Annotated in this window: 103 protein-coding genes (2 of these 103 running past the window's edge); 56 read left to right on the top strand and 47 right to left on the bottom strand. The window is 47.0% G+C overall.

Translation table 11 applies throughout. The features are described 5' to 3' along the window. Nucleotides 1–1,037 carry the 5' portion of a monovalent cation:proton antiporter family protein gene (locus tag LTAR_RS11110; protein ID WP_062422314.1) on the bottom strand. The gene continues 1,018 nt to the left of window position 1, outside the view, so the window shows 1,037 of its 2,055 coding nt (coding positions 1–1,037); its start codon is at nt 1,035–1,037; its stop codon lies beyond the left edge, outside the window. A gap of 127 nt (nt 1,038–1,164) precedes the next feature. After that, a complete protein-coding gene (locus LTAR_RS17040; RefSeq protein ID WP_139044520.1) occupies nt 1,165–3,303 on the bottom strand; it encodes a hypothetical protein in 2,139 nt (712 codons plus the stop codon). A 299-nt stretch (nt 3,304–3,602) separates the two neighbouring features. Here LTAR_RS17040 and LTAR_RS11100 point away from each other — a divergent pair, with 299 nt between their 5' ends. Beyond that, complete coding sequence (locus LTAR_RS11100; protein WP_158423435.1) at nt 3,603–4,175, top strand: RNA polymerase sigma factor; 573 nt, start codon at nt 3,603–3,605, stop codon at nt 4,173–4,175. Further along, the gene (locus LTAR_RS11095) at nt 4,165–5,718 is read left to right on the top strand and encodes an anti-sigma factor family protein (protein ID WP_062422312.1); all 1,554 of its coding nucleotides are present in this window, start codon (nt 4,165–4,167) and stop codon (nt 5,716–5,718) included. The genes LTAR_RS11100 and LTAR_RS11095 overlap by 11 nt, the downstream gene beginning before the upstream one ends. Nucleotides 5,719–5,813: 95 nt before the next feature. Here the strand turns inward: LTAR_RS11095 and LTAR_RS11090 are convergent, their stop codons facing one another. From LTAR_RS11090 to LTAR_RS11035, 13 genes are all read right to left on the bottom strand, one after another. After that, nucleotides 5,814–6,641: an HD-GYP domain-containing protein gene (locus tag LTAR_RS11090; RefSeq protein ID WP_062422311.1), complete on the bottom strand. Its 828-nt coding sequence runs from the start codon at nt 6,639–6,641 to the stop codon at nt 5,814–5,816. A gap of 23 nt (nt 6,642–6,664) precedes the next feature. Further along, on the bottom strand, nt 6,665–6,985 hold the full coding sequence (locus LTAR_RS11085) for a hypothetical protein (RefSeq protein ID WP_062422310.1): 321 nt from the start codon (nt 6,983–6,985) through the stop codon (nt 6,665–6,667). After that, entirely contained in the window at nt 6,982–7,563 is a 582-nt protein-coding gene (locus tag LTAR_RS11080; protein WP_139044518.1) for a DUF5317 domain-containing protein, read from the bottom strand. Before LTAR_RS11080 ends, LTAR_RS11085 begins: the two co-directional genes overlap by 4 nt. A 103-nt stretch (nt 7,564–7,666) precedes the next feature. After that, nucleotides 7,667–7,795 carry a hypothetical protein gene (locus LTAR_RS17550; RefSeq protein ID WP_269079268.1) on the bottom strand — a complete coding sequence of 43 codons (129 nt, stop codon included), beginning with the start codon at nt 7,793–7,795 and terminating at the stop codon, nt 7,667–7,669. A gap of 251 nt (nt 7,796–8,046) precedes the next feature. Continuing rightward, the gene (locus tag LTAR_RS11075; RefSeq protein WP_062422308.1) at nt 8,047–11,277 is read right to left on the bottom strand and encodes an AfsR/SARP family transcriptional regulator; all 3,231 of its coding nucleotides are present in this window, start codon (nt 11,275–11,277) and stop codon (nt 8,047–8,049) included. A gap of 129 nt (nt 11,278–11,406) precedes the next feature. Next, complete coding sequence (locus tag LTAR_RS11070) at nt 11,407–11,835, bottom strand: VOC family protein (RefSeq protein ID WP_062422307.1); 429 nt, start codon at nt 11,833–11,835, stop codon at nt 11,407–11,409. A gap of 116 nt (nt 11,836–11,951) precedes the next feature. Next, the gene (locus tag LTAR_RS11065; protein ID WP_062422306.1) at nt 11,952–12,536 is read right to left on the bottom strand and encodes a TVP38/TMEM64 family protein; all 585 of its coding nucleotides are present in this window, start codon (nt 12,534–12,536) and stop codon (nt 11,952–11,954) included. Further along, nucleotides 12,537–13,697, bottom strand: a complete 1,161-nt coding sequence (locus LTAR_RS11060; RefSeq protein ID WP_139044516.1) for an MGDG synthase family glycosyltransferase — start codon at nt 13,695–13,697, stop codon at nt 12,537–12,539. It lies immediately after the preceding gene. Next, nucleotides 13,660–14,214, bottom strand: coding sequence for a glycosyl-4,4'-diaponeurosporenoate acyltransferase CrtO family protein (locus tag LTAR_RS11055; RefSeq protein WP_062422304.1), 555 nt, complete (start codon nt 14,212–14,214; stop codon nt 13,660–13,662). The genes LTAR_RS11060 and LTAR_RS11055 overlap by 38 nt, the downstream gene beginning before the upstream one ends. A gap of 169 nt (nt 14,215–14,383) precedes the next feature. Continuing rightward, the gene (locus LTAR_RS11050; protein WP_062422303.1) at nt 14,384–17,179 is read right to left on the bottom strand and encodes a winged helix-turn-helix domain-containing protein; all 2,796 of its coding nucleotides are present in this window, start codon (nt 17,177–17,179) and stop codon (nt 14,384–14,386) included. Nucleotides 17,180–17,296: 117 nt separating this feature from the next. Further along, the gene (locus LTAR_RS11045; protein WP_062422302.1) at nt 17,297–18,541 is read right to left on the bottom strand and encodes an MFS transporter; all 1,245 of its coding nucleotides are present in this window, start codon (nt 18,539–18,541) and stop codon (nt 17,297–17,299) included. A gap of 10 nt (nt 18,542–18,551) precedes the next feature. Further along, entirely contained in the window at nt 18,552–19,157 is a 606-nt protein-coding gene (locus LTAR_RS11040) for a Chromate resistance protein ChrB (protein ID WP_139044514.1), read from the bottom strand. A 222-nt stretch (nt 19,158–19,379) separates the two neighbouring features. Further along, nucleotides 19,380–19,841 (bottom strand): GNAT family N-acetyltransferase, encoded by a 462-nt coding sequence (locus tag LTAR_RS11035; protein ID WP_081419971.1) that lies wholly within the window; start codon nt 19,839–19,841, stop codon nt 19,380–19,382. Nucleotides 19,842–19,975: 134 nt separating this feature from the next. Between LTAR_RS11035 and LTAR_RS11030 the strand changes: the two genes are divergently transcribed. From LTAR_RS11030 to LTAR_RS11010, 5 genes are all read left to right on the top strand, one after another. Beyond that, nucleotides 19,976–20,455: a MarR family winged helix-turn-helix transcriptional regulator gene (locus tag LTAR_RS11030; protein ID WP_158423434.1), complete on the top strand. Its 480-nt coding sequence runs from the start codon at nt 19,976–19,978 to the stop codon at nt 20,453–20,455. A gap of 89 nt (nt 20,456–20,544) precedes the next feature. Continuing rightward, nucleotides 20,545–22,317 (top strand): ABC transporter ATP-binding protein, encoded by a 1,773-nt coding sequence (locus LTAR_RS11025; protein ID WP_201775980.1) that lies wholly within the window; start codon nt 20,545–20,547, stop codon nt 22,315–22,317. Between the two features lie 61 nt (nt 22,318–22,378). Beyond that, a complete protein-coding gene (locus LTAR_RS17435) occupies nt 22,379–24,235 on the top strand; it encodes an ABC transporter ATP-binding protein (RefSeq protein WP_062422655.1) in 1,857 nt (618 codons plus the stop codon). 173 nt (nt 24,236–24,408) lie between these two features. Then, nucleotides 24,409–25,620 carry an aminotransferase class V-fold PLP-dependent enzyme gene (locus tag LTAR_RS11015; RefSeq protein ID WP_062422298.1) on the top strand — a complete coding sequence of 404 codons (1,212 nt, stop codon included), beginning with the start codon at nt 24,409–24,411 and terminating at the stop codon, nt 25,618–25,620. Between the two features lie 6 nt (nt 25,621–25,626). After that, nucleotides 25,627–26,568 carry a DsbA family protein gene (locus LTAR_RS11010; protein ID WP_062422297.1) on the top strand — a complete coding sequence of 314 codons (942 nt, stop codon included), beginning with the start codon at nt 25,627–25,629 and terminating at the stop codon, nt 26,566–26,568. A 146-nt stretch (nt 26,569–26,714) separates the two neighbouring features. On the opposite strand, the gene LTAR_RS11005 is transcribed toward LTAR_RS11010, so the two are convergent. From LTAR_RS11005 to LTAR_RS10965, 9 genes are all read right to left on the bottom strand, one after another. Then, on the bottom strand, nt 26,715–27,374 hold the full coding sequence (locus LTAR_RS11005) for a class I SAM-dependent methyltransferase (protein ID WP_062422296.1): 660 nt from the start codon (nt 27,372–27,374) through the stop codon (nt 26,715–26,717). Nucleotides 27,375–27,431: 57 nt separating this feature from the next. Next, the gene (locus tag LTAR_RS11000; RefSeq protein ID WP_062422295.1) at nt 27,432–27,959 is read right to left on the bottom strand and encodes a PadR family transcriptional regulator; all 528 of its coding nucleotides are present in this window, start codon (nt 27,957–27,959) and stop codon (nt 27,432–27,434) included. 211 nt (nt 27,960–28,170) lie between these two features. Then, a complete protein-coding gene (locus LTAR_RS10995) occupies nt 28,171–29,268 on the bottom strand; it encodes an ABC transporter substrate-binding protein (RefSeq protein WP_062422294.1) in 1,098 nt (365 codons plus the stop codon). 476 nt (nt 29,269–29,744) lie between these two features. Further along, complete coding sequence (locus LTAR_RS10990; protein ID WP_062422293.1) at nt 29,745–30,626, bottom strand: alpha/beta fold hydrolase; 882 nt, start codon at nt 30,624–30,626, stop codon at nt 29,745–29,747. A gap of 79 nt (nt 30,627–30,705) precedes the next feature. Beyond that, entirely contained in the window at nt 30,706–31,206 is a 501-nt protein-coding gene (locus tag LTAR_RS10985; RefSeq protein ID WP_062422292.1) for a hypothetical protein, read from the bottom strand. A 255-nt stretch (nt 31,207–31,461) separates the two neighbouring features. Next, entirely contained in the window at nt 31,462–32,409 is a 948-nt protein-coding gene (locus LTAR_RS10980) for a ketopantoate reductase family protein (RefSeq protein WP_062422291.1), read from the bottom strand. Nucleotides 32,410–32,415: 6 nt separating this feature from the next. Further along, nucleotides 32,416–33,366, bottom strand: a complete 951-nt coding sequence (locus LTAR_RS10975; RefSeq protein ID WP_062422290.1) for a ketopantoate reductase family protein — start codon at nt 33,364–33,366, stop codon at nt 32,416–32,418. Nucleotides 33,367–33,472: 106 nt separating this feature from the next. Beyond that, on the bottom strand, nt 33,473–36,067 hold the full coding sequence (locus LTAR_RS10970) for a LuxR C-terminal-related transcriptional regulator (RefSeq protein ID WP_062422289.1): 2,595 nt from the start codon (nt 36,065–36,067) through the stop codon (nt 33,473–33,475). Nucleotides 36,068–36,098: 31 nt separating this feature from the next. Next, entirely contained in the window at nt 36,099–37,073 is a 975-nt protein-coding gene (locus tag LTAR_RS10965) for a hypothetical protein (protein ID WP_062422288.1), read from the bottom strand. A gap of 182 nt (nt 37,074–37,255) precedes the next feature. Between LTAR_RS10965 and LTAR_RS10960 the strand changes: the two genes are divergently transcribed. Both LTAR_RS10960 and LTAR_RS10955 read left to right on the top strand, forming a co-directional pair. Beyond that, on the top strand, nt 37,256–38,323 hold the full coding sequence (locus LTAR_RS10960; RefSeq protein WP_062422287.1) for a LacI family DNA-binding transcriptional regulator: 1,068 nt from the start codon (nt 37,256–37,258) through the stop codon (nt 38,321–38,323). Nucleotides 38,324–38,357: 34 nt separating this feature from the next. Beyond that, nucleotides 38,358–39,530: an iron-containing alcohol dehydrogenase gene (locus LTAR_RS10955; protein ID WP_062422286.1), complete on the top strand. Its 1,173-nt coding sequence runs from the start codon at nt 38,358–38,360 to the stop codon at nt 39,528–39,530. 77 nt (nt 39,531–39,607) lie between these two features. Here the strand turns inward: LTAR_RS10955 and LTAR_RS10950 are convergent, their stop codons facing one another. The 3 genes from LTAR_RS10950 to LTAR_RS10940 all read right to left on the bottom strand — a co-directional run bounded on the left by LTAR_RS10950 (nt 39,608) and on the right by LTAR_RS10940 (nt 42,888). Then, a complete protein-coding gene (locus tag LTAR_RS10950) occupies nt 39,608–40,717 on the bottom strand; it encodes a carbohydrate kinase family protein (RefSeq protein ID WP_062422285.1) in 1,110 nt (369 codons plus the stop codon). Between the two features lie 84 nt (nt 40,718–40,801). Beyond that, entirely contained in the window at nt 40,802–42,172 is a 1,371-nt protein-coding gene (locus LTAR_RS10945; protein WP_062422284.1) for a sensor histidine kinase, read from the bottom strand. Further along, on the bottom strand, nt 42,169–42,888 hold the full coding sequence (locus tag LTAR_RS10940; protein ID WP_062422654.1) for a response regulator transcription factor: 720 nt from the start codon (nt 42,886–42,888) through the stop codon (nt 42,169–42,171). Before LTAR_RS10940 ends, LTAR_RS10945 begins: the two co-directional genes overlap by 4 nt. Nucleotides 42,889–43,028: 140 nt before the next feature. Between LTAR_RS10940 and LTAR_RS10935 the strand changes: the two genes are divergently transcribed. The 3 genes from LTAR_RS10935 to LTAR_RS10925 are packed head-to-tail and all read left to right on the top strand — an operon-like array spanning nt 43,029 to nt 45,429. Further along, a complete protein-coding gene (locus LTAR_RS10935) occupies nt 43,029–43,943 on the top strand; it encodes an ABC transporter ATP-binding protein (protein ID WP_062422283.1) in 915 nt (304 codons plus the stop codon). A gap of 14 nt (nt 43,944–43,957) precedes the next feature. Then, nucleotides 43,958–44,692: an ABC transporter permease gene (locus LTAR_RS10930; protein WP_201775979.1), complete on the top strand. Its 735-nt coding sequence runs from the start codon at nt 43,958–43,960 to the stop codon at nt 44,690–44,692. A gap of 2 nt (nt 44,693–44,694) precedes the next feature. Further along, nucleotides 44,695–45,429, top strand: coding sequence for an ABC transporter permease (locus LTAR_RS10925; RefSeq protein WP_062422281.1), 735 nt, complete (start codon nt 44,695–44,697; stop codon nt 45,427–45,429). A 94-nt stretch (nt 45,430–45,523) separates the two neighbouring features. Here the strand turns inward: LTAR_RS10925 and lplA are convergent, their stop codons facing one another. Beyond that, nucleotides 45,524–46,516 carry a lipoate--protein ligase gene (lplA, locus tag LTAR_RS10920; protein WP_062422280.1) on the bottom strand — a complete coding sequence of 331 codons (993 nt, stop codon included), beginning with the start codon at nt 46,514–46,516 and terminating at the stop codon, nt 45,524–45,526. A gap of 370 nt (nt 46,517–46,886) precedes the next feature. Beyond that, complete coding sequence (locus tag LTAR_RS10910; RefSeq protein ID WP_062422278.1) at nt 46,887–49,112, bottom strand: xanthine dehydrogenase family protein molybdopterin-binding subunit; 2,226 nt, start codon at nt 49,110–49,112, stop codon at nt 46,887–46,889. 195 nt (nt 49,113–49,307) lie between these two features. On the opposite strand from LTAR_RS10910, the gene LTAR_RS10905 reads away from it, so the two are divergent. Then, nucleotides 49,308–50,132, top strand: coding sequence for a hypothetical protein (locus tag LTAR_RS10905; protein WP_062422277.1), 825 nt, complete (start codon nt 49,308–49,310; stop codon nt 50,130–50,132). A gap of 55 nt (nt 50,133–50,187) precedes the next feature. Here LTAR_RS10905 and LTAR_RS10900 read toward each other — a convergent pair whose 3' ends face one another. The 8 genes from LTAR_RS10900 to LTAR_RS10865 form a co-directional block, all read right to left on the bottom strand. Next, a complete protein-coding gene (locus LTAR_RS10900; RefSeq protein ID WP_062422276.1) occupies nt 50,188–51,075 on the bottom strand; it encodes a DegV family protein in 888 nt (295 codons plus the stop codon). 582 nt (nt 51,076–51,657) lie between these two features. After that, on the bottom strand, nt 51,658–52,089 hold the full coding sequence (locus LTAR_RS10895; RefSeq protein ID WP_062422275.1) for an arsenate reductase ArsC: 432 nt from the start codon (nt 52,087–52,089) through the stop codon (nt 51,658–51,660). 133 nt (nt 52,090–52,222) lie between these two features. Next, nucleotides 52,223–52,831 (bottom strand): FmdE family protein, encoded by a 609-nt coding sequence (locus LTAR_RS10890; protein WP_062422274.1) that lies wholly within the window; start codon nt 52,829–52,831, stop codon nt 52,223–52,225. 12 nt (nt 52,832–52,843) lie between these two features. Beyond that, complete coding sequence (locus tag LTAR_RS10885; protein ID WP_062422273.1) at nt 52,844–53,599, bottom strand: sulfite exporter TauE/SafE family protein; 756 nt, start codon at nt 53,597–53,599, stop codon at nt 52,844–52,846. A gap of 11 nt (nt 53,600–53,610) precedes the next feature. Next, nucleotides 53,611–54,213 (bottom strand): FmdE family protein, encoded by a 603-nt coding sequence (locus tag LTAR_RS10880; RefSeq protein WP_062422272.1) that lies wholly within the window; start codon nt 54,211–54,213, stop codon nt 53,611–53,613. A 15-nt stretch (nt 54,214–54,228) separates the two neighbouring features. Beyond that, entirely contained in the window at nt 54,229–55,275 is a 1,047-nt protein-coding gene (locus LTAR_RS10875) for a permease (RefSeq protein WP_062422271.1), read from the bottom strand. An 84-nt stretch (nt 55,276–55,359) separates the two neighbouring features. Next, a complete protein-coding gene (locus tag LTAR_RS10870; protein WP_062422270.1) occupies nt 55,360–55,596 on the bottom strand; it encodes a thioredoxin family protein in 237 nt (78 codons plus the stop codon). Nucleotides 55,597–55,651: 55 nt separating this feature from the next. After that, nucleotides 55,652–56,032: an ArsR/SmtB family transcription factor gene (locus LTAR_RS10865; RefSeq protein WP_236686602.1), complete on the bottom strand. Its 381-nt coding sequence runs from the start codon at nt 56,030–56,032 to the stop codon at nt 55,652–55,654. A 914-nt stretch (nt 56,033–56,946) separates the two neighbouring features. On the opposite strand from LTAR_RS10865, the gene LTAR_RS16905 reads away from it, so the two are divergent. From LTAR_RS16905 to LTAR_RS10800, 10 genes are all read left to right on the top strand, one after another. Further along, nucleotides 56,947–57,636 carry a type I restriction enzyme endonuclease domain-containing protein gene (locus tag LTAR_RS16905; protein WP_158423433.1) on the top strand — a complete coding sequence of 230 codons (690 nt, stop codon included), beginning with the start codon at nt 56,947–56,949 and terminating at the stop codon, nt 57,634–57,636. A gap of 189 nt (nt 57,637–57,825) precedes the next feature. Continuing rightward, nucleotides 57,826–59,652, top strand: a complete 1,827-nt coding sequence (locus tag LTAR_RS10850) for an AAA family ATPase (RefSeq protein ID WP_062422267.1) — start codon at nt 57,826–57,828, stop codon at nt 59,650–59,652. A 10-nt stretch (nt 59,653–59,662) separates the two neighbouring features. Continuing rightward, the gene (locus tag LTAR_RS10845; RefSeq protein ID WP_062422266.1) at nt 59,663–59,875 is read left to right on the top strand and encodes a KTSC domain-containing protein; all 213 of its coding nucleotides are present in this window, start codon (nt 59,663–59,665) and stop codon (nt 59,873–59,875) included. Nucleotides 59,876–60,092: 217 nt separating this feature from the next. Further along, entirely contained in the window at nt 60,093–60,437 is a 345-nt protein-coding gene (locus LTAR_RS10840; RefSeq protein WP_062422265.1) for a helix-turn-helix domain-containing protein, read from the top strand. Then, nucleotides 60,427–61,191, top strand: a complete 765-nt coding sequence (locus LTAR_RS10835) for an ImmA/IrrE family metallo-endopeptidase (protein ID WP_062422264.1) — start codon at nt 60,427–60,429, stop codon at nt 61,189–61,191. Before LTAR_RS10840 ends, LTAR_RS10835 begins: the two co-directional genes overlap by 11 nt. Beyond that, a complete protein-coding gene (locus tag LTAR_RS10830; protein WP_062422263.1) occupies nt 61,184–61,711 on the top strand; it encodes a hypothetical protein in 528 nt (175 codons plus the stop codon). Before LTAR_RS10835 ends, LTAR_RS10830 begins: the two co-directional genes overlap by 8 nt. Before the next feature lie 236 nt (nt 61,712–61,947). Then, entirely contained in the window at nt 61,948–62,310 is a 363-nt protein-coding gene (locus LTAR_RS10825) for a metallophosphoesterase (RefSeq protein WP_062422262.1), read from the top strand. A gap of 1,352 nt (nt 62,311–63,662) precedes the next feature. Continuing rightward, complete coding sequence (locus tag LTAR_RS10810; protein WP_062422259.1) at nt 63,663–64,268, top strand: hypothetical protein; 606 nt, start codon at nt 63,663–63,665, stop codon at nt 64,266–64,268. Next, nucleotides 64,265–65,035, top strand: coding sequence for a ParA family protein (locus tag LTAR_RS10805; RefSeq protein WP_062422258.1), 771 nt, complete (start codon nt 64,265–64,267; stop codon nt 65,033–65,035). Before LTAR_RS10810 ends, LTAR_RS10805 begins: the two co-directional genes overlap by 4 nt. Nucleotides 65,036–65,043: 8 nt before the next feature. Then, on the top strand, nt 65,044–65,757 hold the full coding sequence (locus LTAR_RS10800) for a hypothetical protein (protein WP_062422257.1): 714 nt from the start codon (nt 65,044–65,046) through the stop codon (nt 65,755–65,757). 13 nt (nt 65,758–65,770) lie between these two features. Here the strand turns inward: LTAR_RS10800 and LTAR_RS17155 are convergent, their stop codons facing one another. Further along, complete coding sequence (locus tag LTAR_RS17155) at nt 65,771–65,932, bottom strand: hypothetical protein (RefSeq protein ID WP_158423432.1); 162 nt, start codon at nt 65,930–65,932, stop codon at nt 65,771–65,773. Between the two features lie 96 nt (nt 65,933–66,028). Between LTAR_RS17155 and LTAR_RS10795 the strand changes: the two genes are divergently transcribed. The 4 genes from LTAR_RS10795 to LTAR_RS10780 all read left to right on the top strand — a co-directional run bounded on the left by LTAR_RS10795 (nt 66,029) and on the right by LTAR_RS10780 (nt 70,525). Further along, nucleotides 66,029–68,170, top strand: a complete 2,142-nt coding sequence (locus LTAR_RS10795; protein WP_158423431.1) for a DnaA N-terminal domain-containing protein — start codon at nt 66,029–66,031, stop codon at nt 68,168–68,170. A gap of 84 nt (nt 68,171–68,254) precedes the next feature. Further along, on the top strand, nt 68,255–68,701 hold the full coding sequence (locus tag LTAR_RS10790) for a single-stranded DNA-binding protein (protein ID WP_062422255.1): 447 nt from the start codon (nt 68,255–68,257) through the stop codon (nt 68,699–68,701). Beyond that, nucleotides 68,688–69,230, top strand: coding sequence for a hypothetical protein (locus LTAR_RS10785; RefSeq protein ID WP_062422254.1), 543 nt, complete (start codon nt 68,688–68,690; stop codon nt 69,228–69,230). The genes LTAR_RS10790 and LTAR_RS10785 overlap by 14 nt, the downstream gene beginning before the upstream one ends. Next, nucleotides 69,212–70,525 carry a hypothetical protein gene (locus LTAR_RS10780; protein ID WP_062422253.1) on the top strand — a complete coding sequence of 438 codons (1,314 nt, stop codon included), beginning with the start codon at nt 69,212–69,214 and terminating at the stop codon, nt 70,523–70,525. Before LTAR_RS10785 ends, LTAR_RS10780 begins: the two co-directional genes overlap by 19 nt. 89 nt (nt 70,526–70,614) lie before the next feature. On the opposite strand, the gene LTAR_RS10775 is transcribed toward LTAR_RS10780, so the two are convergent. Genes LTAR_RS10775 through LTAR_RS10760 form a run of 4 tightly spaced genes read right to left on the bottom strand, consistent with a single transcriptional unit; the run spans nt 70,615 to nt 75,348 of the window. Beyond that, nucleotides 70,615–71,364 carry a TatD family hydrolase gene (locus LTAR_RS10775; RefSeq protein WP_062422252.1) on the bottom strand — a complete coding sequence of 250 codons (750 nt, stop codon included), beginning with the start codon at nt 71,362–71,364 and terminating at the stop codon, nt 70,615–70,617. Further along, complete coding sequence (gene qatC / locus LTAR_RS10770; RefSeq protein ID WP_062422251.1) at nt 71,365–72,687, bottom strand: Qat anti-phage system QueC-like protein QatC; 1,323 nt, start codon at nt 72,685–72,687, stop codon at nt 71,365–71,367. It lies immediately after the preceding gene. A 4-nt stretch (nt 72,688–72,691) separates the two neighbouring features. Beyond that, complete coding sequence (locus LTAR_RS10765; RefSeq protein WP_062422250.1) at nt 72,692–73,423, bottom strand: Qat anti-phage system associated protein QatB; 732 nt, start codon at nt 73,421–73,423, stop codon at nt 72,692–72,694. Nucleotides 73,424–73,431: 8 nt separating this feature from the next. Then, on the bottom strand, nt 73,432–75,348 hold the full coding sequence (locus tag LTAR_RS10760; RefSeq protein WP_062422249.1) for a KAP family P-loop NTPase fold protein: 1,917 nt from the start codon (nt 75,346–75,348) through the stop codon (nt 73,432–73,434). Nucleotides 75,349–75,555: 207 nt separating this feature from the next. On the opposite strand from LTAR_RS10760, the gene LTAR_RS10755 reads away from it, so the two are divergent. The 7 genes from LTAR_RS10755 to LTAR_RS10725 all read left to right on the top strand — a co-directional run bounded on the left by LTAR_RS10755 (nt 75,556) and on the right by LTAR_RS10725 (nt 90,603). Beyond that, nucleotides 75,556–75,807 (top strand): hypothetical protein, encoded by a 252-nt coding sequence (locus LTAR_RS10755; protein WP_062422248.1) that lies wholly within the window; start codon nt 75,556–75,558, stop codon nt 75,805–75,807. Between the two features lie 17 nt (nt 75,808–75,824). After that, a complete protein-coding gene (locus tag LTAR_RS10750; protein ID WP_062422247.1) occupies nt 75,825–78,863 on the top strand; it encodes a PD-(D/E)XK nuclease family protein in 3,039 nt (1,012 codons plus the stop codon). A 2-nt stretch (nt 78,864–78,865) separates the two neighbouring features. Then, nucleotides 78,866–82,165 (top strand): UvrD-helicase domain-containing protein, encoded by a 3,300-nt coding sequence (locus LTAR_RS10745; protein WP_062422246.1) that lies wholly within the window; start codon nt 78,866–78,868, stop codon nt 82,163–82,165. A gap of 152 nt (nt 82,166–82,317) precedes the next feature. Beyond that, nucleotides 82,318–83,259, top strand: a complete 942-nt coding sequence (locus LTAR_RS10740) for a helix-turn-helix transcriptional regulator (RefSeq protein ID WP_201775978.1) — start codon at nt 82,318–82,320, stop codon at nt 83,257–83,259. A 23-nt stretch (nt 83,260–83,282) separates the two neighbouring features. Beyond that, a complete protein-coding gene (locus LTAR_RS10735; protein ID WP_062422244.1) occupies nt 83,283–84,377 on the top strand; it encodes a restriction endonuclease-related protein in 1,095 nt (364 codons plus the stop codon). Between the two features lie 53 nt (nt 84,378–84,430). Then, complete coding sequence (locus tag LTAR_RS10730) at nt 84,431–87,895, top strand: pPIWI_RE_Z domain-containing protein (RefSeq protein WP_062422243.1); 3,465 nt, start codon at nt 84,431–84,433, stop codon at nt 87,893–87,895. Nucleotides 87,896–87,921: 26 nt separating this feature from the next. After that, nucleotides 87,922–90,603: an RNaseH domain-containing protein gene (locus LTAR_RS10725; protein WP_062422242.1), complete on the top strand. Its 2,682-nt coding sequence runs from the start codon at nt 87,922–87,924 to the stop codon at nt 90,601–90,603. A gap of 286 nt (nt 90,604–90,889) precedes the next feature. Here LTAR_RS10725 and LTAR_RS10720 read toward each other — a convergent pair whose 3' ends face one another. Further along, nucleotides 90,890–91,342 (bottom strand): hypothetical protein, encoded by a 453-nt coding sequence (locus LTAR_RS10720; protein WP_062531991.1) that lies wholly within the window; start codon nt 91,340–91,342, stop codon nt 90,890–90,892. After that, the gene (locus LTAR_RS10715) at nt 91,317–91,571 is read right to left on the bottom strand and encodes a ribbon-helix-helix domain-containing protein (RefSeq protein WP_062422240.1); all 255 of its coding nucleotides are present in this window, start codon (nt 91,569–91,571) and stop codon (nt 91,317–91,319) included. Before LTAR_RS10715 ends, LTAR_RS10720 begins: the two co-directional genes overlap by 26 nt. A gap of 320 nt (nt 91,572–91,891) precedes the next feature. Between LTAR_RS10715 and LTAR_RS10710 the strand changes: the two genes are divergently transcribed. From LTAR_RS10710 to LTAR_RS10640, 15 genes are all read left to right on the top strand, one after another. Continuing rightward, the gene (locus LTAR_RS10710) at nt 91,892–92,449 is read left to right on the top strand and encodes a hypothetical protein (protein WP_062422239.1); all 558 of its coding nucleotides are present in this window, start codon (nt 91,892–91,894) and stop codon (nt 92,447–92,449) included. A gap of 2 nt (nt 92,450–92,451) precedes the next feature. After that, the gene (locus LTAR_RS10705) at nt 92,452–93,711 is read left to right on the top strand and encodes a hypothetical protein (RefSeq protein ID WP_062422238.1); all 1,260 of its coding nucleotides are present in this window, start codon (nt 92,452–92,454) and stop codon (nt 93,709–93,711) included. A 147-nt stretch (nt 93,712–93,858) separates the two neighbouring features. Continuing rightward, nucleotides 93,859–94,542: a hypothetical protein gene (locus LTAR_RS10700; RefSeq protein WP_062422237.1), complete on the top strand. Its 684-nt coding sequence runs from the start codon at nt 93,859–93,861 to the stop codon at nt 94,540–94,542. Between the two features lie 132 nt (nt 94,543–94,674). Then, nucleotides 94,675–94,986 (top strand): hypothetical protein, encoded by a 312-nt coding sequence (locus LTAR_RS10695; protein ID WP_062422236.1) that lies wholly within the window; start codon nt 94,675–94,677, stop codon nt 94,984–94,986. Between the two features lie 106 nt (nt 94,987–95,092). Next, nucleotides 95,093–98,596, top strand: a complete 3,504-nt coding sequence (locus LTAR_RS10690) for a serine-rich protein (protein WP_062422235.1) — start codon at nt 95,093–95,095, stop codon at nt 98,594–98,596. Nucleotides 98,597–98,652: 56 nt separating this feature from the next. After that, nucleotides 98,653–99,564 carry a Flp pilus assembly protein CpaB gene (gene cpaB, locus LTAR_RS10685; RefSeq protein ID WP_062422234.1) on the top strand — a complete coding sequence of 304 codons (912 nt, stop codon included), beginning with the start codon at nt 98,653–98,655 and terminating at the stop codon, nt 99,562–99,564. A gap of 6 nt (nt 99,565–99,570) precedes the next feature. Further along, the gene (locus LTAR_RS10680; RefSeq protein ID WP_062422233.1) at nt 99,571–100,884 is read left to right on the top strand and encodes a CpaE/TadZ family protein; all 1,314 of its coding nucleotides are present in this window, start codon (nt 99,571–99,573) and stop codon (nt 100,882–100,884) included. 47 nt (nt 100,885–100,931) lie between these two features. Beyond that, entirely contained in the window at nt 100,932–102,215 is a 1,284-nt protein-coding gene (locus tag LTAR_RS10675) for a TadA family conjugal transfer-associated ATPase (RefSeq protein ID WP_062422232.1), read from the top strand. A 147-nt stretch (nt 102,216–102,362) separates the two neighbouring features. Beyond that, nucleotides 102,363–102,926 (top strand): metallophosphoesterase, encoded by a 564-nt coding sequence (locus LTAR_RS10670; protein WP_139044510.1) that lies wholly within the window; start codon nt 102,363–102,365, stop codon nt 102,924–102,926. 195 nt (nt 102,927–103,121) lie between these two features. Beyond that, a complete protein-coding gene (locus LTAR_RS10665) occupies nt 103,122–104,786 on the top strand; it encodes an ATP-binding protein (protein WP_062422230.1) in 1,665 nt (554 codons plus the stop codon). Nucleotides 104,787–105,005: 219 nt separating this feature from the next. Further along, nucleotides 105,006–105,887, top strand: coding sequence for a type II secretion system F family protein (locus tag LTAR_RS10660; protein ID WP_062422229.1), 882 nt, complete (start codon nt 105,006–105,008; stop codon nt 105,885–105,887). Continuing rightward, a complete protein-coding gene (locus LTAR_RS10655) occupies nt 105,888–106,748 on the top strand; it encodes a type II secretion system F family protein (protein WP_062422228.1) in 861 nt (286 codons plus the stop codon). It abuts the gene before it with no gap. After that, nucleotides 106,748–107,365, top strand: coding sequence for a methyltransferase family protein (locus LTAR_RS10650; RefSeq protein WP_062422227.1), 618 nt, complete (start codon nt 106,748–106,750; stop codon nt 107,363–107,365). The genes LTAR_RS10655 and LTAR_RS10650 overlap by 1 nt, the downstream gene beginning before the upstream one ends. Before the next feature lie 7 nt (nt 107,366–107,372). Beyond that, nucleotides 107,373–107,696, top strand: a complete 324-nt coding sequence (locus tag LTAR_RS10645; RefSeq protein ID WP_062422226.1) for a hypothetical protein — start codon at nt 107,373–107,375, stop codon at nt 107,694–107,696. Further along, a complete protein-coding gene (locus LTAR_RS10640) occupies nt 107,693–108,673 on the top strand; it encodes a CpaE/TadZ family protein (protein ID WP_062422225.1) in 981 nt (326 codons plus the stop codon). The genes LTAR_RS10645 and LTAR_RS10640 overlap by 4 nt, the downstream gene beginning before the upstream one ends. Before the next feature lie 278 nt (nt 108,674–108,951). Here LTAR_RS10640 and LTAR_RS10635 read toward each other — a convergent pair whose 3' ends face one another. The 3 genes from LTAR_RS10635 to LTAR_RS10625 form a co-directional block, all read right to left on the bottom strand. After that, nucleotides 108,952–109,323, bottom strand: coding sequence for a helix-turn-helix domain-containing protein (locus LTAR_RS10635; protein ID WP_062422224.1), 372 nt, complete (start codon nt 109,321–109,323; stop codon nt 108,952–108,954). A gap of 11 nt (nt 109,324–109,334) precedes the next feature. After that, a complete protein-coding gene (locus LTAR_RS10630; protein WP_062422223.1) occupies nt 109,335–109,628 on the bottom strand; it encodes a type II toxin-antitoxin system HigB family toxin in 294 nt (97 codons plus the stop codon). A gap of 132 nt (nt 109,629–109,760) precedes the next feature. Then, on the bottom strand, nt 109,761–110,048 hold the full coding sequence (locus tag LTAR_RS10625) for a helix-turn-helix domain-containing protein (RefSeq protein ID WP_062422222.1): 288 nt from the start codon (nt 110,046–110,048) through the stop codon (nt 109,761–109,763). A 256-nt stretch (nt 110,049–110,304) separates the two neighbouring features. Here LTAR_RS10625 and LTAR_RS10620 point away from each other — a divergent pair, with 256 nt between their 5' ends. From LTAR_RS10620 to LTAR_RS17150, 7 genes are all read left to right on the top strand, one after another. Beyond that, the gene (locus tag LTAR_RS10620) at nt 110,305–111,015 is read left to right on the top strand and encodes an RcpC/CpaB family pilus assembly protein (RefSeq protein ID WP_062422221.1); all 711 of its coding nucleotides are present in this window, start codon (nt 110,305–110,307) and stop codon (nt 111,013–111,015) included. Next, complete coding sequence (locus LTAR_RS10615; RefSeq protein ID WP_062422220.1) at nt 110,991–112,343, top strand: ATPase, T2SS/T4P/T4SS family; 1,353 nt, start codon at nt 110,991–110,993, stop codon at nt 112,341–112,343. Before LTAR_RS10620 ends, LTAR_RS10615 begins: the two co-directional genes overlap by 25 nt. Next, nucleotides 112,340–112,996, top strand: coding sequence for a hypothetical protein (locus tag LTAR_RS10610; protein ID WP_062422219.1), 657 nt, complete (start codon nt 112,340–112,342; stop codon nt 112,994–112,996). Before LTAR_RS10615 ends, LTAR_RS10610 begins: the two co-directional genes overlap by 4 nt. A 10-nt stretch (nt 112,997–113,006) precedes the next feature. Further along, on the top strand, nt 113,007–113,390 hold the full coding sequence (locus LTAR_RS10605; protein WP_062422218.1) for an RWP-RK domain-containing protein: 384 nt from the start codon (nt 113,007–113,009) through the stop codon (nt 113,388–113,390). Further along, complete coding sequence (locus LTAR_RS10600; RefSeq protein ID WP_062422217.1) at nt 113,387–114,274, top strand: hypothetical protein; 888 nt, start codon at nt 113,387–113,389, stop codon at nt 114,272–114,274. Before LTAR_RS10605 ends, LTAR_RS10600 begins: the two co-directional genes overlap by 4 nt. Beyond that, nucleotides 114,274–115,128 (top strand): hypothetical protein, encoded by an 855-nt coding sequence (locus LTAR_RS10595; protein ID WP_062422216.1) that lies wholly within the window; start codon nt 114,274–114,276, stop codon nt 115,126–115,128. Before LTAR_RS10600 ends, LTAR_RS10595 begins: the two co-directional genes overlap by 1 nt. Nucleotides 115,129–115,201: 73 nt before the next feature. Further along, nucleotides 115,202–115,343, top strand: the 5' portion of a protein-coding gene (locus tag LTAR_RS17150) for a hypothetical protein (RefSeq protein ID WP_158423430.1). 29 nt of this gene lie beyond the right edge of the window; the window shows 142 of its 171 coding nt (coding positions 1–142); it begins with the start codon at nt 115,202–115,204; its stop codon lies off the right edge, out of view.

The raw sequence follows: 115,343 nt of genomic DNA, 5'->3' as shown, positions 1-115,343 counted from the left end.
TCCTGCCCCAGAATGAAAGAAAACTCACCAATCTGGCTCAACCCAATGGCAATCACAATAAAGGTTTGTGCAGGGTGGGGAAACAGGGTGCCCAAAAATAATGTGATTATCAGCTTACCCAGGATGATTAAAAGTGAAAGCGCCACCACGAGACCCAAGTTTTGCCATAAGAAAACTGGATTGACCAACATACCGACCGATACAAAGAACAATACAGCAAAGGCATCTTTGAACGAATTGATATCAGCTCCCACCTGATGGCTGAGGTGCGATTGGCTGATAATTGCCCCGGCAACGAATGCACCCAGAGCCAGAGAAATACCAAAGAGCTTCGCGGATCCCAATGCGGTTCCCAGTGTAATCGCCAGAACAGCCAGCAAGAACAATTCGCGGGAACGTGTATGGGCGATTCTCTCCAACAGCCATGGGATGAACTTTTTCCCAAGAACAAACATAACGATGCCAAAGGCGGCGATTTTCAACAGGGTGGTGCCGATCACCGTCCAGTTAAATTCCCCGTGTCCAGAGAATACCGGCATAAACACCAGAATCATTACGGACAGGATATCTTCCATCACCAGCCATCCGACGGCAGCCTGGCCGTGGGGGGTATTCAGCAGGGAGTTGTCCATCAATCCACGCAGTAATACAACGGTGCTGGCCACGGAGACTGCCAATCCCAGAACGATTCCAGCTGGAACAGACCATCCCCAAAAACGACTGAGACCGAAACCGGCTAAAGTTGCCAGTATCATTTGCAACAAGGCGCCTGGTATGGCAATATCCCGGACTTTTAGCAAGTCGTCAAAAGAGAAATGCAGGCCCACTCCGAGCATCAAGAAGATGACCCCCAGTTCTGCCAACTCCTGAATGGTGGCGATATCTCCAATAAAACCTGGTGTGAATGGACCGATTACAATTCCGGCCAGAAGATACCCCACAATAGGCGGCAATCCAATTTTCCGGACAGCCAGTCCGCCGATAAAGGCGGCCACGAGGGCAATGGTTATATTAAGAAGAATGGGTAGTTCATGCATGGTCTTTTTTGTGAAGGCCCGTATGATGTTATTATTATCGTACCCGAAAAACGGAATAAACGGAATGGAAAATAAAAGGCCTGTGAAACTTGTGATTCACAGGCCTGGATTGTTCATGAAAAGGTAATTACAGAGCTGGGGTCAGAGTGCCACCCCCATCCAATGTATATGTCTTTCCACCAAGTTCAGGACTGGCAGAACTGTTGTAATACACCGTGAAACCGTTTCCTTTGATATTGACTATGGCATTGCCATTGATTCCATCCGGATCAGACAGGGTGGAAATGTATGAATTTGCCGTTACATTCCAGGTACTGGTGGCATCAAGCGTTAATTTAATATCTTTTGCCGAGTTGGTAGGATTAATGGCACTTTTCAGGGAAGAGCCATTTTTCAAAATAACCTCAACAGAACTGATACTGTCTGCGATAATACTGCCGTTCAAGTTCTGTTCATCTGCCGTAAGGATAACGGTTCCACCATTGCTTCCGTTATTTCCCCAGCGTCCGGCACTGGCATTGATTAATTCACCCGAATTGGTGGTTACGCTCACACCGGTCAGGTTAATTACACCGGTGGAATTGGTTACATAAAACAGCGGGCCTTTCCTGGCTGTAAGTGACAACTCACCACCGGTCATGGTAAATGTCCCTTTTGTCCCTTCCGCATCACCCGACATACTCTGATAGATCATCACCCCCCATTTTTCTTCAAGACTGGAAGTCAGGGTGGAGTTCTCCATCGTGATCGAGTTGCCTCCCTCGATTACGGCGGATTCAGCCCCGGTGGCAGAATAGACGCCGTTTGACACGCTGATATTTCCGGTGGAGTAGATTGCCGGAGAATCAACACCAGTGGTTGTAACGGTTCCGCCTTCTGCCGTGATGGTTCCGCCGCCGCGATCGGTAGCCAGTGCACCGGAGTTCTTCCCGGCAGTGGTAATGTCCACGTCTTTCAATGTAATGGATCCTCCCCTGGTTGCCATCACACCGTGACCGCCGCCGGCTGTGGCATCAATGACTACATTCGTCAGATTGACAGTAGACCCACTTCCAGTGGCAAAGGCGCCGTTGGCTCCTTCACCGGTAGTATTGATGGTGCTTTCAGAGATATTTATCACAGACCCGCTGGTTGCCAGTACGGCGGCATTCAAACCAAAAAAACTGCTGGAATCCTGTGAAGATGTGTTTCCAGATGTGGTGATTTTCGATTTGGATAAATTCAGTGTGCCTGAATCAGTGACCAGAACAGCGGACTGGTCTTTTTCGGCGGCATTTATTGTCTGGTCTGATTTTGCCGCTGTTCCACCCTTTTGCTGATAAACAGCCGCATACGTAACGGTGGAGCTGCTGTCATTGGCACCACCAGCCTGGTCAGGTCCGCCAGAAGAAGATCCGGCCGGGTTTACCCCGGCCGGAATGCTTGCTACAGATGATTTTGTACCGCTGACTTTTTCCAACAATGTGGTAAAGGCTTTCTGTAATCCGGGTTGGACCATTCCGAAACCTCTTGGGCCATTTCCTGACGGGGGTTGCCCTTGCTGGGGTTGGTTACCCTGTTGGTTCGGTTGGCCGCCTTGTTGACCTCCACCCGGTCCACCGGCAGGAGGCTGCTGTCCATCAGCCGGGGGTTGCTGGGGCTGACCAGATTGTGAAGAGCCATCTTTTGGTGCCGTTCCATTCTGTTGATCAGGACCGCCGTCTGTAATGTTCTTTTCTTTCATAATGGTCTGGGCGATATCTCGGGTGATCTTCATTTCTGCAATCGCGTTGACCTGTTTGTCTGTCAACACTGCGACCATTTTTGTCACAATGGCATCCAATTTAGCAGTGGCTTCTGTGTTTTCTACCGGAGCTGCCGGGGTGGCTTTCGGATCCATCGTGGGGCGGGCAGCAGGAGTGCTGTTACCGTTGGCTGGAGCACCCGGTTTTCCACCGTCAGGCATCATGGCTTGAAGTTGGGTGACATATTCATCCCACAAAGGAAGCATAGTGGTAGCCTGGTCTTTGGTGATGGCCAGGTCGGTGCCATCCAGCTTGATGATTCCCAGAACCAATTGAACAATAATCGGTTCAGCATTTTCAAAATCGGTGGTTAGGCCGCCAATGGTTGAAGCTGTAGAAGCGACCTCATGTTTATTTGTTAAGTAAGATACCAACTGATCTGCTGATGTTACCCTGGCGTTATGAGCAACGGGGGCCTGCCCTGCACAGGCCGTCAGAGTCAACATGATCAGGATCAACAGGGCAAAAATAGTTTTTTTCATCGTACCTCCTGGGATATTTCGTACATCGGTTTACATGCTATTCGATGGTTCGCATCATAATTTGTTCGAATTTAATTTTTCCGTAGATAATGAATCGTTTTTGTAAAAAGTCTCTAAATGTTTATCCTTCCTTGTTTAACGTGTGGATTTATTGATCTTGAGTCTATGATCTCAACCTGAGAAGACCCCAAGAAGAACCTGTGAATTTATTGAGAATTGCGTTGGTTCCACTGAACTTTTTTGCATAATTTCGCGTATAGTTCTCTTGAATGACAATGGAAACAACAATGGAGAATGATTTGTCTGCAAAGAATAATCAACGGCTTCAAAAAGATGACTTTGGTCAACTTTTTGAAGAACATAAAAACCTTGTCTATAAAACTGCTTACTTAATGTATGGAAATAAAGATGATGCCGATGAAGCCCTGCAGGAAGTGTTTCTCCTGGTTTTCCACTCACTGGGTATGTATGATCCAGCGAAAGGAGCCCTTACAACCTGGCTGCATCGCATCACAATCAACTACTGCCTTGGGCACAAGCGAAAGCAAAGACTACAGCTCGATTCTCTGGATGAGAACCAAAACCTTGCATCTGAAGAATCTGTAGAAAAGCGAATCCAATCCGTCGCAGCACGCCGTGAAATTCGGAAAGCGATTATGCAATTATCAGAAAAATTACGGGCCGTCATTGTTTTACGCTACTACTGGGAATTGCCCTATGCAGAAATTGCATCCATTCTCGATATACCTTTAGGGACGGTCAAATCGCGGCTGGATCTGGCATTACATACCCTTGAAAAAAACATTCGCATCTCAGAGAGCTCACTGATATTAAAAGATTGCCAGAATGGGAGTGTGTTTTATGACCTGTAAACAAATCAAATCAAAATTAACCCCATTTTTGGACCATGAATTATCCCCTGTAGACAACTTGCAGGTTGAACAACATCTATCCGGATGTAAAGACTGCCAGAAAGAACTGGCGGACCTCCGGAAAATCCGTCAACTTACCGGACTTGCTTTGCAGAGCATGTCTGAAGAAACCCACCCATCATCGCAGGTTTGGAACCGCCTGCAGGAAAAGTTGACGGAAGAAGCAAATCTATCTGGAAATCGGTTCTCAAAATGGTTTTCCCGCCTGGCGCCGGGAGGGAATAAAAACCACAAATTCACTTTACCTGGAGAATTCAAAATGCAACGTCGAAGTGCTGTATTAATATCTGGCGCTTTACTCTTGGGGATTTTGGGATTTTTCCTATCCACGAAAAATGTAACGTCTGTATCTGCCAAGCAAGTTCTGGAGAAAGCGTACGAAGTTAACAAATCAGACGTGTTGGAAAAAGGTATATCTCATATGGTCATTGAGATCTTCCATAACAACAAGATGGAAGAAGGAGAAAAAGCCGGAACCAGGATGCTGGTGGAGACTTTTAATAATTTTCAGACGGGAAATCAGCGTACTGTGCAGTATTCTCTACCTGAGAGGAAAATCATTGACGTCTTTGGATATGATGGCGAATTCACATATTCAGCAGACCATTCTGAGAAAAACAAAACGGCTGATGCCCTGACGGTATACCGCAGCCCTCAAAGCAGGGAAAAAGTGGTTGATCTGGATGCCGGTCAACATACGTTCGATGCTGAGGCGATGTTTAAACAATTCCGTTCAGCCCCTGATGTAACCCTTGAAACGCCGAAGGAGCTTGTGGATGGCAGAAAAACCTATGTTCTCCTCTCGAGTCAGTCGCTGAAGGTTTCAGAAAGCTCGGAAAGTCAGAAAAATAGTATTGCCTTTGACCGGATTTCAAGCAAAATGGTTTTTGATGCAGAAACATATAAATTGCTGGAGATCACCAACACAGCCAAAAAAGATGGCAAAGAGTTTACTATTGGTTCAACAAAATACATCACCAATGAAGTTTTACCGGTAGAGTCACCTGTAAAATGGGATTTTTCTGACCTTACAGGGATTAAACTAGTGGATGATTTGGATCGGTCAAAAGGCGATCTATTACCTGAGAAGATCACCCGGCAGGAACTTGCCAGTCACACAAAAGACGGGTACCTCTTGAAGGAAGTACCGGCTGGTTTCGAATTGACGCTTACTGCTCCACCGCGCCAGAATCAAGAAACGACCTATACCTATATCGCCAGCTATCGCAATTCAAGACAGGATTATCTGGTGATCCAATCAGGAGACATGCTTCCTGAAGAAATGGCCGACAATCTTGAAGAGACCTTCACAACCAAATCTGGCTTGACAATCAACCTTTTGAAACAGGAAGATGGTGCGGGTCGTGTTATATACATGACAGCTATTCTGAAAATATCTAATACCAACTGTGTTTTGATTAACAGCAACCTGCCGAAGGAAGAATTTAAGAAATACCTTGAAGGTCTTGAAAATGTGAAATAAACGGATCATTCCATAGATTAAACAGGAAAGGCTGCCTTTGGTATCTACAAACTGGATAGAAGGCAGCCTTTTTTTATTTCCTGTTTTTAAGAGAATCAAAATCTGCGTAATAACTGGATGATGATCTTTACAATTTCAGGATCAAATTGGGATCCACTGCATCGAACAAGTTCAGATTGTGCAGATTGTATGGAAATTGCTGGACGATAATTTCTTCCATTGATCATAGATGAAAATGAATCTGCCACGGCGAGGATGCGTCCTCCCAGAGGGATATCCTGCCCGGCCAACCTGTTCGGGTACCCGGTTCCATCAAAACGCTCATGATGGGCCAGCACCATGGGGATGATCGGGCTAAGGCTCAATGAAGGCTTCATCAACGTTGCACCCAATTCGGGATGACGCCGGATAATGGCCCATTCGTCTGTTGTAAGCGGTCCAGTTCGGGATAATACCTCACGGGAGATGACTGACTTGCCAATATCGTGCAGGCGTCCGGCCAGAGAAATATCCACGACTTCATCATCTGCCAGACGCATGGTCTCTGCAATGCGTTTGGCCCACAAGGCCGTGTTTTGACTGTGGGTAGTTTTATCACACTGGTCAATGGAATCGGCCAGTCTGAATAAGGCTTTACTGTAATTTTCTTGAAGAGTCTGAACGACAGGGCCGGCAATGACTGTCAGCCCTGCCAGTTCAGCTTTGAAAGGTGTGCCTGTGATCTCATTCAGGTTTTTTTGACTGCCTTCAGGTAGGTCTTCATTATCCAGGGCAAAAAAGCCGAACACACGGTTTTTTCGATCCAGTTCCATGGGAATCATGACCTGGATTGATTTGTATTGTTCCTCAACCCTCCCTGCATCCCCCGTATTATTGGGAACACCTTTGATGCCTGGATTGGATTTTGATACCTGATGGTTCATAATAAAACCTGAATTTGGAATGTTTAGCGGCTATGCAGCACAACCATCTCAGCATGGGATGGAGTTTCAACGATCTCCAGAACCTGGGATGCAAATTCTTCCAGGGTTCCGGCCTGAAGGCCCGCGAGTTGGCTCTTTATTTCCGGGGTGAAATGAAAACTTTCGCCCATATAACCGTTTTCGATGGCTTTTTCAGGATTAGTTAGCAAATGTTGCCTGAAGCGTGGACTGATGATGGCGGCATGCATCAGGCGGCCAAATTCCGCTTTGGTTGCTGCCAGTGGATCATTGGCGGGTGGAATTAAAGCCCGAGTGTTCAGAAGCATGGCTGTAACAGGTGTCATGTTTTCTCCTTTTCATCCTCTTTTCGGCTCAATGACCATAAGAGGAAAAAAGCACCAATTGAGATGAAAATATCGCCCAGACTGAAGGCGATATTCTGTGGAAGACCTGGCGGTAATGTGAATCGATCAGACAGCCAGACGAAATGTGTTTCAGCCGGAAGTAAAATTCGATCTTTGGTCAAACCAAGACGTTCACCAATTGTCCAATATTCTTCCGGATGGGCAGGCATCATGTGTTTTAGAGTCTCAACACTGATTGGCATCCATCCCCCGTTGGATAGTATGACCAGAAAATTGCATGCCAGGCCCAGACTCAGTGCCTTGAAACCTGGCGTAAGAAAATTGATGACGCCGAAAACAAGAAGGCCAAACATCGATAATATCTGCAAAACCGGCAGAATGGATTCTGGCAGGTATTTTCCGGTTGAGGGGACGTAGAAGGCCAATATTTGTGGAATAACGGAAAGAATAACAAGCCATTCCCATTTCAGGCTTGAAATTTTTAAGGTGCGATGAGTGAGCCTGGCACGCAATAAAGTTGCAGCCAGGCCCAGGATAACGGCAAATAATAAAATCATATGTAATAAATCTGAGCGATTAGATTCCATTCTGGTTGGTACATAAACTCATCCCTCCATGGACGAGCCAATACGCTTTGAAATTGCAGAGGAAAACTACTGATTATCCACCGGTAGCTGCAGGGGCGCCAGCACCAATCACAAACAGGGCGATGGAGATCAGGAAGAGGACGACGCGAACATCAACAGGGCGGACAGAAGTTTTTGCGGAATTGATCAGTTTGGATACCATGGCTAACTCCTTGGAAATAATCTATTTTTTAGTAGTATGCAATATTCGGGTCTCAAATCAGGCATTAAAACGGTCTCAAAATAATCAAAATCAGAGATTCTTTATTAATTCCGTATTTCCAATACCTATCGAAAACGTCAGATCAAATTGAGCCATGATGATGACAGGAATAATTTATTGGTAGTCTAAAAATTAAAAAACCGCCATGATTGCGGCGGTTTGATCTGATTAATACTTTTGAGAAATTGAACTCAGCGGAGAAGTGATTGATACAATGCCCTGGTTTGTTCTGATGGCGGGGCATTAATTTCACGTTCCAATGTATCAACACAGCGTTGATATTGTCTGATCAATCCCACTTGATTGCCCATGGCGGCAAAAGTCCGTAATGCCAGGCGGTAGGCATCTTCCAACAGGTTGTCTTCATCCAGAGCCCGCTGGCAATATTCGAGAGCCTGATCATATTTTTCAGCATTCAGGTAGATCTCAGCTGCACGCAGTAATATGTTCAAGTAATTCTGCCGCAGGTATTCCCGTGGGTTCAATACCCAGGTATCTTCAATCTCATTCAGATAATTTCCTTTGTAAAGTTTGACAGCTTCCCGGTAATGCGACAGCTTATCCCGGGCATCCTGTGCACGAGCAGCGGCGGCATTTGCCTTAAGAAACTGCTCTACATCATATTCATAATCAAGTCTGTTGTTGAACCGATAAATATCCTGTTCAAGTATGACAGCGTCCTTGCCCACGGCGCGCCGCAAGCGGTATACCGTATTTTTAAAACGGAATTTTGCTTCATCGGCTGAAGCATCTGGCCAGAAAATCAGACAGATCTCATCCTTGGTCATTCCTTCAGGATGCGCCAGAAGCAGGAAGAATAGATCTCGGGCAGCCTGTGTCTGCCAGTTTGAACTGGTTAACCAGTGGTTATCAACCCGAACCTGCATACGGCCAAGAGCCCTGATCACGATGGTGGGCGGCGCAAAAGGTATTACCTGTGAATTATCTCGCAGATAACGGCGCAATTCTGGAAGTTTTTCCAAAAAAGCGGTGATGTTTTGCATAAAGCTGGCACTATCAGACCGCAGATATTCAAATTTGACATTATTTAACAGATGGATAAACCGGGCAGCCAGGGCAATCAGAGATGCCGGTGGGTTTTCATCGGTCAAGCTGGCATGAATGTGTAAGATGTGTTCTATCTGTTTCTCAGGTTTTCCCAGCGATAGATAAGCCAGTAACAGGTAGAAGTGCGCTCGATCATATTGGATCTTGTGGCCTTCCTGTCCGAAATACGTGCAGGCAGTTTCCAACATTGAAACAGCTTCTGCACTTTTGCCATCCTGTAGTAAAAGACCGGCGTTTTCCAGTGCACAGAGCTGACGTTCCATTTCGGATCCTTCTGGTCCGATAAGGTTTTCTGTTTGCCGGATGATTTGATAACCGCGTGCAATATCTCCACGCAGACCTGAAAGGGCGGCAGACCGCACGCCGATATAAACCTGCAGGAAATGTTCTTGTATTTGTTCGGCAATATGACCGGCCAGTTCAAAAGCCTCGGCGGCCTGCTCATCGGCCTGCAGCTCAGTATACATATCGGCTATGCCGGTCAGAATATAAGCTTCGATACGGGTGTACCCGCTTAACCGGGAATACTCCAATGCCTGTTTAAAGGAATTGCCTGCTTCTTCATATTCGCCCATCATCTGCTGCAACACCCCCAGATTATTCAGCAGAATGGATTGGTTAATCTGATTTTCAGTTTTTTTCCAATACTGCAAGGCGGAAAGGTATGCTTCTCTGGCCAGCCGGTATTTGCCAACATTTTCATAAATGATCCCAATCTCCATCTGGATTTCGGCTTCATTCCTGGGCTCACCGAGTGATTTCATAACTTCATAGGATTTTTGCAGCCAGACAAGCCCTTGTTGTAATTTGCCTTTGTGGTAAATACACAGGCCGATACACCGGAGAGCATCTCCATAAATCTTCTTCAAATGGGGATTGTCTTGAGTAATCTCCAGGCATCGGTTGGCATCGCTCAAACCAGAATCTAGATCGCCCATTAACCGGTGAAGATTGGCCCGCCAGATGAATGCCTGTGCCAGTGAGGATATGTCACCCGGGAGCTTCATCTGGTCAATGGCCTGGTTATACAGGTTCATGGCAAGGCGGGTGTCACCACTGGAAAAAGCAATTCTTCCCTTGAGCGAAATAATGGTTGGATGAGTTGCCGAGACATCGTCGGGGATGACATCAATCCAGGCTGAGAGTGTTGAGATGCGGCCAGACGCCAAAATTTCAGGGCCCGCGATTTCAATCAGACGGATTAAATCAGATTGCAGGTTTAACTTTCGATAAATTGCAAAGGCACGGTCCCATTCACGGTCTTCCAGGTATACCTCGGCTAACCGTCGTTCGATGGCTTCTGCCGCCATAGAGGCTTCATGAAAAACCCTGTTTTGTAGAAATTCCAGGAACAGGGGGTGGTACCGAATCCATTCTCCATCTTCACCAACAGTCAGAGCAAAGAGGTTATTTTTCAGGATGGTTTCCATCCATTCCTGCCAGCGCCCTCCGGAGATGTTCAATGCCGGGCTTAATACCCGGTCACAATGGGCAGAATTGAATTCTTCCAAAAGAGAGGACCAGAGCAGAAACGATCGTAGATCTGCCGGCAGACCGTCTATTATCTGTAAAAAGTATTCTTCAATGCCAAATCCGGTGAGCCGTTTCAATCGGCTGCGGGCTTTGGCTTCATCCAGATTGACCTGACTGGTCAGGATTATGCCGGTGATCCAGCCTTCAGTCCGATTCAAAATATCTTCAGCTGTACTTTGACTGATCAATTGATGCTTGTTTTGTTCGTAAAGCTGTTGGATCTCATCTGTCTGGAAAGCCAGTTCTTCAAAACTGAAACCGCCGACATCTGATCGGGAGGCCAATCCCGGCAATACCGGCAGCGATAACAGGGTCCGAGAAGTCAGAATGAGATGACAATTCTCATCCATGTCTTGCAAGAATCGGCTGAGGAATCTCCGTACAGGCAGGCTCTCATTCACCAGGTGATAATCATCCAGAATAAAAACAAAATGTTCCGGGATGTTATCGTATATATCATTGATCAAAATATTTGCCAGATAATCTACATCAAGATTGCCCTTGTCTCCTTCCAAGACAGTGAGCGACCGGTTGCCAAATTCCGGAAATCGCTGTTGAATAGCAGAAATGAAGTAAGCAATAAAACGATGAGGATCAAAATCAAGGGGATCTACTGTATACCAGCAGACCGGCAAAGGGCACTTACTCGCGAAATCAACCATCAGCGAAGTTTTGCCATAACCGGCAGGAGCCGAGACTAGTACCAGCCGTTTTTCAAGCAGATCAATCAACAGGTCAATCAACCTTTGACGCGTGACCAGTTCTCCCCGACGCTGAGGAGGGGTGATCCTGGTGCGGATGATAGCGAAATCAGATGGCATGATTGATATTTTTCCGTCAATAATTATAACTAAATCATAGTCCCCTTAAAAATAGCCGGCATTTATTCTTCTGATAAAAAAAAGCTGCACCATACTGTGCAGCTTTTTCCCGGAGTATACACTGGCAATTTATTGCCAGAGTCTGAGGAGAATTCCGGCGGGAGATGTTATTTGAAACATCCGCCGGGAACCCACGGCGGATGGGGGCTTTTCTTGTGAATGACGTAATTCTGCAGTGTTTTTCCAAATGGATTGAATATCATTGACCAGGATGTCCAATTCCAATCCTGGCGTGGAATGGACGGGTGGATATTTCTGATCAAGCGTACTGGCAAGAAGATTTATGGTTATTCCTGAAGATATCGGCAGCAATACCTGCATTTCGTTTTCCACAAGAGGATCGATCTTCAGCAGACGGGTAAAAAAATTCTTTTCCTGTTCGAGATTATCCACAACCAACCGGATGGAAAGCAATTGCGATTGTGCTTGCTTAATTCCGCTGCCGGGAATCTTTTCCAGCAAAAGATGGTCAAAACGATAACCGAGCAATGTATGCATAAACCGGTCGGCCTTCTATAAAACCAGACTATAGGAAGGAAGCTTATCACCCGATTACAGGTTACGCGTCCTGCGAAAGTACCATTAAAGTGTTAATTACGTATCCTGTGATTCAACTAGAACAGGTTGATCAAACCATATCCCCCGTAGGCAACGATAGCCGCCCCCACCACATTCGAAACCATCGTCGTCCAGATATAGGTAAACAGCGGTATCTTGTAAACACCGCAAATAATGCTGATAAATTTGGGGCCGAATCCGGGAAGCATACGACCCAACAAAAGCAGGATAGGTGAATCTATCGGTAATTCGCCCAGGTGGAATGGTAATTTCTTTTTCCGTTTTTCAAAATCAGAAATATCTCCCAGACTTCCACCGATATAAAATTCCACCAGTGCCGCCAGTGTATTGCCTACAGTGGCGATTACCAGTGCATATATTGGCCCTTTGAGGGAGGAGATGAAAATAGTTAACGGTTCAGATGGAATCGGAGTTGCACCAAGGATGGCATATAGTGTAAGTGAGATGACGATGGTGAATTGCTCATATTTTTGGATGAAATTCTGGATGGCTGCAAAGGAATAATGTGAGGCTACAAATGACATCAATAGAATGATTGACAGAACAGCCAGGATTCGAAGAATCTTTTCTCGATTGGCTTTGCAGTATGACCAGAGATCAGAGAGGGTGAGAGTAGGCACTTACAATACAGGCTCAAGTACGGGTGTTTTTTGGAGTGATGCCTGCCACAATGTTTCGGCAATATCCAGAGCGGCATGGGGATGTCCAATCCTAACAGCATTAGACGACACTTGCCTTAACAGATTCCTGTCATCTGCCAACCAGGATTGAATGATTGGCAAAAATTGATCCTTACTATTAATACAGAATCCTGCCTGGTTATCAAGTACAAAACGTACATTACCATCTTCCTGTCCTGGAAGATGGTCAATCAGGATGATGGGCAATCCGGCTGCCAGCCCTTCCGATATAATCAAACCACCAGCTTTTGTTACCAGAACATCGGCGCAGGCCATCCACGTGGGCATATCCCTTACGAAGTCCCTGACGTGTATTGGGAAGTTCCATTTTCTGCCTGATACTTCATTGAACAGAGCCTCATTCCCCCCGGCGATAACCACAACCTGGAAGGGGAAGGATGCTTTCTCAAGTTCCTTCAAATACTCAGTGATCCCAAAAATACGTGGACTGCCGACAAACAAGAATGTTGGCAGGGTTGAATCCATTCCAAGTGCCTGTCGTTCTAGCTTCTGATTATGCCTGGCTGCATCGAAGGAAGGATCAACGGGAATGCCGGTGATTTTGATTTTCTCCGATGGAATACAGCAGGTTTCGCCTTTTGCCTTCACATCTTCTGAAGCTACAAAAAATCCATCCGGTTGACTATTGAACCATATCGAATGGACATCGCCCATATCGGTAACCACGGTGTAAAAAGGAATATCAGAATGACAGGCTCGGAGTACAGATCCCATCGGTGCGTTAAAAAGCAAATTTGTATTAAGAATCACGTCAGGCTTGATATCTGCAAAAATATGGGATAACCCACGATATAAAGCCAGAACCATTGTGCTTTCAACCATAGAGGCAGCCCACCGGGAGTCACTGATTTCATACGAAAACCGGTAAAAGTCCTGGTTTTTCGTCACATTTTTGTCATAATCTTTCTGCGTTTTCCGAAGAAATGCCGGTGATGGTTGATCAAACACCGGATTCACAATCGTACTATTGACTTCAAATGGATGCAGTTCTTCCATGGCATGAGCAATGGCATTAGCTGCACTGCGGTGTCCCAGACCGGTATCACTGGTAAGAATGAGCAAACGCTTCTTGTTTATCAAGTTTGATTACGGGCTCCATTCGTCGGTGTGATTTTTTCTCAATTTGTGCCAGCAGACGACGGACACGGGGGCGGTTATATCGCTGCATGATGATGGGTACCAGATTATTGGCAACAGCATACGCTACCATCCACCAGGCTACCTCGACGCTGTTCCAGAAGAAAAATAACAATCCGGGAAGCATCATCACCCAGTGACAGTATTCCGCCCGGCAGCTTTCTTTTAGCCAACGTTCCACATAATCAAAGTTGTATGACGGTAGATTCTTGATCTCAAAAGCGCCTGCATAAACTCTGGCTCCACTGGGGATTAATTTCTTCCAGGCTCTTACATGGAAGATCTTCTCGTAGATTTCTCCATCTTTTTCCCATGACTTGGTTTGATATTTGGATTCCTGTGGATCAAAGTTTGAAATTGGCAATCTTGAACACCAGTAACCGATCCCCAGATGGAAACAAACCCAGGCAAAAACATCCAGAATCGCTGTGCCAATATCTGATAGAAAAATGATTCTCATAGTATCACCACATCTTGTCCATACGAAAAATAATGACCAGGTTTATGCCACCTGATCATATTTCCGCATGTTGCGTTTTCTATGATCCAAGATTAACGAATTTTGATTGATCCGTCTTGAACCGGAAGTGTTAATTTAGTATTAATCCCCGTCTTTTTTTACCAGGAAGTTACTTGATCCAACCTTGTTTACGGGCAACGTTAATTGCCTGCGTTCTTGTGGTTACACCCAGTTTTAGGAACACGTTATTCAGGTGCCGTTTTACCGTATTTATGGAAAGATGAAGCTGCTGGGCAATCTGTCCATTCGTTTTCCCCCCGGCCACCAGATTCATTACTTCTTTTTCTCGGGAAGTGAGCATATCTGCGAGAAAAATAGTATCGTTTTTACTACTATCGTTTTCAAATGCATTATTCGTTGAAGTAGATTCATTTTCACGTCCGGTAAACCGGAATAACAAATCTGAAAGGAATGCCCGGCTCGGGATTCCATCTACCGGTTTGTTTAGTTTGATATACGCGAGAAAATGTGTTACCAGTCGTGACATGGGAATGCCTTCATCAAGGAATACCTGACGAATCTGTTCCGGCTCTGCCAGACGAAAGGCTGTTTCCAGCGCCTTCAGCATGTCAGGTACCCTGTCGAGCTCATGATAGGCCAGGGCAAGCAATACCAGACCTTCGATCTGGTATTCACACAGGTTGGCGTTTTCTATGGAAGGCAGCAGATTAATTATGATTTTTATGGATTGTTCAATTTGGCTGTGGTCATTCACCAATCGTCCATTCACAAGATACAGACGGGCCAACACCAGACAGGTGGGAATGGAAATGGCGATTGGCAATTTCTTGATCACATCTTGATATTCGTCACTGAGCAAGCCGCGTTTTTGAGCCCATACCAATGCCTGGTTAGTCTGTCCACGGAGAAGCCCCAGATTAGTCTCTGTGATATCAATGATCAGATCGTCCAACTGACCCTGTGTGGTATCAGCCAGGTTTCTTGCCAGGCTGATTTCATGGTGCGAGGCCTGGAAGTCACCTTCACAGTGATACAAACGGGCCAGACGAATATGGGTATCCAGATCATTCAGTGATGGCATCCAGTCGCGTGTCAGATCAGCCCCTTCAAGAAGGTACCGTTTTGCCTCTTTCAATTCATTCCGTACCAGATAAACTTCGCCCATCTCCTTGTACAGATATCCACGGATACCGGAAGATTGGCCGGGTGTTTCAGGAAGGCTCTTCAACGATTGGTTAAATAACACCAGCGCCTGTGATAATTTGCCTCTGTCAATATAAAGCTCCGCCAGATTGCTGCGTGCAATCAGCAGGGTCACCCAGTTGCCCATCCGCTGACTGTCCTCAATGGTCTCTTCGAAAAAGTGAACGGCTTTATCCAATTCTCCGTTTAATGCAAAGGTGAAACCGTTGTTCAAGAGGGCAAAGCAATGAGAAAAGCCGCTTTCTTCCGGGAGAAGCTGCATGGCTTTAGACGAAAATGCCAGCGCCTGATCGATATCTCCCCGCAGTGAATAGAGCATGGATTGCCCGGCATGCCATAATCCCCACAGGTCATTTTCAAATGGAAGAAGTACCGGGCTTATTTTTCCCGAGGAAAGTGCGATCCGTGATTTCTCAAGCCAGATGGCGCTGGATTCTAATTCAACCGACATCATCAAGCCGATGGAATAGATCAAACTGAGCAGGGGACTGGTGGAGATCAAATCTCCATCAATTTTCTTGATCCAGCCGAGAGTATCCAGGATGGTCTCACTACGAAAAGCATTTAATGAGTACTTTTCAAGAAGATTTACAAAACGGAATTTGTCGTTTGATTCGCCGACATAATACAATGCTTCTTGATATAGTCCATTTTGATCACACCATTCACTGGCTTTCAGGTAAAGATCGGGAACATCCGCCGGATATTTCTCATTCAAAAGACTTCGAAGCGCCTGAGAAAACAATGGGTGGAAGCGGAACCATAATTCGTGATTATCCAATGGTGTGAGAAAGAGGTTTGAATGGAAAAGTGAATGCAATATGGATTGACTGGTTTTACCGGGTTCATGCTGGTCCAAAATGTAGTCGCATAACGGTCCATATAGATTGTCAAGTATCGAAGTTTTTAATAGAAATTCCTGAATAGTGGGCGATTGATGATAGAAGACCTCATCAATCATATATTCCATGGTCAAATTCGGATTTCCAGAGAAGGCTTTACCGGGTATCCGCGGGGAATCTAACCCGGTATGTGTCAGGGCTTCCAATTGCAGACCGGTAATCCATCCCTCGGTTCGTTTATGCGCCTGCCCGATATCATCTGCAGACAGGTTCAATTGGACTGTTTTTTGAAAGAATTCCCCTGTTTCTGCCATGGAAAAACACAGGTCAGCCGCCCTGATTTCGAGAAGCCGGTTTCTGGCTCTCAGTCGGGCCAGTTGGAATGGCGGATCCGACCGTGTGATGATCACTAACCGGAAATGGTCTGGAAAATGGTCAAGTAAAAATTGAAATCCGTTGTGAATTTTCGGGTTTTCAATTACATGATAATCATCCAGAACGAGCGTAAATTCCGATTCGATCTGTGAGCAATTATTGATCAACGAGATCAAAAGGGAATAGAAATGATCTTCAGCCGAGCTTTCAAGGGCAAATTCACCCGGTCTGTCCTGGTCTGCAATTTTCAAGTCTTCTGCCAGAGAGACTAAATACCGGTTGAAAACCAGCAGGTCATTATCCTGGCTGTCAAGAGTGATCCAGGCGACAGGTTTTTTATTTTTTGCCCAATCTGCCACAAGTGTAGTTTTGCCATATCCGGGAGGAGCTGATATCAGCACGAATCCTTGATTGATCCCGGCTTCGATCCTGTCCATCAGGCTCTGACGGTGGACCATGCCCGGGCGGATGGCCGGGATCAATATTTTCGTACGAATGATGGGAAATCCCTGATTCTTTCCCAAGAGAAACTCCAACAGCAGTGTGTCAAATAAATCGGCGACAGTAATTGTAGCTTATATACTCCAGGGAAAGCCGGTTATTTCACAGCATCTACAGACCCATCTTTGTCTTATGCTGGCTTAAGATTGCATACCTGTTTTTGGCATCCAGATTACCATCAACAGAGCGGCTATAAGGGCGAGAGAGCCGCCAAAAAGGAATGGGGCCGATGGACCAAAGCCGCTCCAACTGCCGGATCCCTGCCAGAGGAGGCCGGCGATTAATGAAGAGGGGAAAGCCAGTAATCCAATAACGGCATTGTATGTGCCATAGGCAGTTCCACGCAGATCATCAGGAACCAGATCGGCTACCATGGCATTGGCAGTTCCATACGCCATACCGTAATATAAACCATATACCACATAAAGAACCCATACCTGCCAGGCTTGTTGAGCCAGAGCAAAGCCAAAATAAATGGCCGCATAAACCAGCCAGCCTCCCACAATCAACCGGCGGCGGCCTATCCGGTCAGAGAGGGAACCGGCTGGAGTGGAAACCAGTGTGTATACCAGATTGAACGTTACCAGCATCAGGAGGATCCCGATAACCGAAATACCCAGGTTCTGGGCGCGCAATACCAGAAAGGCATCAGAAGAATTTCCAAGTGTGAAGATGCTGACAATTACGAGGAAAATATTGAATGGTTTGCCCATGTTCTTCAAAGAGAATCTGGGTAGAGCCCGCTTTTTTTCAACAGCCACATCTTCTGCCCCAACAGCCAATGACAGCACGCCCAGAAAAGCGGGTGCCAGACTCAGCAGCACGATCGTCTGAAAGGTGGATTTGGAGAGATCCAGGTTATTGGCCTGAGCCAGCCAGACAATGACAGCGGCAATGATCAGGCCGACCATTGCTCCGGCTGTATCCATGGCACGATGAAAACCAAAGGCCAGTCCGCGGGTTTCTTTCGTAACTGAATCGGCTACCAGCGCATCACGCGGCGCCGTGCGGATACCTTTGCCAATTCGGTCAGCCCACCGGACACCGGCTATTAATTCCCAGCTGCTGGCAAAATAAAAGAACGGTTTGGTAACGGCCGAAAGTCCATATCCTGCCACAGCCAGCCATTTGCGTCCACCGAGCTTATCAGACAACCATCCGGAAAAAAGCTTGAGAACACTGGCTGTCGTCTCCGCGATGCCCTCGATCAGACCGATAATACTGGTCTGCACACCAAGGACATTAGCCAGAAACAATGGAATGATGTTGATGACCATCTCACTGGAGATATCCATAAAGAAACTGGTAAAGCCAACCGCCCATACATTGCGCGGCAATTGCCGGATGGATGGTCGGGATGTTGATTCGTGGACGGTTTCTGTCATAATAACCTCATTATTTCTTGATTGGATTTTCTGATGCCTGATCCGTCAGGCGGCCAGGATCAAAACGCATTTTATGGTTATGGTCTGGGTCTTCATGTGCTACGACTTCGTCTGAAAAATGCTGAAATGTTTCCCGGCATTTTTCCAACCACTCAGACGCTTCAGAAGCCTGGTCGCCATCGCTGAAATCACGATTCTGGACTTTCTTGAACCATGATTCCAGCTTGTTTAGATCGACTTCGTTTTCTTCAAATTCAGCAAAGCTGAAATTTTTACGGTTGATTTCTTTTTCAATTTCTGCCAGAAAATGGGCGCATTGTTCCTTGAATTCGGCATATTCTTCAGCACGATCCTGACGGAAGTGATCAATAATATCTGCCTCGGTTTCTGTATCGAAAGCATTGGCAAAAAAAGTGCGGCTGATTCCCCCCTGTGCGGCGACGTAATTTTTCATCTCTTCGATCAATGTCTGGGCTGATTCAGAATACGGCAGCAGCCACAATCCGTTATCCAGACCGGCAGCCCCGGCGGAACGCATGCGCCGCCACAACGTCACCCGCGGACTGGATGGCGTGGCAGGGAGCTGCGGGCAAAACAACAGCCATTTATGATCCATAACACCTCTGAAATATCCGGATTTTGGCATGTAACACTTGTTGCATTATAGTATTCTTTTTCTTGTTTTGCAATAAGTGTTACAGAATAGATTAAGGAGGGATACTTTTAATATTGCGTCTTTATATCTCCACAAGAAAAGTAGAGATAGGATAAAAGACGCCTCAACAATATGATAATTTTCCGGGGAGAGTGGGTTGGCGTACGGGCAGGTAACAGGTAATCAGAATGCAGGTTTTTGCATGATCACCGTGGGAAGTCCGGCTGGGTTGAGGCCGGCCGGCTCAAGGTCAACAAACCCGAATCGGGTGTAAAGCGCCCTGGCGGGTAAACCGGCAGGCACACTCTCGTCATAGGTTTGAACCCGAACCGGACGCCGGATATCTAATCTTTCGAGGGCTGCTTCCAAAAGAGCCTGACCTATGCCCCTGCCACGGGCGGATTGTTTTACCACCAGCCAGAGGATCTCATTTTGTTCAGGATCAATGATCACCCCGCCAAGAACATCAGAAGTTTTCTCTTCTTTGGCGGCAATGGCCCGTCCGTCTTGTATGGCTTCGAGCAATCCTTTTCGAAAATCAGGATCATCTGCCATTGGTCCAAATAGGGGTTCAGCTTCGCGGGCAAGAGCTAACCAGGAAGATATTTCGTTTATAGTGGAGTTTGTGAGGGAAATGGGATTCATGATAAGTACAAATTCTGTTTTTATATTTTTACTTGTGAAGTATTGACCGGTTATTTTCATTAGTATGTCATTTTACCTGTAAATTCTTTGTAATATATTTTACAGGTAAATAATTAACGGGTAAAATAATGCTCATGGAAAAAACGGAAGAGTTGGGAAAGATGTTGTTTCATATCGCCAGACTGCATGCCACACGGGCAGATCAATGTATGGATAAGATTGATTTGTTCCGAGGTCAAGGGATGCTCCTAAAATTCATTGACCGGCATGATGGGTTAACTCATTCCGAAATTGCTGCAAAATTGAATATATCCCCGGCTGCCGTAACCAAAGTAATCAAACGTCTGGAAGAGCAGAAATACCTGATGCGTAAAAAAGACCCTGTAGATGAACGGATTTCAAGGGTTTATATTCAGGAGGAAGGTAAAAAGGTAGCCGACGAAATTGGCAGAAATTTTGAACAACTCGGTCGGAGTACATTCCAGGGATTTACAGACGAGGAATTGGATCAATTACAAAGCTATTTCTTACGCATTCAGGCGAATTTGCAAAATAATTTCTCTGAACCGATCCTGGTGGAACGACGCCATCCGGGATTTCATAGAAACCTTTAATCAATTTCAGAATGTATTCGGCTTAAGATACAGATTATCCCGATTCTGATGATGCAATCGGGTTTGACTTGATGGAATTGGAGGAGTCATTGATCAAAAAGTTAGCGGCTTATATAGGCCAATATAAGAAATATGTTTTAGTCGTGCCATTTGTGGTGTTATTGGACGTACTTTGTGAATTAAGTATGCCATTACTCATGTCAAAGATCGTGGATATCGGAATTCCTGGAAAAGACATCCGGTATATATCCAACATCGGCTTGATCATGGTCGGGTTGGCATTGGTGGCCATTGCCGGTGGTATTGCCAATATGTGGTTTACATCCAGGGGAAGCATGGGTTTTGGTGCCAACCTGCGCGATGCCTTGTTTGAAAAGTTGCAAAGTTTTTCATTCAAAAACATTGATCAGTTTAGCACGGCATCGCTGGTAACCCGTTTGACAAATGATGTCAACAACCTGCAACAAACCTTCATGATGTCACTGCGAATCTTGATGCGTGCCCCCATGATGTTGATTGTGTCATTTATTCTGGCATACAGCATTAACTCTGAATTGTCCATCGTATTGGCGATAGCCATACCGGTGTTGATAGCTTTTGTAGCCATAATTATGCGTTTTGCCGTCGGACGTTTCGGGGTGATGCAAGAGAAAATTGATGCCATTAATCGGGTAATCCAGGAAAACCTAATTGGCATCCGGGTGGTCAAATCGTTTGTACGGTCTGATTTCGAAATTAAAAAATTTCAGAAAGCCAATGATGATTTCACCAACAGTGCCATTCGGGCTATCACCATTGCCATCCTGACCATGCCTGTCATGATGTTTGTGTTAAATGGGGCTACCCTGGCAGTAATCTGGCTGGGTGGCGGTATGGTCATGCAGGGGACTCTGGGTACCGGTCAGTTGATCAGTTTCACCAGCTATATCATGCAGATCATGATGAGCGTGATGATGATTTCCATGGTGATGATCATGGGCGCCCGGGCAGAAGCCAGTGCAAAACGCGTGATTGAAGTGCTTGATACTGAAGTGGACATTGCAGAAAAACCGCAGTTTCCCAACCTCTTGCCTGATAAACCATCTGTGGATTCTTCACCACGAATTACGGCTGGTAAAGTGGAATTCCGGGATGTTTCCTTTAAATATAATCTCAATGATACAGAAGGCGATATCCTTTGCCATATTGACTTTACCGCCAACCCGGGTGAGGTTGTGGGTATCGTGGGGAGTACAGGATCGGGCAAATCAACCCTCATCAGCCTGATTCCCCGGTTATATGATGTAACCGAAGGAAAAGTGCTGATAGATGGTGTGGATGTGAGAGATTACGAACTTGAATCACTTCGAGAAGGAATCGGAGTGGTGCTGCAGAAAAATATCCTCTTCTCAGGTTCAATTAAAGAAAATCTGTTGTGGGGGAATAAGAATGCCACCGATGCCGAAATTGAAGCAGCATGCAAAGATGCTCAGATTCACGATTTCATTGCATCGCTTCCCAAAGGGTATGATACTGAACTGGGACAGGGTGGAGTCAACGTATCGGGTGGACAAAAACAGCGTCTGTGTATCGCACGTGCCATGATTAAAAAGCCGAAGATACTGATTCTCGATGACAGCACCAGTGCTGTGGATTCAGCTAACGAGGCAAAAATTCGCGAAGCCTTTAATAAAAGTCTGGTTGACACAACAGTCTTTATCATTGCCCAGCGTATCAGTTCCGTTCGAAATGCAGACAAGATTATTGTGCTCGATGAAGGAAAAGTGGTTGGAATGGGCACGCACAAAGAATTATTACAGCAGAATGATATTTACCAGGAGATTCTTGCTTCCCAGCGGGAAGGAGTTATGTCAAATGCCTGAAGAAAAACAGGAAGTCTCACGTTCACAAAATATTGGACCGCGCGGACCCGGTGGCGGCCCTATGCGAGCCTTTGAAAAACCCAAGAATGCCGGAAAGACCATCCGCCGATTACTCGGGTATCTTCAGGACCGGATTCTCGCTCTTATTCTGGTTGTTGTACTGATGTTTATTGGTTCAGCGGGAATGCTGGCCGGCAGCTACTTTATCAAACCAATCATCAACGATTACATCCTGCCGGGCGATATGCCCGGACTGGTGCATGCGTTGATGGTGCTTGGCGGCATTTATCTGATTTCCATCGCGGCCATGTACTTCCAGAATCGCATCATGATGCAGATCGCCCAGCGGACTGTCAATACCTTACGGCGCGAATTATTCACTAAAATGCAGGGATTGCCGCTGCGGTATTTTGACACCAAATCTCACGGTGAATTGATGAGCCGCTTCACCAATGATATCGATAATATCCAGACCACACTGGAACAGAGCCTCATTCAACTGATCTCCAGCATGGTCGGGTTTATTGGTTCTGTGGTGATGATGATCATCCTCAGCCCGACATTGTTTTTGGTTACATTTGTGCTCATTGCGGTGATTGTCTACATAACCCAGAATCTGGCCAAACGAAGCAGTAAAAACTTTGCCGCCCAGCAAAAAAACCTGGGTTACCTGAATGGTTATATTGAAGAAATGGTGGATGGGCTCAAGGTGGTTAAAGTTTTTACCTATGAAAAAGAAGCCATTGCCGAATTCCGTAAGCGGAATGAAGAATATCGAAAAGCCGCCACAGATGCGAACTTTTACGCCGGTATCGTGATGCCGATTGTGGGCAATTTGAACAATATTGCCTATGCCGCAGTGGCTCTGTTTGGCGGCATACTGACTGTAATGGGCCGCTTTGATGTGGGGTCATTGGCTGCCTTCCTTCAGTACTCGCGGCAGGTGGGGATGCCCATTCAAATGATGACCAATCAGCTTAATACCATCCTATCCGGTCTGGCAGGTGCCGAGCGAGTATTTGACGTGATGGACCAGCAGCCTGAATTGGATGAGGGCAAGATTACCCTTGTGGGTATGGTCAAAAAGGAAGATGGAACACTGGTTCCTACCACCAATGGAGCACATCCTACTCATTGGAGTTGGAAAATGCCATCATCCAACGGGCACCCTGAGTATGTTGAATTGAAAGGGGATGTACGGTTCCATAACGTAGATTTCAGTTACGAGCCAGATAAACCCGTGCTGAAAGATATTTCATTATTTGCTAAACCCGGTCAAAAAATTGCTTTCGTTGGTTCAACCGGCGCAGGCAAGACCACCATAACCAACCTGGTCAACCGGTTTTATGATGTGGATGAAGGTCAGATCACCTATGACGGAATCGATGTCAAACAGATACGGAAAGATGATCTGCGTATCTCGCTGGGTATGGTGCTTCAAGACACCCATCTGTTTAGCGGAACTGTCATGGAGAATATTCGTTACGGCCGGTTGGATGCGACAGATGAAGAATGTATTCAGGCCGCGAAGTTGACCAGTGCACACTCGTTCATCAAGCACTTGCCGGAGGGTTACAATACATACCTCACCGGCGACGGCGCCAACCTTTCACAGGGGCAGCGTCAGCTCCTGGCAATTGCCAGGGCTGCTGTGGCAGATCCACCGGTGATGATTCTCGATGAAGCCACCAGTTCCATTGATACCCGTACAGAACGCCTGATTGAGAAGGGTATGGATGCTCTGATGAAAGATCGGACAGTATTTGTCATTGCCCACAGATTATCTACCGTGCGCAATTCCAATGCGATTATCGTTCTGGAAAATGGTGAAATTATTGAACGCGGCGATCATGACAGCCTGCTGGAAGAAAAAGGCCGGTATTACCAGCTCTATACCGGGCAATATCAACTGTCTTGATTTTGCCAAGGCGGGTTGCGTCTACTGGTGCAACCCGCCTTTATTTATGTCCCGGATATATGGCAACCGGTTGATCTTCTCAACCAGACCAAACTAAGAATTTTCTAAATTTCAACCGGCAGGGGGATGGGGATATAGTATCATAACGAAAATCCCAGAGGTAGATTACCTGTATGGATATAAATAAGATTCGTCTGGATTTTCCATTCTTTGCTCAAAACTCTACAAAAAAACCCCAGATCTATCTGGATACTGCCTGCCAGAGTCTTCGTCCGCAGGTGGTGTTGGATGCCATGAATCGTTATTATCAGCTCGAACCGGCTTGCGGTGGACGAAGTATGCATCATCTCTCTGCGGCCGTTTCGAAGCAGGTGGATGAAACCCGTATGGCGGCCGCCCGGTTTTTTCATGCCTCGCGAAAAGAAGAGATCATCTTTACGCGCAACACAACAGAAGGGATCAACATCGTGGCCAATTCGCTTGGACTGGCTGCCGGGGACACTGTGGTTATATCGGGCAAAGAGCACAACTCGAACCTGATTCCGTGGCAAATGTTGGTTAGACGTGCCGGAATCAACCTGAAAATCATCCCGCCGCTACCGGATGGAACCTTCAACATACAGGAATTTGAGCAATTTATCGCAAGCGGTGTCAAACTGGTCTCACTGGGTATGACGTCCAACCTGGACGGCGTGACCATCCCTGCGGCGGAAGTGGTCAAAGCAGCCCATCGTGCCGGAGCGCTTGTGTTGCTTGATGCCGCACAAGCTGCACCCCACCGGCCGATCGATGTCAGATCACTGGATGTGGATTTTCTGGCGCTTTCCGGACACAAGATGTTGGGGCCTTCCGGAACCGGTATTCTGTACGGCAAGTATGCGCTTTTGGAAAAACTGTCTCCATTTTTGGTTGGTGGTGATACTGTTGCCACATCAACCTATGATTCCTGTGAATTTTTACCTCCCCCTGAAAAATTTGAAGCCGGGTTACAGGACTATGCCGGAATCTACGGCCTGAAAGCAGCCTTTGAGTATATTCAGAAAGTGGGATTTGACTTTATTCAAAAGCAGGAGACCAGCCTGAATGAGTTCATCACCGGGGAGATATCTTCACTTCCCGGACTGACGATCCTTGGTCCGGCGGATCCAAAATTGCGTGGCGGAATTATCAATTTCACCATTGAAGGAATTGACTCACACCGCATTGCCCTGATGCTGGATCAGATGGCTGGTGTAATGGTGCGATCCGGCCAGCATTGTGTGCATTCATGGTTTAATGACCGGCAGATCAAAGGTTCGGTGAGGGCTTCGACCTATTTCTACAATACACTGGAAGAAGCTGCTGTGTTCGTCGAAAACCTGAAGAAAATTCGAAAGGTGCTTTAGACCTCTATGTTTTGCATCATTTCATTCATCGTTCTATCGATTCTGGGTATATTCAGTGCTTCCAACCGTGAACTGGCCCGAGAAGCACTCGATTGTGTATTGCGAAGAGTGACATTACGACCCTGTACCACTGGTTTCGATGAAAAGATGAAAGCCAGGATTCTGGGAGTTGTTATCACGCGTTCGGAAGGGGCAGCTCGCTTCCTGAATCGCAATTTTGAACGCCTGGCATGGCTTTTTTTTGGTTTATTGCTGGCCAGCGTCATTTTTGCTGTACGTGGATTGTTCCTGTTCTATACAACCGGCAGCTGTAACGGCGCTAACTCCACTGAATTCTGTGTCTTCGATCCCACCGGAGCGAATAACCAGGTGTCCACCACCAGTCAGGTGTGTACAATTCCTGTAACTCCTGCACAAATGACCCTTAACTTGAAGAAAATCGACCTGACCCAATTCCCCACATTAAACCCGGGATCAGGGGATAACCTCTTTATGATTGCCTGTTATCACTGCGAATTTTCTCGAAAAACCTATCCGATCATTCGCAGTCTGGTTGACCGGTTTCATATTGGATTGACCTTCATTCACTACCCCGTCAAGGAACCAACCGATTCATTCTCCAAACTCGCTTACTGTGTGAATCAGTTGCAGCCGGATAAATTCTGGTCATTTAATGACCTGATGTTTGAAGGGGACAAAGCCAATCTGGATGATCCCACCTATATTAATGGTCTTCTGGGAAAAGCCGGTGTGGATGCTAAAAAAGTCAATGCCTGTATCGCTGATCCGGCCACCGAAACGGCGGTTAAAAAACAGATGGAGCAGGTCGCCAGCACTGGTTTTACTGGAACACCAACGATTTTCTACAAAGACCAGGTGTTCGTAGGTCCCAAACCTTACCGGGTATATGCCATTGCTCTGCGTGGGTTCTTCTACTGGTTGAGATAAAATCTGCCTCCTTTTTCCTGATCACAAACCGGTGTTCGTAGAATGTTCCGGTAATTTTGACAAACCGCTTATTCCTGACTTGAATGTTACACAAACAGAATAACCTAAATTGTTGGGTGGGATCAGAAATGATCCCACCCTGTCATTCAGTTTTTGCTACCTGAAATGGTTACTGTAATTAGGTTACCTTTTATTTCTGCCTTGTGCATATTTGTACCCTTCACCATCTCCATCAATTCTCCGGGAGTGTAGGCTGCGTCAATGGATGTAAACATGTATCGTCGTATAGATTTTGGGTTAGTGCCTGCCCACAGCAGCCATCGCATATAAATCGGCATATCTCTTCGCAAATCTGAGATGAAGTATCGTCCGCCAGGCTTGATTACTCGCATTATCTCATTGAATGTACCCAATGGATCCGCCCATTCATGCAAGGATCCGTTGGTAAACACAGCATCAAACCATCCATCATGATAAGGCAACTGATTCCCTTTTCCGGTTTCGTATGATGTACGGTCACTCAACCCGTACTCGCGAGCGTTTTTTTGAGCCAGAACAGTCATATCCGGGCTGATATCCAAACCGGTTAACCATGAATTTTGTGTATTTTTTAACCATTCCAATCCAAGATAGCCAGGGCCATGACCGATTTCGAGAGCATGTCCGCTGGAAATGCCGCTGGCGATTAATGCTTTAGTTTGAATCTGCCCTTTATCACGCAGATTACGCTGCAACACATCATATGTGCTGACGTTTACCTCTCCCTGAATCCCGTGGTCTGTTTCGGGAATACGTACTTTTGTCATTTCTTTTTCTCCTTATACAATATAGAATATACAAGCTAGAATATAAAATAAAAAAAATTACTTCTGTAGACTTTGTAAAACATTTCGGGTCCATTCATATTCAGATTGAAGATGAAAGCGGGTGTGACTGAAAATAGCCCTGGCTTGAGGTGGAACTTGAGGGTTCGTCAGTTGCTCTTCTTCATGTCCAGTCAGATAATGAAGCGAGTGCTCCAATTTCTTTAATCTCTCCTGCAAATACCCCACCACTTCTTCCCGGCTTAGGCGGTCAAGAAAAAATAGACAGATATCAATCTCAAAATATTGCTGTTCGGTATTCTGCCAGCTTTCACGGAGCAGACGTAAAAATTCTGTGTTTCCGGTAGATGTGATCTGGTAAACACTGCGGGATGGCCGTCCTCCTGTTTGTTCTGTGGCTATTTTTTCGACGAATCCTTCTTCCGCCAGTTTATCGAGAGCAAAGTAGATCGAACCGAATGCAATAGATGTCCAATCACCCATATGCTCTTCAATAATTTGCTTTATTTCGTACCCATAGAGCGGGCGGTCATGAAGAAGTCCTAAAAGTACCAACCTGACTGACATTATAACCTCAATATTGAATATTCTAGCTTGTATAATTGATTTTGTCAATACAACTTTCACCTTATTCTTTCATGTAAAAAATTATTTCTTTCCTGTAGACAACCGTTTTGTATGTTGTTATCAGACCTGGTACTGGTTCTACTTGAAATTTCGAATCGGTATAAAAATGAGCCTGCCGGATCTTCCTGGCAGGCTCATTTTTAACTTCTATTTATTTCACATCACCCTTCAATGTGGGTTGGATATCCTTTGTGTAGGCGGCATCTTCCATACCATACAGTTCTTTGTAAAATTCTTTGGATTCCTTAATAATATCCAGGTCCTTGAACAGATCGGGGTGCAGTTTTGTGGCGGCCCATTCCAGACCGAGGATCCAGCGGGTATCCGGCTGATCCCAACTGTAGATGTCGGTGGCAAAACCATAGACTTTGTTATCTTTTACGGCTTTCAACCCCTGCCACTGTGTATCGGCCTTAAGTGTTTTTACAGCTTCATCTACAGGGGTGGCATATGCCACAACAAAAATTACGTCTGGATTCCAGGCAGCCACCTGTTCCAGGTTTACCTTTGTCCAGCCTTTAGATGGATTGGCATCTTTCCATACCGGTTGACCACCGGCTGTCTGTACGATGTAGGTCTGCATCCAGCCAAGCGGCGGCACATTAAAGGAAACAGCTCCGTCTTTCTCAGAATAATAGAGAAGCAGGGTCTTTGGTTTTTGATCATCCTTCAGGTTGGAGATAACCTTTGTAACGGATTCAACCTTACCGGTGTAATACGCCATGATTTTCTCTGCCCGATCCGGATTCTGGAAAATCTGCCCCAAAGTTTTCATGTCGCGGGCATATTGATCGGCGGTCTCGAAATCAAGATAGACGACAGGGATGTTTAACTGCTCAAGCGGGTCACCCAGTGTAGATTTATTACTGCTTTTAAGAATCACGCAATCTGGTTTGGTGGCAGCAATCTGTTCAGCTCCAGCATTGCTTTCAAGGGTAATCTTGTCCTTAAAGGTCGGGTCAATTAAGGGTATGAAATTGCCGCTTCCCTGGGCGGTGGAACCCAATGAAACGATATTTTTGCCGGCTTCGGGGAAGGTGTAGATCGCATCGGCAATCATGAAGAGCGCTTTACCGGCAAGAACAATCCGTTTAGGGGTTCCGGACAGGGTGACACTGCGGCCAAGCGCATCTGTAATAGTAATACCGGAATCATGTGTTACTGATGGCGCGATACTGGCAGATGGTAGAAATGCAGAATTAAAGATGAATAGAAATGTTAATACGAGAGAAACCAACATTGAACGCATCAGAATTTCTCCTTCCAGATAATTCGAGTTTAACTGATTATTACCGAACATAATCAAAATATGAATACTCAATCATTGAGTATTCATATTCTAGCATAAATAGTTGTTTTTTCTGCATAATTAATGGAAAAGATGAATGAATGGATATGGAACCTGTTCTATCCAATCCCCCTATATCATTTAATAGATTCCGGGCCTCCCGAAAGTACCGACATGATGTTGATGTGGAAGATGTTATTCGTTATAGATTTTTTATCCCAGTCAGGAATAACGGCTTAACCCGACCACATGCCAGACCCAATAGCTCAGGTTGCCATGCGCACACATTCCCAGGACCAGCTTGTTTTCTTGATTATCAGGACCAATCCATCGATTAAGATCGCCTCACCCTGATTAATTTTCTCAAACACGTATCATTACATACCCGGTAGGGCCTGATTGGTTAAAAATTCCAATGAAATTGGCTTTATGAGGTTTTATTTTATGAATTCTATCAGCATCTCATTGACCAGTTCCGGCCGTTCATAATGCGGCACATGGCCGGCATCTTCGATCACCCGCCAGTTTGCCTGTGGAAGCAATTTGTGCACTTCCTCGCCAATAGTCAAGGGAATGGTCTGGTCGAACCGACCCCATAACAGCAGGGTAGGAATATCAGCCTGCCCTAATTGCTCATAGACAGATCGACTGTTGAACAATATACGTGTGCGGAGAGTTGAAAGGATTGCCCGCCGAAAACCTTCAATCTGCATCTGCGGTAGATAATCTGATACATATTGTGGAAATCGTTCGGGATAAAGCAGATCGCCGGCCATGCCAGAAGGCAGGGTGCGATGACCGGATAAAGCCAGTATCAATTCACCCAGAATGGGGGTCAGTAACAGTGATTGCAGATAGACCGGCAGATTCATCATACCGGCCGGGTCGATCAGCGCCAGACGATCCACCAGGTCTGGGTGGCGGTTGGCAAAAATGCTGGCCACCAGCCCACCCATGGAAGACCCCACCAGATTGACCGGTGTTTCGATATGAAGCGCTTGCAGAAGGTCAACAATCTGCCGGTCAAACAGATCTGGTCCGTATACCACATCCGGCCGGTCAGACCAGCCTCGGCCAAAATGATCGAAGCGCAATGTTCGGAAACCGGCATCTGCCAGCGGTTGAAAGGTATGCTCCCACAGGTAATGAGGAACAGAAAAGCCGTTAATAAAAATTACCGGTTTCCCGTTAATGGGACCGGCTTGCTCATACCACGTGTACCCATCTGTAAGTTTTATAAAGCTGCCTGGAATGGAGGCTCTTTCGGAATCATCCAGTTGTATCGTCTCTCTATTGAAAGCAAACCGGCGTCTGGTCATGAAATTATGGCCTCAATGATTTGTTCTATGGATATTGTGTTCACGACATGCCCGATTCTACTCCAAAGCCAGGTTCAACTTAAAACAAATGAAAAAACAACGAATAGGAACTGGCAATGAGCATCATCAAACCAAAAATTACAACCAGAAAGATTACCTTTCGGTTTGAACCGGCTTTTCGAGTGGGCGGTTCAATAATGGCGGCTTTAAGATTATTCTTTTTCCCTTCCACCACTCGCAGGTAGACCTGCTCCATGGGAAAGATGTTCCCGGTAGGCGTATTGATCGAATATTGACGATACTCGCTGGCTGCTGGATTCTCCGTCCATATGCCATTATTCTCCCGCCGGATGGTTTCGCCCAGGTAGGCTCCCCACACCTGAATGGTTCGATCGGGTACTTTTCCGGCATATGCCGGCGAAGTGATCAGACTGTGGGCACGATCCAGCAGCCTGTTCAGATCTCTTAAAGATTGCCGGGAGAAGTCGAGGGTGATGCCATAGTCTTTACGGGCAATCTCTACCGCTCGTCTGGCAAGTTCCTGCGGTGACTGTCCATAAGGGGTAAATTTCTCATCCATGCGCGACCTCGTCAGAGGCTTATGGTTATTACGACTTTCATTTTAGCATTCAAGTATGTAAGAAAAAACCTTTATGATCTGGCCAGCTAACCAGCTTTGGTGATTGGTAATTTTTCGCTTTATTCCATCTGATTGTTGGATAGATTCATGTAATTTACAGGATCTTCTAATCGATTTTTCTTATGAATTTTGATTTTCTGAAAAAACAGCTGGATGATTGGAATAACTTTAAATCCTCCGACTGTTTGACTTATTTCAGATTTTTATTTTAGGATGGTCAACAAAAGGCTTGAAAGATTCATAGACGCGCATCGAAATATTTAATTGTCTGGCAGATTGAAGAAGATCATAATACATGATTTGTAATTCATCCACCGCAGAATGCCGTTCCATAATCTTGCGAGCAGGGGCATTGGTTTTCATCATCCACCAGACAGCGACGGCTCCAGGTATCGCTGCCATATAAAAGGATCGGGCATCTTCAAAAGAGTGCGTATCAACTCCCAGTGCTTCACAAACCCCCAACGCTTCACGTCCAGCGAGAATCCCTAATCGAAGGTTGGAAATGCTGTTTAATAATTCTTTTGCACCCCCGGCTTTAAATGCCGCACCGATAATTCCGCAATTGATGGCAAAATGTACCCATAGCCAGTGTTGGATGTTGGGCCGGCTGTCAACTTTTAATCCAGCTTGCGTAAACAATTGACTAATTCTTTCCAACCGTGGAGTTATCTGTCCATTCATTTCCCCAAGTCGGATTTCATCCAGCACGGCTGCATCTAACCGGCCGTCACAAAAACCACCGCCAGCAACGGGAAATCCCCACAGATATTGTGATCGAGGCAGATAAGCATCCACCTGTTCAAGACCTCCCCAGATCCCATTGAAGAACAGAATGTCTGTATCTCCGGCGTTTTCTTTCAAAAGAGGTAATACTGATTTGAGCTGATAGTGCCTCACGCTGACAATGATCAAGTCATAAGGTGCATTTTCATTGAATTCTTCCGTTACATTCAGGTGATAAACTACATCTTCATCTCGCGGATTTTTCTTACGTCCATCCAGTAACCTTATGGGTAGTCCATTGACAAAATTCTGTTTTTTACCAGAACGCACATAATGGGTTAAATCGTTTCCAGACTGGCTCAATAGATATCCGTAAATACTGCCAATCACACCTGCACCAACGATCAATATTTTCATTCTTCCTCAATTTTTCTTACACTCAACAAATTCACCCAGTTTTTTCAACGCAGGAGTATTTAGATTCATTTCCTTGGCAGTTTTCATCATTAATTGGTAATTCAACCGGGTCTCCTCCAGACTTCCGTCCGAAGCAGCATGGGCGGTATATCGTTGCATGCTCTTATTGGTTGTATACAACCAACGCATAGCAGCAATCACCAGCCAATCAGGCCATCCCATGAAGGAAATTTCAGGATAATCCTTCAAATTGGCACCTCGTTTCTCACACATGCTCAACAATTCACGGGTGGCTTCTATACAGGTACGCATCATGGGAGTATTTTTGAGAAATTTCAGCATTTCTTTTTGATAGGCAAATCCGGCAGCAAAAGCAGTGGCTGAGGCATTATGAACCCATAACCAGTGAAGCATTTCTGGCTGAATATCTGGTTTCATATCTGCTTTCTCAAATAGAGTTTTAATCTGATCCAACTTATTGAAATCTGTCCCCTCAACCTTACCCAGATGCACTTCGGCACCCAGGTTGGTCCAGTAAACACCATTACGAATGGTTCCACCCCCATCGGCATATCCCAGTATATAGCGATTCCTTGGAAGGTATTGGTCAATGAGCTCGGTGCCATTCCAATTTGATGTCATGGTGAAGAAGCAGGCATTACCTGAGACTGGAGCCAGCATAGAGAGAACGCTTTCCAGTTGACCTGCATTGACCGGAACAATGATCCAATCGAATCCATCTTCCGGTGTGATGTTATCTACACAACTCATTGTGTAATACGTTTGATTTTCTGACTTGTGTCCTTTTCGTTCGTCCAGAACATCCAATTTCACAGTCTGTTCAGGGACAGCCTGTGAACCGGGTCGCACCATGTGTGTGACTTCAACTCCAGCTTCTGTTAGCGCCCAGCCATATATTGTTCCAATAATTCCTTTGCCTACAATCAATATCTTCATTCCGTTCTCCATATGTTGTCATTTGATAGTTCAAATGGTACAGACAGATGGGATACGGCACATCACCCGGAAGGTGGTATATGCAGGGGTATTCTGAAGGAGTAAATTAGATCAGATTTAGTTTGCGCGCCTGGCGAACCGCCTGACGGCGGTCAGAAACACTAAGTTTTTGGAATATGTGTTTGACATGTACCTTAACGGTTTCATTGGAAAGAACAAGGGTGGAAGCTATTTCTCGATTCGTACAATTCTCTGCCATGAGTCTCAAAACATCCAACTCGCGTGATGTAAGGATCTCTACTGTATGAGAAAGAATCTTGTCACCAGGTGGTTTGAAAAGGTAACGAATTTCCCGTGGTGCTTTCGGTAATTGGGCTAATAAACCCATCAGGGGGCCACCGAAATCCAGAAATAGTCGGATGTATCGTTCCGATCCTACAATGGTGAGAGATTCCTCTAAAAAATGTTGGACAGCTCCGAGATCACCCTTCTTCCACTCTAATACAGCACGGGTCAGCAATATGGCGGCTGTCAGACGCAAATGCGAAGTTTTACGTCCAAATATTTCTAACACTTGAAGCTGGTGCTCGCAATCATCCAATGAACCAGTCTCAAGAAGATAACGGGCTCGAAGAAGGTATTCCATCTCACGTGCCGGATCATCCCAGGGAGAGGATGACAGGGAAGCCTTTTCCAGCCAATTGGCTACATCGGCCATTCGACCCATGCGAAGATAAATTTCTGCTCTCAGCATACTGAAAATTTGGTGGTATCCGATGTACTCTTGCGATTGTGTTCTTAAGCGGTAACGATTCGCCAGTTGAAGGGCTTCGCTGTATTTCTCTTGGGCCATCAATAAATACACTCGAATCATCTCACATGATATCTGGAAACCCGGTATACCCAATTGATCCAGTTTCATGGCACTGGAAGAAAGAAATTTTTCTGCCTCCTGAAGTTCGTTTGTTTCCCAGTAGAATCGTGTGAATAGCAGATCGACCAACCCGGTTAATGGGTCTGATTGTTTTTCTGGAGGGATGATTTCATCCAGTTTCTCCTCGCAAACTAACCTTGCTTCGCTTAATCGTACTTGTTCATTCAATTCCAACCCGAGGCTGACCAACGAGAAAATGGCTATTAATTTATTTCCAGTGTACAGGTTGGTTTCCACTGATTCGGTGAAAGCATGAATGGCACCATTGGAATCAGCCAGAGCTTGTTGCGCTGACCCCAATGAATGAAGGATTAATCCACGAAAGAATGATAGGTCTTGAGGTATTTGCTCTAGAGCCTTTTGAGCAAGTTTAAGCGCAAGAAGATTGTTTTCATGAAGCAATGCAAGCTGACATTGCAACCCGTACCAAAGACCGACATCAGGACTATCACCAACCGGTTCCGTTTGTTCCAGGACAGGGAACAATGCCATTGTTTCGGGGATTTTGCCTAGAATGAACCAAACCCATCCAAGTAACACCTGAAGACTAAAATTCTGGTTGCGGAATTCTTCTGGAATTGCCAGAAGCCAGGATTCTAACGTGTGGATTTCACCATTGCACAGCTTTTCCTTACTAATTTGTAGGATTAGATTAATACCTAATAACCAATCCTGTGCTTTCAGAGCATGTTGAATAGCTTTATCCAGATCGTGGGTTGCTGAATACCAATCCGCTGCTTTTTTGTGCAACATAATGGTAAGGTCTGCTGGCCGATTTCTGTTCACTGCCTCACGAAAAAAAGGATGAAATTGGTATTGGTCTCCTGATTGTTCCAAAAAAAGATTCGATTCCTGCATTTGCCGGATTATTTGTTGCACATTTTTCCTGCCGGTTAAGGCGGTTGCTGATTCGGAAGTAAACGAATCCAACACGGAAACCTCTTTGGCAAAATCTGTAAGCTCCCTGTCAAGAGGATGAAGAACTTCTTCCGTTAAAAAATCAATTGCCACTTCCTGGCTTTTATTTAATGAGTTGTGAAAATCAGGAGATTGTTGCAGGGCATGAATGAGTAACCGAATTCCGGCTGGCCATCCTTTGGAAACAGCCATGATTTGTGTAACAAGGTCATCTATATTTTCAGAAAAACATTGATCTTTAAGTAACTTGTAAACCTCATTTTCACTAAATGCGAGATCCCTGGTAGTGATTTCAAAAAGCTGATTTTTTGTTTTCAACCGGTTAAGGGAGAGCGCCGGGTTCTTTTGAGTAGAGATTACTAGATGAAACTGAGGTGGCGCATGTTGAATTAAATAATCAAGGCCGTTTAGAATGGCCGGATTTTCAATATGTTGAAAATTATCAAGAATTAATATCAGAGAATTGTAGTCTGTGGACAGTTGATTGAGAATGATATCCAATCCGCCGGTCAACGTTTCAATTCCCATTCCTGGAAGAATTAAAGTTAAATCAGGTTGTACCTCCGGAAAGATTTGTCCTATGGAAGCGATAAAGGCTTTCCAAAAACAAACGGGATCATTGTCTCTTTCATCCAATGATAGCCAGACACAATGTTCCCTGTTTTGGAAAAAGAATGTGGAAAGCAGGGTGGTTTTTCCATAACCTGTAGGTGCCGATACCAGAATTAATGGATAAAAAAACAAGGAAGAAATCGCATCAGAAAGCCGCGGCCGTTCTATCTCGTCTTTTTTTTTGAATGGAGGGCAAAGCTTCGATCGCAGAAGCACTATGGCATTGGTATTGTTCACAATAGAGAGATGTCCCCTTGGGAGAGTATCTTTACTGCACCCGGGCTCGAATCCAATCGACCATCTGCTGCTGGTCAATCCCGGCATATGGATCCTCGATGGGATTTCCATATTTGTCCACCCGGACCTGTTCGATCAATTGCCGGCCGATAAAATCTTGAGCGGCCACTACTTTGTGTTTTTTAAGGTCTACAACCGATAAACGGCAGGTCATCCGGTTTGTGTAGGCGATTTCACCCGAATACACGCCGATATCCGCCCCGAAGCAGTGCTGCTGGACAATTCCGGCCACCTCGTCTGGATTGGCCGCCCTGATTTCTTCTGGTATTTTGTAATTCAAGGCGGCTACCCGGCCGTAAACTTTGTCAATCACTAAAACCTTGCCAGCTATGGGAACATCTGTCAGATCTTCATTGTATTCGCCCATATATTCCGAAAAGAATTCCAGAAAGGGAGCTTCATAGGCTGTCCGCGCCTGAGCCTGTGCCGCGGCAGCCTTTTGTTGGTCCAGGTAATACCAGATACCACCCACAGCTGCGGTAATCAGGAGCACCCCGATGGCAATGAACACAAATATCAGCGGATTGAGTCCTTTTCGGGGTTTGACGTCTGGTTGAGGTAATTCATCGCGGTCTGGCATGGCAGGTTGAATGCCGGTGATCTTCTGGCGAACCTGTTCAAATGGATAAACAGTCACACCCTGGGTCAGCAAAAACATTCGCCGGTCTCCTGTCTGATTCCGGTCAATTTTCCAGACACCCCCTTTATTTCGCCGCATGGTTTCGCCCAAATAGGCGCCCCAAACCTGAACGGAACGTTCCAGCCCCTGATCTGAAACGTTTCCGGCCAGATAACTCTGATGGGCCATATCCAGGAGCCGTTCCAGTTTGGGCAGGCTTGTCATGGAAAAATCAAGAGCCAGCCCGAATTTCTCCCGGGCAAACTGTACTGCCTGTCGGGATAAATCTTCCAATGTTTGAATAAAAGTTGGTTCAGCTTCAGCCATACGGGTTCCCCACGGTTGACAGTCATTCGGATTCTATGTCGATTAAATTCTATCATCTGGCAGATGCAAGGAATGCACCATCTATCAGGTTTGAATTTTGAGGTGAAATTTCAGGATTGAAAAACATAAATTTCCTACTATAATATACGTAACCGGTTTACTAAACCGGTTACGTTGAAAATATGAAAATAACGATTGCAGATATTGCCAGAAAGGCCGGGGTTTCAAAGGCGACGGTTTCCCGTGTATTAAATAACCGCCCCGAAGGGGTGGGTCCTGAAACACGCCAGCGGATTCAGGATATTGTTCGTGAGACAGGATTCCAACCGAACAGCCTGGCGCGCTGCCTGGCCACTGGTAAATCAGCCTCAGTCGGTGTGATCATCCCGGATATCGTCAACCCGTACTATTCTCTGCTGGTTCGCGGTGCAGAAGATACATTGAAAAAAGCCGGGTACAGTTTGTTTTTGTGTAATTCTGACCATAACATTGTTAAAGAAAAAGAATATGTCACTGTGTTGATTGAGAAGGGCGTGGATGGAATCATCCTTGATTCCGCTGAATCAGATTGCGATTGTCAGCTTGAACTGTTGGACGATGAAAATATTCCTTATGTGCTGGTAGACAGAATCATTGAAGGACCTGCAAAATATCCTGGTGTGTATGTAGATAACCGGCAGGGTGGACGTCTGGCGGCGTCCTACTTATTATCAAAACCTGGAAGTTCGCTTCTTTTCATCAATGGACCGCTTGATTATTCGCAATCGAGAGACCGGCAGAATGGGGTGGAAGACATTGTCAGAGAAAATGGGCTGGCTGAAAGCTCGGTAAGAATTGTTTACGGCGACTTCTCCATCGAAAGCGGTTATCGTTTGACGAAAGACCTGCTATCCAATCATCATCCTGCCTCTTTCGGCAGTTTCCCTTTTACGGCCATATTTACAGCCAACGATTTAATGGCCGTGGGTGCGCTGCGGGCTCTAAAGAAAGCCGGAATTTCAGTACCTGAACAGGTGGAAATCATCGGATTTGATGATATTGAACTGGCAACGCTGGTTGATCCGCCGCTTTCGACGGTTTCACAACCGGCATTTGAGATGGGGGCGCGGAGTGCTGGAATGTTGTGTCAAATGATGGCTGGCAGGAGACCGCGAACAAAAACCATCACCCTTGAAACCAATTTGATTTTCAGGGGTACCACACGGTGCAAAGAATCAGGAAAAAATTGTTTTTCTGTGCCGGGGCATTAATCTTTCTTTTCAAGAAAAAGGAGAAGTGATTATTATGGAAAACTTCGTATTCCAAAATCCTACAAAAATCCTCTTTGGGCGGGGGATGGAAGACCATGTTGGGGAAGAAACAGCTTTTTACAGCAAAAAGGTGCTGTTGCATTACGGAGGTGGAAGTATAAAATCCTCCGGTCTGTACGACAGGGTGATGGCTTCCCTTAAGAAGGCCGGGGTGAGCTGGATTGAATTGGGGGGTGTCAAGCCTAATCCGCGGTTCAGCCTGGTTCAGGAAGGCATCAGGCTGGCCAAAGAAAATCAGCTCGGTTTGATCCTGGCTGTGGGCGGTGGAAGCGTGATTGATTCAGCCAAGGCCATCGCTATGGGTGCCGTCATTGATGGTAATGTATGGGATTTTTACATGGGAAAAGGTGCCCCCCAATCGGCTTTGCCTGTTGGTACCGTGCTGACCATTCCGGCAGCGGGGAGTGAATCCAGTACCGGAACGGTTATCACCAACGAAGAAGGCTGGTTGAAGCGTTCCGTCAATTCAGAATTGCTCTACCCACGGTTTTCCATTTTGAATCCCGAACTGGCGTTTTCTCTTCCAAAATTCCAGGTTGCCTGTGGTGTCACAGACATCATGGCGCATCTGATGGAACGGTACTTTACCAACGTGCCCCATGTTTCTTTTACCGATCGTCTGATTGAAGCAACGATGAAAACCCTGATCAACCAGGCGCCTTTGGTATTGGAAGATCCCAGGAACTACGATGCCTGGGCAGAAATCATGTGGGCGGGAACGATTGCCCATAATAACCTGTTGAATACTGGCCGAATCGGGGATTGGGCTTCGCATGATATTGAGCATGAAATCAGCGGTATCTATGATGTTGCCCACGGCGCCGGTCTGGCGGTAGTTTTCCCGGCGTGGATGAAATACGTGTGGCATCATGATGTCAACCGATTTGCCCAGTGGGCTGTTCGGGTTTGGAATGTAGATATGGATGTGTTCAACCCCGAAGCCGTTGCTCTGCAGGGAATTGCTCGTTTGGAAGCATTCTCCAAATCTATGGGACTGGGAACCCGCCTGGCTGACCTGGGAATCAAAGATGATCGGATTGATGAGATGGCGGATAAGTGCACCAATGGAAATACCCATACGGTAGGCAATTTTGTTCCGTTGGATCGAAATGCCATCCGTGAAATACTGCGTCTGGCAGAGAAGTAATTCTCTGTGTCCAATTGTGGAACGCCGGTGATTTCCCACCGGCGTTCCAATAATTATTAAATGAAGAGAATAGCTATTTACTGCTGTAAAGGCAGAAATTGATCTGGTTCAATCCTTCTATTCCAACCTGCGTTTATTCGTTCCAGTGTTTTATCCCAGGGGAGAATACCACTCAAGGCATCGGCGGCTTCAACGCAGCAGGCACCCACAGCCAGGGCAGTATTCAGGGCATCGACAGGAGTCAAGCCGCGCAGAAGACTGGCCAGGAATCCGGCAATGGTTACATCGCCCGAACCGGTTGTCCCCACCACTTCAACAGAATAACAAGGAAGCCAGGCTTCAAAATCAGCCCATTGATACAATTTATTGGGAGCGGCTTTCCCCATGCCATTGAGGGAAGATCGACTGCCGCAGTGAAGATACAGACCCCGGTTGCCCAATTTGATCATCACCATGCGGGCACCCATCGAAAGTAATTGACCGCTGATCTCTGCCAACTTCTCGCGGCTCAAGGGGATATCCATCTTCTTCCAGAGCATGAAGGCAATTTCATCAAAACTGGGGACAAAAACATCCACATAGGGGAGGACATTTTTCAAAATCGTCACCCAGTCAGCTTTTCCTGCGGGGGAATCGGGATCCGGGAAGGTCATATCAAGTGACGTGGTCAACCCGGCATCTTTTACTCGCCGGAAGAGGGATTGAAGCTGCCGGCCTTCGTCAGAGTACATCCGGGCCATTACCGGCGGGTAACCGAAATGAAATAACCGGGCATCCTTTACCAGATCCATGTTTACATCTTGATCGCTGAAATCATCATTAGCGCCCGGATTATGCAAAAACCGCCTGTCTGTTCCCGGTGGACTGATCACAATGGAATACGATGTACTGGATCCTGCTTTTACGAGCAGATCTTTCCCCAGGCCTTCTCCCTGAGCATTAACGCACTGGCGCAGTAGCATTCCCAGAGGGTCGTCACCCATCCCGGCGATCAGACGGGTATCAATACCCAACCGGTGGAGGGCAATGCCGGTATTGGCAACCGCCCCGCCGGTGGACAGACGGGCTGCCCCGCATTGAACCAATCGGCCGGGCAGGAAAGAGGCGTCAAATTGACCGGGTGTTAAGGATGAAAGATCGGGGATGATATCCAGACATAGATGACCGGCTACGACGGCTTCTATCATTGTGCTGCACCTTTGTGACAATAAGAATTATGAAATCAATATGGGTATAAGTATACTGAATAGTCTCCTGTAGTTATACGTGTATCACTCTGATTCTTGCTTCGGAAATTGCAAAATCGCCGAACATCCCTGATTCTGTTGAGATTTCAAGATGAAGGTCCCTCTGTGGGACTTCATAATTTGATGAACAATGGTCAACCCCAGACCTTTTTCTGGATAATAATCAACGTTTTCGGATTCTTCTGATACAGATAGTTGCTTGTCCTGGCATCCTTTACCATCATCCGTCACTATAATCGTGTACGATGACCTGTCAACATCCAATTGAATGTCAATAGAACATCCATCAGGATTGTGTTGGACACAATTATCCAACAGGTTCAAAACGGCGCGCTGTATCAGTGCTTCGTCACCGGAAATATTCTCAGTTTGTGCTTTTTCTGTGATATCCAATTGAATGGAGAAGATGGCTGGCAAACCGTTATTGAGTTTATCTGCCACAACCTGTCGAACTAATTCTGCTGGTTGCACTTTCGTCATCCGCAATGGCTGCATATCGTATTCAAGTTTTGATGCCAGGTTCAAATCATTGACCAGTTTTTTGATCTTTTCACTTTGTCGGCGGATGATACCAGCCTTGTTTTGGTTTTCTTCGGATAGAGATGTGTTTTCCTCCAACTGACTGGCATATCCCATCACCATACTTAACGGTGTGCGGATATCGTGAGAAATGCCTGAGATCCAATTTGTTCGGGCGGTGTCTCTTTTTTTCAGAGCTTCTTCCTGTTGGATCAGTTGTTTTGACGTTTGATTAAGTTTATCAGCCAGATCACCCAGAAGGCCGCCGGTCTTAAGGGAAAGAGGCTGTAATGTAGATAGCTTTTTTATCCCATCAAGCAATGGATTGATGGATTTAAACATGCGCCACCCTAAAACAAGAGCCAGAAATAAGGCAACAAAGGCATTAATGAGAAAAACCATTCCAATCCAGATGGGCATATAGCCCATCGTATCAACCGGCATTTCTATGGCATGTTTCCATGTGCTATTCGGCGGACGACCCACCACAAGAAGTCCATCTGGATGATCCCAGACGTACGTAGGGTAATTTCGGTAATACCATCGGGAAAAACTGGCAACTTCCTTAACCGTAAAGGATGATGGAAAATCCTGGGGAATATTTTTGCTCCAAATGACCTTTCCAGAATCATCCAAGAGCATCCCCCAGACATACATATCCTTAAAGGCTTTTTCTCCGTCTGAAGATATCTGGAAACCCTGGTTTGTTCGGATAATTGATTCGGAAATCTCGGCGAGGTTCAACCGCACAGGAGAATCATTTCTGGTTCTAACAAGCCAGAAAAAAACGAGCATAAAATTCACGATCACCAGAACCAGGGCTATCCCCGCTGCCGATGAAACGTAACGGGTGAAAATTTTCAATCCACTTTTCATATATCTTCACCAGAAACCAGCTTATATCCCAACCCCCTGATTGTTAATAAATATCTTGGCTGCGAAGGGTTAAATTCGATTTTTTCACGCAGCCGCCGAATATGGACCATTAATGTATTTTCATAACTGTACAGATTATCTCCCCAGGCAGCCCGGCAAAGGCTGTCTCCCGTAACGATCCGTCCGTGATTTTCATACAGCTTTTCCAGCAAAGCGAACTCTTTAGCTGTCAGGGTAGTTGAGTTGTCACCTCTGGTTACCGTTCCCTTGTTCAAATCGATCACCGTATCCCCAAGTTGAAATACCGGCTTGACCTCTTGCTTGGGTACAAAAGGAAAGTAGACCCGATTGAGAATAGTCTTTAGCCGCAACATTAACTCACGGGGAAGGAAGGGTTTTGTAATGTAATCATCGGCTCCCAGACCAAGCCCCAAAAGGCGGTCTTCATCTTCATCACGCGCCGAGAGGAATAAAACCGGTATGGGAGAAACCGACCTGAATTCACGAAATAATGAAAACCCGTCGCCATCCGGCAAGATAACGTCCAGGATGATGGCATCCGGATGTTCCTGGTTGAATACCTGTCTTGCTTGCTGGCAGGTGGCAGCGGAAAAAATCCTGAGGAAGCCATCTTTCTGAAGTATGTCTTTCAGCATTTTCCGTAATTCCGGTTCATCATCCACGATTAATAATCGGCTTTGATAAATATCTTCCATATCCAACTCCTGCACCATCATACATGAAATCGCTGCATTTTTCATTCAACATAAAAGAATTAAGGTAAATGTAAGATCAAATTCAGGTTATTGTTGGGGGCGATCACTATACTCCTGTATAAATTTCAAGGAGCGTGATTATGGATATGGTTATACAAACTACCGGCCTTTGCAAAAAATACAATGACATATTGCGGGTGAAAGACCTTGATCTGGCGGTTCCTGTCGGATCGGTTTACGGATTTCTTGGCCCAAATGGAGCCGGTAAAACGACCACAATAAAAATGCTTTTAGGCTTGGTAAAGCCAACGGCTGGAAGTATCCGTGTCTTTGGTTGTGAGGTAAACAGGCAAAACAGAATAGATATACTCAAAAATATTGGGGCTTTGGTTGAAGCCCCCAGTTATTACAGCCATTTAACGGGAGAAGAAAATCTACGAATTGTCCAAACCCTAAAAGAAGTACCCGAGAAAGAAATTGATCGGGTTCTTCATATTGTCCGATTAGAAAATCATCGGAAAAAGTTAGTGGGTCAATATTCGCTGGGTATGCGCCAGCGGCTCGGGCTGGCATTTGCATTACTGGGTAGTCCAAAGATGCTTATTCTGGATGAGCCAACCAACGGGCTTGATCCTGCTGGCATTCAAGAGATCCGCGATTTGATTCGGTCTTTACCAATCGAGTATGGGATGACTGTTCTTGTCTCAAGCCATCTATTGAGTGAAATTGACCAGATGTCAACCTTTGTAGGCATCATCAACAAAGGAGAATTGATTTTTCAGGAAAGCATGATGGCTTTGCATGAGAGGAGTCAGCAGAAAATTGCTTTACGGACGATTAACAATCGAAGTGTAGAAGCAATTCTCCAAGAAAAGGGGATTCGATACGAGGAATCGGACGGTTTTCTATTACTCCCGAAATTGGATGATGAAATGCTGGCTCATTTTGTTACGTTCTTAATATCCAGACAGGTTGGTCTTGTTCGTCTTGAAGAACGAAAAAAGAGTCTGGAAGACATTTTCCTTGAATTAACTGGAACGGCGGTGAGTTTATGATACGGGATCTATTTTTGGAACTTTTCAAGAATCGCCGTAAGTGGATCTGGCTTGTGGTAGGTGCCATGGTCGGGCTTCAGTTGATCTGGGGATTTTGGAACCTCTCCCGGATGGATGAGACGGATCTGGCACAGGGTTGGATGTATTGTCTTTATCAGAATCCCTTATTAAATTCGATCATTATGCCGGTATTAACTGCCGTGATAGCTTCAAGGCTTTGTGATATGGAACATAAAGGTCAAACGTTCCGACTTATCCGTACATTGCAACCTGCCGGAAAATTATTCGATATGAAATTCCTATCGAGTACTGTATATATCTTCTCGGCGATACTTTTACAGCTCATCGGAATTTTATTGTTAGGTTATATCGGCCGGTTTACTGACAGTTTTCCTGTTTCCCGGTTTCTCGATTATTTCCTTTCATGCACATTTGTGAGCCTTACTATTTTGTTGTTGCAGCAGGTTCTTTCATTGTTATGGTCAAATCAACTGGTGTCATTAACTGTTGGACTGCTAGGAAGTTTTGCAGGGTTGTTTTCACTTTTTCTGCCAAGGGAATTCCAGTATCTTCTCTTGTGGAGCTACTATGGTGTATTAATGCCGGTTGGAATGGATTGGGATAAGACGACCAACATGGCTACTTTGTACTGGCAGCCGGTAAATTGGTTTGGATACGGTTTGCTTATACTACTCTTTTTCATGATTTATTTTTTGGGCCGTTACCTGTTCATCAGGAAGGAAGTGTAGATATGTTCTATCGATTAATGAAGGTTGAACTTATAAAATTACATCGCAGCTCGATCTGGTTGGCATTCATCTTTATTCCAATTATTCCGGCGATAATGGGTACGTATAATTACATCCAGAATATTGAAATACTTCAGGATAAATGGTACAGCCTCTGGACACAGCATACACTTTTTACCTGTTATTTTTTCATGCCTGCGATCATCGGGATCTATTGTTCATACCTGATGCGTCTGGAGCATGCCAACCATAATTGGAATACAGTGATGACCTCGCCTGTTCCTGTTGGATTGATCTTCGTTTCCAAGTTACTCATTGTTACTATCATTCTGGTTCTGACACATGTCTGGATTGGTCTGTTGTTTATTGTCTCAGGTAGGCTGGCAGGGTTGACCGGACCGTTGCCCCTAAAACTGGTTGAATGGTTGGTATCTGGCCTGTTGGGAGGAATGGCGATTTGTGCTCTTCAACTTTTCCTTTCACTTATCATCCGAAGTTTTGCTGTTCCGGTGGCGGCAGCATTTGCCGGTGGAATAATCGGGCTGATGGCTTTTGCCCGGGGTCTTGGAGCCTGGTTGCCCTTTTCACTTTACAGCATTGGGATGCGTGCGAATAATCCTGATGGCGTATTAGCCTGCAATGCGGAACAATTGGTGATCAATAGTGTTCTTTATATTGCGGTTTTTTCGATCGCCGCTGTTCTCTGGATGAGAAATAGAGATGTCGTAACCGGATAATGAAGAGAGCAATTTTATCAATTGGATAAAAAGAGCAGTCCATCATCTTGTTGAATGGACTGCTCTCAATCTACCCTAGAAGAAATGATACTGATTATCGTTCAAACAGGCAGGAGATGAAATCCGCTTCAGTAATGCTGCCAATATAAAGCGGGAGGTCAAGTCTGCTGAGATTGGCCTGAATCGCAGCAGACTCATACCGGCAACCCACCAGTGCATTTTCCAGATCATCCAATTCCACCAATCCAAGAAAATCACCGCAAATTCGACAGGCGGTGATCAGGCCATTTTCAACATTGACATCGATTTCAAGGTTCCCACCGGGAAAACGTTTGCTGTTGCTGTATGTAAATGCCGGTGCTTTCCCAAAGTTCCATTCCCACGTCTGGTATTTTGTCTCCTGCAGCATCTTCGCTTTTTCAATCAGATGCTCGGGCGGATCCATACGGGTCAACGGACCTTCTTTTGAAAAGGCCAAGATCAAGGCCTGCCAGAAGGAAGCCATATCCGGGTATTTTTCGGGAGAAACATGTTCTTTGATATTTGTCACCCGGCTGCGGACGGAAGAAATCCCCTTTGATATGATTTTTGATGGATCAACATTGAGTACACTCTGCAGCACTTCAAGGTTGGCATCAAAGAGCAATGTACCGTGATGAAGAAGACGCCTGCAATGTATTCGCTGGGCGGTACCCGAAATTTTCTTTCCGTCCAGCGTAATATCATTTCTGCCCTGGGCAAGTGCAGGAATACCCATGAGGTTCAGTGCCTCCTCCATGGGTTTGGATAATGTGGTCAGATCTAATTTCTTTTGATAGTCAATCGGACGGATAAAGGAATAATTCAAATTGCCCAGGTCGTGATAAACGGTTCCGCCGCCGGTTGACCGCCGCACTACCTGCACATTCAATTCCCGGGCGGCTTTAAAGTTGATCTCTTTTTCGGCATTCTGGTACCGGCCAACTATGATGGCGTTTTTATTTTGCCAGAGCATCATAATATCTTCCGGCTGGTCCCATTCCTGGGCGGCTTCTTCCATCGCCAGGTTGTACGTGGGATCAAGAGAATTGGTCTCCAGATAAATCATTCGGTTCAATCCTTTCGTCCGGTTTGGTTCGATTTGGTATTTGAAGTATATCGAAAAAGCTGAGGTGAGTGGATGGTTTGTCCAAGCCTCCAAATTTCTCTGATATATAAATGAAATAACCCAGAATCACGACACTGGTTCTCACCAGAGGTAGCCCGGTTTACCCTCCAGTGAAGTGTCAATATCACAGTATGCCAAACTGATACCCTGGTATGTTTGGACCGGATAGTCGGTTTTGTTTATGTACCTTGCGAAAATAAGGAGAAATTTTATGGTGCCTGGATTGGCTTGCGAAACAGTTTCATCGCAAGAACCATGATCCACACCATATAGGCATGGATATTAATTCTTTCCCATTGGATGTATCAGGTTATTTCTTTGGCAGCTTGTTAATACCGATCAGGATCTCTTCAGGAATCAACGGGAAATGGTCAAACCAGATACCGGTGGCATCATGGACGGCGGCTGAAACGGCGGGAGCCAGGCACATGTTCATAACCTCACCGAGCCCGCGTGCTCCCCAGGGTCCGCGTGGATCAGGGATTTCCAAAACTTTGATATTCATGACATCCGGGATATCCAGCACTGTTGGTACCAGGTAGGTTGACAGGTTTCGAGTGAGCACCTGTCCATCCTTTTCCACAAAGTTTTCCATCACGGCATACCCGACAGACTGCACCAATCCGCCTTCAATTTGCCCGGTCACCTGCTGGGGATTAATAGCTTTGCCCACATCGATGGCGCAATGGATTTTTTCAATTTTCACCTGGCCGGTTTCCATATCCACCAGAACTTCCACTGCCTGAGCTGTGTACCCGTATGACACATTCGGGTCGCATTGTCCGGTTTCAGGATCTGGTGCTGTCGTCTGATGCGGCCAATAGGTATGCTCCAGGTGCACAGGGCGCTCTTCATGTGCCCATAGTTCAAGAGCTTTTTCTGCACCTTCTTTAATGGCATTGCCGATAAAGAAGGTCATGCGTGAAGCTGATACCGAACCAGAGTCTTTCACGCGGGCTGTATCTGTGGAAACCAGTTCGATCTTTTCCATGGGTATGCCCAACGCATCGGCGGCCATCTGGGTGATCACCGTATGTGCTCCCATGCCCACTTCACTGGCACCGTGATGAATGACAGCCTTCTCGATTTCCGTCTGGCCGTACAGGTCTATGCCAATGGTGCAATTCTCTGGATACCCGTATGAAAAACCGACATTTTTATGAGCACAGGCCAATCCCACGCCGCGGCGGAGATTCGTGTTGACTGGATTGACTTTGTTCCCGGTGCGGTCATTTGTCCACCCGATGGAAGATGTTTGCCATCCGGCTTCGCGTGCGCAGGCTTCAGTCACCTCGCGGATGGTCACACCGGGAGGATAGGGGGCTCCAATAGTTTGCAGAGAACCTTCTTTTGCCAGATTCCGCATACGCAATTCCACCGGATCCATATTCAAAGCAGCGGCCAGTTTATTCACCATCTGTTCAGCGCAGTAGACAGCCTGTGGACCGCCAAAGCCGCGGAAGGCACCCCGTGGGACTGTGTTTGTGTAAATATCATACGCATCCACCTTCACATTGGGGATTTCATATGGTCCAAGGGAATTGATCACTGCATTACTGGCTACAATGCTGGTGGTGAATTTATAGGCGCCGCCGTCGGCCAGCATTTTGACCTCGGCGGCAACAATCTTCCCGTCTTTTGTGGCACCCCATCGGGTGAAGAATCGGAAAGGATGACGTTTGCAATGCCCGATGATCGATTCTTCGCGGTTCCAGACAACTTTGACCGGCCGGGGGTTCCCCATTTTATGAAGTTTTAGGGCGGCCAGGGCCACAATGATCTGCACAGAAATATCTTCACGGCCGCCGAAGGCACCGCCGGTCATCGGATAGATCACCCGAACCTGATCTTCTGCCAGGTCAAGCGCGTGGGCTATCTGTTTGCGATCTTTTACACCCCATTGGCCGGTGGTCACCACCGCCAGACGCCCTTCTTCATCCATGTACGACAAACCGCTTTCGGTCTGTAAAAAGGCATGTTCCTGTGCAGGGGTATTCAACACCGACTCGACGATCACATCTGCCTGGCGAAAACCTTCTTCGATATCGCCATTGTAGAGTTTGTGATGGCTGAAAACATTGCTGTCCAGGTCAGGATGGATGCGGGGGGCATCCGGTTTCATGGCCTCTTCCACATCACAGACAACCGGAAGGTCTTCATAGTCCACCTCGATCAGATGGCAGGCTTCAGCAGCAATTTCTTCTGTTTCTGCCACCACGGCAGCCACCCGGTCACCAATAAAACGGACTCGATCAGCGTACAGTTTACTGCTGGGTCCGCATAGCACCGGCTGATCATAGGTGTAGTAACCGAACTCATTATTGGGAACATCCACCGAAGTAAGAACTGTGATGACACCAGATAACGCCTCTGCCTTTGAAGTATCCACACGCCTGACAATGGCATGTGGACGGTGGGCCATGAGCATTTTTAAATATGTCTGTCCGGGCATCACCATGTCAGAGGCAAAAACGGCTTCACCTTTAACCTTTGCTATTGCATCCACCCGGGGAACTGATTGACCAATATAGTTCATGTTGTTTTCATCCGATCATCTGGTAATGGGTTGATTTGTTGTGACGATAAGGGAGTGGAACTACATCTGAAATGGGCCTGCATGATAATTATATTATCTCTAAATTTTTTCTCCCATTGAATGGATAGAGTTAACCTTTTCAGTCGAAAAAATTCCGGAGATTTGAGCAGTTTTCAGGTATGCTAGAATGAATCTATGCAGACTGATCTGCGGCATATCATTTTTCTGCTTCTTTCTTTGATTTTTTGTGCCTGCATGGCAGGCCAGAATAATGCCGGTAACAGCGATACTCCGCCGCCGGCAGCTTCATTAACTGTGGCGATCATTCCCCCGAAAATGACTTCGACTGCGGTAATGCCAATAACAGCCGGGCCAACAGAAACGGTCACGTCGACACATACGACAACACCCCTTCCCACAGAAACCAGTACCATCACACCCGAACCAACATATACGATCTTGCGCGGGATTGTCAACCAGGAGCATGTAAATTGTTATTACGGGCCATCAAAAGCGTATCTGTATAAATACGGTCTGTTAAAAGGAAACCGATTGGATATCATCGGATATTTACCAGATACCGGGTATATCGAAGTTCAGGCCATTGGCGGAAATAACCCGTGCTGGATGAACCTTGAATTTATGGATGTACAGGGAGAAATCCAGACTGTTAAACCGATTGATCCATTAGATATCAAATTACCCTGGTCGCCGTACTACAGTGCATTGACATTTGCCCGGGCAGAACGGAACGGTAATACGGTCACCGTTTCCTGGTCACCGCTAAAATTGAAGGCGGGGGACAGCTCGGAGCAGGAAGCCTATCTGCTGGAAACCTGGGTTTGCCGGGCGGGCAGATTGACTTTTGTTCCGGTGGGGGCGTATCAGAACACAGTCAAAGTAGAGGATGAACCCGGATGCAAAGAGCCATCGTGGGCAAGGTTATACGGGGTCGAAAAACACGGATACACCCGGTATCTGAAATTCGATTGGCCGCAGGCATCTGATCTGGCGGATTGATAGTAGAAATCCGGGAGAAGAAACCTTCCCAGATGTCAATCGAAAAAGAGACAGATTAATTTACCCGTTCATCTCCGAAAAAGAACAGTGCGACGGTGCCCGGACCGGTATGCGCGCCAATGACGGTGCCGACACTATTAATCATCACTTTTCCGTTCAGATGCGGAAATCTCGCTTCAACCAGGTCGGCCACCATGCGGGCATCTTCAAAGCAGGCAGAATTGGAAATAAAACACTTGCCGGAATAATCCAATCCATTCTGGGCATGTTCTTCCATTTTCTGAACAATCTCTTGAATAACGCGTTTCTTCCCCCTGATCTTCTCACGAGGAATCAATCTTCCGAGATTATCCATATTCATCAATGGGCATATGTTCAACAAACCGCCCACGATGGCCGAGGTGGCTGAAATCCTGCCTCCGCGTTTATAGTGGGTCAGATCGGTTGAGAAAAACCAGTGGTGTATTCTTAATTTGTTTTCTTCCACCCAATTGTATACATCTTCAAGTGAAGAGCCGGTTTCCTGCCTGTCTTTTGCACTGTCAACCAGAAGGCCGTAACCAGAGGAAGCTCCCAGTGAATCAATAATTTTGATGTTTCTATTGGGGTATTTCTGTTGGAGTTGTTTGCTGGCGAGAACAGCTGAATTGAAAGAACCGGACAGCCCGGAGGAAAGTGAAATATGCAGGATATCCTTTTCCTGTTTTAGGAAGGGTTCAAAAAAATCGATAAATTGATTGACATTTACCTGTGAAGTGGTTGGCAAAGCACCTGCGGCAATTTCTGCATAAAACGTATCGAATGGAATGGTTTGTCCCAGGTCATCGGGGTATTCTTTACCATTCATTGTGAAATGGAAACACACGTAAGGAATATGTCTCTTGTTCATGTATTCCAGGGGCAAATCTGCTGTAGAGCAACAGGTAATAACGTAATCAGACATAGTTATAACTCCAGAAAGGTGGGGTGATTCCCACCTTTAATTATTAGGAGGAAATCACCTTATTTAATCATAGAAGATTGAGAATACCGGTCATTCACCTTCACATACGAAGGTAGTATATTCATATATGAGAATGCGTGACACCTACCATAGTCATAATTATGGTCATATTTTTCCATAAACTGAAATATGCCGCCAGTTGTTCTCAATACGAAATACTGTGGATTGTACCTTTCGGCATTTCCATTAGTAGCCGGGAGAAGATACGCCTGCTCTGACAGCCCGTCCAGGGAACCACTAACCTTCGGGTTATGAGAGATTTTCCTGGTTTCGGAGCGTTTTTCCCTCAGGCGCCGCATTTTAGCCTGGCCTGAGGATCTTTAGTTATGAGTTATTCGTCACGTGATAGTGATTTTTATCGCGACCCGGACGACGATGGTTGTGAAATAGTGAACGACCGTCTAAGTATCACGATCATAATATCCAATTGTTTGTTCGCGGTTTGTAAAGGTAACACAAAAAATACTCTACCACAAAAGGTCATTCGTTCAAAAAGTTGATTATTTATTAATATGGTTTAGTTTACTTATGATCACTTTCTTTCAACAATACTTCCAGCCTGATCAACATATCGTCACGAATCGTACGAAATACTCCCAGAATCTCATCTTCTGTACCCTGTGCCTTTGCTGGGTCAGGAAACCCCACATGCTTACGTTTTCCTTTTCCCAGCCAGACCGGACAGTTTTCAGCAGCATCATCGCAAACGGTGACAACCAGGTCAAAATCTATCCCTCGAAATTGATCGATGGACTTGGATGTTCCTTTATGTTCAATCCCAATCTCTTGTAATGCTTTAATGGCATAAGGGTGGACATACCCCGCTGGCTTTGTTCCAGCGCTGACAGCGTCCCACTGATCGCCATACCGGGCATTGACAATCGCCTCAGCCATTTGAGATCGACAGGAATTGCCCATACACAAGAATAGGATTTTCCTTTTTGGGTTAATCATCTTTTGTCCTTGATAATGCTATAAATTATACCCAAATATGAGTATTTGACAAAATTGAATCAAATTATTGAAACATTTTTGTTTATTGAAGAGCTCTTTGATTAACTTTATCTCAAAGAGCTCTTCATCTCTGTTAAGCTGATTTCTCCGCGCAGGGAATGCAGACGGTTTTTCCATTTTTAATTCGAGCGTATCGTTCCACCATCACCTCGCCGCATTCCTCGCAAATGTGCGTGTTGAAATCGTGTGGGCGTCCCGGGGTAAGTTTAATTTCCTGAATTGGATCAATTTTGAAGAGGTTCTCATCTGATTCTGCCAGGATAAAATCAACAGCGGGGTTAATCAATTCTGCAGCAATCTTTGATGCGGGAACGCCTTTCTTGCGGAATTGGATGAATTCAGATTCCTGATTGCGTTTGATGACCTCGTTGCGGGTGGCCACCCGCACACTGCGACCGGATTTATTATCAATCAGAGTCAGCACAAATTTGCCATACCCCAACTTGCGAATATTGCCCTTGCCAAAGGTGCATCCGGTGGCCATCATCACACCATCAGCATAACAGGTGGCGCAGTGATCGCTGTCGATCTCCACAAGGGCAGTAAGCTGTCCATCCGTGGCTCGTTCTACGCCTAACGCTTTGAGAGCGGCTACGCCAGCCCGCAAACCCATCGGCATAGCCGGGCATTTGTGACCATGCAACAATAAACCAGCTTTATACAACTCATCATTTTGATTCATCTTCTTTTCTCTTTATTTAACTAAATCAAAGATCATTTTGGCAGCAATAACGAACAACAACACACCGATGATCTTCTTTAACTGATTGTTGGAAATCTTGGTCTTCATTAATTGCGATCCAACAATGGATCCACCTGCGGCCATTACCGCCATGATAATAAGAAAGATCGGATCCAGGTTCCCCATGCTCGCATGACCCAGAAACCCGGAAAGCGATGAGAATACCACCACCAAGGCAGTGGTACCTGCGGCTACCTTGGCATCCAGACCCAGCCAATTTAGAACAGGCAAAATGAAGTTGCCTCCACCGACGCCCAACAATCCCCCCAGGAAACCAGCAACGCTGCCTACCCCTGCACCGGCTGCCACTTCAACCGAACGTCCAAGTGCCTGGTTGCGTTTTTTCGCTTTATAGAAGAGCATCATGAAACCAGCGAAAACCAGGAACGCAGCAAACAGGCCTAACAGCACTATTTTGTTGACCTGGGCAGTTAATCGAGCGCCAAACGGTGAAAGAATTACTGCTGTTACCAATACGGGTAACCCTACCCGCCAGTTAATCAGCTTTCCCCGCCAGTAGTTGATGGTGGCAAAAAGCATACTGACCACGTTCAATAGTAAAGCGGTTGGCGTGGCTTCTGCCAAGGGAATACCCAGGTAATAGAACAGCGGAACAAACAGGAAAGCAGCTCCAAGACCAGCCATGGCTAGCAAACCAGAAAAGACAAACACCAGAACTGCGCTGATCAGATAGATTTCAATCGCCATACCAACACCGTTTACCGGTCATAACCAGAGCAGGGGATGCAGACGTGTTGGGTTCCATCCACACGCAGATAGGCCAGGGCAGTCAATTCACCGCAGCGATCGCAGGGTTTAAAGCCCATCACTTCCGGGATCCATTTGCCCGGGTATTCAAATACCTCACCGATTTTGAGCACTTCTTCTTTCGGGGCATTCCAGACCAATTCCACCAGCTCCATTTGATCTTCCAGAGGGATTTCATCGGGTGAAATACCGGCAGCGCGCTGCTGCATGAACTTGGATGCCGCAATTTGCTTCTGCAATGTGCTGGTGAAAACCACCCGCACAGCCCGATTGGTGTCTTTCTCAATCAGGGTGAAGCCAAGTTTACCCAGGGGATTCTTGCGGATATTGCCTTTGCCAAAGGTGCAGCCGGTGGCGTATTGCACACCATCGCCAAAGCACATGCCGCCGTGTTCTTCGCCAATTTCAACGATGCCATATAGCTGCGTGCCACCAGAGCGCTTGATACCCAGCTTTTCGAGGGCAGCCAATCCCACGCGAACGCCCGCCACGCTTGCCCAACAGCGGTGACCATGAAACTCAAGGGCTTTTTCCAGGATTTCTTTGTCGTCCATCGTTTCCTCTTTTCTCTATAAAACCAGATTGAATAGATACCCGGTGATTATGATCGCCAATGCCACTGTTCCGATAAAAACAGTAATGAGCTGGGGTTTCAAAACGCGGCGCAGGATGATGGTTTCTGGAAGGCTAAGCCCAACCACAGACATCATGAAGGCCAATACGGTACCCAGGGATGCTCCTTTTTCCATCAAAGCGCTGACGATTGGAATGACTCCAGCCGCGTTGGAATAGAGCGGCACACCTAAAAGTACAGCCGCTGGGACAGACCACCAGGCTTGCTTACCCATAATCCCCACTAAAGCAGTTTCGGGGACATAACCATGAATTCCGGCTCCGACGGCAATACCTGCGATCACATATAGCCATACTTTCCCGACGATTTCTTTGACCGATTCCCACGCCCTTTCAATTCGATTTGTCCAGGCAAGTTTTTCTTCTTGAAGTCCACCTGTTGATTGCATTTGCCAGACAAAATCTTCGACATAGCGTTCTAACTTTAATCGACCGATGAGCACCCCGGCAATGATAGCAATGATCAGACCTGAAAGGATATAAAGTCCCGCTACTTTCCATCCAAATAAACCAAAAAGCATGACAATTGCCACTTCGTTGATTGTAGGCGCGGCGATCAGGAAGGAAAATGTGACTCCTAATGGAATCCCGCTTTCGACGAACCCAATGAACAGTGGAACTGCTGAACAGGAACAAAAGGGAGTGACAATCCCAAGAAGCGAAGCCAGAACATTCCCAATGCCCTGGCGCTTACCACCCAGCAACGCACGAGTTCGTTCTGGACTGAAAAATGTGCGTAGAATAGAAATCAAAAAGATCATCCCGGATAACAATAAGAGGATCTTGGGAACATCGTATAAGAAAAATGCGATAGCATCTCCCAGATGCGAGCCTTTAGTCAGGTGCAGTGCGCTGTAAGAAATCCAATCCGCCAACGGCTGAATCAGGTTATAAGCAGCAAACCAGGCTGCGGTGATTAATGCCAGCAGGGCAATAATGCGTAGTTGATTCTGTTTGGCTGGGTGTGTAAGTGAATTATCCATATCACATTCCTATCATATTCAAATGCTTGAATAATATTCAGGCAAAATTATAGGCGGAGCCAGTTGGTTTTCCGCCTGAATAAATTATTCCTTGAGCCAGGTTTCGATTTGTTCTTCAGTCGGAATGCGGCCTGCAGAGACCAGTTTTTCATTAATAACCAATCCAGGAGTAGAGAGAATTGGATATTTCATAATCTCAGCATAATCGGTCACTTTTTCAAATTCCGCTTCTATTCCCAGATCACCAACCACCTTGCGCGCCATTGCTTCCAGGCGCTTGCAATTGGCACAGCCCGAACCAAGAATTTTGATATTTTTCATAGGTACTCCTTCATATTCAAAAGTCTGTATATAATCGTTCAAAAAAAAGAGCAGCTTATCCGCTGCTTTGTTTTGCCATGCAATGCGGGCAATTACAACTCGCCACAGGATTCGAAGGACCAACGGCCTGGCCTGTCAATTTCTGAACCGCGTCCAGCACGGTGTAGATATCCGGGTTGACCACGCGATAGAATATGTTCCAGCCATCACGACGGTCTTGAATCAGACCGGCTTCGCGCAATACCGCAAGTTGTTGAGATATGTACGACTGGCGAAGGCCCAAATAGGCTTCCATGTGGCAGACACAATGCTCGCCATCTCTGAGGATATTGAGAATCGCAATCCTTGCCGGGTGGGTAAGAATTTTGAATACCTGTGTTTGCGCATCCAGAGGATCAATATTAATTTTTTGCTCTTCAATCATATTCAAATCCATGAATATGATTATATCCCCATACACTTTTTTGTCAACAGTTAGTCGGAAAGAATTGATTTGATTAAGGAATTAGCTTATATATAAATCGAAACGACAATTTCTTGTCGTCTTGATTACGGAAGCTGGGAGTGGACCTAGTTCCCTATATAGGGTTTGTGCCATTTGAACACTAAAAATCACCTGGCAAGGTGTTTTTTTTGTGGCGGGGAGCAGATGCGCCTGCCCTGACGGCCCGTTCGGGGAACCACGGGTTATGAGAGATTTTCCTGGTTTCGTAGCGTTTTTCACTCAAGCGCCGCATTTTAGCCTGGCTGAGGATCTTTGGTTATGAGTTATTCGTCACGTAATAGTGACTTTTATTGCGACCCGGAGGAAGAAGGTTGTGTTTTGGTGAATGAACGTCCTCTTTTGTAGAATTTTTGTGAGATGGAAAAAGTCTTTGAGATTCAAGGCCGTTTGATTCTGTCAAAGCCTGGGGGTGATGATGGGGCAAGCAGGTGCTATATGTATTGGGAAATAAATATTATAAAGAATCTGTCGCCATTAATTTATTATGATGTGCTATAACAAATAAGGAAATCATGATTATCATAATCTGGATTTCTTTGCAATTGCAGCATCTGCGAAATTGGAGGCCTACTTGTCCGAACTGGGTTTTGAGCTGAGTGATTTGATTGAGGCCGAGGGGTTTGACAAACTGGAATTGATCCAAAAGGGAGTAGAGGCTGTCTGTCTGAACGACGAAACGCGGGCGCGTTTTTTGCGCATCTGTTCATGAAGTTCTGGAACTCTCTCAAACCCTGCTCAGCGAAAATCGCCTGTACTGGCCGGTCTACAAACAGCAGCAGGATGCCCTGGAAGCATTATTTGAACAAGTCGAGGATCACCGCCAACCGGAAGACATTTCGGACATTTTGAACGATGCGTACAAAGTGATTGGACAATCGGTTGGCGTTTACTCCACCGGGCAGCCTGGAGGCGATTCTGGCAAGTTGTTTGACATCAGCCAGATTGATATCCAAAAGCTGCGCCAGGAATTCGAGCACTCCCCGCGCCAAAACCTGGCGGTTCAAACCCTCAAAGTGCGAGTGGAGAAGTGTTTGGAAATTATGCTGCGCCGTAACCCACGCCGGGTGGATTTCTCAGAACGCTTTCAAAAGATTGTCGATGAATACAACCAGGAAACCGACCGTGCGACCATCGAAAAGACGTTTGAGGCACTGTTGAATCTGGTCGAAGCGTTATCTGACGAAGAACAACGCTCTGTTCGGGAAGGATTAGATGAAGAAAGCCTGGCCATCTTTGACCTGTTATGTGAAAAGAAAAACGAACTCAATCCCCGAACCCGAAATCGCGTTAAGAAAATTGCTCAAGAGCTGATTGAGAAAATCAAGGCGGAAATTGGCAAGGTGGATAACTGGCGCGCCAAAGATACGACCAAGGCGCAGATCCGCAGCCTGATCTTCAATTACCTGTACGATGAGCAAACGGGCCTGCCGGTGGATGTGTACTCACCCAAAGATGTAAATACCCTGGCAGAAGAATTGTTCAAGCATGTGTATGTGCAGTATCCCGATGCAGTGGAGAATGTGTATAACCAGTAGCGATAGTGAGTCGCCTTCTAGGATTCAACAAAGTCGTAGAGTAATGCGAGAAAAATCAAATTTAATCTCTTAATTTCCAGGGAAAATGCGCATTAATAAAAAATCTGTAGAGATTTGGATAAAATAACCAATTAGGAATGAAAATTTAATCATATAAACCAAAAACTAGTCAAATTATCCGGAGGGGGCATGCAACTCATCACAATTGAAATCAAAAATTTTCGTTGTTTGAAAGACGTAAAGATACCTTTTCGCGAATTAACTGTCTTAATTGGCGAAAATGATGCCGGAAAGAGCACTGTACTGGATTTATTAGACTTGATTTTGAACGAACACCAACCTGAAGATAGCGATTATTACTATTTCGATGAAGGTAATGGAAATCCAGAAAGCCGAGCAGATGAAATTGAGGCGGTTCTAACCTTTCATCCGTATAATGGCCAAACAATATCACAAGAGTTCCTATCTTCTGATGGATTTTTCCGTTTGAAGAAACGATTCACAAGACTCAGTGGCGAGACCTGGTATAACGGGCGCTGTTATGAACAGGAAATCCTCAATCAAGATTTGACATCATTGAGAGTAGCTGACCTTGATGCAATCATCCAGGAAATCGGGATCGTCGTTGGGGGAAGGTTGAATAAAGATGAAAAAATTCAAAGAATTGAAGATTATAAACAACACACTCCGTTTCATGACGCTTGGGTAACTACTACCCCGGCTGCTTTACGGGAATTTCTTCCCCGTTTCGAACGTTACCGTTCGCTTGACTATCAAGATCCGACAAATGTTGTGATGAAAACTCTTCGAACCGTGTATGAATCGAAAATATTTGAAACCGATGAAAATGGTACGCGTCAACCAATTGCATCTCTAAGAGATCTAAAATCTGACATTGAAACTGAGCTAAATAGAAAGGTGTCGGAGTTATTAGGATATGTTCAACGGTACAACCAACGTGTTCAACGAGTGGAATTCAATCCCACAATAGATTTCTCTGGAGGGTTGAAAAGTGGTCAATTTTCGATCGATGATGGGCGGGGATTTCATTGGTTAAATAAATGTGGTGATGGAACAAAAAGACGGCTATTGATGGCTTTTTTTGATTGGGAGAGAGAAATTTTTGGCCAACAACAAACTCGTCCACTATTACGTGGTTATGACGAACCGGACGTCAATCTTCACTACGAAGCCCAACGACATATGTATCGAACGATCCGAGATATTGTTTACCAGGAAAAATCTAGAATACAAGTGATCGTTTGTACTCATAGCCTTACAATGATTGATCATGCTCCTGCTACAAGTATTAATCTATTGCGTTTATGTGAATGTGGTATGACCAGTGTGAATTATCTCGATACTTTAGAGGATCAGGATGTTGAGGATTTTCTTGTAAATCTTGCCGCTGAATTAGGCATTACAAACTCTATTCTTTTCTATGAACGTTGTTACATCATCATTGAGGGTCCAACCGAAGAAAATGCTTTACCTATCTTTTACCATCGTTTGTATGGTCATAGCATGATAGAGGATGGCATCCGCTTGATAAACATCGAAGGTAATGGAGGCAAAAAAGGCCTTCTAAAACTACTTGGGAAAAACCGACAGCAACTCACTATTGCATTTTTGGATAGTGATACCCAAACCAATCAGGATTTTATTAATGCAGGTTTCACAAGAGACCAGGGTGATGATTATTTAATATTGATTGGGCATAAAGAATTCGAAGATGCATTCTCAGATGAATCTATCTGTTCTTGTCTTAACTTGGTATGGCCTCGAATTGATAACAAACCTTGGGCACCTGAACATTTGTCGGGCATAAGAAATGAACCGAATAAGAAATTCTCCGAAAGATTAATGAGACTAATTTATCAGAATGGTGGAAGTGATGTTCCCAATACGAAGCCTGTCTACGGGCAAAAATTGGCTAGCATTTGTCCGCTCGAGATGATCCCAGAACGAGTTATTCACCTTTTCAATAGGGCAAGAGAAATTGCCAGAGTCGGCTAAAGGAGAAAATATGTTAAGAACACCTGTTGCATCAAGTAACCTGCGGTCAGTTGGCTATGATCCACAAACCCAAACACTAGAAATTGAATTTATTTCAGGAGGGGTTTATCAATATTTCAATGTACCTGCGGGTGTTTATCAAGGGCTTATGAGTGCAGCGTCGCATGGCAAGTATTTCCACCAAAATATAAAGAATGCTTACTCGTATCGTCGGATTGGGTAATATCTGGCAGCTCAATCAAATAACACTTAGAAACTGTAGGAAATGAGATCTTTCCTGTAGATAATTAGTTTTAAGATAAATAAGTTAACCATCGAGGTAATCGGTTATGAAATTTCTCTTGTTGGGGGTATTTGGGTTTGTCATATATAAACATTAAGAAAAGTTGAAAATATGACAAGATTGTGCTAGAATAAGGTACCACTGGAGGAGGGGCACGATGACGAATACGATAGGACAAAAGATCAAGGCGCTGCGCGAGAAAGCCGGCTTGAACCAGATGCACATCGCTCAGTTTTTAGAAATGGATCAAAGCACTATCTCGAAGTGCGAAAAGGGCGAGCGCCAATTCCAAGTGGATCATTTGGAACGGCTTGGCAACCTGTTTGGTGTATCCCTGAGTGACTTGATGAATGAGGACGTACCGGTGGCGCATTTGCAAATCGCATTCAGGGCGAATGGAATTCAGGTGGAAGATCTCAATGCCATTGCAGATATTCAAAAAATCGCATTGAACCTGGACAAGATGCATGCTATTTTACGGGAGAACCTGCATGAAGCCTAAGCCAGAGCTCAGTTACCAGGCGAATGAGCTTCGAAAACGATTCGGAGAGGACTTATCCTCTCCGATCGATGTTTTTACCATCCTGCAATCGCAAGAACGCCTGACGCTGGTTTTTTACCCCTTCTCCAACCACATCTCTGGCATGTGCGTGCGCACGCGCAGCGGCGAACAATTGGTCGCGATCAATTCAACCAGAACGCTAGGCCGCCAGCGCTTCACCGCCGCGCATGAGCTGTATCACCTGTTCATCCAGGACGAAATAACCACCGTGATCTGCGGCAATGATATTGGTGCTGGCAGGGATGAGGAAGAAAAGAATGCGGATTGTTTTGCTTCATACTTCCTCGCGCCAAACGATGCGCTGCGCAGCTTCATCGAGAAGAACTTGATAAAGGGTGGGCGCAGACCCTTGGCGGTTGAAGATGTCGTGCGCATCGAACAGCATTTCCGCATGAGCCGACAGGCGACTCTCTACCGGTTGGTTGGGGATGGCTGTATCTCCCTGGATTTCGCGAACACGCTCAAATCCGACATCATCGCCTCGGCGCGCAAGTTGGGGTTTGGCGATGAGTTGTACATCCCCACCCCGGAGAACCGGCAGTATTTTACTACTGGAAGCTACATCGAGTTGGCTGAACGACTGAGCAACGGCAATGTGATCTCCAATGGCAAATACGAAGAACTGCTGCTGAATGCCTTCCGGGCCGACATCGTATACAACCTCGCAGCCGAAGACCAGGAGGCGTATGACTGAGCCGTTATTCCTGGATACAGACTGCCTTTCGACATTTCTGTGTGTTGGGCAGGAAAACCTTGTTCTCCAGTTGTACGCTGGTCGCATCGGCATTCCCCAGCAAGTGTATTTTGAATTAAGAAGAGTGCAGTTCATGAAAAACAAGGTGGATGCTTTGTTGAATGCGAATCGAGTCATGGTGTACCAAATCATCGCCGGTACTGACGCTGGATACTTATACCTGAAGCTTACTGAACATCCTGATCAGGGATACAAGATCATTGGTAGTGGAGAGGCAGCCGCGATTGTGCTTACCAAGGAATACAATGGCATCTTGGGAAGCAATAACATGCGGGATATTCTGCCCTATATCAAGTCCTTCAACTTGCAGCACCGCACTAGCGCCGATATCATGGTTGAGGCGCTGGACCATCTTTTGATCAACGAAGGCCAGGGCAACGTGATCTGGCGAGATATGTTGCAGCGCAACCGCAAGCTACCCACCGACACATTTACGCAATTCCTGGCGAGCCGAAAATAAACGGGGGATGGAAAGCCCAGGTCGTAATTATTTTTCCGGGTGTTGAAACCTATCCCAAGGACCGATTAGCGGCCTCGTTCCTTGACTTGCCAATGCTTCATGCGCACGGGTAAATCAATTTAACATCGTTCCCCCTAAGACTCTACGGGAACGACCTACCGTGAACAACCTGCCAGGTCGTTCCACTGTGAATACTAGTCAGAGAAAAAATGAAGATCTCAAAATATAATTAATGGATGACCTCCGACAACACACTTGAAATCACTCTCGATACCTGGATTATTTCCGACACGCATTTTTTCCACACGCCTGTGCGCCTTCGGCGTGAGAATATCGGAAGGTATTGCAGCCGGCCTGAAAACTGGCAGGAATTGATTATCAAGAATTGGAATGACCTGATTTCTCCTGACGAAACCGTCCTGCACCTGGGTGATTTTGCCTTAGGCAATAAAAGCAATTTTGACCTCCTTACTGGCATGTTAAAAGGCAGATTGTTTTTGATCCAAGGTAACCATGACCGGATCAGCAAATCTTATTGTGAAACCCGTGGCGTAACCTTGATAAAAAACTCCTTGACGTCCAGATATCCGATCAGATGAAACTGATTTTTTCACATCGCCCGATTGTTCCTCTTGAAGATGGTTGGATCAATCTACATGGTCATACCATAATGTTCCACCGCTGCCTGAAGGTTCCAATCTGGGACCGAACCATATCTAAATGAGCGTTGAGGTCAGGGGGTATCGTCCCTGGCGATTGGGTGATATTCTCAAAACCATCAAAGACCATCCAACAGAGAACGATGTGTCACTCCGCTGACCCGTTCCCCCTTAAGACTCTAGGGGATCAAAGTGGATGGAACAAAGTACGCATTGTTCCCATGGGTCAAGATGGTATTTCCATACCTTTTTACGGTAAAAGGCGCTTCAGCGTTCTCCCTGTTCAATTAACGTCTGCGGTATGTCAGCGAGGACACAGACGCTTACTTTTCTGTCAAAAATGTACTTCTGTCTTTTCTTGACTTTGATACCAACAGCCAAACAATCGGATAAAGAATAAACTGATCTCTGCCCACCTTGGATCATGCCTGATTTCTTTGTAGAATAAAAATGGTATCGTTTCGAGTCGCTGATCTCCCTGGACATCCATCAAATCGTAGGAGCGGCCGCATAACAAAGAACTTTGTTATGCCGGTCGCTTTTCGTTTTCCCTGGCGACCTTCTTAATGAGTAAAGAGTAACTATCAAACCATTTGGCGACTTTGATGTCCGATCCCATTCCGCCCAGTGATATGGATGCCGAAGAGGCATTACCTGGTAATTGTTGGCAAAGTAACTCTCAACAATGAACTAATTAGCATTTTCCTTTACGGAATCAGCGCATGGAAAATAGTAGCGGGGAGTGGACACCTGTACCCCCTGTGGGTATTTCTTGCTCTGAATGGTTTAGCCAGGGAACTACCGAAAGAATCGAAAACGCCAGCCCTTGCAGACTGACGTTAATGTGGATAGTGCCTTTCGGCATTTCTCTTAGTAGCGGGGAGTGGATTCGAACCACTGACCTCCGGGTTATGAGGGAGGAACCTGGTTTCGGGACCGTTGACCTCCTTACCAGGCGATTTAGCGAGTTAATAGTACTCCGGTTCCGTCGACCATTGCAAACTACGGTTGTTGATCAGCGTTCGTATAGTAAGTCTTTTTGTGGGGGAAGTCAAGCACTTTTTTGCCATTTTTCCACCTTTTTGGAATGGATTCAGCCATTAAAACCGCCTCTACTCCGCTGCAGGGGGAGTACGTGAGTTGACCGGTTAAACCTGGAATCAACGAGCCCAACGATACAGCGGTTACCAAAATTTTGAAAATATCATATTCATTTTGATCGAAAGACAAGGATTAATCCATTCCCTGCCCATCTATTCACACGCCTGTTTGCCAGGAAGAAAGGAGGCTGTTTGGATTATTGCAGAAGGATAACAGGACATTTCTTCCAGAGTGAAAGTAAGGTTGGCCGAGACATCACCGGGTATGACTGGAAAGTGATCGTTGATCCTACCCGGTCAGCGGATGAACCTGGTCTGTTCTACGGTGGTTTATTCCGCATGGTGGATTTGCGATTGGATCGCGATGAAAAATCCACCTGGCCTGATGGGATCGTGTTTGAACATAGGCTGACCGGTCACCGCCTGACCTTTGAAAAAGGAAAACTTTTAGATCTCACGAATAACAAAGTGCTTGTTCGAAAGCCAAGAGAAAGAAACAGGAAAGGAAAAACTTTGACAAAACCCAATCTCCATAACTCAGCTATCAGCCGGATGCGCAGGTTCATCCTGTTCCGCATCAAAGATGTGACCGGCGTCTCGGGCACCGGAGTGGTCGCGGAAGGCACCGTCTTTTCGGATGGATTATCGGTCATCCATTGGTTGAGAGAGCCATATGCCATGGGCGTTTACCAGACTCTCAATGACGTGATTGCCGTCCATGGACATGAAGGTGGTACACAGCTTCGCTTCATTGATGAAGGCGAAATGACGCAAATCCCCCAAGGAGGTTCAGAATGACGACCAAAATTATTACGATCAGTAACCAGAAAGGCGGCGTTGGAAAAACTACCACAGCTGTCAATCTGGCGCACAGCCTGACATTGGAGAACAAACAAGTTTTATTGATCGACCTTGACCCACAGGGTCAATGCGCTACCAAGTTAGGCATGGATGGCCAGATGGGTGCTTACTATTTCCTGACGACTCAACCGGCCTCCCCCAGCGAAGTCACCTTTGTCAGGCAGTGGATTCGAGAAACGGGCCGTGATGACCTGAAACTCATCCCCGGCAATTCCATGACTTCCTCCGCCCAGATGATCCTCTCCGTTCAGGAGCAGCCCATCTCCTATATTCGCAACCTGTTAAAAACATTCACGCGGGACCGGTTTGAGTACATTATTTTTGATACCTCGCCATCCGTTGGCGGTTTGCAGGAGCGGGCCATCTGGGCCGCTGACCTGGTGATCGTTCCTACGGCAACAGAGTTTGCATCTCTAGACTCCTTATCCAAAACGATAAGCACGATCCAGACCCTCCGAGATAAGAAGAACTGGCATGGCGGGTTGTTGGGAATCCTGCCGACCTTTTATGATAACACGCGCGAATCGCGCGACTCTCTGGTGGACTTACAGGGAACCTTTCAGGATAAGGTACTTTCTCCGATTCACCGGGCTACAGTCTTGCGGGAGTGCTGGTCTGAAGGAAAAACCATCTTCGAGTATGCCGCCGATTCGCGGTCTGCGGAAGAATACCAACTGTTAGCCGACCTGGTTCTGAAATATTAGGGGCAACAATGGCCAGGCGAGATGCGTTTTCCGGATTACGAGAGACCCCTTCGTCGAACGCTGATGAAGATGGCCGCTCCGTAGATATGCCTGCGTTCTCTGAAAAACAAGATGTTAAACAGCCTTTGGACTTGATCCCGACCGCTCAGCGCAGGGAGAAAAGGAACCGGGATTGGGAGCAGGCTCATCGCGCAGAAACGGTCACCTATCGAGGCGTCCCGCGGGAGTGTCATGAATGGATCGAAGAAATTGCCGAAGGTCTTGCTGTTCCCCGGGATGAAGTTGTTCGCGCCTTTTTGGAGTTTGGTGTGAAGCAGTACCAGTGTGGCCAGCTCGCGCTTATTGCTTATCCCAAAGCACAGCGGATGACCCTGTTCCCGGAAGGTGAGAGAAAAACATTGGTGTCTCCTTCGCAAGGTAAAAAAATCAACGGCTGGCTGAATGAGGCTTTCCCGGTAGCAATGAAGAACGAACGCGGAGCAAAAAGGAAGAAAGGCAAGAGGGGCCCAGCTGATGGCTCACGTTGGGAGATTCGCGTAACGTACCGTATACCGATCCTATTAAAGGAAAAGATCCGTTCAATTGCGAATGAGCATACCTTGCCGGTGGGTGAAGTGGTCTGGTTTTTCATTGAACAGGCATTACAGGCATTCCGAAATGGAAGTCTGTCCCTTCAACCGGCTCCAAAGATGATCGGCATGACTTTATTTCAGGGTCGATGAACCTGCTGGCTTTTCATGTCGGAGAAAAATTGTACTTGCTTTGTAGGAATGAAAAGAACGTCTGCGGCAATGCTGACTTGCCGCAGACAGCCTGCTGACAGGCCGCAGACGGTAACGCAGACGCTGCCGCTGACGTTGATTGAACAGGAAGGCTTTTGAGGCTTTTCTTTTGCATGGGATGTGGAAAACATCCTTAGAAATGATTGGGCCAGGAAACCGCCTGTATTTTGGATATTTCACAAATTGTGATTTTGTTGGTAAGGATGTTTTTATGGATGCAGCGATTGAATTCACCCCGGAAAAAGCCTGGCAAGCAGCTCTCGCCAACCTGCAAATGGACATGTCGCGGGCCGCATTTGAAACCTGGGTCAAACCGGCTTGCCTGGAGGATTTCAACGATGGCACGTTTGTAATCAGCTGCATGAACTCCTATGGTCGGGATTGGCTGGCGGATCGATTAACCTCGACCCTGGAGCGATTTCTTTGTGGGGTGATGAACCGGGAAATCAAAGTCCGCTTTATTGTGAAGGACCAGGATTATGATCTGGGCAACTCCAGCGACGAGGACGATGAATATTCATCGGAAATCGACTCTGATCCGGTTGAATTGGATATCTTATACCGATCTATTCGTGATTCTCTGCTTGAACCCGGGCGCGTGGTTCGATTGCCGGTCTATTTTCTCCGCTGGCTACCTTACGTTCAATCACAAGTCATTTTTGTGGTGATGGCCCTATGGCAGGAATATTACCTGGCTTCCGGGGGAAAGGTTCAAAAGGGGAATAACAAAGTATCTGTCCGGGCTGAACAGGTCTGCCAATGGGCCGGAATCAGCCGGGCGCAATTCTTTCGTTTATTACAACCTGGCAGCACCCTGTATTGGTTTGCTAGAAAAAACGAAACAGATCACGAGGTGGACAAACGTACCGGACGTGCCAAAAAGTCATCCAATAAATACGTCCTTTTGGATACCCCTTTGATGCCAGGAGATGCTGATGATTTGAAATCTTTCTTGCTGGATCACGGGATTCGTGAATCACCCGTTTCAGCGCTTCAAGCGGCAGTTACCGCGGATCCAAAACAAATATTGAGCTACCCCACCCGCCTGCCTCCGGACAACTTTGAAACTATGCAACCTCGTTACCTGACCGTCCAGGAGATTGTCCGCGATCTGGTAGGGCGCCGGCTTACTCCAGAGCTTGCCACGCTTGCCGATCAACTGGCAGACCGCATCTTAGCTCAGGGAGAATTCATCCTGGTCAGCTGGTATTTTCTCAAAAACTGGCTGCCGGCCCTGGGACCAGATGCAGCCATGTTGATTCTGATCCTGCGCAATTTGTGTTACTTCAACGATGAGACTGGAGAGCTACGAGATGAGGTCTGGATCGAAGGCGGCTATGAGGCAATTGCCCAACGATTGGGGATCAAGAATCCGCGCACCGTGGCTACCTGGTTGCCGGCCAAGATTGATCGCGGGAAACGGAAAGACGAACTGACCGACCGCACCGATCAAGAATTTGCTCGCCGCCAACGCATCCAGGATTTATTAGGGTTGTTTGTAGACCGTACCGACCACCGCGTGAATTCATCGGGAAGTTATGCCTGGAAGTTCAAGGTGCAGCGCGTCGATCCCCTGACCCCTCAACATGAAATGATCTGGCGGGCAGCCTCGTCGCTGCTGGCTGATTGCGAAGATCAGGGCATATTGGATGAGCTTTACTCATGGGTGGATGAGGTTAACACGGACCTCAATGATTGGATTGAGACTGTCAAAAATGGGTCAAAGGTTGTTTTGAGACTGTCAAACTCAACCAATGGTTGTTCTGAGACTCTCACCGCTATCCTCAAGGATTGTTTTGAGACGCTCGACCTGGAATGCAAAGATTGTTTTGAGACTCTTTTAAAGACTCTTAAACGCTTTAAAGATTCCCAAAAAGAGAAAGATACCTCCTCAACCCAAGATTCGTCGAATTTGTCCGCCGATGATCCTGAGCTTCAAGCGGTGGCGGTGGTAACCGATTCCAACGGAAATTGGGACTTAGAAAAATTATTGGCTCGGGCCGACAAGAAAAACCGTCAAATCCTGTTGAATCAGGAAAAGGATGCCCAGGCCTTTGTCTCCTGGGTGATTCATGGCGCATCCCAGGCGAGCATCCAGAACCCTTATAGCCTGGCTATTGCCAAACTCAAAGAGAATCCCGAAACCAACGCCGGCGGTGCAAGTGAACGATTGGCAGCATACCCACCTCATCAATTGGCCGGGTTGATCGAACAGGAGCTGACGTTCCGCTCTCCGTCCGACCGAAACTGGCGAATGTTATTTGCTCAAGTAAAACGTGACCGGGTTCGTCTTCTGGCGGATGCACTCGGATTGAGATTAGATATCCAGGAGGAATCATGGATGAGTAGTTAAGTCGTCGAGATTAGTAACAATGCCCAGCAGGGCTGCTGGTATCCACAGAAATAATCTTTCAAAACACAAAAAGGAGTCTTCACAATGGCACAAGGCAATTTTACATGGCAACGCGGCGATATCACCGGTGATATTTATTTTGATTATCTGCGACCCGAAAACCAGGACCCGGTTCCTTATTTACGGCTATACCTGATGATCGATGGCAGCCCGGAAGCCAAACCGGTCAAGGGACTTCGCGTTCTGGTATATGGCACACTGGCCGAGCTGGTGTATGGGCACGTTCAGAAAGGCAGCCGGATCGGTGTGGAAGGTCATATCCAGATGCGCAGCCGGCCGAATACCACCACGCCGGTTTTTGAGGTGGTCGCCGAGCGAATTGAATTCATTCGCAATATCGATTATGAACGCGGGAAACAGGTCATCGCCGAGTTGAAACAGCGGAGTAAACGAAATGGCTCCGCATCCAGCGATCTGGAAGCGGTTAAATTAATTCTTGAAACCGGGGAATATGCTCATGATGCAGAATGACCCGGATGAATCCATTATTCAAGTATCCGAAGAGAAGCTGCAAAAATTTGGATGGATCCTTTTGGGAATTGCAGTCTTGTTCACGATTATCGGCGTGTTTATCTCACCGCTCGATGACCAGGGAAAACCGGTGCTGTTGCTGCCGGAAGTAAAAGCTGTGGAAGATTACCGGCGGTCTGCCCAGTCCTGGATTTCCGAATTAGCCATTCTGGATGGAGAAATTGCGCATGTGATCGCCACTGACCAACAGGGTGATTTGTTTACCCAATCCAGATCTGCCCAACAAACCCTGCAGCATGCGGTGGAATTGGCCCAGCGGGTGGACCGCACCGGCGTGCCTCCCATTGGCATGGGAATCCATGAACAGATGCTTTCGACATCGCTTACTTATCTGGAAGCGGCGCGCAGCGCTTTGCAATGGGTAAGCGCCCCTGAAAAGAAAAATCAGGATACGGCGACCCAAAAGTTGGAAGAAGCCCGGAAGATGAAATCAGAATTGGAGGCCAACCAATGGCTGAAATCTCATTAGAGGATTTTCAACGTAACCAATCCATGCGAATCTCCAGAGACATAATCGGTCAAAGCGAGGAGCACGATCAAAAAATGCAAACCAACTGGCAAAAGATGTGGGAGACCGCTCACCAACACCTGGTCAAGCTTCTCCGCTTCCTGGATCAGGATTATGACGAAGCCTGCGAAAAATCCAATCACCCCTTGGAAAAGCTTGCCGACGACGATCTTGCTTACCTGATTCACATCCGGATGCGGGCCTTGATGGATGATGTCAAAAGGAAAGAAAAGCCTGGCGAATTAAACGAGATCCGGCATCAGTTGAAAGAATTGGGCCAGAAATATTCAGAACTTGAACAGGTGAATATGGGTCTGGTGGAAGCCAATAAAAAATTACAAGGTGAAAACAACAATCTCAATTCTCATCTTTCGGCCCTCCGCCAGGCACAAAAGGATGTTCTAAACCAGACAGTGACAGGAACCCGGTCAGTTGCCGAGGTTCCTGTCACACCCGATAATTTAGCTTCACTTCCGATCTGGATAAAATCCTGGCAGGCGTCGAAAGGCTTTGAAAAAAGTTCTGTTGCCGTTCTGGTCATGGGCGATACCGGTAAGGCGCTGCGTCCATCCATCACCAAGGAAATGGCCAAACGGCTTTCCCTGTCTATGGATAATAACAGCCTGGATGAAGCGGTGAGCCGGCTTCTCGTCGAGGAAGAAAACTGCCATCCCATTTTGATCGAAAAAATTGAAGGTATGCCTGAGCAAGGATCCAGCTCTGGCGGGAACAGCCCGGATGTACTTCGGTTGACCGAAGAGGGAAAACTTGTTTACCAGGCTCTAGCAGGGCATGAACCCATTGGAAACGAGTATGACCGGCTGATCCGATGCCACTCTTCTCCGGAGCATACGATTTTAAACATCCAGGCTGCAGAGTTTCTTGTGGATGCGGGTTACCTGATTAAAGGGCAGGTTCAAGAGATTCAACTATCCAATGGCGGTTCATTCATTCCGGACATTTCAGCCATTGACCCCACAACCGGGGAACTGATATTTATCGAAGTGGAACGGGATGTACATAAGGACAAGATGTCCAGAAAGCAAAAATGGATCAACCTGTATGAGGCTTCCAACGGCAACCTGTACGTTTTTTGCGACAACCTGACTGGTCAAAGAGCAATCCAGGGGGAGATCAACCTGGCTTTGGGTGGGCTGAACTACAACTCGTTTTTAACCAACTTACATGGGCTCCGGAATGGAAAACGGTCTGAAAAGGATGGTGGTATATGGCTTTCGGTAAGGCGGGGAAAATGAAAGAGGGAACAACCTGGTAGGGCGTTCTTATCCGGTTGTTCCCCTAAAGTCTTAAGGGGGAACGGCGTGGATATTATTAAAGCGGCTTATTATTTTTGGATTATCTTATCCATTAGAATTTTGAAATTTGAATATATTTGGCACATTGCTTCATCATAAGATATTTCCCATTGTTGGGACAAAAAGCGGATAACATCGACAACACTGGTTGGCTCGACTGGTTTATTGTAGATGGATATAAATGGACCATCTGTTTCAGTTAATATTCGATCGCGTGGAATGTAAGAAATTATTTTTCTACCCTGATTGGACTTAATCATTGATGGATTTATAGAAAAATAAAACCCCTTCTGAAGTATCACATCAAGGGTAGTAATCGAGCCCGAATACCAATGAAAAACTGCGACCTGAATTTTATTATCGATTAATATATCTAAGACTTCTTTTTCTGCACCTCTTGAATGCAGAGAAACAAACTTTGGTTTTTGATTTAGTAGGCCTAATACAAAATTCAAACTACGAATTTGTCTTTCAGAACTAGATTTCCATTCGCGTGAAAAATCTAACCCCACCTCTCCAATATATGAGGTGGTGTCAACCATTTCGGAAAAAATTTCAAATTCACGGTTTGTATGTCGCTCTATTTCTAGCGGATGTAAACCTAAAGAAAGGCGAACTTTTTTAAAAGGTTTAACATGAGGTTGACTAAAAACATAGTGACTTGGAAGGTTAGTCATTGAAATTACATAACCACCCTGCATTTCCATGTTTTGAGCTACCCGCTCAGGATTCTTATAGAAATCTAAATGGCAATGGGTGTCTATTAGTACGCAATTCATTTACACTCCAGCTAGATTTTTAATTTCATTTATGGCTTTGTCTCTAAATAAATCTCGGACTTCCTCCATAGCTCTAATTATTACATCGGCATATTCATCTAAATCATTCAAATCCAATCTGCCGTTAGCTAATAATCTTTGCTTTATTTCGTCTTCTGTCGGGTTACTTTTAATGAATGATAAGTATGCACGTAGATCATCAGCAAGAGTTAGCTTTGAATGAATGTTAACCTCGCCTTTGCATATATCTCTTCCATAAATTTCATTGTCTTTACCAATATGGTGAAGCGCAGCCCGCCGGTAAATACAAGGAATGCATAAACCACACTGTCCAGCTTGTCGACGAATCCATTCACGATTATGACCCCGCTTGGAACAGGAGGCCGTAAAAGGTATAGCTTTTTCCAAAACAGCTTGATTTAGACAACTCGCAAGAACTTCCCCTTTAGTTTTAAGAGCCAATGGATTGCTAATCGGATTCGTAATTCCAAGGGTTTTCAATATTTTGTCAATTAATAGTAAATAATATGGGTGTACAGTTCTAGTACTACTGGATCCACCACGCGAAGGAGTTAAGGGCACATTTAATGCCATCGTACCATTCTCCGGAATAATTAATGGTGTTGTAATACCAATGGAGTTTGCTACATAAATACCTAAAATGATAAATAAAAATGATCGGCCGCGAAGAGTTGTGTCACTACCTGTATTTGCGCCAACAGCGATTAAAATATCATTAAGCCTTCCCGGATAACAGTCCTTGAGAATTCTTAAAGTGCCTTCCTGATCAGAAAGTGGGCCAGCCATACGTGGATCATGATGTCCAATAAGAGCCAATGATTTATCTTTGTTTTCTTCCAACCAGTTAATTACCCCGACAAGCGAATCGAGCCCCCCAGAGAAAAGACTTACAGCTTGCCCTCTAATTATTGGTAGCGGAAGCTGCTCTTGATTTTTTAAGACCAATGATGTATTTCGTTTTTCAAATTTTATTTCCCAAAAATCACCTGTAAGAAAAGAAAGGCATTTATTCAACTCGGGTTGAGTTAGATTCCATTTGCCTGGATTTGAGACTGGCAAACATACTGATAAATTTCGTGTCCAATTATCTGGTGCTTTTTCTCTAATAATCCATCTATCCACTGCATATACCGTGTTCGCTAATAAAACAAGATCTAATAAGACATCATTTATATCACTCGTTACTTTTTCTAATTTGGGATATTCCAGGTTGAGAGTACATGAATTCCCATTCTCTTGTAAATTTATAGTTGCAAATGAATGGGGCTTTTGAGGTGGTGTAATATCAAGATTAATTTTCATCTTCTCACCTATCAAAGACTTTATATGTCTGCTCTAAAATACTATCTGCAAGAGAAGCCCCTTCCTCTCCTATCCAATTTATCTTAGAGAGGTCTTTATCAAAGGTCTTCAAACGAACTAAAGATGAGATCATATCTTTGATGCTGGTTAAAAAACCAGATGCTTTCTTTTCCCCATGTCTTGTTACCAACCTCTCGTAAAACACTCGACAAAATTGTCGATATAAATAATGGCCAAAAAATCTTGTCAATAAATTTCCCAATTCATTAACTTGGATTGTTTTTTCAAATATTTCCTTGACTTCTTCGTAGGTTTCTGCTTTTTCTAGTAATTCGTCCATTAAGTCAGAAAGAGCATTGCGGGTATCAACTTCATCAAGAGTACTACCATCTTCGCATAATCGGTCAGCTAAAGCTAATGCCACTTCCTTTGCGGGATGACCAATAAGATCTGAAAGGCCTTCATCTTGTAAAGCTTTTTCTAAACCACGACTGGCTACAGAACTTACAAATCCAGCTAACCTTTGCCCTGTTTTTTGTACTGAACGACTTCCACCAATTGTCCCACCACCTTGCGATACCGTTTCAGACCCACCATTAGCTTGAATATAACCACGAACTATATCTCGCGCAACTTCTTGAGACACAGCTCCGTTCCGTGAAGCCCTTGTCACGTCACCCTTTTGCTTTCCCCACTGGGGTGTTGTAGGTGCCTGATACCCTTTTGAAGTTCCCATATTATCACCTAATTAAGAAGAGCAGCTGCGATCATCGATTTTGTAGTGCGCAAATAATCAAGTGGACTTTTAAATATATCCTCTAAATTTGGTTTTACTTTTATTAATATAAGTAAATCTACCCCAACAGCCGGCGGGATTGAATCGGGTGGGATTGATGTAAGAAGTTTAGCCAACATCTCAGCGCTCTTAGATATATCATTTTCAATTAATAATCTCAGACCGTCATAACCTTTTTTATCATCTGGATATTGTTCAACATGATGTTCGAATAGAGCTAACAGTAAATCAATTTCATCAGTGCTAATTTCGTGTGTGGAATGTAAAGCAGTTGATATTCGACCAGGTTTATCAGAAATAAGATCATCAAAAAGTTGGCGGATAAAGGGTGGTACTAATGTAACATCTGAAAGTGTAGATTGAAGTCGGTCACGTGCGATCCAGAAGTAATCCCTTAAATCTACTTCTCCAAGCCGAGGCTCTATTGTTATCCATTTTCTCAAAAATAAACCACCCCACTCCGCCGCTACTTCTTTAGCATCACTTTCATTATCCAATTTGCCAGTCGGTAAACACAAAATTTGTTCTAGCTTTTTTATTTCTATTGGGAAACCATCTTGAGATGCTTGCCACTTGTATAATTGGTTAAATCGTTTTGGTTCCGTATATTCCAATACCATAAGCTTGACTAAAATATCATCTTTTAGATTAGATAACCGAGCTACATCAGCCAATTTTCTGCGCAAAACATAAGCATTAAGGAACCTTTTTACTTGTCGAGGATTACCCTTGAGACCCTCGGTAATCAACGGCGATACTGAGGCGCAAAACTTTAAATTGGTAGTTAGCTCTTCCATTAGTGTTCCCCCAAAAGCTGATTGGATAGCTCCATAGCCAAAAACACTATAACGATCTTCAGAACAGTGTTTTTCATATACGGCATGTAATTTTCCAAAAGCGTCGGAATCTAATGCCTGGTTGCAAAAAAGCAGCGACATATAAGTTTGTACTTCAGCAGGGGAAAGGCGTGGTAAACGATATGGAACTTGGATTAACTTCTCAAGGTAATCATTAACAATATCGGTTTGAGGTTCATATTCACCAGACTCGGCACGAATTTCTTCTGGTTTATAGATAGAAGATATGGCATGTCTGACTATACGAGGATCGGCCCCGATTACAAAAGCGGTTCGGTCAACACTAAGGAAAAGTTTTATTGCTTCTAAGTTATCAATAATTCTCTGAGGACTACATCTGTCCAAATCATCAATTAATATTACTAAAGATCGAATATCGGAATCGGCCAACATCTTTGAAAACCGTTCTCGGAACATCCTAACATCCATTGGCCCAGCTTTTTTACCTTCACCTTTTAGAACATCCTCCCATCCAATTTTTGACTCGTTTCCGCTTCCTGCTTTGTTTTCTCCGATTCCAATCAACGACTTACTTGCATCAACAATAGATGGAATTAGGCTCACACCCCCTGTGAGATAAGCTAGTAAAGCTGGAACTGCCACTTCTCGAAAACCAAGACGGGCAAGACGCATCCAATCCACTGATTCCAATAAAGATACAATACTTTCTTTTACCTTTGGACCAAACCTTTTATTTTTCCCAAGTTGAATTAGGATTGTACTAAGTAAAGCAGACTTAGCATCATCATATCCTTCAAATAGCCATCCATTAAAATAAAGACAAACTACTCCGTTTAGTCGATCTCTCTCTTGAGATTTTTCAGGATAATTTTCAGGGTCTAGGTCATGCTCAAGCATTTTCATAATGCTTGTTTTTCCGCTTCCCCAATCGCCAAAAATTCCAACTGTTATTGGAAGAAGTTTATCATCCATAACTACTGATTTAATTAGATCGGCATGGACTTTAAATCCTAAAAGGTCTAAAGTGGTTTCATTATCTGGCCACATAATTTAATCTCCCTTTAGAAAAATCTCAGGAATAAGTTAATTTTACACTTGATAATAAACGCCGCATAATCATTTGACCGTGAAATGAGCAATAATTACAAATTCCGATTATATTAACGAAACAAACCATTTAGTGCACGCTGTGTGCACTAAATGAGCGTACAATTATTAATAGATCTTTTTAGTGATAAACCATAGGGGGAATTAATGACCACACCCAAAAATATGCGAGCACAAACTTTTACCCTGAAAAATGGTGGCGCCGTTCACACCTACATCAATGATGATGCCATCATTCTGCAAATCAGAAAAACAACGCCCTCTGAAGAAGATCTTTTACAACCCTCCTTCAAAGTAGCCGTCAATTTATCCCCGCAAGAGGCTATGGCAATCGCCACTGAGCTGCTTTTGGCAGTATCGAAACATTTGAAAGACTCACCCCAACCGGAAAAATCTTAACTTCCTGGAGCACGCCCATGACCACTAAATTAATTGTAGCCCCACCTGCAACTGGCAAGACACAAGCTTGTATTAAACGGATACAAGAACTAAGAGCAAATGAACCGCTTGCCTCTGTTTGGGTGGTCGTTCCAGATCGTTTGCAGGCCTCTGCATTTCGAAGAAGAGTTGCGGATTGTGAAGGCGCCATCGGTACTTATGTTGGAACCTTTGGCGATTTATACAAAAATATCTTGGAACATTCTCAAATGCATGTCCCCGTCGCATCTTCACCACTCCTCCACCGGCTGATTCAAGAGGTGGTTGATCTCGCGGTTGAACAAGGCGGATTACCTCATTTTTCTCCTTTACAAAGGATGCCAGGCTTTATCCTGGCATTGCGGGAATCCTTTGCAGAATTAAAAAGATCGCTGATCTATCCAGATCAATTCATCGAATTCACCCGATCGGGAACCACGGCCCAACAAGAACTGGCCCTTTTATATTCTCTTTATCAAACTCGCTTGAGAGACTTGAATTGGGCTGACCCGGAAGGGATCAGCTGGCTCGCAGTCGAAGCTCTCAAGGGCCATCCTCATGTCGCTTCTTCAATCAAACTCCTGGTCGTAGATGGGTTCGACTCCTTGAATGGCGCACAACATCAAGCGGTAAAACTATTATCTACACAGGTCAGTGAAATTCTAATTACTTTTCCTGGCATCATCGGATCCAAACGCCCGGCGCACCGGCGTTTTCTCGAAGACTTGGATAAACTCATCCAGGAATTATCTCCCCACCACATTTCTTTAAACAATCCACCCTTCTTACCTGCTGATCTCTTGCACATCGAGCAAAACCTCTTTGAATCCAGCGGCAGCGTTATCCAACCGGCGATAAAACCCATCCTGCTCGAAGCGCGGTCTCCAGCCGATGAAGCCCGAGAAGCCCTGCGCTGGATAAAACGGTTGGTTATACGCGAAGGCATCCCATTATCCAGTTGTATGATATTCACCCCCAACCCATCGGTCTATCATCCACAACTCAAAGCCTGCGCAGAGGAGTTTGGGATACCCATTCGGTTTACACAAGACGAACCTTTGAGTGAATCGCCGGCGATCACCGCATTGCTCAATTTGCTTGCTTTACCCTCCAAAAATTTCAATACACGGGCGTTGGTCAATGTCCTGCGTTGCCCCTATTTTGACCTGTCCATCAGCTCGGATATCGCTGATCAGTTGGAATTGGTCAGTCGTGTCGCTCAAATTGTGGAAGGTCGTGACCAATGGCAAGAAACCTGGGATCGTCTTGCTCCTCATTCGTTCGAGGAACAATCCGATGTAGACGACGAACGCATATTACCAGGTTTGCCGCGCGGTGCGAAAGCCAATCAGCTTCGCCAGATCATGGAGGCGCTGTTCAATCGCATCACGCCGCCCGATCACAGCTGCTCTCAGACCGAATGGATTACCTGGCTGGAAGACCTTCTGGACCAACTCCAGTTTTATCAAAATGCCACCACCGAGAGAGACCAGAACGCCTGTGAAGTTTTTAGAGAAACCTTACGAGCTCTCGTTTTGAGCGAAGTGGTGGCTGGTGAGCGGGTAGTCGATTATGCCCAGTTTTTCATAGATCTGCAAGGAACTTTAGAGGGCGTCGGACAACGCGAACCAGGTGTGTCAGGAAAACCAGCTCTACTGGTGGGACGCATGGTCGAGGCGCGCGGATTGCGCCTTCAGGCGGTCGCTTTGCTAGGTTTATCCGAAGGCCTATTTCCCGCTAACGAACACCCGGATCCTTTTCTAGATGAACCTCTGCGTGCTGCATTAGGTTTAGATCAACGCTTGCAACGCGAGCAGGCAGGGCTTTTTTACCAGGCTGTTACCCGTTCCGACAGGCACTTGTTGATCACACGCCCTTACCTCTCAGAAGACGGCGAGAAATGGGAGGAATCGACTTTTTGGAAAGCCGTGCAGCGATTATTTAGCAAAGAAGCAGTTGAGACAGTACGCCCTGATGACCCGCAACCATTGGTTGAGGCTGCCTCGACCCAAGAACTGCTTTTTACCGCTGTGCGCCGGCAAAGCCTGCCCCAACGATACGATTTTCTCCATGAACGTTGGAATGGTTTGCGCCATGCTCGTGAGGTGGTGAAAGCTAGGCGGGCCAAGCATCCCAAAGGACCTCATGAAGGATATGTAGAAGCGATCGCTCCATTCATGGAAAAAAGATATTCATCCGAGCATACCTGGAGCCCATCCCGGCTGGAATACTATGGTACATGCCCTTACCAATTCTATATTCGCACCGCCTTAGGCTTAGAAGCGCGTGCAGTACCCCAGTTAGGTCTCGAACCGGGTCAGTTGGGTTCAATGCTGCATAAAATCCTGGAAGACACATACCGCAACGCATCTGACCCAAAGGACATTGAGGCCGTTTTATCCAGTTTGGAAATTATCGCAGGACAGGTTTTTTCTGACGCCCCAAGGCAATTTGGGTTTCGCCCCTCAACGCTCTGGGAAAATGAGAAGGCAGAACTTTTGGATACGTTGCGCCAGACTATACAAGCGCTGGTAGCTGAGACTGATTGGACGCCGATTGAATTTGAAATGGGGTTTGGAAAAGGCGACTATCCCCCATTGATCATTGACTTGGGATCTGAAGTTTTGCGAATTCGGGGGGTGGTAGACCGTGTGGACAGAAATTCGTCTGGGCAGCTGCGGGTGATTGATTATAAATCCGGCAGCATGCATCTCACAGCTAACGATTTGAAAGACGGGCATCGTTTGCAGTTGCCGATCTATGCATTAGCAGTTCGCGACGCCCGTAAACTGGGCATACCCGTGGAAGGAATATACTGGAAAATCCTCGGCGCCGAAGCGGGTTCCCTCAAGCTCAGTAAATTTAAAACCGATACCAACCAGGGTGTCGATGCTGCCATTGAAGTCATGATGGCTCACTTGGTACGCATTGTGAACGGCATCCGCTCAGCGGAGTTTCCTTCGAAAACCCCGCGCGTTGGTTGCCCATCTTACTGCCCCGGCGCTCAATGGTGCTGGCGTTTTGAACCGGAGTATTAATTATGACCGAAATATTACGTGAACGAGTGATTACTTCCTTTGGTTTAACCCCGGACCAACGAGATGCTGCAATTGAAAGGAACCGGGATATTGTGGTCACCGCCGGAGCCGGCAGTGGGAAAACTCGTACTCTGGTAGCGCGGTATGCTTCTTTATTGGCAGATGGATTATCACCTCGGGCGGTTGTGGCTGTGACGTTCACCGAAAAGGCAGCCCGGGAAATGCGCTCGCGGGTACGCCAGGCATTAACGGACCTCCTGAAGCAGGCTTCAACCGAAGAAGAACGCCAGCGGTGGATTACTGTCAATTCAGAAATGGATGCTGCCCGGATTGGCACCATTCATAGTATATGCGCTGAAATTCTTCGCGCTCATCCTGCAGAAGCAGAAATTGACCCCAAGTTTGATGTCCTGGATGAGGGTTTAACCGCCGCACTGCGCATGAATATGATTGACGAAACCATCACCGTTTTGGCTGGTCAACCTGAATATTCTATTTTGTTTCAGCATTTTGATATCGCTAGCCTGAGAGGTCTACTCGGATTTCTCCTGGAACACCGCCTGGAAGCCCAAGAAACCTTTGAAAAAAGCTTCGACAGCGTTCAAGTTGTGAACCGGGCCATTCGAGACGGGATGCAGCACGAAACGATCTATGGATGTATCCAGGAATTACGGAGTTTTAGTCAGCCCAGCTTACTGCAAGATGCCGGGGATAAGCTCACGCAGCAGGTGCAAGAATTATTGGCCCTATGGAGTGATGCTGAAAATGCACTTGCCCAAAATGATCCCGTAGCGTGTGCCGGTTTTTTATATAAAGCCAGGCGTGAAAAAATGAAAGGCAACATTGGCAGCAAAACCAGCCGGGCAAAAGCGATCGTTGCAGAGGTACAAGCCGCCTACGATGAGTGCTTGAATCCCATCGTTGGGGGAAAAGGGGCAAATGATTCTCCGCCGGACCGTGAAAGTGAAAACCGCTTTTTAAGCTTATATCCCATCATCAAAGCCGTATTTGGGCTGCTCGCTTCTGCATATCAGAATGCATTGTGTCAGCGTCGTGCACTAGATTTTGATGACCTCGAGAGCGGGGCAGCACGCTTGCTCAAAATCCCTGAAGTCCGACAACATTGGCAAGCAGAAATAGCCAGCCTGCTGGTCGATGAATTCCAGAACACCAATGAGCGGCAGCGCCAGATTGTTGAAGCCCTGGCTGGTGCCCCTGGGCGATTATTCGTGGTGGGTGATGCGCGCCAGAGCATTTATCGCTTCCGCCGCGCGGATGTCACCGTATTCCGATCTATTCAACAGCGCGTCCGCATCCAGGGAGGTCTGGTGATTGACCTGGATCAAACCTACCGTGCCCACGAGCCACTGCTACAAGCTACTGGCGACCTGTTGACAACGGTGATGGGCACCGCGGACGATACCTCCCGCCCATATTATGTACCATTCTCTCCTCTTCACGCGGTGCGCAAAACAGAACCCGAATATATCAGCCATCCGCACATTGAATTTATTCTAGGCGCGGGTGAAGATACCGTTGCAGCAAGACCGTTGGCTTCACGAGCCCTGGCCGCACGATTGCTGGAACTGAAAGAGCAAAAGCAAATTCGTACCTGGGATGACGTCACCCTGCTTTTACGCGCTTCAACTGGTTTTGCGGCCTATGAAAATGCATTCGAAGATGCAGGAATCCCGTTTGTCACCGTCGCCGGCCGTGGGTTTTATGACCGACCAGAAATTCGGGATGTGCTCAATATCCTTCGTGCATTGGCGGACCCGGCGGATGATCTTGCCATGGCCGGCCTTTTACGTTCCCCAGCTTTTGGATTGACGGATGCAGCCTTGTACCAATTACGCTGGCAAGAGGACGTTCCGATTCCTTATTGGACGGCGCTGCAAGGCGACCTGGAAATGCTGGAGGATGCCGATCGTACCCGCGCCGTCCGCGTGAGGGATATTCTGAACCAGCTTTTGCCTCAAGTAGATCGCATCACGGTCGCCGACCTGCTGAAAAAACTGGTGGACATCACGGATTACCGCTCTATCCTGGCCGTGGAAGACGGTAATGGAACCGGAGGTCGGCTGTGGCGTAATTTAGATAAACTGCTTACTGACGCCCAGTCCAGCGGCCAGATCAATGTTCGCGATTTTCTTGAATACCTGGCGACAATCAATGATGCGGGAGCGCGTGAAGGCGAAGCGCCGGCCGAAGCCCAAGGATCTGTGCGGCTGATGACTATCCACAAATCCAAGGGGCTTGAATTTCCGGTCGTCGTACTGGCAGATGCCAGCCGGGAACCTAGAGGAGGAAGCGAGGCAATCTACCTATCGCCGCAGATAGGTCTGTCCTTTAAGCTGGACCCGCCGCCCATGATCTATCGCCTTGCGAAGTGGGAGAACCAAAAACAGGACGAGGCAGAGTCCCTGCGGCTCCTGTATGTTGCACTGACACGTGCCAAGGATAAACTGATCATCAATGGACATTCCACGCCAACCTCCAAAGGGGAATGGCAGGCCAAAGCTTGGCTCGGCGATTTATGCACCGCAGCTCAGGTTGATGCAGATACGCTGGTTCAACAATCTGGAACTGCTATGCTGCTTCCGTTGAATTCGGGGCAAAAGGTGCGCGCCTGCGCGGTTTCAGCAGAAGCGGGCGGCCTAGCAGCCAACGAAGCGGTGCACCCCCCCTCCCACGAGGAAGCCGATCTCGCCCCGCTCTATCCTTCCCTGTTGGAACCTGAAGCCGCTGTGATCCACGAAGACGAGCCCGAGGAGATGCATGCCTGGCGGGCGACCGGCTCCGCCGAAACCATTCCGCCGGGCGTCGTCGGACAGATGGTTCACAAAGCCATTGAACTGTGGTTGTTCCCCGGGGACCCGCAGCTGCTGCCTCTTTTAGAAACCGCTGCGTTAAACGCCGGTTTAGCCCATCCGGTCCAACAATCTACAGCGGTCCGCCATGCCGTCGAATACCTGGAACGATTGCGAAACCATCCATTGCGGAGTGAGATTGATGCTGCAGCGCAGCGATATCACGAGCTACCCTACTCCCGCAGGGTTGATGATCATGCAGAAACAGGCTACATAGACCTGTTATATGACTCGCCTTCGGGGTGGCAGATCGTTGATTTTAAGACGGATTCCATCCGAAGTGTGAAGGAACGAGACGATTTGATCCGGCAATATTCACGCCAAATGCGCAGGTATTCGGGGGCGGTCGAAACGCTGATTGGCCAAAAGGCCCAGACCCGAATTATTTTTCTTGATGATCATGGTCGAATCGAGATTGCTAAAATCGGATGAAGATACTGGGCTTTTTCCTTATAATGAAAAATTTCAGGGTGCAAAACTTACTCGGAGTGCACGTTGTGTGCACTCCGTTCCTCAATACTTGTATCATGGATGATAGAAAGGGAAAGTAAATTATGTCTCAGAGGCAACAACTTGAACGAATCATGGAAATTGATCGTCGGATCAGAGACGATGAGTATCCCAATGCAAATCGACTATCGAAATCCCTTGAAGTAAGCCGGCGCGTCATATTTAACGATCGAGATTTTATGATAAATCGTCTGGGAGCTCCAATCGAATTCGACCGTGTTCGAGGCGGTTGGTATTATTCTGATAAAACTTGGGTTTTACCGGGAATGATTGTAACTGAAGGCGAATTATTAGCTTTTTTCCTGAGTGTAGAAATTTCAAAAAGGTATCTGGGAACCAGCTTGGAATCTTCCCTGCGCTCGGCAGTTGAAAAGATTTCCAAAGGTGTCAAAGGCCCAGTAACAGTTGATATGGATACGCTTCGATCGCATTACACCTTCTCTGCGCCAATGTTGATCTCAGCAAATGAACAATTCTTATTGGATATCCACCATGCAATTTACGGAAGTCAATGTTTGTGGATTCGATATTACGCTGCATATCGTGGTGAATATACAGAACGAACGGTTATGCCATACCACCTAAATAACGTTAGGGGAGATTGGTATCTTATCGCTTTCGATAAACTGCGCAATGAGTTTCGCACCTTTCTGGTGAGTCGAATTGAAAACTTAAAAATTTTGCCAGAAAAATTTATTCGGGATGCGAAATTCTCGATCTCAGATTGGATGGGCAGTGCCTTCCAGGCTGACCGAGGTGGTGAGGCAACTGATGTATCGATCAAATTTAACGCTGTTACCGCACGATATATCCGTGAACGGAATTGGCATGCATCGCAGAAGGTTGAAGAACTTGAGGATGGAAGCCTAATCCTACACCTGAAAACTGGTGGCCTTGGTGAAGTAAAACGTTGGGTGTTGCAATACGGGAGTGGCGCTGAAGTTCTTTCTCCAGAAAGTTTACGCCAAGAATGTATTGATGAAATCAAGAGCGTAGCAGGCGTTTATGGAATCTAAAACAAGATAAGAAAGGGGCGGCAATGAAGGAAGAGAATTACGTAGATACAAGTAAATCCAACGAAACATTGTCATTTTTGATGTCGGGGTTGGTTGCCCTTGCTGAAAATAATTGGATGTACCCGTATCCATCCACCCTAATCAGAGCCCGAGGTCTGCTCTTTGGTGCTTACATAGAACAAGGTAATTGGAAATTCCAGTCGATCAGTGAGTTTCTCCGAATGATTCAAACGCCTCTCAAGGATTGGTGGCCATTTTCTGAGCTGCCAGATGGGATTGATCCTGATATCCCAATGATCGATTCGCAGCTACAAATATCCAGCCAGGTGGAAGAACTGCTGCTCGATCTGGATGACCTTTCTGGTAATCAGAAATTCAATGCCAGCGAGCTCAAACTTGTTCTAGATAACCGTAAGATTCGTGACGCTGTTCTAAAAGTTCAAAAACACCCCGAATTGGAAGACGCTTATGTAACCCTTCGACGGTTTCTAATTGAAAATCCATGGATCAACATCAGTGATGGCATCCATATACCTAATGAAACAATCCAATTAATGGGAAAAGTTAGCGACTTCTATGAAAAACCATCTCCCAATATGCTTCATGAAGGGAAATACTGGCTCTGCCCTCGCTGCAATGGAATATTGATTTGGGCAGACGAAAAACCCAGATGCGCGACGAAGGGCTTATGCGAGCAGATTGTAGACCTTGCTCAGGCAAGAGCGATCACTAATGAAATAAGCACACTGAAAATGACCTTCAGAAAACGAGTTCAATTGCCAGGATTGCCGGAGTTGGAGTTGCATCGAGAACTCGCCAAAATTCCGGGCGTATCTATCGCATTATGGCCTGAGGCTGACCGGTATGACCTGCTCGTTGAGAAAAATGGAAACATGCGCTGGGCAATTGATGTCAAGGATTATGCCAGCGAATTTACCCTGAGCAATTTGTTGCGCCAATCTCGCCCGCCCTATAAGAAAGACGTGAAATTCTATTACGTCATCCCGGATTACCGGGAAAGGATGACTTCAGGGTATCTTCAGAAATTAAAGAAACTGGCCCCCCAAGCGAAGATCCAATTGATGAGCACATTCTTGAGGGAAGTTACCAAGGCATAGGTCGAAGGTAAATCAAGTTCGTTTGCCTTAAACCGAAAAGGAGACTGACAATTATGTATTCTTCACTTCAGGATTTGTTCAAAACCCGATTTCCTACCGAAAGTAACGATAAGGAGATAAGTTTTAATCTCCTCATCAGAGTGGAAACGGGGCTCCGCCTACTTGAAATGCTTGGATTACAAGACCAGCCAGCAATGACCATTTGGGCTCTCAATCAAGGGTTGGTTACGCCAGCTTTAGCTGACCTGCAACTGAATGAAATTCAAAAACGTTGGCTTGCAAATTATCGGGCAGTCATCCACCGGACGAGTAAAAGAGATTGGCAATTCGATTTTTCGACCTACGCTCAATATCCTGAAAATAAGAGGGTATATCGATTGCCCGGCGATGAAAATTACGAGGTAGAACCGCTTTCACGAACCGGGAGACAAACACAGAGAATAAAAGTATATGATGAAGTGTTTTCAGGGGTATTACCGTTCAGGAAAGAAAAGCGGTCGATTGCCTCTCAAGGATCATATGGATTCGCATATAACCGAGAGTACAAGGGTGAAGTGGTTTTTTCGGAAAAAATATTGAGAGAAGCACGGAAACATCCAGTTTCCAGTTTCAAGGTGCACCCTGAACGAACCAAGCAGACCTACTCACATCAACAATTGCGCGAACTGGCTATAGAAATGGATCATCTAGAACAAAGCCAGGGATATAAACGCCCCAACAAATGGCTTGACCGCATTGACTCAATGATACGGTATCGAGCTAGACGTCCAGATGGAAGTCTGAGCGAGGTAAATACAGAAGCGTTAGCTATTTCAGGAATGACTCATGTCGCTGGTATGGTCGGATCCGGGAAAAGTACAATCGCTACCTTGATCGCCTTTGATATCGCCCAACACCATCCGAGCCAACGGGTTACTTTGGTGGTCGCAGATGTTGTCGAAGTCCTACGGATGTCCGAATATTTCAATAACTTGCTTGCAAATAACGATTTTCCGGTCGCGGTCCCGTTGCTCGGTGCCACGATGCGGGATTCTCATCTCATCAACGTGTACAGACAAAAAGAATTTTCAATCGCTTCTGATCAATGGCGATTGAGATTTCTAGATACCACTTGCCTTGTCAAGCATTGGCTTGCCAATATTGACGAAACTGTTGAGGGCAGCATGGAGCCAGGAAACGAACCATGCAATGAGCTTTTTGAATTAAATGATAAGAGCGATCGAAAGAAACATTTTCTGTGCCCTTTGTTTTCGATCTGTCCAATGCAACAAGTGTATCGGGATATGATCGATTCCCCAATATGGGTGACAACAATGGGCGGGTTGGGCCAGGCCAAAGTCCCTTCGCAAGTGGATAATAGACAAATCCCTTTATGGCTATTGGTTTACGAACAATCAACGTTGGTGATTCTGGATGAGATTGATTCCGTACAAGGATGGTTTGATAAATTATTGGCTCCAGATCTTATTTTAGATGACACAGGCGCAGGAGGATTGCTGCAAGACACTTTACGAAAAATCAGCAACTATCCCAGTGGCAAATTTCGGGAAAGCACTGATGTGGATCGCTGGCGGCAATCGTATGACCAAACCATGCCTGCATTGCGGAACTTTTTAGGCTTGCTCGAACGGAATTTGGATTTGCGAAATTGGTTATCTGTCCGGCCTTTTACATCGCTGCGTATCCTATCCGAACTCGCTGGCCGTATTTCTGGGTACAGCTTATGGGAAGGTGAGGATGCGCCTAAAGAGGTTAGGGATTTGTATCAATCCCTCCAAGAACGTTTCATCTCGATGCAGCAAGCCGATCTATCGACTGAATTGTTTAGCAATCGCGATGAGAAATCCGAACTGATACTCCTTTCACTACAAATTGCATCTTATGGCCGTGGTGAAATTAATCCATCAACAAACAAGAGTGTTTCGGCCTGGATCAAGAAAACAATGGAGGGTCTACCACAGCATATCCAGGATGAAATAAAGGTAAGAGGTGAAGCGAAATCAAAAAATCGAGGCGATAGCGAAAACACTGGTAATCCCCAAGATATGTCTACGCTCACACGGCGTCTTGAACTCGGATTGGTCGCATCAGCGCTAGATCGTGATTTACGCGGCCTCTTTTATGGATGGCATTATGTTGAGGAGTTATTCGGTGAAAACGGAGGACCAACCCTCATACCACCATCTTTCGCCGGCCTCCTGCCTACCCCACCTCTGGGTCGCTGGCGAGGATTCCGCACGACCGAAGAAGGAGATACAGCTCGTAAGGTGCTCAGCCTAGCAGTTTTCGAATACGCAGCTGTGGGTCGCTTTTTTGTTCAGAACTTTGACCATCTTTTATCGGATTTGGATGGAAAAGCCGGTCCGAACGTATTGGCGATGTCCGGAACCAGTTGGATGCCAGATTCAGCAAAATTCCACTTTGCGGTTCCAGTTGTTGGAATCCTCGAACCTGACAATTCGATCCAGGATGCAATTCGCAAAAGCACTTTTACTTATTTGCCCCAATCAACCGAAAGTAAGGGGAGCAAAAAGAAATCTGTGCATTACCTGCGGGTGTCAGGTGCTGGCAAAGAAATGGGCGAGAACCTGGAGCAAATGATCCTGGCTCTGGCCCGCCACCCTGACAAATTCATGTCCCCCCTTGTTAGAGAGCTAGAAAAACTTGACCAATTAAGTAAGGTCGACGCAGATTGGGAAGATCGAGCTCGGATCTTGCTCATCGTAAATTCTTACGAACAGGCCGAACAAACTGCAACGATTCTGCGCAGCTCACTTAAGTCTGACTTAGCAGAAGATGTATATGCCCTCGTTAGAAGCAACGAAACCTTAGATTGGGATTGGCGACCGTATAAAGCGATCAAACGGAGTGAAGTCGAAGCTAGCGGTCACCTGGCTCGTATCCTTGTCGCGCCGATGGGGGCAATCAGTCGCGGATATAACATTGTCAGTCCCAAAACCGGTAGAGCGGCTTATGGATCGATATATTTTCTAATCAGGCCCATGACGCCGCCGTTTGATGCAATGACGATGGTGGCTGGAATTAACCATAAACTTGATGAATGGCTAAATCCAGAAAATAATCTATGGTCAAAGAATTCTTCGAATATTCTTGCCCAGGTCAATGCCTTACGAATCGAAGCTCGGAACGCTTGGCAGGCAATGGAAAGAGGAAAATTCTATCGTTTAATGGAAGAAACGGATAAGAAAGAACTCGGTGCCAGCACTGCAAGTTCAGTCATTCAAACTTGCGGTCGGTTGGTGCGAGGTGGAGTTCCATTTAGAGCTTATTTTGTGGACGCCTCTTGGGTTAATAGTCAGAAAACTTCTGAGGGCGATCTTGTTGCCCACCCTGGTGACAGTCTCCTGGCAGCCATGATTGAGCGTCTATTAAATTACACCAATAGCGACGTCGGACGGGCATTGTATGGGGCCTTTTATGACGGACTTCAATCACCGATTGGGGTTCAACTCGATTTTAGTAATTACAACAGCTCGTTCAGTATGGATGGGAATTAATCGTTAGACCATTGAAAGGAAAAAATATGCCGCGGAAAATCATCCCCCAGAATCTTTTACCGACTCGTTTTCGCCTTCGCATGGATGCCTTAGGAGAAAAAAGCATCCATGTATTAACTTCCAACTGGTGGGGCGAAGCGAACTATGTCGCCAAGCAATTAGCCCAAAGCTCATCTATGAATGCGAAAACGGGGTTTTTAAATCAGGCGGTGACTGCCCTTTCCCCAGTACTGGTTCATGGTTTTAGAAAAACCAGTGTGTATCCTCAGCCCCCTTTATATCAGATGCTCGCTCTCAGTCAATATCCGGGTGAAAATCTGGTTAATTCACTTGCTCGCCATTGGGCTGATATCTGGTTGAATACTTCGTTCCCAAATGTACTACCATCAACCATAAAAAAAAGTTCCGAAAAATTGTATGACCTGATTAATTATTCCCAACAGAGGTGGGTTGAAACAACTGTGTCCGAAGCTTTGAGTGATGGGAGGAATAACCTGCGTTATTCAGCGTTACCTAGCCTCATTGCATCACAATTCGTGGCAGGTGGCCAATCATCATTTTTTGACAGAGAAATTAAGTGGGGGCTGATCCAACAAGATGATAATGGCCTGGCAGTGGTAAGCGAACCTCAGAGATCTGAACATGGACACACATTCGCGTACATGATTCGGTTCGCGCTTCAATACCAACCCGGAAGTAAAGAGCCATGGATCCATACTTTCATCTCCTGCCAACGATATATGGACAAGCCATTGGTTTCAGGCAACAAAGACCGAAATGCTACGATTCTATTACGATGCAAACAGCCATTAAATCCCGCATGGAGTGATCAAAACACTACCCTTGTTCGCCTTCCAGTGCTAAACACCCCGACCAAATCATCCACAAGAATAGCCCCGCCAAAGTTTTTAGATGGTTTCCATTCGCTCCTCGACCGCGCCCAAGCTCGGGAGATAGAACAAGACCCATCAAAAATATTTAATGAACCTTTGCGGTATCAAAATCCAAGTGAGGACAACTACTTTGTGCTTTATGCCGAAGGATATGAACCCGATCATCCACTCGGCAGTGGGTTTGGCGCTAAAGAGAGAACGGAAATATATCGGATTATTGAAAAAAGGCTCAGTTCTATTCTTGAACCAGGATGTGCGATGAAGCTTTACAAAGGCGCTTTTGAATCAAAAGCATTGGCCCCGTGGAAAAACACTGAAAAGAAAAGTCCAATTGATCCGAATTTGAGACACGAGGCGCGGATTAATGCCTTCTTGGCATCATCCCAGGGTCGGAAAACGAACATCGTTCTTGCTTCATACGCCCCAGAAATGGCTAAATCGATGAAATATTTCGTGGAGCAGCGCCATTTTATATTTACAGAAAATGATACGTGGCCGGCCCAAGTGTGCTTAATCGAGGTCACCATTCCGGACCATTTATTCAAACCGCTGGAAATCCAACAAAGAGAAGGCCAGAAGAAATCAGAAAGCCGAGTTGAAGCAGAACAACGCTTATCTCTCGAATGGCAAAAATATTTGCATCAATTCAGAAGCACTGAAAACGAGAAGGTATTCGCGTGGATTGAAATTCCGGAAACAAGTGATTACCTTTCCCCTCACGACGCCATCAGAATGGCTTGCGTCAAAGAAGGCATTCTGTCCCAAATGATCAAGCCGCTTAAGTCAAATTATGAACGCCTTACCAATATGGGCCGATACAATACGAACCCAAAGGCCAACTACGATTTCGGCCGGCTGTATAACGCCTGCAGCGACCTTATACTTAGGCAGGCCGGCGTGACCAGCGGCAATCACTTGGATGGGCTTAAAAGCGATTATATTTCTGCTGGCTTTTCGACAAAAACGGCTGATGATTTAGCGATAATCGGCATTACCATGTTCCGAAATAATCAAGATTTTTTCCGCGGGCGAGGAAACGTAAGCATCCCCGTAGCCGTCCGCATCTTGGCTAATGGTTGTGTTGAGGCGAAAATCCCATCGGTTTGTAATAACTGGGTAGATTATTATCAGGCAGCCATCCTTCTGGGAAATGCATTTATCCAAAATCGAAGAAAAGCGTCATTCGAAATTGAAGCCCCAGTCTTTGAAAATTTTCTACAGGTTTTGCTTGCAGAGCATCGTGAAATTCCAACCCTTTTAATTGTAGATGCTTATAAATTGCGAACCATTTGGAATTACTTAAAGGTTGATAAATTAGACCAAGGGCTAATCATGGTTGGCAGCGAATCATTTGAACCGTATTCGTTTGCGAACATGAATGTTGTTTGGCTCAGACAGCATGGTGACGGAGAAACGCCACAATATGTAGCTACCGATGAAACATCCTGGGCCGAGGCTGATGACGCAGATAGAGTTGCCCAATCAAGCCTTTATGTCGACAATGACGCTGGGGGAAAGCTACAGCATTACTTTTCAATTGGACGTCTGGATAACAACAACAAAGCTGATCAACAAGCAATGCGCTTTGATGGAGGCGGGAAAATGTATTTCAGGAACCAACAAATGATCGAGATGGTTCCTGTCATGGGAAATGATCCAATTGCGTCAATCGCAATCACTCACATTCTGCGATCGTCACCTGCCTGGAGCACTGGGAATACCCTTCTTCCTTATCCGATTCACCTCGCGAATACGCTCGTCGAAGACATGTTGCCTCTTTTGGGAATAGATGATATAGCTGAAACGGACAACTAGATTTAAGGCAAACGAATCAAGATCGTTTGCCTTAAATCTATGTTTGCAAAAAAACTACACTTAATTGTAAGATTTCATAATTGGATTCATTAAAAAAGAAATAGCTGAGTGAGGGGGGCACCCAACTATTTCTTGAATTATTATAGAACAAATATTTCATTTGTCAATGGTAGAAAATTGATATTTGCATTTTTATTTTGTTCAAACACATGGCGGTTCGCTAATATTACTGAAATTATGTTACGCCATTTTCTGAAAATCACATAATTTCAATGTTATAAGAGTGCTACTGAACCGGCCTAAACTTACATCCATAAGTTGCCGGCTTCCCAAGCATAGTCCAGGATAGTCGTTCAACTGTGCTCCACCAAATCCCAGGGACCTCATACCACCGAGCGCTGGCGACCCCCTTAGGAATATCCGGATCCGGTGCAGTCCCGCGAGCGAGAAAGCCATCGGGGTGAATTCCAACCTCTGTGTAAACAGCGGAATAGATGGGTCCAAGAGCTGCCAGAGACAAAATCATCCCCCATCCACACTGAGAAGGTTTGACCGTCTTGGCCGCATCAATACGATCGCTCATAAACTCAAAGTAGGTCATCCCTTTTGGAGCCTGCGGCACATTCATTGGTTGGTTACCTTTATAAGCCACAAAAAGGATACTGGAACAAATCGCCAGGATAACCATTGTTTTGATCGCAGTTCCCAACAGTTTAAACAACATTCCGATCACTTTCATTTTTATCCTCTCCTCCCGAATCAACGTGGTATTGGTCTTCCACTCGATTCCCTTCCCTTAAAACCCGGTTGAAACGAATCTCTTCCCGGTACATTCGATCCAATGCTACTTCGATCACATCACTTTCACTGCGTCCCATCAGGGTTGCCATGGATGTTAATTGCTGAATTCCCTCATGGCTTAATCGAAATGACCGGACCGGCTTTTTTGCTGAATTTGTTTTAGGCATACACATCTTCCTTGTCGACAGGATATCTATACTGTAATACTCTAGTAAACTCTTGTCAAGATGGTAGGTCGACATTTCCCTATTTAACATCGATCACTTTCCCCCTGGGATACCCATTTTGATCTTGTTATGATGAGATTAGCAATAAAAAGACAAATCGGTCGCTGATTAATTGTCAGTCTGTTCAAACGATCCTTGGAGCGACCACCTGAGGCCCTTCTTTTTTCTATCCCTGTGGGTGCGGGAAAAGAAACGGTCGCATGTGGTCGCTCTTAATTTAACCAACCCAAGAAACTCGTCCCCCGGGAAAGGAGAAAAGATTGAAAGAAATCCCCATTTCAAAACGCAACATCATCGTTGCCATTATTCTGGCTGTAGTCATCGCTCTGGGAATCATAGCGATCCAGGCGCTGCCACTGTATAACGGATCCCAACCTTCGGTTTCCAACCAGGAAGACAATCTGGCGTCAAAAGCGGCTGTCTCTGCATTGCAAGCGTTCTTCCATGTGAATTACCGGAATGAAAAGGAGACCTGGCTCAACGATGTGTGTGCCGAGAGTACTCCAACCGGATGCCAGCTTATTACCGCCGGAGCCGATGCGATGTGGAGCAAATTCCAGGAAGGAAAGGCCGATGTCACCGCAACCGTCACTTCTCAGGAAAAGGTCGCGGAAACAGCCACTGAACAAGTATGGAAGATGTTGGTTGCACTCTCGGCCCCCTTGCCTGGCAGTAACAAGATCCAGGACACAGCTTATGTGGTCGTGGTCAAAACGGATAACGGCTGGAAGTTCGACCGTTTTTTGTTGGAGCCCGAAATAAAAGCGATTCTCGCTCGCCAGGCAATGACGGTTACGCCTGTCAAGGAAGGTAAATAACTGTGAAGAAATTTATCCTGGTATTGACCCTTTTGGCATTACTGATTCCTTCAGCGGTGCATGCCCAGGAACAGAACCCCTGGGGTGAGGTATTTGATAGCAACGGCAATTTGCGCTCAGACCTGACCGACCTGGGTGTAACGACAGAACACCCGGATTGGATGTCCGTTGATCTCCCGTTCGGTCAGTCGCTGAATTTAAACGCGGATTACCACCGCTACCAGACTGCCAATGGCAATATCGTTGTTTTGCCTTCTGCATCAACCCTTTTCTTCATGGCGATGAACCCCCAGGAGAGTGGATTGGCCAACTCGGTTGGAATGATGGGTAACGGTTATGGTGGGTTGATTACTTTCTTGGGCGCGGTGGCCGGGAATAACATCGACTGGGGTCGGCTGTCCGCAGAACATCCGGAATACAAAAGTCCGGATCAGTTCTGGGGGGCAGTCTTAAATGGGCAGCAGGATGTGTGGACATATTTTTCCGGCTGGGGTTTTATCACCACCCTGCTCCAGATGTCCTGGAACGATACAGCTCTGCGTACAGCATACCTGATGTATTTGAATGGCGCTCAAAACTGCGCCTCCATTCCTGGCGGTTGTTCAGGGGTGGTCACTCCAACGCTGCCCCAGCCGAAGATTTGCCCTGACCCAACCGTGTCCATTCAGCAGCCGACCATATCCATCCAAAAAACTGCACCCAGCAATCCTTTAGTGGTCGGGCAGGACACTGAGAACCGGCGCGGCGCTGATGTCATTGCAAAGGTATCCATTCCACCGGTCATCTTTACCTGGCATGAACCAATCTACGAAGACAGAGAGGTGTGTGAACCATCTACTGTGGTCGGTGGGGTGCCTGTTTGTAGAACCGAATCGTTCTTTAAAGAATGCCGGGAGCATGTGGAACACCTGCCGGATGCCGTCGCATCCCTGCAGGCAACCGCGGCATTGGACGCAGCCAGTCAAGCCTGGATCACGAGCAAATTAGGACAAACCCATTACGGCGCTTATGTCCACCAGGCCAATTTCACCCTGATCCCCGGATTGGGCTCGTGGAGCGGAGGGTGTGATGGCGGCGGGACTTGCACGGCAACCGGTCAGGCATTAAAAGTCCCCTTTGCGGATCCTGGAACTTTCAACTTGCGCCTGAATGTTGTCACAACCGGCACCCGATTTATGGGAATCTCCATCACGCAACCAAGACAGTTAAGCGCAGATGGAACCCTTCAGGTTTATGTGACTTTACCCGCCCTGGTGCCATAGGAAGGTCATCGTGCAGATTGTATGGATCGTAGCTGGGATTATTCTGACGCTTTATCTGGTCGCCTTGACGGTTATTTACCTTTTTTTGGTAATCGGCTTGTGGTGTCCAAAGGATGATTATTACGAGTAAAGAGGGAGCCGTTTATTATGACCGATTATTTTGTCGTCTTTGGCGATTTTCTAATGGCGCTGCCGACTTATTTACTGAACGGTGTCCTGGCTACGGTCTATTGGCTTGGAGAGTCGGGCGCTGCCCTGGTCAGTATTCTCTGTGCAGCGTTGATGATTCGGTTTGTTGACCAACGTGTGCAATCCAGAGCAACTTTCCGCCCCGGTCGGGGTGGAAGAGAGTCGTTATCATCCGACCTCTATACCGCCCAAATTACCACAGGGATTGTTGCTTGTCTGTGGGTGATCAGTCAATGGGGAATGGGTGCGCCTGTACCCTGGATTGGAGCTGCCATGTGGCTGGCCGGCACAATTATTGTCCTTCTGGTGCGGATGCAAGAGCATACCCTGTTATGGAATGTGAAATCCGGAATATCCATTTACGCTCTGGCAGTGATCGGCAGCCGGTTGTATCTGGCCTATACAGCTCAGCTTTCCGCCGACCAATGGGCAGCTTTGATCGGGACATCCGAAAGCGCGGCTTCCGTGATTGCCAATACCCGCGGCAATGTGACCACCATCATCCTTTGGGCTTTGTGGTTGGTGATCCCGTTGGGATATTTCGCCATGTTGCTGCAACAGGTTTTGATCAACCCGATGTCATTGGTCAGTCCATTAGCTGGAGCCAGTGAATTGATTGACCGTTACCGGACAAGGAGATAGGGAAGCAAATGAAACCAGCGCACTCCCTGGTGGGCTTGTTTGATTTGTTACTCTACCTTTTTTGGTGAGAGTCTTTTGAACGTAGGGCATATTTGCAAACGTCAGATTTTATTTCAACGATTGGAGGTCAAAATGTCACAACTCATGGATATCCTTTGTGGACCTGCTTTGGGAGTGGTCTTTATGATCTTCCTTCTGGCAGGCGTCATCATCGTCACTGCATTTGCAGCGTTGATTGCGCAAATGAGTCTCCTGCTCAGGTTGAAACCCTGGAACACTTCCGAAAAGAGTTTCGCCGGGCAAGCCTCAGATGAGCGATCCACTGAAAAAAGCACACCTCAACGCGCAACCGCTCCGGGTCGTCAACGCTCACCACAGGTGGTGGTTATTGAGCCAAATTCAAATGAAGTGGTTGATGCAATCTGGTGGCAAGAAGTGCAGTGAAATTAAGAATCCAGGCTTGTGGAGATTGGCTTAGTCGCCCATCTCCCTTGCCTCGTGAGTTCACCAGCAAAGCGTTGGCGGGCCGACGAGGCAAAAAAAGGAACCTATGGCGAATATTATTGATCAACTGACTGACAAAATTCCCTGGCTGCGGACAAAAAATGGTCTGAGCATTCCCAATGACCTGGAAGTTCATGGCACCGAGTTACTGTTTAACGACAGGAATGAACTCGACTACCTGCTATTCCAGGTGATTGAGCGCGAAGGGGGGAAAGAATACATAGGATATCGAGCCGTCCGACTCCTGCAGCTTCGATATATTTCCCTGGAAGCGCGCCGGGATGCGGGTCTGCTGCAGAAAATGAGAACCGTTTTGCGTGGTCTGTATGGCGCTCAGGTCGACCTGGTATATTTGGCCGCCGGCGTTTTTAACAATCCCAAAGTTGGGATTGTGCAATGTTACGGGGTTTCAGCTTTTTCCAGGAATAAAGAAGAGGCTATTATCCGCTCCTTAAAAAATCTGTCCGCTATGCGGGCCGGATTGCTGGGTGCATATCGCCAGATACGACTTGAACCGCTATCCACGGATGTCGCCCAATGGTTAGCCAGGTCATTGGAGCAAATGCCTTACGCCATTGTGGCTGTCGGACACCCTGATCCGCGTGAGAATGCCCGTGGGGGAGACTCCTCTATGCGGGATCCACTGACATCCGGCAATCAGGGCGCACAGCAATATTCGCTTCAACAAAATGAACTGCTTTTTCGCGGAATGAGCAGCCTGGAAGAGGAATTTCTCCTGATGCTGTTGGCCAGCCATGTGCGGCTGGATGACATTACCCGGATGTTATCCGGTTTGCTTGAGGATACGTCCGTCTATGCTTCGCGCCAATTGGGAACACGAGCGGCTTCTTTTGGAGTCAGTTTACCGGCCATCCTGACCGGTGGGCTGGCGGAAAATGCATCCCGTTCTTATGGCACCAATCATTCCTCCGGAGTTACCCAGGGGGAAGCTGCTACGGATGGAACGGCCAACTCCCAGGGGCAGGCCCACACCGAGGGTCACGCCAGCACACGCGGTTGGGCGCATACCGTTGGCGTTTCCGAAACCGATACCACTGGCACATCTTCGACAGTTGGTACAGCAATCAGCCACGGAACCGCTCATACCGAAGGAACAGCGGTGACGGATGGAACGTCCCACACCGATTCGTCAGGCGTAGCCGTGTCGCATACGGATAGCTCGTCTTATGGCGTGAACGGCGGATTAGGAGGCAGCATTGCCCCTGCAGGCGTCGGGGTGTCCGCCAACGTGGGCGGCAATGCCAGTTGGGGATCGGCAGATGGCGTATCCAATAGCAGCGGCGTCGCGGACTCGACCATGCACTCGGTAACCTCCAGCCAATCCGATACCGTTTCTCAAAGCACCACCCAAAGCCAATCCAATACAACCTCGCAAAGCCACTCCACGACCAATTCAGAAGCCTGGACGACCTCGGGTGCTGAGACCGATTCGGTGGCTGACACCAATAGCACATCCGCCACTCAGAGCCATGCGGACACCAAAAGCACGGCTCGATCCGAAGCGGATGCGGTGGGCTTGGGACAAACCATTGGGCGGGGGATTAGCGCAGGAATGAGTGTGGGGGTAGCGCCATCTTTTTCACTTTCCAACGCATATCAGTGGCAGGATGATCCCTATATTTTATTGGTCGACATCATGCGTACGCAGCGCAAGCTTTTGGATATCGCCAGTCGGGAAGGTGCTTTTTATACCGATTTATATGCGCTGGCCCGCACGGAGCAGGGTGTACAGGCGTTAATGGGGCTTATTCCAGAAGCTTTTCATGGCACGGAAGATGTGGTGGCCGGTGTTCAGACGCGCACGCTCACCAGCGAGGAGCAGGCTTACATTGGCTTGCACGCTCGGGCCTTTACGCCCTCCACGCGCATTGAGACCATTCCTGAGGCGATGAGCGGTTATGCCGATTCAACCCTCCTGACCATGCTCCAGGTAGCAGCCTACACGGCTCCCGGAACCTTTGAGCAGGGAGTTGCCTTAACCACCCAGGAGGAAACGCCTTCTTTTGCTTTTTATCCGGACATGCCGGGCAATATCACCCTGGCCAGGCAGTGGTCGACTGAAACAGGGCTGTTGACCGATACTTTTCTAAAATTATCTCCGGACCGGCATTTTCACACCGCCTTTGTCGGCGACACGGGGTTTGGAAAATCCATTGCCGCCGAACGCCTGGCGTATGAAACCACTCGGTTCTGGCATTATCGCACCATTGTACTGGACTTTGGCCAGGGCTGGCGAAAGGCGCTGAACTGGCCTGGCATCGGCGCGAATGGTTCCGAGGATGGGCAGAGTCACGTAGATATCCGCCAGCTCTACCCCGGTTCGCCGCGCCCGCTGCGCTGGAATATTCTCCAGGTTCCACGACGAATTGAACCGGGCCGTTATCGCAGCATGATCGCAGAACTGTTCGCCAACGCTGGACGCATGGGAGCCAGACAACTGGGTTTTATGCGCCGGGCATTAACCGAGTTATACCTCGAGGCCGGTGTGTTGACAGGGGATCCCAAGCTGCAAAATGGTCCCTTGGGACATTTGCAAAATGAGTACGAAGTGCAGGTTGTTCGGAATGCCCGTCAACAACCCCCCGGGGAACTTCCAGACACGTTGCATCCCGGTACGCTTCTGGAGTCGCTCTCACCTTTGGAATTGCAGGCGCTGGCAGTGTATCGCAGCAAACAACTGGATGTCTCCAAATGGGTGGACCGGCTGAGAACCTACAAGGAAAAGTTGGAACGCGACCAGGTCAGCCGCACCAGCCTGGAGGGAGTCTTGTTGCGCCTGGAACAGTTTTCTGAAGGACATATGGCCCGCCAATATGGCCCCTGTGAAAGTGGCGTCGGCGTCGAAGACCTCGGGTTGATGGGCGATCCCGCCAACCCCTGGGGCATTACCGTCATTGAAGGCGGCGCTGAAATGGACGAATACCCCAAGGCAGCCTTGCTCTCTTTGTTGGCCAGTATTTTGTATTCAGACGCGGTTGCCCGCCGGCGTGAAATGCTGGATGGTAAACATTTTCCGCCCATGCAAATCTTTTTTGAAGAGGCCAACAAGGTGTTAACCGGCGTATCCGGTGGGGCAGCTTCCGATCAGGGCTCAGGCGAGTCGGGCAATCCGGTCAGTCATCTTTTCCAGGCTATGTGGCGGGATGGGCGTAAGTACAGCATCTTTTTACACCTGATGGCTCAGACCGTGAGCGAGTTGCCCTCAGGTATTCTCTCCTCCTGTGCCAACGTGTTTGTATTCCAGACCAAAGATCCAAAAGACCGGGATTTGATCCTGCCTCACCTGGGACGCTCCGAGAAAGGTTTGGTCAACACAGAATATAAACGCTACCTGGCGCGTATCCCGAGAACATATGCAATTGCCAAGTTGGGATACAGCGACGATGTGCTCTGGCTGGAGCCGGTATTGGTGCGCCCAATGATCATCCGCTGTAGTGAACCCTCTGATTTGGATATCGTTCAGGAATTGGGGGCGGTCTCACTGGAACGCTCCGCGTCCGATATCCTGGCCTCTCATCCATCCCTTTGACGCCTCCTTCAAGGCGTTCCGAATCAATTTTGTAAAACAAGGAGAAAAGAAAAACTATGCAACCCAAAAAACGTTCACCTTTAACCGCGATTGTGCTGGCCGTCGTCATTGGTTTACTGGTAATTGCCCTTTTGAACGGGGTGATCCGACCGACCCAGGTGGTGGTCGCAAAGGTTTCGATTGCGCCAGGGACGATCTTGACCGATTCCCTGGTCGAACTGCGCACCATTCCGATGGGCGCCAAGCCGTCCGATGCCGCCACGCGCATTGAGGATGTCAACGGGAAAATGTTGGCTGTGGGGCGCGCCCCTGGTGACTTCATCGTCACTTCTGTGCTGGGAGAAATCGCCGGTGCGGGTATCCCGGCTGAACTTCCCGAAGGACACGTTGCCTTGGCGATTCACGTGGATATGGCCAGCGGTGTTGCCGGCTTGCTGCGCCCCGGTCAAACGGTTACGGTTATTGGCATGATCGCTCCTGATATTCTCAAGGAAAACACGACCAACGTTATTTCCGCTCCGATTGAACAATTTATGTCGCCGACCCTGTCGCTTACCCCGATGACACAAGCGACTGTCACACCGACGCCAACCCCCACGCCGGCTGCGCCATCATCCCCTCTGGCTCGTCTGGCGATCACCGGGTTACGGGTCCTGATGGTTCCCCAATCTTTCCGTTATGAAGAAGTCCCTGCCGGCGCAAGCGAAGATCAATTGTATTCTTCCGCGCGCACCACCATGTCTGCTCAGGAAGGCAGTGTGATCGTCCTTGATGTCCCCACAGGATTGATCGAAGTCACCCCTGGATTCAAAGTCGATCCGGCCACCCTGCTTTCAGCACTGGACCAGTATGGACTGATCCACCTGGCGTTGGAACCAACCAAGGGATTGGGATTGGATGTCTCCGATGTGCTGACCCTCAATCTGGGCGAATTGTATAAAGAGATGAACGAATATCGGAAAAAGTAGGTCATCATGAGCGATAACGCTTACCAAACCAACAAGGTAACAGTCATGCTGGCGGGGGCCGGACACGAGGTGGTCTACTATCAGATGCAGCCGCCGTTATTGGCCGACCAACGGTTCATGATCTCGGGGCATGCGGCGCAGTGGTCCATGTTTGAAACCAACTTGAACAATTTGCGCCCTGACCTGGTAATTGTTCAAACCGATATCGCCCCGGATCCGGACACCCTGATCCGCGCCTTGCAGAAAATCTCAGCCTGGAGCGGGATTGCGATTGTCGTGTTGCCACTGGCGCATAAGGATTTTCAGGGAGCGTTTGGTAAGGTAGACACCGTGCGCGGGATCTTTGTGGCCCCGGTCAACTGGACCGAGATTGTCCAGGCCGCATACGGCGCGGCAATCACTGCCCGAGCCAAACTCAATCAGGCAGCGCCAATGCAGCAAAACGTTTCTGGCTTTTCGCCGGGCGGCGCATCCGCCTACATCACCGGTACCAAACGAATTGCGGTGTTATCCCATGCGGGTGGGGCTGGCTGTTCAACCATTGCCGAAAATCTGGCTTACGAATTATCTGTCCGGCTCAGCGTAAAAACCTTGCTGGTTTCCATGGGACTACCGCCGGCCGCTGCTCCTCATCTGCGATTACGCTATCTGCCCAACCTGACCGAGTACTTTGACCGTCCTGGAAAAGCCACCTTTCAGGCGGCCATTCAACGGCGGGAGAACCTGGAGGTCCTGTTGGCCCCAGAATCTTCCCTGGATTATATGCGGATACTAGAGAACTCCAATCACGGGACTGGGGAAGGCAGTATCAACGGGATGTTGATCGACTCCGAAGATGGCCGCTATGCGTCGATTGTGATGGATGTGCCTTCATCGGAGGATTTGTGGATGGCGCACTCGATCATCTTCGCCAATTATGCCTTGATCGTCGCCCGACCTACCCTGGCAGACCTGGCCGCCGTCCGGCACACCCTGAGCCTGCTGCTCTCCGGCCTGAAAAGTGAAAAACGCCTGGCGCGTGAATCGATCTATCTGGTACTCAACCAGTTCACCGATCGCAGCGGGTTTACCCCGCGCAGTTTCCAGGAGGAATTATCCAAAACCCTGGGTTGGGCGCCGCCTCTGGCCGCGATTGTGCCCTATGATCCCGGAGTTCCGCAAGCACAGGATGATGGCACACCTCCGGTGACACGTGGGGATGAATTTGCAAAGGGTATCCGGGCGATTGTCAACACGTTGTTCCCATCCGTCGGGAATACAATCAGCAGCTCAAACGAACATAAAAGCGTCCTGCGCTTGCCCAAAATTCGTTTTACTTAATCCATAGCGTCGCTTCTTGGCGCTTTTCAAAGAGGAGATCATTTTATATGCCAGGTATTTTAGGGTTATATGATGCGCCGGCAAACGACATTGTTTTAGACGAAGTTACCCGCAGCGCAGTTTTCAACGAAGTCATTGACCAGATCAACCAGGAATTCCAGCCTGCTGTGTTGCAAAGCCCCAGTGAAACAGATCGGCGGCGAATCCGGGAACGGGTCGAAGCCCTGATTGCCGCGGCTTTAAGGAAACGGAACTGCCGGCCAGGTGTGCAACAAGAAGGACTTCTCTCAGAAGAACTCACCCGGCGGATCTTGGGATTAGGGTTTCTGGATATGCTATTACCACCGGCGCGCACGGATATCTCGGAAATTACGATTTACTCCAGCGGGTTAGTGCAGATCATGCGCAAAGGATCGGTGCGTTGGGAAACGATTGACCTGCGACCGGAAGCCGGAGAGATTTGGCGCGTACTGGATCGGTTGATCGGCCCCCAAAATAAAACCCTGAACGAAACCAATCCGAGCATCAACGCCAAGCTGCCGGCGACGAAAGATAATCCGGGCGGTGGCCGTATCAAGGCTTTGCATCCGGTGATTGCTCCTCCGGGAAGAAACCCATCCATTAACATCCGTCTATATGAGCAAAAGCCGGTTAAACCAGAATGGTTGCTGGAACGCGGGGTGATGAACCCCGATATGATGGATATCCTTCAGCAGGCGATGGAGCAGGGCCGGCGCATCCTGATTTCAGGTGGCACCCGCACTGGCAAGACCACTTTACTCAGCGCTCTATGCAATTTCCTGCCACCAGCCTGGCGTATCGTGAAGATTGAAGATCCGGAGGAAATTTGGGTCGACCGCCCAACCGTTCAGACCGTAGAAGCTCGCCCACAAGCAGTAGGCACAGAGGTAAAACCCTATACCCTGGCAGATGGGGTGGATGACGCCATGCGCATGTCCCCTGATTACCTGGTCATCGGCGAAGTACGCGATGGAATGGCAGCCATGAGCTTATTTCGGGCCTTGATGACCGGTCACAGTGGAGCCTGCACCTTCCACGCGGACAGCCCGCGTGAAGCCGCCCGCCGGCTGGCGACCGTGATGGGAGCAGATGCGGGGGTGAAACCGCATGAAGCCAATCAAATGATTTCTGATGCAGTGGATTTGTTGGTACAGATCGGCATCCGGCATGAAGTTCGCCGGGTGGTAGCGATTTCAAATGTGGCCAAGGACTTGAAGAATGGCGATGTGTTCTTCGAACCGATTTATCGCTACTTAGAGGAATCGTCTGCAACAGAGCCATGTTGGGAGAAATTGGGCGAGTTATCGTAAAAATGTTGTTTTCGGAAAAATAGAGTCTGATACGATTTTCGCAAATTGTCAATAAAGCATAAAAAGTGATGATTTGCGAAAATTGTAGATACAATGTTCATTATAAAGACGAAAGAGTAAAATAGAGGGCAATTTCTACCTCTATGGTTGAAAATCGATTTTATCAATTTGGAGAGGATGTTTATCGCAAACAACGAACTGATAATTACCCCTGATATCTGGATCATTTCAGATACCCATTTCTTCCACGAAAATATCGGAAGATACTGTAACCGCCCCGAGAACTGGCAAGACTTGATTATCAATAATTGGAATAATCTGATTGCTCCGGATGAACAGGTGCTTCATCTAGGGGATTTTGCACTTGGAAAAAAGATGAATTTTGAACTTCTCACTGGAAGTTTAAATGGGAAATTATTTTTGATTCGTGGAAACCACGATCGGTTGAGTAAGACTTATTGTGAGGCACATGCTGTAACTTTGCTGAATGAGCCATTGCATGTTGATTATTACGATCGCGTAAAGCTTGTTTTTTCTCACCGCCCTATTATTCCCTTACCTGATGACCTCATCAATCTCCACGGTCACATACACAACGTGCCTCCACCCCCTGAAGGCTCCAACCTGGGACCACGGCATCTTAATATGAGCGTTGAGGTCAGGGAATACCGTCCCTGGAGATTACAGGACATAATAAAGCACTTGATATAGATTTTTGTAATGGCGGATTCCTATTGTAATTTTCGTTATCATAATTCAAATTTCGATGATGGATACTTTGAAATTAATCGTAGACAGCATAATGGAAATCAACCCGGAAGATAAGTTAAACAAGATTTTCAGTTGACTTTTTTGCTGTTTTGATCAATAATTAGGTTAATTAACCTAAAGGTCAGTTAACCTAAAATGAACTATTTTTACCCTTCCGACCAACAAGCTCTTTTCACCAACCGCCGTCAAGAACTGGCTACCCTGGATCATTACCATCGTAGTCTGAATAACGGGCCGGTGGAACATGTCGCGCTGTTTGGACTGCGCCGAATTGGAAAAACGCTTTTATTGAAAGAGTTCATGCGCCAACTGAGCGCGTCGACTCCTGAAGAAAAGCCTGTATTCCTTGATTTTTCTGTGATTTGCAGCTCACCAGAAAATTTTACCCTGGGCTTTATCGGCTCAATTTGTTACTGGTTGCTGGAAGAAGGGAAAAGCGATCCTGAACCATTTCTGAATCCAGCCACACTGGGAACAGCTATCTTAAGAGCAGGCGGTGATAAGCTCTATGAAGAGATCCAACCCATCCTGCAAGAACTGCAGCGGGCTCGCCCGGATCGCCAGGCATTGTTGCGTCAGGCTTTTCGATTTCCTCGGCAAGCCGCAACTACTTTGGACAAAAAACTTGTTTTGATTTGTGATGAATTTCAAGAAATCCGCACCCTTGAGAATTATCCAAATAGTCAAAATGTAGTCGCTCTGTTGCGCGCTGAACTGCAATCTCAAAGCGCGGTGCAATATATTCTGGCCGGTTCTGCCATCAGTGTTCTGGCGGGATTGTTATCCAATCCCGATAGCCCTTTATTCGCCCAGTTTACACGGATTTCCGTTGAACCGTTTGATCGCGAGAGCACCCAGGAATTGGCCAATAAGCTCTTGTCTGAGCCTTTGGAACCGGATTTGTATCCCCTGCTGCACGCTCTCACCGGTGGGCATCCTTTTTACATCACTGCAGTTGCCAGGCGTGTGAGTTATCTGCTGGATGTGGTTCAGCGGCTTCCATCTCCGGATGTCATCAAACAAGCTTTCCTGGTGGAGACTCTCTCCCCTGGGGGTCGGATCTATGATTTTTGTCAGTATGTTTATGATCTCTCCTTGCAAAAAGCCAAAGGATATGGCGCATTAAAATCGGTGTTACAGATCCTGGCGCAAGAGGAAGGGCTTTCTGCATCCGATGTTGCCCGTCAGTTGCGCGTCACTTCTGGCAGCGCCAGCGATTATCTGCGCTGGTTATGTGAGGTCGACTTGGTGGTTGAAAAAGATCAGGCGTATTACTTCCGTGATCCAGTACTGCGCTTTTGGGTGGGGAACGTGATCAAAGGGATCGAGGTGAGCCTAACTGCCGAACCGATGGATCTCAAGGGGTTGATACACCGCCTGGATCAACAATTTCAACGGGTCTCCGAAGAATTGGGGGATGCGAAAGAAAGTACGGTCCGTGAGTTGATGCGCCAGTTCAACGGACAGGTTGTCTCTAATGAGGTTTTTCATACACCAGGCGTGGTAACCTTACCGATTTTCAAGGATGTAAAGGATGAGGTTTCACCGGATGGACAAATCGAACTGGACGCAGTGGGTGAGGGTCAAGAACGCTGGGTAGTTGAAGTAAAATGGCGCAACAAGCGAGCAGGGATTAAGGAACTTCAAAAACTTCATACCCATGCCCAAGCACGAAAAGCCCGAGCCTGGTTTGTTTCCAGATCGGGCTTTTCAGCGGATGCCATTCAATATGCGATTGAGAATGATATTTTCATAACCGATAAAGACAGATTGGAAATTTTACGCAAACAAATCTTATAAAATAAACCCAACGGATGATTAAAAACATTTTTAGGGCGCTGGAAAAATGGAATGGTCTCTTCCCCCCTGGGATTGGCCGGACCCGTTTGTTATACTCGTTTTAGAATAACAACCGAATATCCTTATCCATAATCGTCAGCCGGACAAATCCTTCTGGAATCAGAGATTGTCCGGCTTTTTTAATTTAATTCACCCAAACAGGGTGAGACAGGAGGATCAATGACCCTATTAATCCCCGTAGTGGGATTGTTATGCACCACCTTGGTGCTCTTATTGTGGTATCCAAAGCCAACCCGAACCGGTAAACTGGCAGATCTTTACACCGTTGATTCAGCCCGGACGTTATCATCTCTCGACCAGAAAACTCTGGATTACAAACTGCTCGCAGCCGGTTTGCCGATAAAACCCGTCACGTTTCGACTGCTTTGCGTGGCCGCCGGAATTGGCGGCGCTGTGATTACCTGGTTATTTTTACCGGGATTACCGGCGATTGTGGTGGGGGGAATTGTTTTCTACGTTCCGAATGCCTGGTTGGATGACCGGGTAAAAAGCCGTGGGCGCAAGATTGATCAATTGCTACCGATCGGCATCGGCCGAATCGCCGCTGGACTTCTGGCGGGTGGCTCCGTTCCCGACGTGCTTCAGCAAGTCGGCGAATCTTTGGAAATCGAAAAGACCAACCCACTCACTCCTGAGTTTGTGCTGACAGCTTCAGAAATGCGCATCAAGGATCGCGTAGAAGCCCTGCGCGGTTTGGCTTCTCGCAGCCCATCCGTCTCCCTTGCCAACCTGGCTCAACTGTTGGAAGGATATACCGAGGCTGGCGGACGTGCGTATACCGGTGTTTTGATGGATATTTCGATGCGGGTTCAACAGATTCTGATTGCTAGGAATCGCGCCCAGGCCAAAGCTGGAGATTCTCTGGTTTCAGCCAAAGTTCTTCCGGCCGTTTTGGTTTTGATTCTGGTTTATCTTAGCCAGGATCCCATGGTGCGCGCCTCGCTCAATGCCATTCCCGTACAAATTGTGATCGGGGTGACGATGGCCGCTATGGTATTTGGATATGTCATCATTCGCTCTATGATTATGGAGGCTGTGTAGATGACCGCTTTGATTTACCTGACCGGAATTGCTGTATTTGCCCTGGTGATTTACCTGACCCTCGAATTGGCCCCGGCAACACCGACTGGTCGTCTGGCAGAAACTCTGACGCCTGCCGATGGGGTGGTTTTGACAGGTTGGCGCAGATCCCTTTCACCCTTGGATAAGCCGGTTTCTAAATGTACGCCGGCTGGCTTGCTGCGTCAAACGCGCGCCGATTTGTATTGGGCGCAAATTGGCGATCGCTGGAATGATTGGAACGAGGTTCAGTTCACTTCTTTGCGAGTGGCTCTGGCCGTTGCAGGGTTTGGGCTTGGCATGGTTGCCACTGGTGAACCGGTATTTGCGCTGATTGGTGGTTTGGTTGGCTTCCAATACCCGGCAATGGCGATGGGGGGGATTGCCCGGCGGTATCGCCGGCAGTTCATTGCTCAGCTCCCCGAATATGTTCAGTTGGTTTCAGCCCAGATGTCGGCCAATGTATCCATGGATGAAGCCCTGCGGCGTACTTCTCAGGCGCAGAGCCTGGCAGGGAAGTGGATGCGACGGGTGCTGCAGATGGCACAAGGCCGTGATCTGATTGAGCAGATGCAGCGTGAAGCCCAAGAGGCGCATTTACCTGAACTGATCGGTATGTCGGTCCAACTGGAATTCATCCGGCGCGGCACAGCCCAACAGGAACTGATGGGGCAATTGGCTACCAGTATTGCAGCGGATTATATTGGCAGCGCCGAACAACGTGCTGAAAAGGTAGGATCGGAATTGGTGATCCCCATGGTCGTTTTTTATTTCCTTCCTTTCCTGGTAACCCTACTGGCAGTAATTGGGTGGCCGATTGTTCAAAATATGGGTGGGATGTAATGGCAATCAACATCCTCCATTTCCTTCGGGAGCGTTCCGGTCATTTGCGGGATCTGGCAGGTTTTGCCTTTTTTGCTTTTGCCGCATTGGTGTCAATTGCCGCAGCATGGGAGCATCCCTCCCTTTTAGCCTGGTTATATGCCGCCCATAATTGTTTGCTGGCGTTCTTTTACGCCAGGCGGCAACCAGCAAAAAGTTATGATCGCACCGGTTTATGGCTAGGGATGATCGCTGCGTTTTTACCAACTTTTTCAACATCAGCTGCTGGAATCATTCCCGTTGGGGGTTGGTTCTTGTTGGTCCCAGCATTGGCTGGTTATGGATTGATTCTTTGGTCATTATTCACGCTGGGATCTCGTTTTGGAATCGCTCCTGCAGATCGCGGATTGACCTGTCAGGGACCCTATCGCCTTCTGCGCCACCCGATGTATCTGGGAGAGCTTGTCTTTCGTGTGGCGATGGTATTTTGCTCTCCCAACGTGCTGTTCGCGGGATTGATGGCCTTAACTCTGGTAGGTATCCAGTGTTGGCGCATTGTTCGAGAAGAAAAGATGATTGAAGGATACGCCTGTTACACCCGCATCGTTCCCTGGCGGTTAGTGCCCGGGCTCTGGTGAGGCAATCATGCGCCAATTCTCTAATACCCTTTTCGGGTTGGCTTTAAGCAGTGCGCTGCTGATGAAATCCTTTGCCATCCAGGATGAACTGGTTGGATTGGCAGTTTTTAGTGTCCTGCTATCTGCCATTCTGACCAATTTCATGTGGATCCGCTCGATAGGGATTGCAGGTATTAGCGGTCTATCTCTGGTTTATATGAAATTAGGGGGAAGCTCTCTTCCAGGGACAATTCTGACCGTCATAACAGCAGTTTTATTATCTTCTGCAGTTCTTTTGGCAATATTTGCGGATTTATCCAATTCAAAACAAGGAGAAAAAAAAACAGGATGAAGTTTAAATTATCAGATTTGTTGAAAACGAATACAGAACCATCCCTGGTGGTCCTTCTCGGCGCGGAAAAACCCAATCAGAATGTGCTGGATGTGCTTTCAAAAAATAGTGATCTCATCGTGCGTGAGGCATTCACCACACGAGGCGTTCTGCAAGATTTGCCCGGCGTTCACCTGGTAATCCTTGATGAACTCATTTCCCTGGCTGACACATCGACTGAAGTCCTGCATCGTGCGCTTGAAATGAGCGGTATCCCGATGGTTTCTCAGGAAGGGTTTTTAGCTGACCCGAATGAATGGTTGGGGCGCGCTCGCCTGACCAATGCAAAGCGGATTTCATTCTTGCCAGCTCGCCAGATCAACCTGGTGAACTGGTCGGGCGGAGTCGGCAAAACTACCCTGGCAATGGCAATTTGTAAACGATTTGTTCAGCGTACCGGGTTGCCGGCCGCCTTGCTTGAGCTCAGTATGGGCGGCAGCGCTTTGCATGCCCGCATCACACCCGATTTACCTGAATTTTTCAGCATCGCTACTCATAAAGAAGAGCCTGCACTCTGGTATGGTGTTAGCCTCTATCCAATGGATGGACGCACTATCGATGTGTTGTGGGGTGAAGATCCGGAAGGGGTGCGAAAGGTACTGGCAGAGATTCGTCGGAAGCACACATTGTTCGTGGTGGATTGTTTTCCAGGGCACCCTCTTTTTCCAGAACTATCGAAACCTATGTCAGGGTTGGTTAACCTGGTTGTAACTTCCCCGCGAGATGACTCGATTTTGCAGGCCAGACGCTTAATGAACGAGGTTTCCGAACCTTCTCACCTGGTGTTAAATATGACCAAATCATTGGCTGATCGAACTGAAACAGGTGTATCCGTTGTACTTCCCTACAACGAAACCTGGGCACAATCCTCTGATCCACGCCTGGCTGATCCAATACTGGAACTGGTCTATAAGGGTTGGAAAACGAAGGGGAAATAACCCAATATCCACACCTTCACCTAAAACTTATTCACTTATAGGATACTGTATCCTTAAATCGAAAACACCTGCACCCTCGAATAATTCGTTCAGTTATAGATGAATACAGGCAAGTTGATGACACAACCGACAGTAACCCGGCAGTTCGTAGAGTCGCAAGTGAGGTTTGACCAGAAGTAAAAAGATGATGGTGCTGGAACAAGGTATAAAGTGGCCACCTTGCCTGATGTGGTAAAGGTGGCCAAAATAACGTTCTCAATTAGCTTTGTCTTCTGTCGTTAGCTATGTGTTGAATTCTGAATCAGCACTTCTGCTGGAATACCTAGCCCCGCATTTAATTTACGGATCATCGCCAGGGTCAATGGTCGCTTTCGGCTTAAAACTTCGGAAACCCGTCCACTCGGTCCGATGAATTGCTCTAGATCGTGCCGGTCTAATCCGCGGCTTTCCATATAATACTTGATCGCCTCAACCGGATCAGGCGGCAGGATGGGGTATTGCTTTTCCTCATAAGCTTCAACCAATGTAAAGAGCACCTCGAAACGGTCCCCGTCCGGTGTGCCAGGTTCGGATCCCCACAACCGTTCGACTTCAGCCAGGGCTGCTTCATAATCTGTTTCGGTTCGAATTGGTTTTATTTCCATAGACATAATCCTCAAATCTAGATGCTGGTCGCATCAATCCGGTCATATTCCGCATGGGTGCCCACAAACCGGATGAACATCTTCCCTTGGGAGTATTCAACTACCACGATCAACCGGTAGGTATTGCCTTTAATGTTGAATACAACCCGGTTGTTGGAAAGGATACTGACGCTGCGATAGATCTCTTTGATTTCTGCCGGCGAATTCCAACTGGCTTTTTTCGTTTCTGTGTACCAAGCCCGCAGCGGTTGTTCAGCATCTGGATGGACTTCCCAGAATTCAACGAGACGGCGACGTGAGATGATCCGCATAATTTATTATAACACTTTTCTCCCAATTTGGGAGATTTTCCACCAATACCTTGGCTGAATAGGGCAACAGTAAAATGTATTTGGAGTCATTATTGATATTCGGTATGATGTAAAAATACGAGAGGGAAAGGTCTATACCAGATCTAAAAACACTTCGGGCTTTTGTTCTGCAATCCGCAACAATGCTTCTGCCGGGCCGCTGGGTTTACGCCGGCCTTGCTCCCAGTCTTGAACGGTTCGTAAGCTAACGCCCATCAAACCTGCAAATGCAGACTGAGACAAATTAAGTTTGGCACGAATCACCTGCGGGGATGCTGGTTCTTTTAACGAATGGGTGCGTAAGTCCCCACGACTTGCTTTGAACGCTTTAATCTCTTGGATTCCATCCAGTATTTCCTGACCAATATCCCGTTTAGACATTTTGTATTTCCTCTGCAATCTTCCGCAAGATATGAGCTGGTATATTTCTATAAAATGATTATCCGGCATTGCCGTATATAAATCAATGCTTTTCGAAGGAATATTAACGTTTGCTTCCCCCTGGGATAAGGCATCCCAGATTGCTAGACTGATAGTAGAAAACAGCCGAATATCTATTATTCATTCAATCGTTGGCCGGACAGAACCTTCTGGGTATCTTGTTCGGCTTTTTATTTAATCCACTAAAGGAGAAGTCATGAACCGCATCACCCAATTCATTATTGGTTTGATCGCTATCGCACTGGCTTTGGGAGCCGGGTTTTATGGGAGAACCCTGTATCTCAAAGAAGTCTCCACTTACCAGGTGCCTGTCCCGGTCAATGCAATCCCCGCCTACACTATCCTCAATCCAGAACTATTCCAGATGCGTGAAATGCCACGCACAATGGAATCTTTGCCATATTACCAATCGATCCAGGCCTTAGATGGAATGATCAGCGCAGTTCCATTGCCGGCAGGGTTGCCCATCGCGCAGGCAAATGCTGTACCGGTTGCGCAATTCCGTTTGGCGGATGCTGGTTTTGAAGTAATTTCTATCCCCGTTGAACCGGTATCCGCAGTGGGCGGCCAGATCCGGATTGGAGAACACGTCAATCTTTATCAGGTGTCAGAGGAAGCTGCTGCCCCCGGTAACACAGATCCAAAAGCGAATAATCAAACCGGGTTCAAGGTTGAACTCATCGCCGGCAGTATCCTGGTTGTGGATGTGCGGAATGCACAAGGCGTAGCTGCTGAAACAAGTCAAAAAAGTGACAGTAATTCGACTTTCAACAGCAGCCCACAGACTGAGCAGGTTCAAATTCTGACATTGGCGGTTAAGCCAGAAGCGGTTAATGACATCCTGAATGCGGTCGCAAACGCCAAAAAACAAGGAGGCCTATTGTGGACGACACTCGCAACCCCTTAAACACGGCATTACAACCGCCACAAGTACATCCCCTCAATCAGAACGACCTGAAATTGATCGAACGAGTTCGTGAAGAACTGGTTAAACGAGGGATTAATCCCCCTTCCTGGCGTGAATCCGATCCGGACAAACGGCGTCGCTTTTTTGATGAAGTTCGCTCGATCCTTATCGACCAGGGTGAAACACGAAGTGTGCTGCGCGATCGGACAGCGGTTAACCGTAACGCTCAAATGATCACAGATGCTTTGTCCGGGGTAGGCTTACTCGATCAACTTCTCCGTGATCCTTATGTGGAAGAGATCTTTGTTCGCAATGGGTACGTAGCGGTCGAATATGATGGAACTTTTCACCACCTGGGAAAACTGGCGGATGATAGTTATTTTGAAAATCTTGCCGTGCATGTAGCCGATCAAGGCGGCGCTACCCTGCGCGGTGACCGTCCGGCGGTGCTGATCGACTTACCCGGCGGCGAACGCTTCACCGCCATCGTCCCGCGCCTTTCAACCGAAGGGACCGCGATAAATATCCGTACTTTTGGCAGGCGGGTGCGAACCCTGGAAGAAATGGAAAAGACCGGAACTTTCGCCAGACGTAATCTCTCGTTATCCGGATCGCTGGATGACATCGCCGACCCTGAACAACAATGCCGTATCCAGGGTTTGCAAAATACCCCTGATCGTTTTCTAGCCTGGTTGGTGGCTACCCTTTCTGGAAGCCTGATGATTGCTGGTGAAATGGGATCCGGGAAAACGACTCTGTTGAATGCTTTGTCTGGATTTTTACCAACAACTGCACCCTTAGCCGCCCTGGAAACTTTTCGAGAGTTGGAAATCCAACATCCTTTTTTGCTGCGAGCTGTCGCTCCTGCCGAGCTTCCACCGGGAACCCCAGGGGTTTCGTTGGACTGGGTATTGAACGTGATCTATACCCGCATGAATCCGGCCGCCATCCTGGTAGGGGAAGTGGTAGGCCCTGAAGCATTACAGTTCCTGAAAGCCACTTGCCTGGGACGAAAAGCACTCACCACCATCCACGGTGGAACGGTTGAAGAAGCCTTGATGCGCCTGGAACAGCTTGCATTGGCTTCCGCGCCCGAATTAGGGTTGGCCGCTGTCCGTTCCATGGTAGCGATGGGGTTGGATGTGGTTGCTTTGATGGGAAGGGTGAATCAATCCGGACGAGTTCAGCGCACCTTGCAAGCAATTGCCGTGATTCAGGGATTGGACGAACGTGGAAATTATCGTTTGAATTATTTGTATCGCGCTGAAGGCGAGCGGAGCATGCCGGTTTTTGAAGAAGCATTTCAAAGTATGGAGGAATTGGCATGAACCGGGTGAGTAAAAAGCTTTTATTGATCATGTTAGCGGTACTTATTCTGACTGGGATCATCATAGGACTGAGCCAACTTAATCGATTGGCGCCTGTCGACCCTGTCCCTACCCCAATCGAAGTGGCTGATGATCTTCTCCGGGGCAACCAGAAAATTGATAACGAGTTACGTACCGCACCCTGGCAAGGGCTGCGTTACATCAGGGAGCAAAAAGAATGGCGCTTCTATGGGGTTGCTGGAGAAACCAGACAGATCGACTTGATAGATCCAATCAGCCTGGTGAAAGTTTACTTTCTCGAATCAGACGGCGACATCAGTTACACCTGGGTCACGACCGAAATCCAATTTCCAGGTAAACCGGTCTTCAAAACAGCCAGCGAAGCCATACAAGAAGGCCAATTGGTTGCAGTGCAACTCAAAGGCGAATATGTCAACCAGAATGGCGTATTTTGGGAAGATTGCGATTCGGATTATTGTCACCTGGCTCAGATGATTGACACCATCCTGGTGTTGGACGACCAGGGAACCGGTATCTCCAATGGTTTCATTCGCTACGGCTGGGAGCCGCCGACATACCCTATGTATGGTTTTCTGTGTTGGCAGATTGAACCGGCAACATCCCCGAAAATGCTCGTTTCATCTTTGAATTAAGGTGGAGTGTATGCAACCTGACGAAACCATTCCAATCATTTCCTTATGGGATTGCACCGAACATCCTTTTACAAACCTTATTCTCTTTTGCCCGATTTGTGGAGCTTTTTATAAAGTGTCCCTGTCTCATTTACTGCTCACTTCAGGCAAAAACAGGCAATTTTTCCATAACCGTACACACCGGAGATTGGTTTCACAGAAATTGGAAATCGATCCAGAAGAACTGTATCAGTTGATCCAGGAAATTCCTATTACTGAAGTGGCAACCCTCTATGGCGTCTCAAAAAGAGATATTGAAAAACGCTGTCGAGCCTTTGGAATTTCATGGGATGTCCAAGATTACCAGTTCCAATCGAAAAGCGATCAACGATTAAATCCAGAGGATCCAGCATGACTCCATTCCGCTTCTTGATCGATGCCGGCGCAGTTTTCCTGGCCTCCGGCGTCTTTCTCACGTTTTATAACCTGCTGGTAACCGGGACAGAAGTGATTGTTCGCGCCTGGCGGAAAACATTTATCAGTTGGGCGGGCCGCCGGCTGCGCGATATGGGCATTATTCAGGAAAAACCTTACCAGGCGCAGATTGAATTGGATTGGAAACGATTGATCCTGTTGATAACAATCCCGGTGATGGCCCTGGCCGTCCATGATTTCATGCTTTCCCCCCTGGTGTTGCTGATCGGCCTGGTTATCCTGATCTGGGCTGATTTTCAAAAACGCCAGATCGAACGCGCTCACATAAATGAAGATGCCGAAGTGGTTGCACTCCAAATCCGCTCCTTGATGAGTGTTGACCGTTCGATTTTAAATGCTTTGACCAGAGTCGAGCTGCCAACTGGCATGATGAAACACGCGATTGACCAGGTCGCCAGTCGTTTACGGATGCACCAGCCGCCTGAGCAGGCTGCCCAAGCCTTCAAAGGACTTCCAGGGAATGTCACTGCCCGATTGTCTGCTTTGATTGCCCATAGCGCCCAATTGACAGATGAAACCCAAGATGGGCTGCTTATTTCATTGGAGCAGGAAGCCCACCGGCAAAAGCTGCTGCGTTCGAAAACACACCAGACTCTCTCACTGGTGCGCGGCACCATCCGGCTGCTTCAAGGCGTCGTGGCCGGGGCGATCCTATTTGTGGTGCTTTCCCCAGCCTGGCGGGAGTTTTTCCTTCAAGATGTTTCCCATCGGGTGTTACTGACTGTCTTGATCTGCGCGGCAGCACTGGCCAGCCTGTATTTTGAATATGAAGTCTACCAATTGAGTTACGGGGAGGGGGCTTAATGGATACCTATTCCCTGGTGGTGGGCTTTAGCCTGGCAATTGGAGTGGGCATGATTGCCAATACCGTTCTATCGATCATTATTGAAACAGGAAGGAGGTTAAGCCGAAGTGTAAGTCGTGGGCGTCTACAGGCGCTCGGGCTCGGCATTCGGGATCATAACGGAATACACAACGCACAAGAAGGAAGCCACACTGAAGAGACCATTCTTGGCTTGAGTCAGGTTCCATGGAACAGTTTGTATGCAGGCGCAGCGTTAGTAGGCCTCATTCTGTTGGCTACGCTTGGACCTTCCCTGCCCAGTATTCGATTCGGTTTTCTGACCCTGCCGGCTTTCGTCTGGCTGGCCAAACGATATCTGATCCAGCAGCGCAAACGTTTCATGGTCGGTCAAATTCGCCAGTTCTTAATTGATGTGCGCCTGCACATGAGCCTGCAGGGTTCGCTTTTGTTAGGTCTGGAAAGCATCTCCAAAACCACCCTGGAAACGTCAGCAGTTTATCAATCGCTCAAGCGAAGATTGGCTGGCAGTTCTGCTCGCAGCGGACTGGAACTCCTAAACCAGATTGCCGAAGATCTACAATCGCCCCTTTTTACCAGGCTTGTCCAGCGTATCCAGGCGGCTCAACAATCAGGCGGCGTTTCGGATATCGACCAGGCAATTGCCGGTGCCATTGAAGAGTTGAATGAAGAGATCGGCTACCAATCGGAAGAACAGATGCAGCGATTACCCCTGCGCATTACCCTGTTGGCCATGCCATTTTTACTCGGTCCCATCGTGATCCTTTTGTTTTACCCGCTGGTCGACCGCATCCTGAAAACCCTCTCCGGGGTAGCAGTCGGCAGCGGTTTTTAACCCATTCGCGTGGTGCGATAGGGTTGTTCTATCCCATCTTTTTATGGCCCCATGAGGGGAAAGGAGACTGTACATGTTGTTTGAAAGATCCGCATCTGAAATTCCGCAGTTTGTTGTCGTTCTGGGAATTGCCGTTGTTCTGGGCGCAGTGGCCATCTGGGCCATCCTGAGCAATGTCGGCACCCAGGGCGGCAGTATCGCGGACTGGATCGACA

It is taken from the genome of Leptolinea tardivitalis (assembly GCF_001050275.1).
GTDB classification, from domain to species: domain Bacteria; phylum Chloroflexota; class Anaerolineae; order Anaerolineales; family Anaerolineaceae; genus Leptolinea; species Leptolinea tardivitalis.
This window is presented reverse-complemented; position numbering and strand designations above follow the sequence as displayed.

What these genes read in the sequence shown, in the direction of transcription:
- LTAR_RS10760 (WP_062422249.1), bottom strand. Translation starts at nt 75,348, where the DNA reads ATGTGGCCAGATAATGAAACCACTTTAGACCTTTTAGGATTTAAAGTC.
- LTAR_RS10885 (WP_062422273.1), bottom strand. Translation starts at nt 53,599, where the DNA reads ATGGCGATTGAAATCTATCTGATCAGCGCAGTTCTGGTGTTTGTCTTT.
- LTAR_RS10635 (WP_062422224.1), bottom strand. Translation starts at nt 109,323, where the DNA reads ATGTCTATGGAAATAAAACCAATTCGAACCGAAACAGATTATGAAGCA.
- LTAR_RS11010 (WP_062422297.1), top strand. Translation starts at nt 25,627, where the DNA reads ATGTTTTGCATCATTTCATTCATCGTTCTATCGATTCTGGGTATATTC.
- LTAR_RS17435 (WP_062422655.1), top strand. Translation starts at nt 22,379, where the DNA reads ATGCGAGCCTTTGAAAAACCCAAGAATGCCGGAAAGACCATCCGCCGA.
- LTAR_RS10840 (WP_062422265.1), top strand. Translation starts at nt 60,093, where the DNA reads ATGACGAATACGATAGGACAAAAGATCAAGGCGCTGCGCGAGAAAGCC.
- LTAR_RS10675 (WP_062422232.1), top strand. Translation starts at nt 100,932, where the DNA reads ATGCCAGGTATTTTAGGGTTATATGATGCGCCGGCAAACGACATTGTT.
- LTAR_RS10910 (WP_062422278.1), bottom strand. Translation starts at nt 49,112, where the DNA reads ATGAACTATATTGGTCAATCAGTTCCCCGGGTGGATGCAATAGCAAAG.
- LTAR_RS10740 (WP_201775978.1), top strand. Translation starts at nt 82,318, where the DNA reads ATGGAAATTGATCGTCGGATCAGAGACGATGAGTATCCCAATGCAAAT.
- LTAR_RS17040 (WP_139044520.1), bottom strand. Translation starts at nt 3,303, where the DNA reads ATGAAAAAAACTATTTTTGCCCTGTTGATCCTGATCATGTTGACTCTG.
- LTAR_RS10765 (WP_062422250.1), bottom strand. Translation starts at nt 73,423, where the DNA reads ATGGGAACTTCAAAAGGGTATCAGGCACCTACAACACCCCAGTGGGGA.
- LTAR_RS10830 (WP_062422263.1), top strand. Translation starts at nt 61,184, where the DNA reads ATGACTGAGCCGTTATTCCTGGATACAGACTGCCTTTCGACATTTCTG.
- LTAR_RS11015 (WP_062422298.1), top strand. Translation starts at nt 24,409, where the DNA reads ATGGATATAAATAAGATTCGTCTGGATTTTCCATTCTTTGCTCAAAAC.
- LTAR_RS10905 (WP_062422277.1), top strand. Translation starts at nt 49,308, where the DNA reads ATGCAGACTGATCTGCGGCATATCATTTTTCTGCTTCTTTCTTTGATT.
- LTAR_RS10630 (WP_062422223.1), bottom strand. Translation starts at nt 109,628, where the DNA reads ATGCGGATCATCTCACGTCGCCGTCTCGTTGAATTCTGGGAAGTCCAT.
- LTAR_RS11040 (WP_139044514.1), bottom strand. Translation starts at nt 19,157, where the DNA reads ATGGATCATAAATGGCTGTTGTTTTGCCCGCAGCTCCCTGCCACGCCA.
- LTAR_RS10720 (WP_062531991.1), bottom strand. Translation starts at nt 91,342, where the DNA reads ATGAAAGTGATCGGAATGTTGTTTAAACTGTTGGGAACTGCGATCAAA.
- LTAR_RS10660 (WP_062422229.1), top strand. Translation starts at nt 105,006, where the DNA reads ATGACCCTATTAATCCCCGTAGTGGGATTGTTATGCACCACCTTGGTG.
- LTAR_RS10600 (WP_062422217.1), top strand. Translation starts at nt 113,387, where the DNA reads ATGACTCCATTCCGCTTCTTGATCGATGCCGGCGCAGTTTTCCTGGCC.
- LTAR_RS10700 (WP_062422237.1), top strand. Translation starts at nt 93,859, where the DNA reads ATGACCGATTATTTTGTCGTCTTTGGCGATTTTCTAATGGCGCTGCCG.
- LTAR_RS10780 (WP_062422253.1), top strand. Translation starts at nt 69,212, where the DNA reads ATGGCTGAAATCTCATTAGAGGATTTTCAACGTAACCAATCCATGCGA.
- LTAR_RS10725 (WP_062422242.1), top strand. Translation starts at nt 87,922, where the DNA reads ATGCCGCGGAAAATCATCCCCCAGAATCTTTTACCGACTCGTTTTCGC.
- LTAR_RS10730 (WP_062422243.1), top strand. Translation starts at nt 84,431, where the DNA reads ATGTATTCTTCACTTCAGGATTTGTTCAAAACCCGATTTCCTACCGAA.
- LTAR_RS11055 (WP_062422304.1), bottom strand. Translation starts at nt 14,214, where the DNA reads ATGAGAATCATTTTTCTATCAGATATTGGCACAGCGATTCTGGATGTT.
- LTAR_RS10655 (WP_062422228.1), top strand. Translation starts at nt 105,888, where the DNA reads ATGACCGCTTTGATTTACCTGACCGGAATTGCTGTATTTGCCCTGGTG.
- LTAR_RS10785 (WP_062422254.1), top strand. Translation starts at nt 68,688, where the DNA reads ATGATGCAGAATGACCCGGATGAATCCATTATTCAAGTATCCGAAGAG.
- LTAR_RS10850 (WP_062422267.1), top strand. Translation starts at nt 57,826, where the DNA reads ATGCAACTCATCACAATTGAAATCAAAAATTTTCGTTGTTTGAAAGAC.
- LTAR_RS17550 (WP_269079268.1), bottom strand. Translation starts at nt 7,795, where the DNA reads ATGGTATCCAAACTGATCAATTCCGCAAAAACTTCTGTCCGCCCTGTT.
- LTAR_RS10955 (WP_062422286.1), top strand. Translation starts at nt 38,358, where the DNA reads ATGGAAAACTTCGTATTCCAAAATCCTACAAAAATCCTCTTTGGGCGG.
- LTAR_RS10950 (WP_062422285.1), bottom strand. Translation starts at nt 40,717, where the DNA reads ATGATAGAAGCCGTCGTAGCCGGTCATCTATGTCTGGATATCATCCCC.
- LTAR_RS10605 (WP_062422218.1), top strand. Translation starts at nt 113,007, where the DNA reads ATGCAACCTGACGAAACCATTCCAATCATTTCCTTATGGGATTGCACC.
- LTAR_RS10650 (WP_062422227.1), top strand. Translation starts at nt 106,748, where the DNA reads ATGGCAATCAACATCCTCCATTTCCTTCGGGAGCGTTCCGGTCATTTG.
- LTAR_RS10745 (WP_062422246.1), top strand. Translation starts at nt 78,866, where the DNA reads ATGACCGAAATATTACGTGAACGAGTGATTACTTCCTTTGGTTTAACC.
- LTAR_RS10690 (WP_062422235.1), top strand. Translation starts at nt 95,093, where the DNA reads ATGGCGAATATTATTGATCAACTGACTGACAAAATTCCCTGGCTGCGG.
- LTAR_RS10805 (WP_062422258.1), top strand. Translation starts at nt 64,265, where the DNA reads ATGACGACCAAAATTATTACGATCAGTAACCAGAAAGGCGGCGTTGGA.
- LTAR_RS10965 (WP_062422288.1), bottom strand. Translation starts at nt 37,073, where the DNA reads ATGGCTGAAGCTGAACCAACTTTTATTCAAACATTGGAAGATTTATCC.
- LTAR_RS10800 (WP_062422257.1), top strand. Translation starts at nt 65,044, where the DNA reads ATGGCCAGGCGAGATGCGTTTTCCGGATTACGAGAGACCCCTTCGTCG.
- LTAR_RS10845 (WP_062422266.1), top strand. Translation starts at nt 59,663, where the DNA reads ATGTTAAGAACACCTGTTGCATCAAGTAACCTGCGGTCAGTTGGCTAT.
- LTAR_RS10640 (WP_062422225.1), top strand. Translation starts at nt 107,693, where the DNA reads ATGAAGTTTAAATTATCAGATTTGTTGAAAACGAATACAGAACCATCC.
- LTAR_RS10880 (WP_062422272.1), bottom strand. Translation starts at nt 54,213, where the DNA reads ATGGACGACAAAGAAATCCTGGAAAAAGCCCTTGAGTTTCATGGTCAC.
- LTAR_RS10795 (WP_158423431.1), top strand. Translation starts at nt 66,029, where the DNA reads ATGGATGCAGCGATTGAATTCACCCCGGAAAAAGCCTGGCAAGCAGCT.
- LTAR_RS11090 (WP_062422311.1), bottom strand. Translation starts at nt 6,641, where the DNA reads ATGAACCATCAGGTATCAAAATCCAATCCAGGCATCAAAGGTGTTCCC.
- cpaB (WP_062422234.1), top strand. Translation starts at nt 98,653, where the DNA reads ATGCAACCCAAAAAACGTTCACCTTTAACCGCGATTGTGCTGGCCGTC.
- LTAR_RS11070 (WP_062422307.1), bottom strand. Translation starts at nt 11,835, where the DNA reads ATGCATACATTGCTCGGTTATCGTTTTGACCATCTTTTGCTGGAAAAG.
- LTAR_RS10825 (WP_062422262.1), top strand. Translation starts at nt 61,948, where the DNA reads ATGACCTCCGACAACACACTTGAAATCACTCTCGATACCTGGATTATT.
- LTAR_RS10925 (WP_062422281.1), top strand. Translation starts at nt 44,695, where the DNA reads ATGTTCTATCGATTAATGAAGGTTGAACTTATAAAATTACATCGCAGC.
- LTAR_RS11045 (WP_062422302.1), bottom strand. Translation starts at nt 18,541, where the DNA reads ATGACAGAAACCGTCCACGAATCAACATCCCGACCATCCATCCGGCAA.
- LTAR_RS10890 (WP_062422274.1), bottom strand. Translation starts at nt 52,831, where the DNA reads ATGAATCAAAATGATGAGTTGTATAAAGCTGGTTTATTGTTGCATGGT.
- LTAR_RS11085 (WP_062422310.1), bottom strand. Translation starts at nt 6,985, where the DNA reads ATGACACCTGTTACAGCCATGCTTCTGAACACTCGGGCTTTAATTCCA.
- LTAR_RS10990 (WP_062422293.1), bottom strand. Translation starts at nt 30,626, where the DNA reads ATGACCAGACGCCGGTTTGCTTTCAATAGAGAGACGATACAACTGGAT.
- LTAR_RS11030 (WP_158423434.1), top strand. Translation starts at nt 19,976, where the DNA reads ATGGAAAAAACGGAAGAGTTGGGAAAGATGTTGTTTCATATCGCCAGA.
- LTAR_RS10645 (WP_062422226.1), top strand. Translation starts at nt 107,373, where the DNA reads ATGCGCCAATTCTCTAATACCCTTTTCGGGTTGGCTTTAAGCAGTGCG.
- LTAR_RS10875 (WP_062422271.1), bottom strand. Translation starts at nt 55,275, where the DNA reads ATGGATAATTCACTTACACACCCAGCCAAACAGAATCAACTACGCATT.
- LTAR_RS10695 (WP_062422236.1), top strand. Translation starts at nt 94,675, where the DNA reads ATGTCACAACTCATGGATATCCTTTGTGGACCTGCTTTGGGAGTGGTC.
- LTAR_RS10995 (WP_062422294.1), bottom strand. Translation starts at nt 29,268, where the DNA reads ATGCGTTCAATGTTGGTTTCTCTCGTATTAACATTTCTATTCATCTTT.
- LTAR_RS10985 (WP_062422292.1), bottom strand. Translation starts at nt 31,206, where the DNA reads ATGGATGAGAAATTTACCCCTTATGGACAGTCACCGCAGGAACTTGCC.
- lplA (WP_062422280.1), bottom strand. Translation starts at nt 46,516, where the DNA reads ATGATTTATCTGGAGACCAATTCTCTTGATCCCACGTACAACCTGGCG.
- LTAR_RS10735 (WP_062422244.1), top strand. Translation starts at nt 83,283, where the DNA reads ATGAAGGAAGAGAATTACGTAGATACAAGTAAATCCAACGAAACATTG.
- LTAR_RS10750 (WP_062422247.1), top strand. Translation starts at nt 75,825, where the DNA reads ATGACCACTAAATTAATTGTAGCCCCACCTGCAACTGGCAAGACACAA.
- LTAR_RS10620 (WP_062422221.1), top strand. Translation starts at nt 110,305, where the DNA reads ATGAACCGCATCACCCAATTCATTATTGGTTTGATCGCTATCGCACTG.
- LTAR_RS10625 (WP_062422222.1), bottom strand. Translation starts at nt 110,048, where the DNA reads ATGTCTAAACGGGATATTGGTCAGGAAATACTGGATGGAATCCAAGAG.
- LTAR_RS11075 (WP_062422308.1), bottom strand. Translation starts at nt 11,277, where the DNA reads ATGCCATCTGATTTCGCTATCATCCGCACCAGGATCACCCCTCCTCAG.
- LTAR_RS11095 (WP_062422312.1), top strand. Translation starts at nt 4,165, where the DNA reads ATGACCTGTAAACAAATCAAATCAAAATTAACCCCATTTTTGGACCAT.
- LTAR_RS10775 (WP_062422252.1), bottom strand. Translation starts at nt 71,364, where the DNA reads ATGAATTGCGTACTAATAGACACCCATTGCCATTTAGATTTCTATAAG.
- LTAR_RS10935 (WP_062422283.1), top strand. Translation starts at nt 43,029, where the DNA reads ATGGATATGGTTATACAAACTACCGGCCTTTGCAAAAAATACAATGAC.
- LTAR_RS10895 (WP_062422275.1), bottom strand. Translation starts at nt 52,089, where the DNA reads ATGATTAACCCAAAAAGGAAAATCCTATTCTTGTGTATGGGCAATTCC.
- LTAR_RS10960 (WP_062422287.1), top strand. Translation starts at nt 37,256, where the DNA reads ATGAAAATAACGATTGCAGATATTGCCAGAAAGGCCGGGGTTTCAAAG.
- LTAR_RS11080 (WP_139044518.1), bottom strand. Translation starts at nt 7,563, where the DNA reads ATGATTTTATTATTTGCCGTTATCCTGGGCCTGGCTGCAACTTTATTG.
- LTAR_RS10665 (WP_062422230.1), top strand. Translation starts at nt 103,122, where the DNA reads ATGAACTATTTTTACCCTTCCGACCAACAAGCTCTTTTCACCAACCGC.
- LTAR_RS11005 (WP_062422296.1), bottom strand. Translation starts at nt 27,374, where the DNA reads ATGACAAAAGTACGTATTCCCGAAACAGACCACGGGATTCAGGGAGAG.
- LTAR_RS17155 (WP_158423432.1), bottom strand. Translation starts at nt 65,932, where the DNA reads ATGCAAAAGAAAAGCCTCAAAAGCCTTCCTGTTCAATCAACGTCAGCG.
- LTAR_RS11035 (WP_081419971.1), bottom strand. Translation starts at nt 19,841, where the DNA reads ATGAATCCCATTTCCCTCACAAACTCCACTATAAACGAAATATCTTCC.
- LTAR_RS10975 (WP_062422290.1), bottom strand. Translation starts at nt 33,366, where the DNA reads ATGAAGATATTGATTGTAGGCAAAGGAATTATTGGAACAATATATGGC.
- LTAR_RS10595 (WP_062422216.1), top strand. Translation starts at nt 114,274, where the DNA reads ATGGATACCTATTCCCTGGTGGTGGGCTTTAGCCTGGCAATTGGAGTG.
- LTAR_RS10870 (WP_062422270.1), bottom strand. Translation starts at nt 55,596, where the DNA reads ATGAAAAATATCAAAATTCTTGGTTCGGGCTGTGCCAATTGCAAGCGC.
- LTAR_RS10755 (WP_062422248.1), top strand. Translation starts at nt 75,556, where the DNA reads ATGACCACACCCAAAAATATGCGAGCACAAACTTTTACCCTGAAAAAT.
- LTAR_RS10865 (WP_236686602.1), bottom strand. Translation starts at nt 56,032, where the DNA reads ATGGATTTGAATATGATTGAAGAGCAAAAAATTAATATTGATCCTCTG.
- LTAR_RS10980 (WP_062422291.1), bottom strand. Translation starts at nt 32,409, where the DNA reads ATGAAAATATTGATCGTTGGTGCAGGTGTGATTGGCAGTATTTACGGA.
- LTAR_RS10790 (WP_062422255.1), top strand. Translation starts at nt 68,255, where the DNA reads ATGGCACAAGGCAATTTTACATGGCAACGCGGCGATATCACCGGTGAT.
- LTAR_RS11000 (WP_062422295.1), bottom strand. Translation starts at nt 27,959, where the DNA reads ATGTCAGTCAGGTTGGTACTTTTAGGACTTCTTCATGACCGCCCGCTC.
- LTAR_RS10900 (WP_062422276.1), bottom strand. Translation starts at nt 51,075, where the DNA reads ATGTCTGATTACGTTATTACCTGTTGCTCTACAGCAGATTTGCCCCTG.
- LTAR_RS10610 (WP_062422219.1), top strand. Translation starts at nt 112,340, where the DNA reads ATGAACCGGGTGAGTAAAAAGCTTTTATTGATCATGTTAGCGGTACTT.
- LTAR_RS10715 (WP_062422240.1), bottom strand. Translation starts at nt 91,571, where the DNA reads ATGCCTAAAACAAATTCAGCAAAAAAGCCGGTCCGGTCATTTCGATTA.
- qatC (WP_062422251.1), bottom strand. Translation starts at nt 72,687, where the DNA reads ATGAAAATTAATCTTGATATTACACCACCTCAAAAGCCCCATTCATTT.
- LTAR_RS10835 (WP_062422264.1), top strand. Translation starts at nt 60,427, where the DNA reads ATGAAGCCTAAGCCAGAGCTCAGTTACCAGGCGAATGAGCTTCGAAAA.
- LTAR_RS10940 (WP_062422654.1), bottom strand. Translation starts at nt 42,888, where the DNA reads ATGGAAGATATTTATCAAAGCCGATTATTAATCGTGGATGATGAACCG.
- LTAR_RS10680 (WP_062422233.1), top strand. Translation starts at nt 99,571, where the DNA reads ATGAGCGATAACGCTTACCAAACCAACAAGGTAACAGTCATGCTGGCG.
- LTAR_RS10945 (WP_062422284.1), bottom strand. Translation starts at nt 42,172, where the DNA reads ATGAAAAGTGGATTGAAAATTTTCACCCGTTACGTTTCATCGGCAGCG.